The organism is Streptomyces thermocarboxydovorans, assembly GCF_039524635.1.
GTDB lineage: Bacteria > Actinomycetota > Actinomycetes > Streptomycetales > Streptomycetaceae > Streptomyces > Streptomyces thermocarboxydovorans.
The window spans coordinates 1-114,833 of sequence record NZ_BAAAGU010000006.1; the positions used below are offsets into that span (position 1 = coordinate 1).

93 protein-coding genes, 4 pseudogenes and 1 riboswitch (1 of these 98 running past the window's edge) are annotated in these 114,833 nt (G+C 71.3%); of the genes and pseudogenes, 36 read left to right on the forward strand and 61 right to left on the reverse strand.

Annotation, left to right across the window (positions count from 1 at the left end; translation table 11 throughout):
- Positions 1–844 precede the first annotated feature (844 nt).
- Both ABD198_RS03835 and ABD198_RS03840 read left to right on the forward strand, forming a co-directional pair.
- Positions 845–2,044, forward strand: coding sequence for a DUF3103 family protein (locus ABD198_RS03835; RefSeq protein ID WP_343997890.1), 1,200 nt, complete (start codon positions 845–847; stop codon positions 2,042–2,044).
- Between the two features lie 419 nt (positions 2,045–2,463).
- Positions 2,464–2,952, forward strand: a pseudogene (locus ABD198_RS03840) (imine reductase family protein); the annotation flags it as partial.
- Positions 2,953–2,999: 47 nt separating this feature from the next.
- On the opposite strand, the gene ABD198_RS03845 reads toward ABD198_RS03840, so the two are convergent.
- The 3 genes from ABD198_RS03845 to ABD198_RS03855 form a co-directional block, all read right to left on the reverse strand.
- Complete coding sequence (locus ABD198_RS03845) at positions 3,000–4,328, reverse strand: class I SAM-dependent RNA methyltransferase (RefSeq protein ID WP_343997892.1); 1,329 nt, start codon at positions 4,326–4,328, stop codon at positions 3,000–3,002.
- Between the two features lie 217 nt (positions 4,329–4,545).
- Entirely contained in the window at positions 4,546–6,603 is a 2,058-nt protein-coding gene (locus tag ABD198_RS03850; protein WP_343997893.1) for an APC family permease, read from the reverse strand.
- A gap of 388 nt (positions 6,604–6,991) precedes the next feature.
- Positions 6,992–7,921 (reverse strand): adenosine kinase, encoded by a 930-nt coding sequence (locus ABD198_RS03855; RefSeq protein WP_343997894.1) that lies wholly within the window; start codon positions 7,919–7,921, stop codon positions 6,992–6,994.
- A 300-nt stretch (positions 7,922–8,221) separates the two neighbouring features.
- On the opposite strand from ABD198_RS03855, the gene ABD198_RS03860 reads away from it, so the two are divergent.
- Both ABD198_RS03860 and ABD198_RS03865 read left to right on the forward strand, forming a co-directional pair.
- Entirely contained in the window at positions 8,222–8,893 is a 672-nt protein-coding gene (locus ABD198_RS03860) for a potassium channel family protein (RefSeq protein ID WP_343997895.1), read from the forward strand.
- Positions 8,893–9,570, forward strand: a complete 678-nt coding sequence (locus ABD198_RS03865; protein ID WP_343997896.1) for a potassium channel family protein — start codon at positions 8,893–8,895, stop codon at positions 9,568–9,570. Before ABD198_RS03860 ends, ABD198_RS03865 begins: the two co-directional genes overlap by 1 nt.
- A gap of 174 nt (positions 9,571–9,744) precedes the next feature.
- On the opposite strand, the gene ABD198_RS03870 is transcribed toward ABD198_RS03865, so the two are convergent.
- The 6 genes from ABD198_RS03870 to ABD198_RS03895 all read right to left on the reverse strand — a co-directional run bounded on the left by ABD198_RS03870 (position 9,745) and on the right by ABD198_RS03895 (position 13,979).
- Positions 9,745–10,515: a DUF3159 domain-containing protein gene (locus tag ABD198_RS03870; protein ID WP_343997897.1), complete on the reverse strand. Its 771-nt coding sequence runs from the start codon at positions 10,513–10,515 to the stop codon at positions 9,745–9,747.
- A 3-nt stretch (positions 10,516–10,518) separates the two neighbouring features.
- Positions 10,519–10,917 (reverse strand): OB-fold nucleic acid binding domain-containing protein, encoded by a 399-nt coding sequence (locus ABD198_RS03875; protein ID WP_343997898.1) that lies wholly within the window; start codon positions 10,915–10,917, stop codon positions 10,519–10,521.
- 294 nt (positions 10,918–11,211) lie between these two features.
- Positions 11,212–11,904, reverse strand: coding sequence for an ABC transporter ATP-binding protein (locus ABD198_RS03880; RefSeq protein ID WP_343997899.1), 693 nt, complete (start codon positions 11,902–11,904; stop codon positions 11,212–11,214).
- A gap of 188 nt (positions 11,905–12,092) precedes the next feature.
- Positions 12,093–12,845, reverse strand: coding sequence for a DUF3710 domain-containing protein (locus ABD198_RS03885; protein ID WP_343997900.1), 753 nt, complete (start codon positions 12,843–12,845; stop codon positions 12,093–12,095).
- A gap of 1 nt (position 12,846) precedes the next feature.
- Positions 12,847–13,398, reverse strand: coding sequence for a dUTP diphosphatase (gene dut / locus ABD198_RS03890; protein WP_343997901.1), 552 nt, complete (start codon positions 13,396–13,398; stop codon positions 12,847–12,849).
- Entirely contained in the window at positions 13,395–13,979 is a 585-nt protein-coding gene (locus tag ABD198_RS03895) for a PaaI family thioesterase (protein WP_343997902.1), read from the reverse strand. Before ABD198_RS03895 ends, dut begins: the two co-directional genes overlap by 4 nt.
- Positions 13,980–14,037: 58 nt before the next feature.
- On the opposite strand from ABD198_RS03895, the gene ABD198_RS03900 reads away from it, so the two are divergent.
- On the forward strand, positions 14,038–14,517 hold the full coding sequence (locus ABD198_RS03900) for a DUF3093 domain-containing protein (RefSeq protein WP_343997903.1): 480 nt from the start codon (positions 14,038–14,040) through the stop codon (positions 14,515–14,517).
- A gap of 329 nt (positions 14,518–14,846) precedes the next feature.
- On the opposite strand, the gene ABD198_RS03905 is transcribed toward ABD198_RS03900, so the two are convergent.
- The 4 genes from ABD198_RS03905 to ABD198_RS03920 form a co-directional block, all read right to left on the reverse strand.
- Entirely contained in the window at positions 14,847–15,815 is a 969-nt protein-coding gene (locus ABD198_RS03905; protein ID WP_343997905.1) for a hypothetical protein, read from the reverse strand.
- A 13-nt stretch (positions 15,816–15,828) separates the two neighbouring features.
- Positions 15,829–16,125, reverse strand: a complete 297-nt coding sequence (locus ABD198_RS03910) for a DUF4193 domain-containing protein (RefSeq protein WP_003993510.1) — start codon at positions 16,123–16,125, stop codon at positions 15,829–15,831.
- A 393-nt stretch (positions 16,126–16,518) separates the two neighbouring features.
- Positions 16,519–17,760 (reverse strand): sensor histidine kinase, encoded by a 1,242-nt coding sequence (locus ABD198_RS03915; RefSeq protein ID WP_343997906.1) that lies wholly within the window; start codon positions 17,758–17,760, stop codon positions 16,519–16,521.
- A 7-nt stretch (positions 17,761–17,767) separates the two neighbouring features.
- Positions 17,768–18,421 carry a response regulator transcription factor gene (locus ABD198_RS03920; protein WP_010353034.1) on the reverse strand — a complete coding sequence of 218 codons (654 nt, stop codon included), beginning with the start codon at positions 18,419–18,421 and terminating at the stop codon, positions 17,768–17,770.
- Between the two features lie 394 nt (positions 18,422–18,815).
- Between ABD198_RS03920 and ABD198_RS03925 the strand changes: the two genes are divergently transcribed.
- On the forward strand, positions 18,816–18,989 hold the full coding sequence (locus tag ABD198_RS03925) for a hypothetical protein (protein WP_167998296.1): 174 nt from the start codon (positions 18,816–18,818) through the stop codon (positions 18,987–18,989).
- 201 nt (positions 18,990–19,190) lie between these two features.
- Here the strand turns inward: ABD198_RS03925 and ABD198_RS03930 are convergent, their stop codons facing one another.
- On the reverse strand, positions 19,191–20,006 hold the full coding sequence (locus ABD198_RS03930; protein ID WP_343997907.1) for an inositol monophosphatase family protein: 816 nt from the start codon (positions 20,004–20,006) through the stop codon (positions 19,191–19,193).
- A gap of 8 nt (positions 20,007–20,014) precedes the next feature.
- A complete protein-coding gene (locus tag ABD198_RS03935; protein WP_343997908.1) occupies positions 20,015–21,142 on the reverse strand; it encodes a ferrochelatase in 1,128 nt (375 codons plus the stop codon).
- Between the two features lie 207 nt (positions 21,143–21,349).
- On the opposite strand from ABD198_RS03935, the gene ABD198_RS03940 reads away from it, so the two are divergent.
- From ABD198_RS03940 to sepH, 3 genes are all read left to right on the forward strand, one after another.
- A complete protein-coding gene (locus ABD198_RS03940) occupies positions 21,350–22,588 on the forward strand; it encodes an MFS transporter (RefSeq protein WP_343997909.1) in 1,239 nt (412 codons plus the stop codon).
- Entirely contained in the window at positions 22,548–23,867 is a 1,320-nt protein-coding gene (locus ABD198_RS03945; protein ID WP_343997910.1) for a D-arabinono-1,4-lactone oxidase, read from the forward strand. Before ABD198_RS03940 ends, ABD198_RS03945 begins: the two co-directional genes overlap by 41 nt.
- Positions 23,868–24,282: 415 nt before the next feature.
- The gene (gene sepH, locus ABD198_RS03950; RefSeq protein WP_343997911.1) at positions 24,283–25,326 is read left to right on the forward strand and encodes a septation protein SepH; all 1,044 of its coding nucleotides are present in this window, start codon (positions 24,283–24,285) and stop codon (positions 25,324–25,326) included.
- A 90-nt stretch (positions 25,327–25,416) separates the two neighbouring features.
- Here sepH and ABD198_RS03955 read toward each other — a convergent pair whose 3' ends face one another.
- Complete coding sequence (locus tag ABD198_RS03955) at positions 25,417–26,274, reverse strand: sulfurtransferase (protein WP_343997912.1); 858 nt, start codon at positions 26,272–26,274, stop codon at positions 25,417–25,419.
- 347 nt (positions 26,275–26,621) lie between these two features.
- Between ABD198_RS03955 and ABD198_RS03960 the strand changes: the two genes are divergently transcribed.
- Positions 26,622–27,425: a VOC family protein gene (locus ABD198_RS03960; protein WP_343997913.1), complete on the forward strand. Its 804-nt coding sequence runs from the start codon at positions 26,622–26,624 to the stop codon at positions 27,423–27,425.
- Positions 27,426–27,471: 46 nt separating this feature from the next.
- Here ABD198_RS03960 and ABD198_RS03965 read toward each other — a convergent pair whose 3' ends face one another.
- From ABD198_RS03965 to ABD198_RS03980, 4 genes are read right to left on the reverse strand one after another with little or no spacing between them, the layout of a single operon-like run.
- Positions 27,472–28,122 carry a thymidine kinase gene (locus tag ABD198_RS03965; RefSeq protein WP_343997914.1) on the reverse strand — a complete coding sequence of 217 codons (651 nt, stop codon included), beginning with the start codon at positions 28,120–28,122 and terminating at the stop codon, positions 27,472–27,474.
- 43 nt (positions 28,123–28,165) lie between these two features.
- Positions 28,166–29,386, reverse strand: a complete 1,221-nt coding sequence (locus ABD198_RS03970) for an alkaline phosphatase family protein (RefSeq protein ID WP_343997915.1) — start codon at positions 29,384–29,386, stop codon at positions 28,166–28,168.
- Entirely contained in the window at positions 29,386–29,982 is a 597-nt protein-coding gene (locus ABD198_RS03975; protein WP_343998004.1) for a DUF5998 family protein, read from the reverse strand. Before ABD198_RS03975 ends, ABD198_RS03970 begins: the two co-directional genes overlap by 1 nt.
- A gap of 42 nt (positions 29,983–30,024) precedes the next feature.
- Positions 30,025–33,042, reverse strand: a complete 3,018-nt coding sequence (locus ABD198_RS03980; RefSeq protein WP_343997916.1) for a bifunctional acetate--CoA ligase family protein/GNAT family N-acetyltransferase — start codon at positions 33,040–33,042, stop codon at positions 30,025–30,027.
- 177 nt (positions 33,043–33,219) lie between these two features.
- Here ABD198_RS03980 and ABD198_RS03985 point away from each other — a divergent pair, with 177 nt between their 5' ends.
- Positions 33,220–33,501, forward strand: coding sequence for an HPr family phosphocarrier protein (locus ABD198_RS03985; RefSeq protein WP_343997917.1), 282 nt, complete (start codon positions 33,220–33,222; stop codon positions 33,499–33,501).
- Between the two features lie 179 nt (positions 33,502–33,680).
- Here ABD198_RS03985 and ABD198_RS03990 read toward each other — a convergent pair whose 3' ends face one another.
- The 4 genes from ABD198_RS03990 to ABD198_RS04005 form a co-directional block, all read right to left on the reverse strand.
- Positions 33,681–34,379 (reverse strand): GntR family transcriptional regulator, encoded by a 699-nt coding sequence (locus ABD198_RS03990; protein ID WP_343997918.1) that lies wholly within the window; start codon positions 34,377–34,379, stop codon positions 33,681–33,683.
- A 227-nt stretch (positions 34,380–34,606) separates the two neighbouring features.
- Positions 34,607–35,380, reverse strand: coding sequence for a M23 family metallopeptidase (locus ABD198_RS03995; RefSeq protein WP_343997919.1), 774 nt, complete (start codon positions 35,378–35,380; stop codon positions 34,607–34,609).
- 12 nt (positions 35,381–35,392) lie between these two features.
- Positions 35,393–35,558, reverse strand: a riboswitch (cyclic di-AMP (ydaO/yuaA leader).
- Between the two features lie 257 nt (positions 35,559–35,815).
- Positions 35,816–37,204: a M16 family metallopeptidase gene (locus ABD198_RS04000; protein ID WP_343997920.1), complete on the reverse strand. Its 1,389-nt coding sequence runs from the start codon at positions 37,202–37,204 to the stop codon at positions 35,816–35,818.
- The gene (locus tag ABD198_RS04005) at positions 37,201–38,580 is read right to left on the reverse strand and encodes a M16 family metallopeptidase (protein WP_343997921.1); all 1,380 of its coding nucleotides are present in this window, start codon (positions 38,578–38,580) and stop codon (positions 37,201–37,203) included. Before ABD198_RS04005 ends, ABD198_RS04000 begins: the two co-directional genes overlap by 4 nt.
- A 454-nt stretch (positions 38,581–39,034) precedes the next feature.
- On the opposite strand from ABD198_RS04005, the gene ABD198_RS04010 reads away from it, so the two are divergent.
- Positions 39,035–41,494, forward strand: coding sequence for a DNA gyrase/topoisomerase IV subunit A (locus ABD198_RS04010; RefSeq protein ID WP_343997922.1), 2,460 nt, complete (start codon positions 39,035–39,037; stop codon positions 41,492–41,494).
- A 94-nt stretch (positions 41,495–41,588) separates the two neighbouring features.
- On the opposite strand, the gene ABD198_RS04015 is transcribed toward ABD198_RS04010, so the two are convergent.
- Positions 41,589–42,704 (reverse strand): CobW family GTP-binding protein, encoded by a 1,116-nt coding sequence (locus ABD198_RS04015; RefSeq protein ID WP_343997923.1) that lies wholly within the window; start codon positions 42,702–42,704, stop codon positions 41,589–41,591.
- A gap of 319 nt (positions 42,705–43,023) precedes the next feature.
- Between ABD198_RS04015 and ABD198_RS04020 the strand changes: the two genes are divergently transcribed.
- Positions 43,024–43,584 carry a DUF6082 family protein gene (locus ABD198_RS04020; protein WP_343997924.1) on the forward strand — a complete coding sequence of 187 codons (561 nt, stop codon included), beginning with the start codon at positions 43,024–43,026 and terminating at the stop codon, positions 43,582–43,584.
- 174 nt (positions 43,585–43,758) lie between these two features.
- Here ABD198_RS04020 and ABD198_RS04025 read toward each other — a convergent pair.
- Positions 43,759–44,721, reverse strand: a pseudogene (locus ABD198_RS04025) (LacI family DNA-binding transcriptional regulator).
- Positions 44,722–44,900: 179 nt separating this feature from the next.
- Positions 44,901–45,140 carry a hypothetical protein gene (locus ABD198_RS04030; RefSeq protein ID WP_343997925.1) on the reverse strand — a complete coding sequence of 80 codons (240 nt, stop codon included), beginning with the start codon at positions 45,138–45,140 and terminating at the stop codon, positions 44,901–44,903.
- Between the two features lie 324 nt (positions 45,141–45,464).
- Between ABD198_RS04030 and ABD198_RS04035 the strand changes: the two genes are divergently transcribed.
- The 6 genes and pseudogenes from ABD198_RS04035 (at position 45,465) to ABD198_RS04060 (ending at position 50,495) form a co-directional block, all read left to right on the forward strand.
- On the forward strand, positions 45,465–46,052 hold the full coding sequence (locus ABD198_RS04035; RefSeq protein WP_343997926.1) for a helix-turn-helix transcriptional regulator: 588 nt from the start codon (positions 45,465–45,467) through the stop codon (positions 46,050–46,052).
- Positions 46,049–46,657, forward strand: a complete 609-nt coding sequence (locus tag ABD198_RS04040; protein WP_343997928.1) for a toxin — start codon at positions 46,049–46,051, stop codon at positions 46,655–46,657. The genes ABD198_RS04035 and ABD198_RS04040 overlap by 4 nt, the downstream gene beginning before the upstream one ends.
- A gap of 159 nt (positions 46,658–46,816) precedes the next feature.
- Positions 46,817–47,005, forward strand: a pseudogene (locus ABD198_RS04045) (pyridine nucleotide-disulfide oxidoreductase); the annotation flags it as partial.
- An 88-nt stretch (positions 47,006–47,093) separates the two neighbouring features.
- Positions 47,094–48,032 (forward strand): ferredoxin family protein, encoded by a 939-nt coding sequence (locus tag ABD198_RS04050; protein WP_343997929.1) that lies wholly within the window; start codon positions 47,094–47,096, stop codon positions 48,030–48,032.
- Between the two features lie 98 nt (positions 48,033–48,130).
- The gene (locus ABD198_RS04055; protein WP_343997930.1) at positions 48,131–49,804 is read left to right on the forward strand and encodes an ATP-binding protein; all 1,674 of its coding nucleotides are present in this window, start codon (positions 48,131–48,133) and stop codon (positions 49,802–49,804) included.
- Positions 49,801–50,495 (forward strand): annotated as a pseudogene (locus tag ABD198_RS04060) (response regulator). Before ABD198_RS04055 ends, ABD198_RS04060 begins: the two are co-directional and overlap by 4 nt.
- Positions 50,496–50,716: 221 nt before the next feature.
- Here ABD198_RS04060 and ABD198_RS04065 read toward each other — a convergent pair.
- The 3 genes from ABD198_RS04065 to ABD198_RS04075 form a co-directional block, all read right to left on the reverse strand.
- Complete coding sequence (locus tag ABD198_RS04065) at positions 50,717–52,309, reverse strand: solute symporter family protein (RefSeq protein ID WP_343997931.1); 1,593 nt, start codon at positions 52,307–52,309, stop codon at positions 50,717–50,719.
- Positions 52,306–52,788: a DUF485 domain-containing protein gene (locus ABD198_RS04070; RefSeq protein ID WP_343997932.1), complete on the reverse strand. Its 483-nt coding sequence runs from the start codon at positions 52,786–52,788 to the stop codon at positions 52,306–52,308. Before ABD198_RS04070 ends, ABD198_RS04065 begins: the two co-directional genes overlap by 4 nt.
- Before the next feature lie 121 nt (positions 52,789–52,909).
- Positions 52,910–55,033 (reverse strand): DNA gyrase/topoisomerase IV subunit B, encoded by a 2,124-nt coding sequence (locus tag ABD198_RS04075; RefSeq protein ID WP_343997933.1) that lies wholly within the window; start codon positions 55,031–55,033, stop codon positions 52,910–52,912.
- A gap of 440 nt (positions 55,034–55,473) precedes the next feature.
- Between ABD198_RS04075 and ABD198_RS04080 the strand changes: the two genes are divergently transcribed.
- Positions 55,474–55,701, forward strand: coding sequence for a DUF7455 domain-containing protein (locus ABD198_RS04080; RefSeq protein WP_343997934.1), 228 nt, complete (start codon positions 55,474–55,476; stop codon positions 55,699–55,701).
- 217 nt (positions 55,702–55,918) lie between these two features.
- On the opposite strand, the gene ABD198_RS04085 is transcribed toward ABD198_RS04080, so the two are convergent.
- From ABD198_RS04085 to ABD198_RS04115, 7 genes are all read right to left on the reverse strand, one after another.
- Positions 55,919–56,746 carry a S1 family peptidase gene (locus ABD198_RS04085; protein ID WP_343997935.1) on the reverse strand — a complete coding sequence of 276 codons (828 nt, stop codon included), beginning with the start codon at positions 56,744–56,746 and terminating at the stop codon, positions 55,919–55,921.
- Between the two features lie 184 nt (positions 56,747–56,930).
- A complete protein-coding gene (locus ABD198_RS04090; protein ID WP_343997936.1) occupies positions 56,931–58,463 on the reverse strand; it encodes an RNA polymerase sigma factor in 1,533 nt (510 codons plus the stop codon).
- Between the two features lie 609 nt (positions 58,464–59,072).
- Positions 59,073–59,960, reverse strand: coding sequence for a FadR/GntR family transcriptional regulator (locus tag ABD198_RS04095; protein WP_343997937.1), 888 nt, complete (start codon positions 59,958–59,960; stop codon positions 59,073–59,075).
- A gap of 163 nt (positions 59,961–60,123) precedes the next feature.
- A complete protein-coding gene (locus ABD198_RS04100; protein ID WP_343997938.1) occupies positions 60,124–62,169 on the reverse strand; it encodes an ABC transporter ATP-binding protein in 2,046 nt (681 codons plus the stop codon).
- Positions 62,170–62,345: 176 nt separating this feature from the next.
- Positions 62,346–63,104 (reverse strand): NUDIX hydrolase, encoded by a 759-nt coding sequence (locus tag ABD198_RS04105; RefSeq protein ID WP_343997939.1) that lies wholly within the window; start codon positions 63,102–63,104, stop codon positions 62,346–62,348.
- A 130-nt stretch (positions 63,105–63,234) separates the two neighbouring features.
- Positions 63,235–65,445, reverse strand: a complete 2,211-nt coding sequence (locus tag ABD198_RS04110) for a glycogen debranching N-terminal domain-containing protein (protein ID WP_343997940.1) — start codon at positions 65,443–65,445, stop codon at positions 63,235–63,237.
- Between the two features lie 371 nt (positions 65,446–65,816).
- Positions 65,817–67,541 carry a DUF4192 domain-containing protein gene (locus tag ABD198_RS04115; protein WP_343997941.1) on the reverse strand — a complete coding sequence of 575 codons (1,725 nt, stop codon included), beginning with the start codon at positions 67,539–67,541 and terminating at the stop codon, positions 65,817–65,819.
- A 138-nt stretch (positions 67,542–67,679) separates the two neighbouring features.
- Here ABD198_RS04115 and ABD198_RS04120 point away from each other — a divergent pair, with 138 nt between their 5' ends.
- Complete coding sequence (locus tag ABD198_RS04120; RefSeq protein WP_343997942.1) at positions 67,680–69,851, forward strand: RecQ family ATP-dependent DNA helicase; 2,172 nt, start codon at positions 67,680–67,682, stop codon at positions 69,849–69,851.
- A gap of 315 nt (positions 69,852–70,166) precedes the next feature.
- Entirely contained in the window at positions 70,167–70,781 is a 615-nt protein-coding gene (locus ABD198_RS04125) for a hypothetical protein (RefSeq protein WP_343997943.1), read from the forward strand.
- A gap of 234 nt (positions 70,782–71,015) precedes the next feature.
- On the opposite strand, the gene ABD198_RS04130 is transcribed toward ABD198_RS04125, so the two are convergent.
- The 3 genes from ABD198_RS04130 to ABD198_RS04140 all read right to left on the reverse strand — a co-directional run bounded on the left by ABD198_RS04130 (position 71,016) and on the right by ABD198_RS04140 (position 73,135).
- Positions 71,016–71,660, reverse strand: coding sequence for a hypothetical protein (locus ABD198_RS04130; RefSeq protein ID WP_343997944.1), 645 nt, complete (start codon positions 71,658–71,660; stop codon positions 71,016–71,018).
- A 68-nt stretch (positions 71,661–71,728) separates the two neighbouring features.
- Positions 71,729–72,430, reverse strand: a complete 702-nt coding sequence (locus ABD198_RS04135; protein ID WP_343997945.1) for a ribonuclease HII — start codon at positions 72,428–72,430, stop codon at positions 71,729–71,731.
- Positions 72,431–72,520: 90 nt separating this feature from the next.
- A complete protein-coding gene (locus tag ABD198_RS04140; RefSeq protein ID WP_343997946.1) occupies positions 72,521–73,135 on the reverse strand; it encodes a TetR/AcrR family transcriptional regulator in 615 nt (204 codons plus the stop codon).
- Positions 73,136–73,322: 187 nt separating this feature from the next.
- Between ABD198_RS04140 and ABD198_RS04145 the strand changes: the two genes are divergently transcribed.
- A complete protein-coding gene (locus tag ABD198_RS04145) occupies positions 73,323–74,870 on the forward strand; it encodes an MFS transporter (RefSeq protein WP_343997947.1) in 1,548 nt (515 codons plus the stop codon).
- A gap of 344 nt (positions 74,871–75,214) precedes the next feature.
- Here ABD198_RS04145 and ABD198_RS04150 read toward each other — a convergent pair whose 3' ends face one another.
- The 3 genes from ABD198_RS04150 to ABD198_RS04160 form a co-directional block, all read right to left on the reverse strand.
- The gene (locus ABD198_RS04150) at positions 75,215–76,123 is read right to left on the reverse strand and encodes an ADP-ribosylglycohydrolase family protein (protein WP_343997948.1); all 909 of its coding nucleotides are present in this window, start codon (positions 76,121–76,123) and stop codon (positions 75,215–75,217) included.
- Between the two features lie 12 nt (positions 76,124–76,135).
- Positions 76,136–76,807 carry a histidine phosphatase family protein gene (locus ABD198_RS04155; protein ID WP_343997949.1) on the reverse strand — a complete coding sequence of 224 codons (672 nt, stop codon included), beginning with the start codon at positions 76,805–76,807 and terminating at the stop codon, positions 76,136–76,138.
- A gap of 114 nt (positions 76,808–76,921) precedes the next feature.
- Positions 76,922–77,527, reverse strand: a complete 606-nt coding sequence (locus ABD198_RS04160; protein WP_343997950.1) for a YdbC family protein — start codon at positions 77,525–77,527, stop codon at positions 76,922–76,924.
- A 157-nt stretch (positions 77,528–77,684) separates the two neighbouring features.
- On the opposite strand from ABD198_RS04160, the gene ABD198_RS04165 reads away from it, so the two are divergent.
- Positions 77,685–78,218 (forward strand): TerD family protein, encoded by a 534-nt coding sequence (locus ABD198_RS04165; protein ID WP_343997951.1) that lies wholly within the window; start codon positions 77,685–77,687, stop codon positions 78,216–78,218.
- A gap of 142 nt (positions 78,219–78,360) precedes the next feature.
- Here ABD198_RS04165 and ABD198_RS04170 read toward each other — a convergent pair whose 3' ends face one another.
- Together ABD198_RS04170 and nrdR are read right to left on the reverse strand one after the other, a co-directional pair.
- Positions 78,361–81,243 (reverse strand): vitamin B12-dependent ribonucleotide reductase, encoded by a 2,883-nt coding sequence (locus ABD198_RS04170; protein WP_343997952.1) that lies wholly within the window; start codon positions 81,241–81,243, stop codon positions 78,361–78,363.
- A gap of 166 nt (positions 81,244–81,409) precedes the next feature.
- Positions 81,410–81,967, reverse strand: coding sequence for a transcriptional regulator NrdR (gene nrdR / locus ABD198_RS04175; protein WP_343997953.1), 558 nt, complete (start codon positions 81,965–81,967; stop codon positions 81,410–81,412).
- 552 nt (positions 81,968–82,519) lie between these two features.
- Between nrdR and lexA the strand changes: the two genes are divergently transcribed.
- Positions 82,520–83,296, forward strand: a complete 777-nt coding sequence (gene lexA, locus ABD198_RS04180; RefSeq protein ID WP_343997954.1) for a transcriptional repressor LexA — start codon at positions 82,520–82,522, stop codon at positions 83,294–83,296.
- 175 nt (positions 83,297–83,471) lie between these two features.
- Here lexA and ABD198_RS04185 read toward each other — a convergent pair whose 3' ends face one another.
- The 3 genes from ABD198_RS04185 to ABD198_RS04195 form a co-directional block, all read right to left on the reverse strand.
- Positions 83,472–85,463, reverse strand: coding sequence for an ATP-dependent DNA helicase (locus ABD198_RS04185; RefSeq protein ID WP_343997955.1), 1,992 nt, complete (start codon positions 85,461–85,463; stop codon positions 83,472–83,474).
- Positions 85,464–85,715: 252 nt separating this feature from the next.
- On the reverse strand, positions 85,716–86,399 hold the full coding sequence (locus tag ABD198_RS04190) for a GNAT family N-acetyltransferase (protein WP_425580413.1): 684 nt from the start codon (positions 86,397–86,399) through the stop codon (positions 85,716–85,718).
- A 25-nt stretch (positions 86,400–86,424) separates the two neighbouring features.
- Positions 86,425–88,425: an IucA/IucC family protein gene (locus tag ABD198_RS04195; protein ID WP_425580408.1), complete on the reverse strand. Its 2,001-nt coding sequence runs from the start codon at positions 88,423–88,425 to the stop codon at positions 86,425–86,427.
- Between the two features lie 573 nt (positions 88,426–88,998).
- Here ABD198_RS04195 and ABD198_RS04200 point away from each other — a divergent pair.
- Together ABD198_RS04200 and ABD198_RS04205 are read left to right on the forward strand one after the other, a co-directional pair.
- Entirely contained in the window at positions 88,999–90,222 is a 1,224-nt protein-coding gene (locus ABD198_RS04200) for a trypsin-like serine peptidase (RefSeq protein ID WP_343997957.1), read from the forward strand.
- A gap of 154 nt (positions 90,223–90,376) precedes the next feature.
- The gene (locus tag ABD198_RS04205; protein ID WP_343997959.1) at positions 90,377–91,585 is read left to right on the forward strand and encodes a trypsin-like serine peptidase; all 1,209 of its coding nucleotides are present in this window, start codon (positions 90,377–90,379) and stop codon (positions 91,583–91,585) included.
- 203 nt (positions 91,586–91,788) lie between these two features.
- Here ABD198_RS04205 and hflX read toward each other — a convergent pair whose 3' ends face one another.
- From hflX to miaA, 6 genes are all read right to left on the reverse strand, one after another.
- Complete coding sequence (gene hflX, locus ABD198_RS04210; protein ID WP_343997960.1) at positions 91,789–93,282, reverse strand: GTPase HflX; 1,494 nt, start codon at positions 93,280–93,282, stop codon at positions 91,789–91,791.
- A 413-nt stretch (positions 93,283–93,695) separates the two neighbouring features.
- Entirely contained in the window at positions 93,696–95,273 is a 1,578-nt protein-coding gene (locus ABD198_RS04215) for a M1 family metallopeptidase (RefSeq protein ID WP_343997961.1), read from the reverse strand.
- Between the two features lie 174 nt (positions 95,274–95,447).
- Complete coding sequence (locus ABD198_RS04220) at positions 95,448–97,769, reverse strand: RelA/SpoT family protein (protein WP_343997962.1); 2,322 nt, start codon at positions 97,767–97,769, stop codon at positions 95,448–95,450.
- Between the two features lie 562 nt (positions 97,770–98,331).
- Positions 98,332–99,201 carry a diaminopimelate epimerase gene (gene dapF, locus ABD198_RS04225; protein WP_343997963.1) on the reverse strand — a complete coding sequence of 290 codons (870 nt, stop codon included), beginning with the start codon at positions 99,199–99,201 and terminating at the stop codon, positions 98,332–98,334.
- 148 nt (positions 99,202–99,349) lie between these two features.
- Complete coding sequence (locus ABD198_RS04230) at positions 99,350–99,853, reverse strand: hypothetical protein (protein WP_343998006.1); 504 nt, start codon at positions 99,851–99,853, stop codon at positions 99,350–99,352.
- A 108-nt stretch (positions 99,854–99,961) separates the two neighbouring features.
- Positions 99,962–100,900 (reverse strand): tRNA (adenosine(37)-N6)-dimethylallyltransferase MiaA, encoded by a 939-nt coding sequence (gene miaA / locus ABD198_RS04235; protein WP_343997964.1) that lies wholly within the window; start codon positions 100,898–100,900, stop codon positions 99,962–99,964.
- A 182-nt stretch (positions 100,901–101,082) separates the two neighbouring features.
- Here miaA and ABD198_RS04240 point away from each other — a divergent pair, with 182 nt between their 5' ends.
- Together ABD198_RS04240 and ABD198_RS04245 are read left to right on the forward strand one after the other, a co-directional pair.
- Positions 101,083–101,433, forward strand: coding sequence for a hypothetical protein (locus ABD198_RS04240; RefSeq protein ID WP_343997965.1), 351 nt, complete (start codon positions 101,083–101,085; stop codon positions 101,431–101,433).
- 21 nt (positions 101,434–101,454) lie between these two features.
- The gene (locus ABD198_RS04245; RefSeq protein WP_343997967.1) at positions 101,455–101,724 is read left to right on the forward strand and encodes an antitoxin; all 270 of its coding nucleotides are present in this window, start codon (positions 101,455–101,457) and stop codon (positions 101,722–101,724) included.
- 181 nt (positions 101,725–101,905) lie between these two features.
- Here ABD198_RS04245 and ABD198_RS04250 read toward each other — a convergent pair whose 3' ends face one another.
- The 3 genes from ABD198_RS04250 to ABD198_RS04260 form a co-directional block, all read right to left on the reverse strand.
- Positions 101,906–102,637: a class III extradiol dioxygenase subunit B-like domain-containing protein gene (locus tag ABD198_RS04250; protein WP_343997968.1), complete on the reverse strand. Its 732-nt coding sequence runs from the start codon at positions 102,635–102,637 to the stop codon at positions 101,906–101,908.
- A 138-nt stretch (positions 102,638–102,775) separates the two neighbouring features.
- Positions 102,776–104,293: a tRNA (N6-isopentenyl adenosine(37)-C2)-methylthiotransferase MiaB gene (gene miaB / locus ABD198_RS04255; RefSeq protein ID WP_343997969.1), complete on the reverse strand. Its 1,518-nt coding sequence runs from the start codon at positions 104,291–104,293 to the stop codon at positions 102,776–102,778.
- Positions 104,294–104,433: 140 nt separating this feature from the next.
- Positions 104,434–104,850 (reverse strand): pyrophosphohydrolase domain-containing protein, encoded by a 417-nt coding sequence (locus tag ABD198_RS04260; protein ID WP_343997970.1) that lies wholly within the window; start codon positions 104,848–104,850, stop codon positions 104,434–104,436.
- A gap of 108 nt (positions 104,851–104,958) precedes the next feature.
- On the opposite strand from ABD198_RS04260, the gene ABD198_RS04265 reads away from it, so the two are divergent.
- The gene (locus ABD198_RS04265; protein ID WP_343997971.1) at positions 104,959–105,954 is read left to right on the forward strand and encodes a TAXI family TRAP transporter solute-binding subunit; all 996 of its coding nucleotides are present in this window, start codon (positions 104,959–104,961) and stop codon (positions 105,952–105,954) included.
- A 76-nt stretch (positions 105,955–106,030) separates the two neighbouring features.
- On the opposite strand, the gene ABD198_RS04270 is transcribed toward ABD198_RS04265, so the two are convergent.
- Positions 106,031–107,434: a HAMP domain-containing sensor histidine kinase gene (locus ABD198_RS04270; RefSeq protein WP_343997972.1), complete on the reverse strand. Its 1,404-nt coding sequence runs from the start codon at positions 107,432–107,434 to the stop codon at positions 106,031–106,033.
- Positions 107,435–107,443: 9 nt separating this feature from the next.
- Complete coding sequence (locus ABD198_RS04275) at positions 107,444–108,136, reverse strand: response regulator transcription factor (RefSeq protein ID WP_343997973.1); 693 nt, start codon at positions 108,134–108,136, stop codon at positions 107,444–107,446.
- A 286-nt stretch (positions 108,137–108,422) separates the two neighbouring features.
- On the opposite strand from ABD198_RS04275, the gene ABD198_RS04280 reads away from it, so the two are divergent.
- From ABD198_RS04280 to ABD198_RS04295, 4 genes are all read left to right on the forward strand, one after another.
- A complete protein-coding gene (locus ABD198_RS04280; protein WP_343997974.1) occupies positions 108,423–109,199 on the forward strand; it encodes an amino acid ABC transporter ATP-binding protein in 777 nt (258 codons plus the stop codon).
- An 81-nt stretch (positions 109,200–109,280) separates the two neighbouring features.
- On the forward strand, positions 109,281–110,123 hold the full coding sequence (locus tag ABD198_RS04285; protein ID WP_343997975.1) for a glutamate ABC transporter substrate-binding protein: 843 nt from the start codon (positions 109,281–109,283) through the stop codon (positions 110,121–110,123).
- Positions 110,124–110,210: 87 nt separating this feature from the next.
- Entirely contained in the window at positions 110,211–110,876 is a 666-nt protein-coding gene (locus tag ABD198_RS04290) for an amino acid ABC transporter permease (RefSeq protein ID WP_343997976.1), read from the forward strand.
- Entirely contained in the window at positions 110,873–111,787 is a 915-nt protein-coding gene (locus tag ABD198_RS04295) for an amino acid ABC transporter permease (RefSeq protein ID WP_343997978.1), read from the forward strand. The genes ABD198_RS04290 and ABD198_RS04295 overlap by 4 nt, the downstream gene beginning before the upstream one ends.
- A 338-nt stretch (positions 111,788–112,125) precedes the next feature.
- On the opposite strand, the gene ABD198_RS04300 is transcribed toward ABD198_RS04295, so the two are convergent.
- Together ABD198_RS04300 and ABD198_RS04305 are read right to left on the reverse strand one after the other, a co-directional pair.
- Positions 112,126–112,566: a hypothetical protein gene (locus ABD198_RS04300; protein ID WP_343997979.1), complete on the reverse strand. Its 441-nt coding sequence runs from the start codon at positions 112,564–112,566 to the stop codon at positions 112,126–112,128.
- A gap of 69 nt (positions 112,567–112,635) precedes the next feature.
- On the reverse strand, positions 112,636–113,064 hold the full coding sequence (locus tag ABD198_RS04305) for a hypothetical protein (RefSeq protein WP_343997980.1): 429 nt from the start codon (positions 113,062–113,064) through the stop codon (positions 112,636–112,638).
- 347 nt (positions 113,065–113,411) lie between these two features.
- Between ABD198_RS04305 and ABD198_RS04310 the strand changes: the two genes are divergently transcribed.
- Both ABD198_RS04310 and ABD198_RS04315 read left to right on the forward strand, forming a co-directional pair.
- Positions 113,412–114,158, forward strand: a complete 747-nt coding sequence (locus ABD198_RS04310; RefSeq protein WP_343997981.1) for a LuxR C-terminal-related transcriptional regulator — start codon at positions 113,412–113,414, stop codon at positions 114,156–114,158.
- Positions 114,159–114,310: 152 nt separating this feature from the next.
- Positions 114,311–114,833: the 5' end (the start) of an FAD-dependent monooxygenase gene (locus tag ABD198_RS04315; RefSeq protein ID WP_343997982.1), read on the forward strand. The gene runs 1,124 nt beyond the window's last position; 523 of the gene's 1,647 nt are visible here — the first part of the coding sequence; the start codon lies at positions 114,311–114,313; its stop codon lies off the right edge, out of view.

The following is a 114,833-nucleotide window of genomic DNA, read 5'->3' on the forward strand; positions in this document are numbered from 1 at the left end:
TACGAGCGGCCACTGACCGTCCTCGGACTCAACTGACCTGCACCAACACACGATCAACGAACTTTGCAATCGCCCTGACGGTGGGCGGCGACGAACTGACCGCGGCCATCATTCTTGGGCGTGCTCGGTAGGTTTGTCTGTCATCGAGTGCGGATCACCGGCACAGGCATGGCGGTTGACGCTGCTGGGTCGGTTGGGGCCCTTCAGCGGGGACCGCGCGGGTGATGGGGGCCGGGCGCCAGGCGGCGGCTTTGATGGCGCGGGCGCTGAGCCAATCCGGATATGGGAGAAGGAGCTCTTTCGACTGGCCTCTGTGCCAGTGATCGTTCAAGAACCGCCGCACGGACACTCGCGCAGCCGCCGTAGACGTCGCAGAGGGGCTCGTTGTCGAACTCCGCGGTCTCGCCCACCACATGACCGGTGGCGGGGATGCCCACCAGAGAGGTCACGCCCTGGACATCGGTCGTCGTGACTTGGCCCAGCCGTTCACCAGGCGCGCCGAGCGTGTCCGTGACGCCTTCGAGAAGCATGATCTCCCCGGCCTTGCAGGTGCGCTCGGTGGCGGCGTACGGAGGGATGTACAACCACAAGAAGTGAAGTTGCATATGAGGTCAGCCGTTATCTGCATATGAGTGGCCCCGACGTCGCAGGATGCTGACCGTCGCGATCGCGTGACATTCACGACAAACCATCACTTACGTGCGCCAATCGGCGAGACGCCATCTATCCGCGTAGACAAGAATCGCTCACAATAGCGCCGCACTCGCACGAGCACGTCCCGCTGTGCGCCGCACAGCGGTATCTCCGACATGCCCGGACCGGGCAACTCCCTCGTCTGGAGGACATGGTGTTCGCAGAGAGACAGATCCGCGCGGCCCTCACCGTACTCGCCTTAAGCGGCCTGACCCTGACCACCCTTCAGGGAACCGCAGGTGCCACCGCAGCCTCTGCCGCAACAGCCTCGGCCACCGCCGAGCCCTCACCCGTCGCCTCCATCGAGAGGTCGACTGCACGCGCCCTGGCCCGTTCGCTCGCCGAGCCCACGTGGCACAAGCAGGTGGCGAACGCGGCCCTGGCCGCCGAGGAGGTGGACCTGCTGCCTCTCACGGCCAGGTCCGCCGCCAAGTCGGCCAGGGACTTCCGGAGCACCCTCGTCGAGGCGGAAAGGGACATCGCCGCGGCCAAGGGGCTCGGCGCCACGGACGTCGGCTCCCTCTTGCAGGTCCGCCTCGCCGGAAAGCCGGTGAGCGAGTCGGCGCTCACCAAGACGTCGCCCCTGGTCGCCTCGGCACCGGCCGACGACGACGCCGGCGTGGTCATCGCCTACGACACCGCGGGCAACGCACACGAACTGTCCGCGCGAAAGGCTCCGGAGCGACCGGTCTACGTCATCGGCGTCGACGGACAGGAGGCCCTCGCCGCCGGCCTCGAAGTGATCGACAAGGAGCTCGCCGCCAAGGGCCTCGGCACCCTGAGCGCAGCCGAGACCACCAGGTCTGCGGCCGGCACGGCCGGAACCGCCCCCGCCGGGTCGACCGGATCCGCCGCGTCCACCGGATTCTGGACGACCCGCATCAAGTCCATCAGCGTGGCGGACCTCAAGGAGCCCTGGTTCAAGGGCGACGCCGAGCTCTTCACCCTCGTCACCGGCTTCGGCACGGACGGCAAGGTCCGCGTCGACACGGTCACCATGCCGTACGTCGACGACGAGGACACGACCTACTACCCGGGCCAGATCCTCGTCAACTGGTCGAACTACAAGTACAACCTGGCCGACGCGGTCCTCATGGAGGACGACGGAGACACCAACTACTCCTCGCTCGCCAAGGCACTCGCCGCGGCCCTGCTGACCATCACCGACCAGGGCGCGTACATCCCGCTCGTGAATGCGATCATCGACGCGATGCCCGCCTCGTGGTGGAGCGACGACCCCGACTACGTCGACTCCTTCTACACACTGGCGAGGGAGACCACCGGCAGCCGCACCGGCGCCTCCGCCAACGCCCGCATGACCGTGGAGCGTTACTACGTCTCCGCACTCTGACGCAGAACGCCGCGCCCCTCGCCAGAGAGGGCCCCACCGCCCGGCGGGGGGCGCGGTGCCGCACGACAACCTCGTCGGACCGTCGGTGTCGGTGCCAGGCGCTGGTGTCGTTCGCCCAGAGCAAGCCAAGGAACCCGAGGGGGCACGAAACCGCCATGCCCGAGAACGACACTGCTTACCGGACTGGCGCGGGCCCCGCAGCGCACCATCGTGGTGAAGCGGCCCGACGGGGCGGTCCTGCACATCACCGGCAAGGAGGCCCGCGAGGACGACACGCTGATCGAGCGGTTCCTCGCGGACGGCGGCGGCGACAGCACGGCGGTGGGGTGAGCGGCGGTGACCGACAACGACCGCTACGCGTTACTCGTCGGTGTCTCCGGAAACGCGTCCGGGTCGGCACCGTCCACACCTTCCAGGGCGCCGTACTGCTCTACAACGGCCCGAAGGCGGCGTTCGACGAGCACGAGGCGACGCTGCGCGCGCTGGGCCCGGCGGGCACCACGTACCTGGACACCGACCACGGGCTGTCCGCGCTCTACGACATGTCGCTGCTGGGCATCATGTGGGGCATCCTCAACGGCTTCCTCCAGGGTGCCGCCCTGCTGGGCACCGCCAAGGTGAAGGCCACCACCTTCGTCATGCTGGCCAACACGACGATCAACGTGGTCACCGGGTACGTGACCGCGTACGCCCCGCAGATCGACGAGGGCAAGTACCCGGCGGGCGACGCCACCATGACGGTGCATCAGGACGCGCTGGAGCATCTCGCCGAGGAGAGCGAGACGCTCGGCATCAACGCCGAACTGCCCCGCTTCTTCAAGGCGCTCGTCGACCGCGCGGTGGCCGACGGCCACGCCGGCAGCGGCTACGCGGCCCTGATCGAGCAGTTCCGCAAGCCCTCCGCCTGACGGCGCGGTCCCCCTGGCCTCCGGGGTACGGCCCAGCCGAACGCAGGTCAGGCGCTCTTCGACGCCGGTTCCAGCACCGCCACGCACTCCACGTGATGCGTCATCGGGAACAGGTCGAACACCCGCAGCGTCCGCACCCGGTACCCCCCGTCCCGGAAGTACCCCAAGTCCCGTGCCAGCGCTGCCGGGTCGCAGGCCACGTAGGCGATGCGGCGGGCGGTGAGGGAGGAGATCAGGGAGACCGTCTTGCGGCCGGCGCCGGCGCGGGGCGGGTCGAGGACGATCAGGTCGGCCTCGGTGATGCCCGTGCGCGGCAGGACCGACTCGACCTTGCCCTGCTCGATGCGGACGCGCGGGAAGTCCGCGAGGTTGTGCCGCGCGTCCTCCACCGCCTGCTTGCCCGACTCGATGCCGAGGACCGCGCCCGACTCGCCGACCCGGTCGGCCAGGGCGCCGGCGAACAGGCCGACTCCGCAGTACAGGTCGAGCGCCATGTCGCCCTTGCGCGGCAGCAGGCCCTGCATGACCGCGGTGACCAGGGTGTCGGCGGCCTTCGGGTGGACCTGCCAGAAGCCACCGGCGCCGACGCGGTAGGTGCGGCCGTCGGCGCGTTCGCGGACGTAGGGGCGGCCGTGCACGCGGTGGACGCCGCCGGTGCGCTCGTTCACACGCAGCACGGACACCGGGCGGTCCAGCTCGACCAGGGGCAGGCGGGCGCCCGGCTTCGGGGTCAGCACCACCTGGCGGTCCTGGGAGCCGGTCGCCGCGATCGCCTCGACGGAGTCCATGCCGGTCCAGTCGCGCTTCTCGATGCCGAGTTCGCTGATGCTGTCGGCGGCGATGAGGCAGTGGTCGATCGGCTCGACCTCGTGCGAGCGGTGCCGGCGCAGGCCGGCACGGCCGTCCGGGGTCACGGCGTACTGGACGCGGGTCCGCCAGGCCGGGACCTCGCCCGCGGGCACCTTGTCGCCCTCGGCGGGCACCACGGTGCCGTCCCAGCCGGCCTCCTCGGGGGTCAGCCCGGCCAGCCGCTTCAGCTGCTCGGCGACGACCTCGCCCTTCAGGCGCCGCTGGGCGCCCGGCTTGGCGTGCTGCCAGTCACAGCCGCCGCAGCGGCCGGGGCCGGCGTAGGGGCAGGGCGGGTCGATGCGGTCCTTGGCGGCCTCCAGCACCTGCACCGCGTCGGCGCGCAGGAAACGGGCGCCCTCCTCGCCCTCCGTGACGCGGGCGACGACGCGCTCACCGGGCAGGGCGTGCCGGACGAAGAGCACCTGGCCCTCCGGCGTGCGGGCCACGCAGTGGCCTCCGTGGGCGACGGGGCCGACCTCGACCTCGTACTCCTCCCCCACCAGCGATTTCCTCGGTTCTGCCTGCATGGCGGGGTGACTCCACTACGTCGAGGGGGTTGGGTCCTGTCCGGTCGCGGTCCGCGCCAACGGTCCGCGACAACAGCCCACCAGTCTACGTGGATGGCAGAGAGGTCCGTGCCGGGTGTGGATGGGAGGGGCGGGTGTGGAGGGGAGGCGGGTGCGCATAGAGGGCCCGGCCGCGTAGGAGGGCGCGGGCAGGCGCGGGAGGGCCGGGTGCTCGGGGCTAGGTGTCGGACCGCGTCTGCGTCGAGTTCTCCTTCGTGCGCTCGGCGGGGCCGCGGCGGACCGAGCCCGGGGCCGTCCACTCCTGGCGCTTGCGGGCCCGCCGCTTCGCGGCCTCGGAGGAGCGCAGCTGGTACGGCACCGAGGTGACCATCACACCGGGCGTGAACAGCAGCCGGCCCTTGAGGCGTAGCGCGCTCTGGTTGTGCAGGAGGTGCTCGTACCAGTGGCCGACCACGTACTCGGGGATGATGACCGAGACCACGTCGCGGGGTGACTCCTTGCGCAGGGACTTGACGTACTCGATGACCGGCCGGGTGATCTCCCGGTACGGGGAGTCCAGCACCTTCAGCGGTACGTCGATGCCGCGCCGCTCCCACTCCTCGCGCAGCTCCTTGGTCTCGTCCGGGTCGACATTGACGGTGAGCGCCTCCAGGGAGTCGGAGCGCATCAGCTTGGCGTAGGCGAGGGCGCGCAGGGCGGGGCGGTGGATCTTGGAGACCAGGACGACGGAGTGGACCCGGGAGGGGCGCACCATGTCGTCGCCGGGGGTCTCCGGGGCGGCGATCTCCTCGGAGACGCGGTCGTAGTGGCGGCGGATCGCCGTCATGGTCCCGTAGAAGATGCACATGCCGAGCAGCGCGACCCAGGCTCCGTGGGTGAACTTGGTGACCAGGACGACGACCAGGACCAGGCCGGTCAGGCAGGCGCCGAAGGCGTTGATGGCCCGGGAGCGGATCATGTGCCGGCGGGCGGCCTTGTCGGTCTCGGTGGCCAGCAGGCGGTTCCAGTGCCGGACCATGCCGGACTGGCTGAGCGTGAAGGCCACGAACACGCCGACGATGTAGAGCTGGATCAGCCGGGTGGAGTCGGCGCCGTAGATCCAGACCAGCAGTCCGGCGGCTCCGGCGAGCAGCACGATGCCGTTGGAGAAGGCGAGCCGGTCGCCGCGGGTGTGCAGCTGGCGCGGGAGGTAGCGGTCCTGGGCGAGGATCGAGCCGAGCAGCGGGAAGCCGTTGTAGGCGGTGTTGGCGGCGAGGAAGAGGACCAGCGCGGTGGCCGCGGCGAGGATCATGAACGGGACCGAGTCGTGCCCGAAGACGGCCTCGGCGACCTGGGAGATCACCGGGTGCTGGATGTAGCCGGCGCCGACCGGGGTGCCGTCGCGCAGCAGGTCCTTGGCGGGGTTCTCGGCCATGCGGACCTTGGTGGCCGCGGCCAGCGCGATGATCCCGCAGAACATGGTGACGGCGAGCAGGCCCATCAGCGCCAGCGTGGTCGCCGCGTTCTTCGACTTGGGCTTGCGGAAGGCCGGTACGCCGTTGGAGATGGCCTCCACCCCGGTGAGCGCGGCGCAGCCGGAGGAGAAGGCACGCAGCAGGAGGAAGACGAGGGCGAAGCCGGCGAGCCCGGGGTGCTCCGGTTTGATCTCGAAGTCGGCGGTCGGGGCGCGCATCTCGTCGCCGAGCACCAGCCCGCGGAAGGCGCCCCAGGCGATCATGGCGAAGATGCCGGTGACGAAGACGTAGGTCGGGATGGCGAAGAGGGTGCCGGACTCCCTGACCCCGCGCAGGTTCATCAGGGTCAGCAGCACGATCACGCCGATCGCACAGGCCACCTTGTGCTCGACGACGAAGGGGATGGCCGAGCCCAGGTTCTCGATGCCGGCGGAGATCGACACGGCGACCGTGAGGACGTAGTCGACGAGCAGCGCGCTCGCGACGGTCAGCCCGGCCCTGCGGCCGAGGTTGGTGCCGGCCACCTCGTAGTCGCCGCCGCCGCTCGGGTAGGCGTGCACGTTCTGCCGGTAGGAGGCGACGACGGTGAACATCAGCACGACGACCGCGGCGGCGATCCAGGGGCTGAAGTGGTAGGCCGACAAGCCCGCGACGGACAGGACCAGCAGCACCTCGCCGGGCGCGTAGGCCACGGAGGACAGCGGGTCGGAGGCGAAGACGGGTAGTGCGACGCGCTTGGGCAGGAGGGTCTCGCCCAGCCGGTCACTGCGCAGTGCGCGCCCGATCAGGATCCGTTTGGGCACGTCGGTCAGTTTGGACACAACAGAGGATCGTAAGCCTTCGAACGCAAGCGCGCCCAACCGCCACCCCAGATCCGCACGACCTCCACCCGCCCTCTGCTCACCGGGTGAAAAACAGCCCCGCCGGGGCCCCGGATTGCGCACGCCGGGCCGCTTTCATGCCTATATGACGGAGCCCGCCATGACGGTCACGACTGGGTCCTGCCATGCCGGTCACGACTGAGTCCTGCCATGACGGGCTCCGTACCGCTTCATGACGATCATGACGAACGCCACGCTCCGCTCGCCCGGCCGGTCCGGGCGCCGTCGCCGCTCTTGGGAGGTCCCATGCACTCGGGTGCAGAACTGATCGGCGCCGCGGTCGCCCTCCTCGGCCTCGGGCTCCTCACCCTGGCGAGCGTGCGCAGCATCACGCGCCGCTGACCGGCCGGTCGTCCGTCAACTCGGCGAGGCGCGCGTGCAGTTCCGCGCGTGTGATGCCGTCCACCCGGGGGGACGGGACGGTGCAGGCGTACGCCCCGGCCACCGTGCCGTAGCGGGCGCAGCGCTCGGCGGGCTCCCCGCCCAGCCAGCCGTGGAGGAACGCCGCCGCGAAGGCGTCGCCGGCGCCGTTGGAGTCCACGACCGGGGCGGGCGGCTCGGCGGCGGGGACATGGCTCAGCTCGCCGTCGGCCAGCAGATACGCGCCCTCGGCTCCGGCGGTGGCGACGACCACCCGGGCCCGGCCCCGTTCGGTGAGGGAGCGCATCACGGGCTCCGGGTCCGGGAGGGCGGCGGCGGAGAGGAAGACGAGGTCCGCGGCGAGGGCGAAGGGCTCGTGGTAGGGGTTGACGCCGTCCCAGTCGTGCAGGTCGGTGGAGATGGTCGGGCCGGCGGCCCGCAGCAGGGGCAGTGCGGCGGCGCAGGGCTGGGTGATGACGACATGGGCGTGCCGGCTGGCGGCGGCCAGCTTCCGTACCGTCTCCTCGGGCAGCGGGTCGGTGTCCGCGGCGCGGGTCGCGTCGTAGAGGGAGAGCCGCCGGCCGTCGGGGCCGACGAGGTTCACCGCGCGCTTGGTGCCGCGCGGCTGCGGCACGGCGGTGAGCGGGATGCCGTGGTCGCGGTGCAGGGCGCGGACGAGGTCGCCCTCGTGGTCGTCGCCGATGAGGTCCAGATGGTGGGTGCGCAGGCCGAGGGCGGTGGCCGCCAGGGCGACGAAGTCACCGCTCTGTCCGGCGCGGGTGACGATGCCGGGCCGGATCATGAGGCTGTCGGTGAACGGCACGGGCAGCTCGGGCACGTGCACGATCGTGTCCACGCCGGCGCCTCCCAGGACCAGCACGTCGATCTCGGCCGTCATCTGCGGTTCCTCTCTTCTCGCCCGGTCTCGCCCGGTCCCTTTCCCGCCCGGTCTCGCCCGGTCTCGCCCGGCGGGAATGGTGTCACGGCCGGGCTCGTACGGTGCGGATACGTTGGACTCGGGCGCGCGCTGCACGGCGGCCGGGCCCCGGAGGGCGTCAGGACCGCGATCCCCCGGCATGATGTTGCCTGGCGGCCTGCGCCGCGATGTGTGGGAAGACCAGCCTGGCGAGCCGAAAGAGAGACATGAGCACGAGAGTCATGAAGGCCGACGGGCCTGCAGGAAGCGCGGTGTGACGCGATGCATATTGTCATCATGGGCTGCGGAAGGGTGGGTTCCGCCTTGGCCCAGACCCTCGAGGAACAGGGCCACACGGTCGCCGTGATCGACCAGGACCCCACCGCCTTCCGCCGTCTGGGCTCCTCCTTCGGCGGCCGCAGGGTCACCGGGGTCGGTTTCGACCAGGACACCCTGCGCGAGGCGGGCATCGAGGAGGCCGGTGCCTTCGCCGCCGTCTCCAGCGGAGACAACTCCAACATCATCGCCGCACGGGTGGCCCGCGAGATGTTCGGCATCGAGAACGTGGCGGCCCGCATCTACGACCCCCGCCGCGCGGAGGTCTACCAGCGCCTCGGCATCCCCACCGTCGCCACGGTGCGCTGGACGGCCGACCAGATGCTGCGCCGGCTGCTGCCCTCGGGCGCCGAGCCGCTGTGGCGCGACCCCACCGGAGGTGTGCAGCTCGCCGAGGTCTACACCTCCCCGGCCTGGGTGGGCCACAAGATCAGCAGGCTGCAGGACGAGACGGGCGTCCGCGTGGCCTTCCTGACCCGGCTCGGCGAAGCGATCCTGCCCAGCTCGCAGACGGTGCTGCAGGAGGGTGACCTGGTGCACGTGATGATGCGCACCGACGAGATCGACCGGGTCGAGGCGGCGTTCGCCAAGGGACCCGAAGAAGGGGGCGGTCACTGATGAGGGTCGCCATTGCCGGGGCCGGTGCCGTCGGCCGCTCGATCGCGGGCGAGCTGCTGGAGAACGGCCACGAGGTGCTGCTGATCGACAAGGCGCCGACCGCGATCTCGGTCGAGCGGGTCCCTCAGGCGGAGTGGCTGCTGGCCGACGCCTGTGAGATCACGTCCCTGGACGAGGCCGCGCTCCAGCGCTGCAACGTGGTGATCGCCGCGACCGGCGACGACAAGGTCAACCTGGTCGTCTCGCTGCTGGCGAAGACCGAGTACGGCGTCCCGCGGGTCGTGGCGCGGGTCAACAACCCGAAGAACGAGTGGCTGTTCAACGAGTCATGGGGCGTGGACGTCTCCGTCTCCACCCCGCGTCTGATGTCGGCCCTGGTGGAGGAGGCGGTCAGCGTCGGCGACCTGGTCCGCCTGCTGCGCTTCAGCCACGGCGACGCCAACCTGGTGGAGCTCACCCTGCCCGAGGAGTCGGCCCTGGCCGGCACCCAGGTCGGGGATGTGCAGTGGCCGCAGGACACCTCCCTGGTCACCATCATCCGCGGCACCCGGGTGCTGACGCCGACCCGGGAGGACTCCCTGGAGGCCGGCGACGAGCTGCTCTTCGTGGCGGCCCAGGCCAGGGAGGAGCAGCTGGAGGATCTGCTGTCGGTGCGGAAGAAGCCGGAGGGGAGCTGACCGGCGCAGGTCCCGTGCGACGTGAGAAGGGGCGCCCTGGAGTTCAGGGCGCCCCTCCTTACGTTCGTGCGCGGGCGGCGTCACGTTCGTGCGCGGGCGGCGTCGCTGCTCGAGTGGCTCACCGGGGAGCAGCGGCCAGTGGTACGTATCAGTCCTCGCGTGCTCCGGAAGGCGTCAGTCCTCCCGGCGGTGCCGGCCTCCCGGCTCCGCGGCGGCGGCCGCCGCCTCCCCCTCTACCTTCTCTTCCTTCTCTTCCTTCTCCCGCTCCCGCGCCTCCATCTCGGCGAAGACATCGATCGGCGGCGGGGCCTTGGCCAGGAACACCCAGGTCAGATACACCGCGAGCAGGAACGGCGGGATCTTCAGCGCGACCAGCACCCAGCCCAGCTGGGTGGTGTCCGCCCACCAGTACAGCGGGAAGAGGATGGCGCTCTTCGCGAGCAGGATCAGACCCCAGGCCCAACTGGCCTTGGTGTACGCCTTCTTGCGGCCCGGGTTGCGGGTGCGCCAGGAGAGGTTCTCCCGGAAGATCGGCCCCAGCATCAGGCCGATCAGCGGGATCCCCGCCATCGCGGTGATGATGTAGGCGAGCGCGAGCCCCAGCGTGTAGAGCATGCCGGGGAGGTAGAAGTCCTTCGCGTTGCCGGTCATCATCGCGAAGACCACGCCGAAGCCGACTCCGAAGACACCGCTGAAGGCGTGCTTGACGGTGTCCTTCATGGCCAGCCGGACCACCACCAGCACCAGCGACACGGCCAGCGCCGCGATCGCCGACATGTGCAGGTCCTTGTTGACCGTGTAGATGCTGACGAACAGAAGCCCGGGCAGCACCGTCTCGACCATGCCCCGCACCCCGCCGAACGCCTCGAACAAGGCGGCCTCGGTCACCGCCCGGGCGTCGTCCGCGGATGTGTCTTCGGTTGTCGGCTTGTCGAGCGACGTCACCGGCTACTCCCGTCCGAGGGGTCTGAGTTCGTATTTCGGATTGAACAGCACCCGGCGGCCCCGGCTCATCGAGATCCGGCCCGATGCGATCACCTTGCGGCCCGGTTCGATCCCTCTGATGGAGCGCCGGCCGAGCCACACCACGTCCAGTGCGCCGGAGCCGTCGAACAGTTCGGCCTCCAGGGCCGGGACTCCGGCGCGCGGCCGCAGCGTGACCGTGCGCAAGGTACCAATAACCGTCACGATCTGCCGGTCCTGGCAGTCACCTATCCGCGTACATCCAGCGGTCTCGGCGTCTTCACGCAGCTCCTCGGACTCCAGGTCCTCCTGCGACGAGGAGAGCCGGTCGAGCATGCGCCGGAACCGGCCTGCCGGCTTCTCGGAACGAGGAACAGCACTCATGTCTGAAGCGTACCGGGGGCCACTGACGGTTACGTACCCTCCGCCGCCGCGCACCGAACCGGCCCTTGCCTGCCATGGTCGCCCCGCGCCGCCCTGACCTCCCCTTCCGAGCAGCGCCTGCGGACCGGGCCCCTTTCCGGCCGCGGGAACGCCGTTCCCGCGGATGTGACGCAACACCCCCGGGGCGCGACTCACGGTCACGGCACGCGCACGTCCGGCGACTTGATCACCGGGTTCGAGCGCAGTCCCCCCCGGCCCCATGGACGCGCCAGCCGTCCCCCGCCGTCCCTGCCCTCAGTGGGCGACCACTTCTCCGTCGCGCAGTTCCAGGACCCGGTCCGCCAGGTCGAGCAGGGCGGGGTCGTGGGTGGCGACCAGCGCGGTGACCTGTTCGCTGCGCACCACGGCCCGCAGAAGTTCCATCACCGCGTGGCCGGTGTCCGCGTCCAGCTGGCCGGTCGGCTCGTCGGCGATCAGCAGCGAGGGGTTGTTGGCCAGGGCGCGGGCGATGGCGACCCGCTGCTGCTGGCCGCCGGAGAGCTCACCGGGCCGCTGGGCCGCGTGGCCGGCGAGGCCCACCAGGGACAGCAGCAGCTCGACGCGTTCCTCGCGCTCCCGCGGGTCGGCGCGGCGCAGCCGCAGCGGGACGCCGACGTTCTCGGCGGCGGTGAGGATCGGGATGAGCCCGAAGGACTGGAAGACGAAGCCGATCCGGTCCCGGCGCAGCGCCAGCAGCCCGTCCTCGTCGAGGCCGGCGATGTCGAGCCCGTCCACGGTGACCCGGCCCCGGTCGGGCGAGTCCAGGCCGCCGACGATGTTGAGCAGCGTGGTCTTGCCGGAGCCCGAGCGGCCCTTGAGGGCGACCAGTTCGCCGCGCGGGACCTCGAAGGAGACGCCGCGCAGCGCGTGCGCCGCGGCGGCCCCGGTGCCGTAGGACTTGTGCACGTCCTCGACGCGCACCATCGTCTCGGTGGCCACCTGTGTCATCCGCCCGCCCTCCCCCTCGGAACCGGCCGACAGTATCCCCGGCCGGCCGGACGATCAACAGTGCGGACACGCATGCGCCGAGGGCCGCCCCGGTCGGGACGGCCCTGGGAGTCGGCTGTTCCGGCGGCCGGGCGCAGCCGCCCGGCCGGACATACGGTCCCGCGTACGGTCCGGCGCGGTGCGCCGGATCAGCGGACCTCGGTGATCTCCGGGCCGCGCTGCAGCTGGCCCATGCCGCCCGAGAAGCGGGAGCCCTCCTCCTGCTGGACGCCCTCGGGCACCATCTGGGCGTCGTTGGGCAGCTTGAGGACGATCGGGTCGCGCGGCGCCATCGGGCCGTCGCCGCGCACCACGACCGTGTCCCGGAAGATCTGCTCGAGCAGCCCTGCGGCCTGCGGCTGCACCGCGCCCTGGCCGGAGATCACTCCGCGCAGGAACCAGCGGGGGCCGTCCACGCCGACGAACCGCACGACCTGGAAGCCGCCGGTGCCGTCCGGCAGCTGTACCGGCACCTGGGCCCGCAGCTCCCAGCCCAGCGGACCCTCGACCTCGTCGATGATGCCGCCCTGCTGGGTGATGCCGGCCGCGATCTCCTCGCGGACCTCGGTCCAGATGCCCTCACGCTTGGGTGCCGCGAAGGCCTGCAGCTGGATGGCGCTGTCGTTCAGCACCACGGTGGCGGCGACAATCGCGTCGCCCGCGACCTCGACGCGCAGCTCCATGCCGTCGACGCCCGGCACGAACAGGCCGCCCAGGTCGACCCGGCCCTCGCCGGGGTTGCTGACCTCGGAGACGTCCCAGGGCCCGTCGGGCCGTGGCGCGGGCTCCAGCCTCAGCCGTTCGGCCTCGGCCTCCGCCTCACTGTCGACACCGTCGACGACCTGCTCGGCCTCGCCGGCCGCGTCCTTGGCGGCAACCCTCTTCTTGCGACGTCCGAACACGTCACTGTCCTTCCCGGTCGGATACGACCGAAGCGTATCGATTCCCACCCGCTGTGCCGCTCACGGCGGCCTGACCGTTTGTGCCGCTCACGCCTTCCCCGGTCTCCACGGCGGCATGACCACCCGTGGACCCGAAGCCCCCCTCGGCCCGGGCCGACGCGGGCAGCTCCGCGACCGGCACGAAGCGCACCCTCTCGACCTGCTGGACGACCAGTTGGGCAATCCGGTCGAAGCGCTCGAACCGCACGGCCTCGCGCGGGTCGAGATTCACCACGATCACCTTGATCTCTCCACGGTACCCGGCATCCACCGTCCCCGGGGCATTCACCAGGGCCACACCGCAGCGGGCGGCCAGACCGGACCGCGGGTGCACGAAGGCGGCATACCCCTCGGGCAGGGCCACCGACACCCCGGTGGGCAGCACGGCCCGCTCGCCGGGGGCCAGTTCGCAGGGCTCGGTGGTGCGCAGATCGGCGCCCGCGTCACCGGGGTGCTCGTAAGCCGGAAGGGGTACGTCCGGATCGATGCGGCGGATGAGCACGTCGAGGGTCACGGGTTCACCTCGAAGGCGCGGGCGCGCCGGACCTGATCCGGGTCGTTCATGGCGGCCTGGATCTCCTCCTGGCGGCCGTGGTCGATGAAGTGGTCGACCTTGACCTCGATGAACAGCGCGTCGGCGCGGACGGCGACGGGGCCGTCGGGGCCGCCGATGCGTCCGGTCGCGCTGGAGTAGATCTTCCGTCCCGCCACCGCGGTCACCTCGGCCGCCAGGTGCAGCGTGGTCCCCACCGGGACGGGGCGGACGAAATCGGTCTCCAGCCTGCCGGTCACCGCGATGGTGCGCAGCAGCCAGTTGAGCGAGCCCAGCGTCTCGTCCAGGGCCGTGGCGAGCACACCGCCGTGGGCGAGGCCGGGGGCGCCCTGGTGGGCGGGCTGCACGGTGAACTCGGCCGTGATCGACACGCCTTCGCCGGCGCGTGCCTGGAGGTGCAGGCCGTGGGCCTGTTCGTCGCCGCAGCCGAAACACTGGCCGTAGTGCGCGCCGAGCAGCTCGCCGGGCGCGGGTGCGTCGGGATGGCGGACCGGCTTCACGGCGTCGGCCGGGGGCTGAAGAGCTGGGGAAGTACCACTCACAGGCGCAGACCTTACCCGCGAGTCCGCCCGGCCCGGACACCGTGTCAAGCTTGGCTCCATGCAGCTCTCCGCCGCCTCCTACGAAGAACGCCTGACCGCTCCCCGCTCCTGGTGGCTGATCTGCTTCCTGGCGGGAGTGTCACTGGGGCTGATCCTGCTGCCGCTCGGGACCCTCCCGATGCTCGCCGGCCTGGCCGCCGGCACCGCCGCGGCGGCCGTCGTGGCCAGCTCCTACGGCTCGGTACGCATCCGCGTCGTCGGCGGCCACCTGATCGCCGGCGAGGCGAAGATCCCGGTCACCGCCCTCGGCGAACCGGAGATTCTGAACGCCGAGGAGGCTCGCGCCTGGCGCACGCACAAGGCCGACCCGCGCTCCTTCATGCTGCTGCGCGCCTACATCCCCCGCGCCCTGCGCATCGACATCACCGACCCCGAGGACCCGACCCCGTACGTCTTCCTCTCCACCCGCGAACCCGAGCGCCTGGCGGACGCCCTCCGAGCGGCCAAGACCGCGGCGACGGACCGGGCGGACCAGTAGCACGGCCGCGAACGGGGCTGCGGCCGGCACGTCGGGAAGCGGCACTGCAGGGGGATGGCAGCCCCGGGTGCGCCGTTGGTGTCGGGTCGCCGGAGCGACGCCCCGCCACGGCGTATCGGCAGGCCGGCAGCGGCACCACAGCACCTTCGCGGGCCCGGGACCGCGTTGCGGCCGGGCGGTGGATCAGTGGGCCGGGGACGCGCCGGACAGCGAACTCGGCGGGATGAGACGACGGGGCGCGCCCACGACACCCGGTGTGGGCGCGCCTGCGTGCGCGCAGCTTTTCGCGTCAGCCGTACGGACCGGCGCCACCCGCGCCGGCGGGCGCCTCAGCGGTCCTCGTGCCGGCCCTTCGGCCCCTTGCCGTCCCGGTGGCCGCCCAGCTCCTTGAGGGCGTCCTCGGGGAGGTGGTCCATCGCCAGGGCGCCCGGGGGCTGCTCCAGGGTGGGGAGGCCGGTCAGGGACTCCCAGGGGACCTGGATCCTGCGCAGGTCGGCGCGGATGCGGCCGGCCAGTTTCCGGGTGTCCCGGCGGTTCATGGCCGCCCCGACGGCCGCTCCCACCAGGAAGGGCATCAGGTTCGGCAGGTTGCGGACCATGCGCTTCATGATCCGCTGGCGCAGTTCGCGCTTGGCGCCGCTGTTCATCGCCGCACTGAGCGTCGACGGCTTGGTCGCCTCGACCCCGCGCTCCTGGGACCAGGAGTTCAGATACACGGTGCTGCGCTGGGCGAGGTTCCCGGGCGGCCGTACGCCGTAGACCTCGTGGAGCTCGGCGATGAGCTTCAGCTCGATCGCGGCGACGCCGGTGACCTCGGCGGCCAGTTCGGTGGGCATCGCGGGCGGCACGGGCAGCATCGCCGCCGCACCGACGCCCGCCCCGACCGTCGCCGTGGCCCTCGCGGCGCCCGCCACGAGCTTGTCGGCGATCTCCTCGGGGCCGAGCCCCGGGAACTGCCTGCGCAGCGTCTGCAGGTCCCGCACGGGCACACGAGGGGCGATCTCGATGATCCGGTCCGCGAGGTAGGCCAGGCCCACGCGGGCGCGGGCGCCGCTCTTGCGGGCGCCCTCTCCGGCCTTGTCGCGGAACGCCGCGGCACGCCTGCGTGCCGCGGGGGCGGGGACCTCCGCGGACTCCGGGGGGTCACCCCGGCCGGTTGCCGGTTCGAGCGAGGCCGCCCCGGTTCCGGTTGAGCCTCGCTCGTCCTCACGCGCAGTGTGCTGCGGGCCGTCCTGCGGCCCCTTGTCCGTCCTCCTCGTCAGGAGGCGGCGCTTCCGGGGAGGGGTCGAGCCGGTCACGGCCGACCCGTCCTCAGTCGCAGTCGCGGCAGATGGGCTGGCCGTTCTTCTCCCGGGCCAGCTGGCTGCGGTGGTGCACCAGGAAGCAGCTCATGCAGGTGAACTCGTCCTGCTGCTTCGGCAGCACCCGGACGGCCAGCTCCTCGTTCGAGAGGTCCGCACCGGGCAGCTCGAGGCCCTCGGCGGCCTCGAACTCGTCGACGTCCACGGCGGAGGCCGACTTGTCGTTTCGACGAGCCTTCAGCTCTTCGAGGCTGTCCGAGTCGACGTCGTCGTCGGTCTTGCGTGGAGTGTCGTAATCGGTTGCCATGTCGCTCTCCCCCTCTGGGTGTCTGCGGTGTCTCCAGCGCACGTAACGCGTGAGAGGCCGGACTTGTGCCCGACCCGAGGCGGAGATTTTGCCTCACATCAAGCTCTGTTACTCAATCGACACCCAACCGGACTCCTCAAGAGTGATCGGCTTGGATGGCGAACGGGACCGTACACGGTACGAACGCCACACTTCAAAGGCGTCTCACCGTGTACTTCCCGTGATCAAGGCCCTTGAAAACCGGGGCCTTTCCGGCATTTCGACCCCACGCATGATCACGGAGAGTAGATGGCCGGAAATTCGCCCATGTGATCGATCACACAGGAGCCAACGGTTCGGAGAGGCAGAAAATTCCGCGCAAAGCGAACACGTCCGCGTGTCGGCGGAATGATGTCAGATCGGCAGGGTGACGCGCATCACGAGCCCCCCGCCCTCCCTCGGCTGGGCGTAGATGTGCCCGCCGTGCGCACGGGCCACCGACCGGGCGATGGACAGGCCGAGCCCGACCCCCTTGTCGCTGCCGGTGCGCTCGGTGCGCAGCCGCCGGAACGGCTCGAAGAGGTTGTCGATCTCGTACGCCGGCACCACCGGGCCCGTATTGGTCACCGTGAGCACCGCCTGGCCGTGCTGGACCTCGGTGCCGACCTCGACCCAGCCGCCCTCCGGCACGTTGTACCGCACGGCGTTCTGCACCAGGTTCAGGGCGATCCGCTCCAGCAGCACCCCGTTGCCCTGGACCACCGCGGGCTCCCGCTTGCCGCGGATCTCCACGCCCCTCGCCTCGGCCTCGGTGTGCACCTGGTCGATGGCCTGCGAGGCCACCTCCGCCAGGTCCACGGGCTTGCGCTCGACGATCTGGTTGTCGCTGCGGGCGAGCAGCAGCAGGCCCTCCACGAGCTGCTCGCTGCGCTCGTTGGTGGCCAGCAGCGTCTTGCCCAGCTGCTGCAGCTCCACCGGCGCGTTCGGGTCGGAGAGGTGCACCTCGAGCAGCGTGCGGTTGATCGCGAGCGGGGTGCGCAGCTCGTGCGAGGCGTTGCCGACGAAGCGCTGCTGCGCGGTGAAGGCCCGCTGGAGGCGCTCCAGCATGTCGTCGAAGGTGTCGGCCAGCTCCTTCAGCTCGTCGTCCGGGCCGTCCAGCTCGATCCGCCGGGACAGATCGGATCCGGCCACCGCGCGGGCGGTGCGGGTGATCCGGCCCAGCGGGGACAGGACCCGGCCGGCCATGGCGTAGCCGAAGGCGAAGGCGATGATCGCCAGACCCAGCAGGGCCAGCAGCGAGCGGCTGAGCAGATCGTCCAGCGCGTGCTGCCGCTGCTCGTTGACGCAGGCGTTGAGCGCCCGGTTCATCTCCTCGGCGGGCAGCTCGCTGCTGCGCAGCCGGCAGACGTCGCTGGACACCTCGCCGGAGAGGATCCGGAAGGGGAGGTTGGTGCCCACGCTCAGCGCGTTGGCCGCGAGCAGGTAGATGATCGACAGCAGCAGGATGCCGGCGATCAGGAACATGCCGCCGTAGAGCAGCGTGAGCCGTATCCGGATGGTGGGCCGCAGCCAGGGGAAGGGCGGCACCGGCCGGCGCGGGTCCCAGGTGGGTTTGGGCGGGGCAGGAGGGCTGGTGGGTGTGGGGGTGCTGGCCATGGCGCGATCAGATCCGGTAGCCCGAGCCGGGCACGGTCACGATGACCGGCGGCTCGCCCAGCTTGCGGCGCAGGGTCATCACGGTCACCCGCACCACGTTGGTGAACGGGTCGGTGTTCTCGTCCCAGGCCTTCTCCAGCAGCTGCTCCGCGGAGACGACCGCGCCCTCGCTGCGCATCAGCACCTCCAGCACGGCGAACTCCTTGGGGGCGAGCTGCACCTCCCTGCCGTCCCGGAAGACCTCGCGGCGGTTGGGGTCCAGCTTGATCCCGGCACGCTCCAGGACGGGCGGCAGGGGCACGCTGGTGCGCCGGCCCAGCGCCCGGACACGGGCGATCAGCTCGCTGAACGCGAACGGCTTGGGCAGATAGTCGTCGGCCCCGATCTCCAGGCCCTCCACCCGGTCGCTGACGTCGCCGGAGGCCGTCAGCATCAGCACGCGGGTGGGCATGCCGAGCTCGACGATCTTGCGGCAGACGTCGTCGCCGTGCACGAGCGGCAGGTCCCGGTCGAGTACGACGACGTCGTAGTCGTTGACGCCGATGCGCTCCAGGGCCGCCGCTCCGTCGTACACGACGTCGACGGCCATGGCCTCGCGGCGCAGTCCGGTGGCCACCGCATCGGCGAGCAGTTGCTCGTCCTCGACGACGAGTACACGCACGTCCCTGGTCCTTCCTGATGGTGGTGTGTTGCCTCCATCCTGCCCTTTTCCTCCATAAGTCGGCTGTAAGGCAGGTGAGAGGGGGTGCGGGGCCCGGCGAAGCCCCCGGAACCGCCGGGCCGCGGGAGGGAATGGGAGATTTTCTCGCGCGGTGAGGTTTCCACGGAAGGGAGCTTGGGGAGGACGGGTTTACATCCCACGATCACGCTCTGCTTGTGCCGCACCACCATGCGGTGCGCTTCGGCCCGCTTCCCCGACCAGAGCGGGGCGTGGATGTCCGGCACCGTCGCCGCCCGGCCGAGCGGCGCTGGGCATCCGCAGCAGACGTGATCGTCCCTGACGAACGGCACACCCCCGTGCCACCGACCCGCAACCCAGGACGAGGGGGCGCAGCATGGACGCATTCACCGCAGGACTTCTGCAGCGCATAAAGGCGACCGAGTCCGATCTTTCGCGCGCCCGTGACGAGGGCGACGAGTTCCTCGTCGAGGTGGAGCAGGGCGAGCTGGAGGACCTGCGCCGTCTCGCCGCCGAGCACGGTGTGGAGGTCAGCGCCTACGGCGTCTGATCCAGCGCGGCGACAGCTGCTTGCCCGAGCGGGCCCCGGCGAATCCAGCGCCGGGGCCCGCTCTTTGCGTGCAACGGGTTGCACCGCCCGTGTCGCGCATCGGGTGCACCGCCGTGTAGCGCATCGTGGTGCACCGCCCGCGTCGTGCAACGTGGTGCACCGCCCGTGTCGCGCCACGTGCCGCATCGCCCATACGGGTGATCAGTCGTGCCAGGCGCCGAAGTCCTCCAGCAGGGCCTGGAGGGGCTCGAAGACGCCGGGGGCGGCGGCGATCGCCAGCTCCCGTGACGGGCGCTGGGAGGGCCGTCCACCGGTCAGGGCGCCCGCCTCACGGGCGATGAGGTCCCCCGCGGCGAGGTCCCAGGGGTGCAGTCCGCGCTCGTAGAAGCCGTCCAGGCGGCCGGCCGCCACGTCGCACAGGTCGACGGCCGCCGAGCCGCTGCGCCGGATGTCCCGCAGCAGCGGGATCAGCCGGTGCGCGACCTCGGCCTGGTGGGTGCGGACCTCGGCGACGTAGTTGAACCCGGTGGAGACCAGGGCCTGGTCCAGCGGCGGGGCGGGGCGGCAGGCCAGCCTGCGCTCGCCCTCCCAGGCGCCGGTGGCCCAGGCTCCGCCGCCGCGCACCGCGTGGTAGGTCTCGCCCCGCATCGGTGCCGACACCGCCCCGACGACGGTCTCGCCGTCCAGCTCGGCGGCGACGGAGACGGCCCAGGTGGGGAGCCCGTAGAGGTAGTTGACCGTGCCGTCGAGCGGGTCGATCACCCAGCGGACGCCGCTGGTGCCGTCGGTCGAGGCGCCCTCCTCGCCGAGGATGCCGTCGTGCGGGCGGCGCTCGGCGATCAGCGTGGTGATCAGCTTCTCGGCCGCGATGTCCATCTCGGTGACGACGTCGATCGGGCTGGACTTGGTCGCCGCGACCGCCAGATCGGCCGGCCGGCCGTCGCGCAGCAGCTCACCGGCGCGGCGGGCCGCCTCCCGGGCCAGCTGAAGCAGTTCCGCGTGCAGGGGGTCGGTCACGGTGCTCCTCATGCGTAGGGGCTGTCGGCGCCCGCGGCGGCGGGGCGCGGGGCGCGGGCGGGGCAGCAGCCCACGGGGCACAGGTCGTGGCTCGGGCCGAGCGTGCCCAGGGCGCACGGCGTGACGCGCTCCCCGCGCTCGGTGGCCGCCCGCTCGGTGATCAGCTCGCGGATGGCTGCGGCGAACCGGGGGTCGGCGCCGACGGTGGCCGAGCGGCGCACCGGCAGGCCCAGCTCCTCGGCCTTGGCCTTCGCCTCGGTGTCGAGGTCGTAGAGGACCTCCATGTGGTCGGAGACGAAGCCGATGGGCGCCATGACGACGGCGGGCACCCCGGCGGCGTGCCGCTCCTCGAGGTGGTCGCAGATGTCGGGCTCCAGCCACGGGATGTGCGGGGCGCCGGAGCGGGACTGGTAGACGAGCTGCCAGGGGTGGTCGACGCCGGTGCGCTCGCGCACGGCGTCGGCGATCAGCTGGGCGACGTCCAGGTGCTGGCGGACGTAGGCCCCGCCGTCGCCGTGGCCCTCGACGGGGCCGGAGGTGTCGGCGGCGGAGGTCGGGATGGAGTGGGTGGTGAAGGCGATGTGCGCCCCGTCCCGGACGTCCTCGGGGAGGTCGGCGAGGGACTCGAGGACCCCGTCGATCATGGGCTCCACGAAGCCGGGGTGGTTGAAGTAGTGCCGCAGCTTGTCCGCCCGGGGCAGCTCGAGGCCCTCGTCCTTCAGGGTGGCGAGGGCGTCGGCGAGGTTCTCCCGGTACTGGCGGCAGCCCGAGTAGGAGGCGTAGGCGCTGGTGGCCAGGACGAGGATGCGCCGGCGGCCGTCGCGGACCATCTCGCGCAGGGTGTCGGTCAGATAGGGCGCCCAGTTGCGGTTGCCCCAGTAGACCGGCAGGTCCAGGCCGTGCTCGGCGAAGTCCTTGCGCAGGGCGTCCAGCAGGGCGCGGTTCTGGTCGTTGATCGGGCTGACCCCGCCGAAGAGGAAGTAGTGCTGTCCGACTTCCTTCAGGCGTTCCTTCGGGATGCCGCGCCCCCGCGTGACGTTCTCCAGGAACGGCACCACGTCGTCGGGGCCCTCGGGGCCGCCGAAGGAGAGCAGGAGCAGGGCGTCGTAGGGGGTGGCATCGAGCGCGTCTGGCATGTCTCGATCCTGCCACCCTGCACCGACAGCCGGAAAACGGCGGGTCCGGCACCGCGGTCCCTCCCGGACGGGGCCGGGATCCTCCGCCGGCGGGAAGCCGGATCTCTCCGCCGGCGGGAAGCCGGATTCCCGGTGCGCTTTGGGTCGCCTCACCAGTAAGCTGTATCGCCTGCGGTCGCACCTTACTGACACGTATTCGGAGACTCCGTGCCCAGCCCCTATCGCGCCCTTTTCGCCGTGCCCGGCACGAAGGGTTTCTCCGCCGCGGGTTTCCTCGGCCGGATGCCGCTGTCCATGATGGGCGTCGGCGTCGTGACGATGATCTCCCAGCTCACCGGGCGCTATGGCCTGGCCGGCACCCTGTCGGCCACCATCGCGCTGTCCGCGGCGGTGGCGGGCCCGCAAGTCTCGCGGCTGGTCGACCGGTACGGGCAGCGGCGGGTGCTGCGCCCGGCGACGCTGCTCGCGCTGAGCGCGGCGGCCCTGCTGCTGTTCGCCGCGCACTACGGCTGGCCGGACTGGGTGCTGTACGTGGCCTGTGCGGGCATCGGCTGCGTGCCGAGCGTCGGCGCGATGGTCCGGGCCCGCTGGGCCGCGCTGTACCGGGGCACCCCGCAGCTGCACACCGCGTACTCCTTCGAGTCGGTGGTCGACGAGGTGTGCTTCATCTTCGGGCCGATCATCTCCATCGGGCTGTCCACCGCCTGGTTCCCGGAGGCGGGACCGCTGCTCGCCGCCTGCTTCCTGGCGACCGGCGTCTTCTGGCTGACGGCGCAGCGCGCCACCGAGCCCGAGCCGCATCCGCGGGAGCGCACCGGCGGCGGCAGCGCGCTGCGCACCCCGGGGCTGCAGGTGCTGGTGGCCACCTTCGTGGCGACCGGGGCGATCTTCGGCGCGGTGGACGTGGTGACGGTGGCGTTCGCGGAGGAGCAGGGCCACAAGGCCGCCGCCAGTGTGGTGCTCGCCGTCTACGCGCTGGGTTCGTGCGTGGCGGGCGTGGTGTTCGGGCTGCTGCACTTCGCCGGTCCGCCCGAGCGTCGCTGGCTGCTGGGCGTGTGCGCCATGGCCGTGAGTATGATCCCCCTCCTACTGGTCGGAAACTTGCCGTTTCTGGCCGTGGCGCTCTTCGTCGCGGGTCTGTCCATCGCTCCCACGATGATCACGACGATGTCCCTCATCGAAGAGCACGTACCACGCGCGCAGCTCACCGAGGGCATGACCTGGGTGAGCACGGGGCTCGCGGTCGGGGTCGCGCTCGGCTCCTCCGTGGCCGGCTGGGTGATCGACGCGGCCGGGGCGCGCGCCGGGTACGGGGTTCCGGCGGTGTCCGGAGCCGTCGCGGTCGCGGTCGGTTTCCTCGGGTACCGCCGGCTCAAGCGGCCGGCGCCGGGTCGGGGAGGCACCGTTGGTCAGCACAGCGAGCGCGAAGAACGGCACCTGGCATAACTGGGGAGGCAATGTCTCCGCCCGCCCCGCGCGGGAGGTCACGCCCGCCACGGTCGAGGAGCTTGCGGACGCGGTCCGCCGGGCGGCGGAGGACGGGCTTCCGGTGAAGGCGGTCGGCACGGGGCACTCGTTCACGTCCATAGCGGCCACGGACGGCGTGCTGATACACCCTCAGCTGCTCAGCGGCATCCGTGACATCGACCGCGCGGCCGGAACCGTCACGGTCGGGGCCGGTACCCAGCTCAAGCGCCTCAACATGGCCCTGGAACGAGAGGGCCTGTCGCTGACCAACATGGGCGACATCATGGAGCAGACGGTCTCCGGGGCGACCAGCACCGGCACCCACGGCACCGGCCGCGACTCCGCCTCGATCGCCGCGCAGATCCGCGCGCTGGAACTGGTCACCGCCGACGGCTCGGTACTGCAGTGCTCCGAGAAGGAGAACCCGGACGTCTTCGCCGCCGCCCGCATCGGCCTCGGCGCCCTCGGCATCGTCACCGCCATCACCTTCGCCGTGGAGCCGATCTTCCTGCTCACCGCGCGCGAGGAGCCGATGCCGTTCGAGCGGGTGCTCGCCGACTTCGACGAACTGCACGCGGAGAACGAGCACTTCGAGTTCTACTGGTTCCCGCACACCGGGAACACCAACACCAAGCGCAACAACCGCAGCGCCGGCCCGGAGCGCCCGCTGCCGCCGGTCAAGGGCTGGTTCGAGGACGAGTTCCTGTCCAACGGCGTCTTCCAGGTGGCCAATCTGGTCGGCCGCGCGGTACCCGCGACCATCCCGTCCATCGCGCAGCTGTCCAGCCGTGCACTGTCCTCGCGGACGTACACGGACATACCCTACAAGGTCTTCACGTCCCCGCGCCGGGTCCGTTTCGTGGAGATGGAATACGCCGTTCCGCGCGAGGCCCTGGTGGACACGCTGCGCGAGCTGAAGGCCATGGTCGACCGCTCCCCGCTGCGGGTCAGCTTCCCGGTCGAGGTGCGCACCGCGCCGGCCGACGACATCACCCTGTCCACGGCGTCCGGCCGGGAGACCGCCTACGTCGCCGTGCACATGTTCCGCGGTACCCCCTTTCAGGCGTACTTCACCGCCGCCGAGCGCATCTTCACCGCCCACGAGGGCCGGCCGCACTGGGGGAAGATCCACACGCGGGACGCCGAGTACCTCTCCCGGGTCTATCCGCGCTTCGGCGAGTTCACCGCGCTGCGCGACCGTCTCGACCCCGAACGCCGCTTCGGCAACGCCTACTTGCGCCGCGTCCTCGGGGACTGACGAACACTCGGCACACGCGCCTCCGCTTCTGCAGATCGCGTGAACTTTCCCACGTCGACGATCGCCGGAACCGGGCAACAGGCGGCCGAGTAGCACCCCTTGCCAGAAAGCGGGCGGCGTGCCAATCCACGCACGTGGCCCAAATGGAGTACTGTTGCGAGCCCTGGGTCCGGTCTCCCGACAGGGTGCTCGGGACCTTGGAGGACCGCCGGGAGGGGGCTAGTTGCACAGGGTGACGCAGTTGGTCACTTAGCGTTGCGAATAGGTAACCGTGCCATAACGGCGATCCAGGGCCCGCGCCCGACACGCCGGGCAACTCGGCAAGGTTGTGGCAGGCTGCACCCGGGCAGGCCACACTCGACTAGCGGAAGCAGCGACGCACGTGACGTCGGCAGGCACCACCCGGGAGGTCCCCATGCCCGAACTGCGTGTCGTGGCCGTCTCGAATGACGGCACACGGCTGGTGCTGAAGGCTGCGGACAGCACGGAGTACACGCTTCCGATCGACGAACGGCTCCGCGCCGCCGTGCGCGGCGACCGTCCCCGCCTCGGCCAGATCGAGATCGAGGTGGAGAGCCATCTCCGCCCCCGCGACATCCAGGCGCGTATACGGGCCGGGGCGACCGCGGAGGAGGTCGCCCAGATGGCCGGCATCCCCGTGGACCGCGTACGCCGCTTCGAGGGCCCCGTCCTCGCCGAGCGGGCCTTCATGGCCGAGCGCGCCCGCAAGACGCCCGTGCGCCGCCCCGGCGAGAACTCCGGTCCGCCGCTCGGCGAGGCCGTCCAGGAGCGTCTGCTGCTGCGCGGCGCCGAGAAGGACACCGTCCAGTGGGACTCCTGGCGCCGCGACGACGGCACCTGGGAGGTCCTGCTGGTCTACCGGGTGGCCGGCGAGCCGCACTCGGCGAGCTGGACGTACGACCCGCCCCGCCGCCTGGTGCAGGCCGTCGACGACGAGGCGCGCTCGCTGATCGGCGAGTCCGACGACTTCGCCGCGCCCGAGCCCAGCGTGCCCTTCGTCCCGCGCATCGCGCGTCTGCCGCGCGACCGCCCGCTGGACCGGTCCGGCGACCGCGAACGCCCCAGCCTGCCGGCGCAGTCCTCCGAACCACCGGAGGAGACGGCCACGGCCTCGGGCGAACGCGACTCGCTGACCAGCCTGCTGGAGGCGGTGCCGAGCTTCCGCGGCGACCTGGTGGTGCCCGAACGGCCCTCCGAGTCCGCCTCCGAGGAGCCCGGCCCCGAACCCGAGGCGGAGGAGCCCCCGGCCCCCGCGGCCTCGGCCGGCTCCGCCTACGCGGATGTCCTCATGCCCCGTTCGGTGGGCGGCCACCGCGACCGCCTGATCGGGGCCACCGACCGCCAGGCCGAGGCGGACGGCGTCCGCCCGGGCCGCCGCGCGGCGGTGCCGAGCTGGGACGAGATCGTGTTCGGGACACGGCGCAAAAAACAGGAGTGACACAGAGCAGTCGAGGGGCGCCCGCCATCGGTGAGCGCCCCTCGACTGCTTTCTGACGCACCGGCAGCCGCCCGTGCGCTCCCTGCCCGCCTACTGCGGGTCCGGTCCCACCGCGACCGGCCGGGACGGGTCGGAGGACCACTCCGACCACGAGCCGACATACAGGTCGGCCGGGATGCCGGCCACCGCGAGCGCCAGCACCTCGTGGGCGCCGGAGACGCCCGAGCCGCAGTACACGCCGACCGGGGTGTCGGCGGAGACGCCCAGTTCCTTGAAGCGGGCGGCGAGTTCCTCCGCCGGGCGGAAGCGGCCGTCCGGGCCGACGTTCTCGGTGGTGGGGGCGGAGACCGCGCCGGGGATGTGCCCGCCGACCCGGTCGATGGGCTCCACCTCGCCGCGGTACCGCTCCCCCGCACGCGCGTCCAGCAGTACGCCCGAACGCGCGAGCGCCGCGGCACCGTCGGCGTCCAGCGCCCCGCTCGCCGCGGGCACCGGCTCGAAGTCGCCCTCGGCCGGGCTCGGCACCGACGTCTCCAGGGGGCCCGCCCAGGCGGGCAACCCGCCGTCGAGGACCCGGACATCCGGGTGGCCCGTCCACCGCAGCAGCCACCAGGCCCGGGCGGCGCCCCAGCCGAGGCCGCCGTCGTACACGACCACGGGCCGCCCGGCGGAGACGCCCGCGCGCCGCATCGCCGCGCCGAACACCCCGAGGTCCGGGAGCGGATGGCGTCCCCGCTCCCCGGGTGCCGAGGCCAGCTCCTTGTCCAGGTCGACGAAGACGGCTCCCGGGATGTGCCCGGCGAGATACTCGGCCCGGCCGTCGAACGGCTCACCGTTCGCGGTGGCCGTGCTGAGCTGCCAGCGGACGTCGAGCAGCACCGGCGGGTGCTCGCCCGCCAGTTCGCTCGCGAGTTCGGATGCGGAGATGATGGCGTTCATGGCCCCCATCCTCGCGCACGGGGTGGCCGTCTCGTCCATGTCCGGCTACTCTGCTCGGCCGGGCAGGACCGATCACGAGGCGTACGGGAACGGGCACATGCTGTACAAGTGATCGACACTGAGCCTCAAGCGTGCCGAAAGCGGCAAGGAGCCGGACATCGGGCATCCTCCGGGGACAGGAGCCGGCACACGGGGCACACCCGCAGGAGCGTGGCACCACACCACCGGCGCCGGGGCGGGCACGGGGACGATCCGCTCAGCGGACGTGACACGACCCCCACGGGTCGGGAGATGCGGCCCCCACCGGGTCGAGACGAGCACGGCCACCGACGAGGGCGGCCGAGAAGAGAGTGACGATGACCGACGCACGGGGGTCCGCCCGCCAGGAAGGTGAGCGGCCCGCGCGGTACGCGCCCGGCACGCCCTGCTGGGTGAGCCTGATGGTGCACGGCCTTCAGGCGACGCAGGAGTTCTACCGGGCGCTGTTCGGCTGGGAGTTCCGGCCCGGTCCCCAGCAGCTCGGACCGTATGTGCGGGCGCTGCTCGACGGCCGGGAGGTGGCCGGCATGGGTGTGCTGCCGCCGGACCTGCATCTGCCCGTCGCATGGACGCCCTACTTCGCCTCCGCCGACGCCGACCGGACGGCCGAGGCGGTCCGGTGCTGCGGCGGCACCATCGGCGTCGGTCCGCTGGACACCTCCGACGCGGGCCGGCTGGCGATCGGTTCGGACCCCTCGGGCGCCGTCTTCGGCATCTGGCAGGCGGCCGCGCACACCGGCACGGCCGTCACCGAGGTGCCCGGCACCCCCGCCTGGAACGAGCTGATCACCTTCGAGTCGGCGAGGACCGCGAAGTTCTACGAGATGGTGTTCGGCTACGACGAGGAGCCGGTGGTCTCCGTCGACCTGGACTATGTCACCCTCCGCCTCGACGGCCGCCCGGTGGCCGGGGTGTACGGCGCGGGCAGCGCGGTGCCCCGCGACCGGGGGCCGCACTGGACGACGTACTTCACGGTGGCCGATCTGGACGACGCGGTGGAGCTCGTGGTGCATCTGGGCGGCCAGGTGCTCAAGCCGCCCCGCGAGGGCGACCACGGCCGCACGGCGGCGGTGGCGGATCCGGAGGGGGCGCGCTTCTCCCTGCTGCAGCAGTCGTCCTGATCGGCTGCGGCCACGGGACCGGGCAAGCCCGGTTCCAGGCGGAACGTCAGCTTCTGGGCACCGGCAGCACGTCCGGCGCCAGGGCGGCCGCGCGGGCCGTCGCGGCGGTCATACGGCGGCGGTGGTGGCGGCGGCACAGCACCTCGTAGCCGATCTCCTCCGCGGAGTCGGTGACGTCGCCGACGACCACCTGGGCGCCCTCGACGACCATCACCCCGCCCACCGTGCGGGCGTTGTGGGTGGCGCGGGCGCCGCACCAGCACAGGGCCTCCACCTGGAGCACCTCCACCCGGTCGGCCAGCTCCACCAGGCGCTGCGAGCCCGGGAACAGCTTGGTGCGGAAGTCGGTGGTGATGCCGAAGGCGTAGACGTCGAGCTCCAGGTCGTCCACCACGCGGGCGAGCTGGTCGATCTGCTCCGGTGCGAGGAACTGCGCCTCGTCCGCGATCACATAGTCCGCGCGGCCGCCCTGCGAGAGGTGGTCGACGAGGTAGGCGTACAGGTCCATGCCGTCGGTGACCTCGACGGCGTCGGTGACGAGCCCGAGCCGGGAGGAGAGCCTGCCCGCTCCGGCGCGGTCGTTGCGGGTGAAGATCATGCCCTCCAGGCCGCGCGCCGAGCGGTTGTGCTCGATCTGCAGTGCCAGCGTCGACTTCCCGCAGTCCATCGTTCCGGAGAAGAACACCAGCTCTGGCATGGTGAGTCGGCACCTTTCGGCGGGGTCGGTGGGCGGACGCGGGTCAGGAGCGTACTTCGAGCAGCGGGACTAGTTGTTCGGCAGGGGTCATCGAGCCGTGGTTGCCGACCATCTGCGACTCGTTGGGCTCCCGCTGGGAGGCGATGAGCAGCACGTCGTCCCGTGCGGCGGCCACCACGTCGCCGATGCGGCCGTGGACCCGCTCGTCGATCCGGGGCCCGAACCAGCCCGCGGCGATCGCCTCCTCGCGCGAGGCCACCCAGAACTGCTCGCCCAGCACCTCCCGCCAGCAGGCGAGCACATCGCCGGCGGCGCCGGGTACGGCGTAGACGTGGCGGGCGCGGCCCTCGCCGCCGAGCAGGGCGACGCCGGCCTTCAGCTCCCAGTCCTCGTCGAAGTCGATGCGGTGCTGCTCGTCGAAGGGCACGTCGACCATGCCGTGGTCGGCGGTGACGTAGAGCGCGCTGCGCGGCGGGAGTTGCTCGGCCAGGCGCTGGACGAGGCGGTCGACGTACATCAGCTGGCCGCGCCAGGTGTCGGAATCGACGCCGTAGCGGTGGCCGGAGCCGTCGACCTCGGCGTAGTACGTGTACACCAGGGCGCGGTCGGCGGCGGCCAGTTGCTCGGCGGCGAAGTCCATCCGCTCCTCGCCGGTCAGCCGTCCGAAGAAGGTGCCGCCGCTGAGCGCCACCTTGGTCAGCGGGGTGTTCTCGAAGGCCGGGGAGGACACCTGGGCGGCGTGCACGCCCGCGCGGTGGGCGAGTTCGAAGATGGTGGGGTAGGGCTGCCAGGCCCGCGGCTGCGTCCAGGGCTGCCAGCGCAGCTGGTTCATCAGCTCGCCGGTGTCCGGGTTGCGCACGGTGTAGCCGGGCAGGCCGTGCGCCCCCGGCGGGAGCCCGGTGCCGACGGAGGCCAGGGAGGTGGCGGTGGTCGCCGGGTAGCCGGCGGTGAGGGGACGTCCGGTGCCGCCGCGCGAGGAGGCCAGCAGGGACGTCATGAAGGGCGCCTCCTCGGGGTGCGCCCGCAGCTGCTCCCAGCCCAGTCCGTCGATCAGGAACACGCACGCCCGGTCGGCGGGCGTCAGCTCCGGGATGGCCGCGGACATGCCGGGGACGCCCATGCCGGCGGCGAGCGTGGGCAGCAGATCGGCGAGGGATCCGCTGCCGTACTCGGGCAGGGGCGCGGTGTCCAGGGAGAGCGGTTCGGGGTGGTCGTCCCAGGCGGACGTATGGTGCGGCGGCGTGGGCCGGGTCGGCTGCGCCATCAGCGCGTCGGGTCCGCGGTCGCCTCAGAGAGGGCCTGCGCGAAGGCGAGGGCCTGGCGCACCGTCTCCGGGCCGTCGCCGGCCTCGCTGACGCGCAGGCTCAGGTCGTCCGCCGTGGAGTTGCCCGTGTAGCCGTGGTCCGCCTCGCAGTTCGGGTCGCCGCAGGCGGCCGGTTCCAGGTCGATGCGGGAGACCGCGCCCCAGCCGATGGTGAGCACGATCTCGCGCGGCAGCGTGCCCGGCGTGTACTGCTCCGGGTTCGCCACGACCCGGCTGACCACGATCGACGAGATCCGGTCGAGCTTGACCGATTCCGTGGAGGTGGTGGCGTACGGCGTCGGGGAGGTGCTGTCCGCCGCCTGCTCGTCGGTGTGGCTGACGATGAAGCGGTTGCCGGTGAGGACGAGGACGGTCACATGGCGCCGCACCTCGTTCTGGTCGAACGTCGTCTCCTGATGGACCAGGTACGACCGGACGGGCTCGCCGCCCACGGCGGCCTCCACCGCCTCGGCCACGAGAGCCGGGTAGTAGCCGCTGCGCTCGATCGCCGCCCGCAGCCCCTGGGTCGTCGTACTGGTCTTGGCCATGACGCCCATCCTACGGGGGACCACTGACTGCGAGAGACCGTGCGCCGCGGGTCAGTATGCGGGCAGAGTCCGCGGGCCGAGATCGTCGCGGGCGGGCGGGGGCGCGAGACGTACGGAGGCGCCGAGGACGCTCAGGCCCTGCGGGGCGACGACCACGGGCTCCAGCGTCACCGCGACGACCTCCGGGTGATCGTGCACCAGCCGGGACACCCGCAGCAGCAACTCCTCCAGGGCGGGGGTGTCGACCGGCGCGGAGCCGCGCCAGCCGAACAGCAGGGGCGCGGTGCGGATGGACCGCACCAGGGAGGCGGCCTCCCGGTCGGTCACCGGGATCAGCCGGTGCGCCATGTCGTCGAGCAGCTGCGAGGCGGCCCCGGCCAGCCCGAAGGAGAGGACGGCCCCGGCGGCCGGGTCGATCACCGCGCGGACCACGGTGTCCACCCCGCGCGGTGCCATCCGCTGCACCACGGGGCGCAGCTCCTCGGCCGTGCCGAACAGGCCGGTCAGCTCGGTGTACGCGCGGCGCAGCTGGTCCTCGTCGGCGAGGTCCAGGCGTACGCCGCCGAGGTCCGCACGGTGCCGCAGGTGCGGGGCGGTGGCCTTCAGGGCGACCGGGTAGCCGAGCCGGGCGGCGGCCTCGGCGGCGGCGTCGGGCGTGGGGGCCTGCAGGGCGCGGTGGACGTCGATGCCGTAGGCGCCGAGCAACTCGCAGGTGTCCTCGCTGCCGAGGGTGAGGCCCTGGCCGCGGGCGAGCATGCCGTCGATGAGGGTGGCGGCCCTGCGTTCGTCGATGTCGTCGTACTCCGGCACCTTGCCGGGCTCGGCGGCGTCCCGCCGCCACTGCGCGTAGGCGACGGCGTGCCCGAGCGCCCGCACGGCGCGTTCGGCGGCCGGGTAGGCCGGGATGAGCAGGGCGCCCTTGGGGGGCGGGGAGGCGGAGACGGGAGGCACGGATGCACCGGCGGCGCGTGCGGCACCCGGGGGCGCGGAGGTGGGCGCACCTCCCGCCGGAGCGGCCCCCGCGTGCGCCGGGGGCGCAGAAGGAGCGGTACGTGCGCCGGGGGTGGCCGGCCGCTCCGCCGGCGCCGGGCGGTCGGCCGAGGAGGGCCGGTCGTACGGCGTGGGTGGCGCGGGGGTCACATCCGGTGCCGGGGACGGGTCGTCCGGGTCCGCCGCCGTCGGCTCCGGCTGGCGGGGTGGGCGGGCAGTGCTGGCTGCGGCGGACAGGGCCTCGGCGAGGCCGCCGAGTTCCACGTGGACGACCAGGACCGGCTTGGGGGTCGCGGTGGCGGCCGAGCGGAGGGCCTCGGCCAGGGCGGCGTCGCCGACGGAGGACTCCCCCACCGAGGGGATCGCGGTGACGACCACCGCGTCGCAGCTGTCATCGGCCAGCGCCCGGGACAGGGCCGCGTGGAAATCCGCCGCCGTGGCCTCCGTGGTGAGGTCCAGCGGGGGGTGCGGGCGCAGTCCCTCGGCCAGGCAGGCGTCGTAGGTCAGCAGGCCCAGGGACTCGGAGTTGCCCAGGATCGCCACGCGGGGTCCGGCCGGGAGGGGCTGGCGGGCGAGCAGCAGGCCGGTGTCGACGAGTTCGGTGATGGTGTCGACGCGGATGACGCCGGCCTGCCGGAGCAGCGCGGACACCGTGGCGTGCGGCAGCCGTGTCGCGCGCACGGCGTGTCCCCGGGGTCCGGCGCCGTGGCGTGCGCCCTGCACCACCACGAGGGGCTTGGCCGCGGCGGTCCGGCGGGCGAGCCGGGTGAACTTGCGGGGGTTGCCGATGGACTCCAGGTACATCAGGGCGACATCGGTGTCGGGGTCCTCGTACCAGTACTGCAGGACGTCGTTGCCGGAGACGTCCGCGCGGTTGCCGGAGGAGACGAAGGTCGACACACCGGTCACCCCGGTGACGCCGCCGCCGCGCCGGTGCAGCCGGGACAGCAGGGCGATGCCGATGGCGCCGGACTGGGCGAACAGTCCGATCCGGCCGGGCCGGGGCATCTCTGGGGCGAGCGAGGCGTTGAGCCGGACCTGGGGGGCGGTGTTGATGATGCCGAAGGCATTGGGCCCGATGATGCGCATGCCGTAGCTGCGGGCCTGCCGTACGAGGGCGCGCTGCCGCTCGCGGCCCTCGGGACCCGACTCGGCGTAGCCCGCGGAGATCACGACCAGTCCCTGCACTCCGTGCTCGCCGCAGTCGGTGACGACCTCGGGGACGTGTTCGGCGGGCACGGCGACGACCGCGAGGTCCACCGGCCCGTCGATCTCCCGCACCGAGCGGTAGGCGGGGACCCCGTCCAGCTCCTTCTGCTCCTCGGGCAGCGCCCGGTTCACCGCGTAGAGGCGGCCGGGGTATCCGGCGTCCCGGATGTTGCCGAGGATGTTGCGTCCCACGCCGCCCGGTGTGCGGCCGGTGCCGATGACGGCGACGGAGCCGGGCGCGAGCAGCCGCTGCACGGAGCGGGCCTCGGCGCGCTGTTCGCGCGCGTACTGCACGGCGAGGGAGCGGTCGGTGGGTTCGAGGTCGAACTCCAGCCGGACGACGCCGTCCTCGAAGCTGCGCTTCTGGGTGTACCCGGCGTCCGTGAACACCTTGATCATCTTGGTGTTGGCGGGCAGCACCTCGGCGGCGAACCGGCGGATGCCGCGCTCCCGGGCGACGGCGGCGATGTGCTCGAGCAGGGCGGAGGCCACGCCCCGGCCCTGATGGGCGTCCTGCACCAGGAAGGCGACCTCGGCCTCGTCGGCCGGGGCGGAGGCGGGTGTTCCGTCGGTGCCGATCCGGTCGTAGCGGACGGTGGCGATGAACTCGCCGCCGACGGTGGCCGCGAGCCCGACCCGGTCCACGTAGTCGTGGTGGGTGAAGCGGTGCACGTCCTTGGCGGACAGCCGCGGGTACGGCGCGAAGAACCGGAAGTACTTGGACTCGTCCGACACCTGTTCGTAGAACTTCACCAGGCGTTCGGCGTCGTCGGCGGTGATGGGCCGGATGCGTGCGGTGCCGCCGTCGCGCAGCACCACGTCGGCTTCCCAATGGGCGGGGTACTCGTGCCGGTCCGACGAGGTCTGCATGGGCCCCAGAGTACGGCTCGCGCCCGGCAACGGCGCGAGGCAGTCTGTGGAACAACGGACGCGGGACCAAGGCCGCGCGGCCCGCCGGGCGGCACCGAGGGCGGGCGCCGCTCCCGGCATGCCTCACGATATGGAAAACTGGTCTAGACAACCCGGAACACCGAAGGGCAGCAACACATGGCTGAGCGCCGCGTCAACGTCGGCTGGGCCGAGGGTCTCCACGCCCGCCCCGCCTCCATCTTCGTCCGAGCCGCCACGGCCGCAGGCGTCCCGGTGACGATCGCCAAGGCCGGGGGCAACCCCGTCAACGCGGCCTCCATGCTGGCCGTGCTGGGTCTGGGTGCCCAAGGCGGCGAGGAGGTCGTCCTCGCCTCCGACGCCGAGGGCGCGGACGCCGCTCTGGACCGTCTGGCCAAGCTGGTCTCCGAGGGCCTCGAGGAGCTTCCCGAGACCGTCTGAATTCCTCCGTGCGGAATGAGTGCGGCACAAAGCGAGGGGTCCGCCCGGACGCCGGGCGGACCCCTCGCTTTTCATTTCCCCCGGGCGGCCGATCCCCCGTCGGCACAGCTATTGGGCTTTCCGGGCAGCAGAAAAATCCCCCCGCGAATTTCTTGCGCTCTTTGTATACGGCCCCCGTGTTAATTCCGAGCGCTCGTCGTGTTTACGGCATGTTGCGTGTTCCTCACAGGCTCGCCGGTGCCATCGCCGCCCGAGGCGGTGCGCAGCCGGTGCGCGGCGGTGGTGCGCTCGGTGTGCTGCGCGGTCAGCGAGCGGGCGCGGTCGCCGTCGCCGCGCGCCACGGCGTCCACGATCGCGCCGTGCTCCGCCCAGTACTCCGCCGGGTCGGCCGGTGCGTCCAGGGTGTACATCCAGGCGATCTTGTGCCGCAGCTGGGTCAGCATCGAGGCCAGCGCCTGGCTGCCGGAGGCCTGGGCGAGCGTCTCGTGGAACCAGCTGCCGAGAGAGCGCAGTTCATCGCTGCTGCCCCTGCGGGCACGCTCCTGCCCGAGGCGCACCAGGCCGCGCAGCACCTTCAGATGGGCGTCCGTGCGACGCTGTGCGGCGCGCGCGGCTCCCAGCGGCTCCAGCAGCAGACGCATCTCCAGCAGGTCGGCGGCCTCCTGCTCGGTGGGCTCCGCGACGCAGGCGCCGGCGTGCCGCCGGGTCACCACGAAGCCCTCGGCCTCCAGGGTGCGCAGCGCCTCGCGGACGGGGACGCGGGAGACGCCGTAGCGGCGGGCGAGGAGTTCTTCGGTGAGCCGGCTTCCGCGCTCGAATACACCGGCGACGATGTCGTCCCGGATCGCCGTGCACACCGAGTGCGCGGGAATACGCATGACCGACCTCCGGCTCAATCCTCGTGACACGCCGACGAAGGACGTGTTGTTTCGTGACTCTATTGCAATCCGGAGGAATTTCCGACGGTGAGCCGGAACTCATACTTGTTTTTTGGACAACCGGGCGCGGCCGGCCCCGGGGAAGCCGAAAGCCCCGGCTCGGGGAGCCGGGGCCAGGAGGGGGAAGGCGAGGAGCGCGCTCTCGGACCTTGACGAAGGGCGTGCTCTCAGAGCTTGACGCCGTGCGCGCGGAGGTAGCCGACCGGGTCGATGTCGGACCCGTACTCGGCGCTGGTGCGGGCCTCGAAGTGCAGGTGGGCGCCGGTGACGTTGCCGGTCGCGCCGGAGTTGCCGATCTGCTGGCCCGCGGTGACCTGCTGGCCGGCCGAGACGCTGATCGAGGACAGGTGGGCGTACTGAGTGTAGGTGCCGTCGTGCATCTTGATGACGACCTGGTTGCCGTACGCGCCGCCCCAGCCGGCCTCCACGACGGTGCCCATGCCGACGGACCGGACGGGGGTGCCGCTCGCGGCGTGGAAGTCGATGCCGGTGTGGCTGCCGGAGGACCAGACGGCGCCGCCGGCCTGGTAGGAGGTGGAGACGTAGGAGCCGGCGATCGGGGAGACGAAGGTGTTGAGGCGCTTGCGCTCGGCCTCGCGCTCGGCGCGCTCCTTGGCGGCCCGGGCCTCGGCGGCCGCCTTGGCCGCCTTCTTGCGGGCGGCCTCCTCGGCGGCCTTGCGGGCTGCCTCCTCGGCGGCCTCGCGCGCCGCCTCGTGCTGGGCGGCGGCCTGGGCGTCGATCCGGTCGGCGACCGTGTCGCCCATGTCGATGACGGGGGTGAGGCCGGTCTGCGCCGCGGCGGGCTCGGCGGCGAAGGCGGGAGCGGCGAGCGAACCGACGACGCCGGTGCCGGTGAGGGCCGCTATGCCCGCGGCACGCGCGGTGCCGCGCTGGATCCGGCTGGGACGCCGATGCTTGCCCGTGGCGCGGGTGAACGCCATGTACAGACTGGTCCTTTCCTTCCCTCTCGCCTACCGGGTTAGCTGACGGGTTCGGAGCAGGAAGGTCTCCTACGGACCCCCTCGCGGTGCGCGCGGGCGTCCGATTCACCCCAGGGACTGCCTATGGGTCCCCGGCTCCCCTGGCTCGCGCCGTACGGGGACTCGGCGATGACTGTCCGGTGCCGCGGGTGCGGCGCACTGCCTGACGAACAGCCCGCACGACGCTAAACGGGGCGAGTTTCAATTCCCAAACGGATCCCGGTTTTTGTAGCGCATCCCACAGGGCAGACAGGCCCCCTCCGCCTCAATCCGGGCATAAGTGAGCCCTGGTGACGTTTCCGCCACCAGGGCTCACCCGCGCGCGCCGCGGAGAGGCGTCCGGCGCGCCGTCCGCCCGGTGTCAAAGCACCGTCAACTCGCCGCCCGCACGGGCGTCTACTCGGCGCTCACGACGGTGACCTCACCGATGCCGAGGGCCTCCACGGGCGCCTTGATCTGCGCCGCGTCACCGACGAGCACGGTCACCAGACGGTCCACCGGGAAGGCGTTCACCACCGCGGCGGTGGCCTCCACGGTGCCGGTGGCGGCCAACTGCCGGTACAGCTCGGCCTGGTAGTCGTCCGGCAGATGCTGCTCGACCTGGTCGGCGAGGGTGCTCGCGACGGCCGCGGCGGTCTCGTACTTCAGCGGCGCCACCCCGACCAGGTTCTGCACGGCGACGTCCCGCTCGGCGTCGGTGAGCCCCTCCGCGGCGAGGGTGCGCAGCACGGTCCACAGGTCCTGCAGCGCCGGGCCGGTGTTGGGGGTGTCCACGGAGCCGCTGATGGCGAGCATCGCGGCGCCGGTGCCGTCCGGCGCGGACCGCAGGACCTGGGTGAACGCCCGGACGCCGTAGGTGTAGCCCTTCTCCTCGCGCAGCACGCGGTCCAGGCGGGAGGTCAGGGTGCCGCCGAGGCAGTAGGTGCCCAGCACCTGCGCGGGCCAGACGCGGTCGTGCCGGTCGGGGCCGGTCCGGCCGATCAGCAGCTGGGTCTGGACGGCGCCGGGGCGGTCCACGATCACCACGCGGCCGGTGTCGTCCGCGATCACCGGCGGGACGGGCCGCAGCTGGGCCGTGGAGCCGGTCCAGGTGCCCAGCGTGTCGCCGAGCAGCGCGTCGAGGTCGACGCCGGTGAGGTCGCCGACGACCACCACGGTCGCCGTGGCCGGGCGGACATGCCGGTCGTAGAAGGCGCGTACGGCCTTGGAGTCGATGCCTGCGACGGTCTCCTCGGTGCCCTGGCGGGGGCGCGACATGCGGGAGTCGGCCGGGAACAGCTCCTTGGAGAGCTCCTTGGCGGCGCGGCGGGAGGGGTTGGCCAGCTCGTGCGGGATCTCGTCGAGCCGGTTGCGCACCAGGCGTTCGACCTCGCTGTCGGCGAAGGCGGGCGCCCGGAGCGCGTCGGCGATCAGGCCCAGGCCCTTGGCCAGCCGGGAGGCGGGGACCTCCAGGCTCAGGCGGACGCCCGGGTGGTCGGCGTGCGCGTCCAGGGTGGCGCCGCAGCGCTCCAGCTCGGCGGCGAACTCCTCGGCGGAGTGCTTGTCGGTGCCCTCGGAGAAGGCGCGCGCCATGATCGTGGCGACGCCGTCGAGGCCGGCCGGCTCGGCGTCCAGGGGCGCGTCGAGCAGCACTTCGACGGCGACGACCTGCTGGCCGGGGCGGTGGCAGCGCAGCACGGTCAGGCCGTTGCCGAGCGCGCTGCGCTCGGGGGCCGGGAAGGCCCACGGCTTGGCCTCGCCCGCCTGCGGCTGGGGGTGAAACTCCATCGTGGCGAGCTCGGTCACTTCGCCGCCTCCTCGATCTCGTCGCTGCCGGCGAGGGCAGCGGCTTCCTCCACGCCCTCGGCGCTCTCTTCCGTGGCGACGGGCTCGTAGACGAGCACCGCGCGGTTGTCCGGCCGCAGGCGGGCCTCGGCGACCTCCTGGACCTCCTCGGCCGTCACGTCCAGGACGCGCTGCACGGCCGTCAGGGCGAGCTGCGGGTCGCCGAACAGGACGGCGTAGCGGCACAGTTCGTCGGCGCGGCCGGCGACCGTGCCGAGCCGGTCCAGCCACTCGCGCTCCAGCTGGGCCTGGGCGCGCTCCATCTCCTCGGGGGTGGGGCCGTGCTCGGCGAACCGCGCCAGCTCCTCGTCGATGGCGGCCTCGATCACCGGCACCTCCACGTCGCCGGAGGCCTTCACGTCCAGCCAGCCGAGCGAGGGGGCCCCGGCCAGCCGCAGCAGGCCGAACCCGGCCGCCACGGCGGTGCGGTCGCGCCGCACCAGCCGGTTGTACAGGCGGGAGGACTCGCCGCCGCCGAGGACGGTGAGCGCCAGGTCGGCCGCGTCGCAGGCGCGGGTCCCGTCGTGGGGCAGCCGGTAGGCGGCCATCAGCGCACGCGCGGGGACCTCCTCCTCGACGACCTCGCGCAGCTCCTTGCCGATCACGTCGGGCAGGGAGCCGTCGCGGGGCTCGGGCTTGCCGTCGTGCGCGGGGATGGAGCCGAAGTACTTCTCGATCCAGGCCAGCGTCTGCTCGGGGTCGATGTCGCCGACCACGGAGAGCACCGCGTTGTTCGGCGCGTAGTAGGTGCGGAAGAACTGGCGGGCGTCCTCGAGGGTGGCCGCGTCCAGGTCCGCCATCGAGCCGATGGGCGTGTGGTGGTAGGGGTGGCCCTCCGGGTAGGCGAGGGCGGTCAGCTTCTCGAAGGCCGTGCCGTAGGGGACGTTGTCGTAGCGCTGGCGGCGCTCGTTCTTGACGACGTCCCGCTGGTTCTCCATGGACTCCTCGTCCAGGGCGGCGAGCAGGGAGCCCATGCGGTCGGCCTCCAGCCAGAGGGCGAGCTCCAGCTGGTGGGCGGGCATGGTCTCGAAGTAGTTGGTCCGCTCGAAGCTGGTCGTGCCGTTGAGGGAGCCGCCGGCCCCCTGGATCAGCTCGAAGTGTCCGTTGCCCTTCACCTGGGCGGAACCCTGGAACATCAGGTGCTCGAAAAGGTGAGCCAGGCCGGTGCGTCCCTTGACCTCGTGGCGTGAACCGACGTCGTACCAGAGGCACACCGCCGCCACAGGGGTCAGGTGGTCCTCGGAGAGCACCACGCGCAGACCGTTGGCCAGGCGGTGCTCGGTCGCTGTCAGGCCGCCGGAGCCTGCCTGGGCTGTGGCCGTGTGACCCATGGGCATGTACGTCCCTTCGATCGCGGAGGCGGTGCGTGCCGGACCGCCGTTTCTGCCGGTCCTGCCACTGTATGCAAGCGCGCGAGGAGCCGGTGGCGTTCCCGCGGCGGCGCGGATTCGCCCAGAGCGAGCAGCCCCGGGTGAGCGGTGGTGCGGAAGTGGCCGCCGGGGGCACCGGGACGGCTGAGCCAGGGACGTAGGGACGGCTGAGCCGGGGACGTAGGGACGGCTGAGCCGGGGGCACCGGGACGGCTGAGCCGGGGACGTAGGGACGGCTGAGCCGGTGCCGCGCGGACGCGCCCGCGGCCGGTGCGCGTACTCTTCTCGCGCCGCCGTCCCCGCTCGTGCCGGACGGCCTCAGACCGGGTCCTGCGTCCCGGTTGTCGGTACGGCGGTCCACAATGGTCCGCGACAGATCCGTCATACGCCCGAGTGACCAGAACAAGAGGAGCCGGCAGCGATGGCCCGCCGCAGCACGAAGACCCCGCCGCCCGACGAGCCGTACGAGGAGAAGATCCTCGACATCGACGTCGTCGACGAGATGCAGGGCTCCTTCCTCGAGTACGCGTACTCGGTCATCTACTCCCGCGCCCTGCCGGACGCGCGCGACGGTCTCAAGCCGGTGCACCGCCGCATCGTCTACCAGATGAACGAGATGGGGCTGCGCCCCGACCGCGGCTATGTGAAGTGCGCCCGCGTCGTCGGCGAGGTCATGGGCAAGCTGCACCCGCACGGTGACGCGTCGATCTACGACGCCCTGGTGCGCATGGCGCAGCCCTTCTCCATGCGGGTGCCGCTGGTGGACGGCCACGGCAACTTCGGTTCGCTGGGCAACGACGACCCGCCCGCCGCCATGCGGTACACCGAGTGCCGGATGACCGAGGCCACGGGCCTGATGACGGAGTCCATCGACGAGGACACCGTCGACTTCGCGCCCAACTACGACGGCCAGGAGCGCGAGCCGGTGGCGCTGCCTGCCGCCTTCCCGAACCTGCTGGTCAACGGCGCCTCGGGCATCGCCGTCGGCATGGCCACCAACATGCCGCCGCACAACCTGCGCGAGGTGATCGCGGCCGCCCGGCATCTGATCCGGCATCCGAACGCCGACCTCGACGCCCTGATGAAGCACGTCCCCGGCCCCGACCTGCCCACGGGCGGCCGGATCGTCGGCCTGTCCGGGATCCGCGACGCCTACGAGACGGGCCGCGGCAGCTTCAAGATCCGCGCCACGGTGAGCGTGGAGAACGTGACGCCGCGCCGCAAGGGCCTGGTCGTCACCGAGCTGCCGTTCACGGTCGGCCCGGAGAAGGTGATCGCCAAGATCAAGGACCTGGTCAACGCCAAGAAGCTGCAGGGCATCGCGGACGTCAAGGATCTCACCGACCGCGAGCACGGGCTGCGCCTGGTCATCGAGATCAAGAACGGCTTCGTGCCGGAGGCGGTCCTGGAGCAGCTGTACAAGCTGACGCCCATGGAGGAGTCCTTCGGCATCAACAACGTGGCCCTGGTGGACGGCCAGCCGCTCACCCTGGGCCTGAAGGAGCTGCTGGAGGTCTATCTCGACCACCGCTTCGACGTGGTGCGCCGCCGCTCGGAGTTCCGCCGCGGCAAGAAGCGGGACCGGCTGCACCTGGTCGAGGGCCTGCTCACCGCCCTGGTGGACATCGACGAGGTCATCCGCCTGATCCGCTCCAGCGAGAACTCCGCGCAGGCCAAGGAGCGCCTGATCGAGCGGTTCGGGCTGAGCGACGTCCAGACCCAGTACATCCTCGACACGCCCCTGCGCCGCCTGACCAAGTACGACCGGATCGAGCTGGAGGCGGAGAAGGAGCGGCTGACCGCGGAGATCGAGGAGCTGACCCGGATCCTGGAGTCGGACGCGGAGCTGCGCAAGCTGGTCTCGGCGGAACTGGCCGCGGTGGCGAAGAAGTTCGGCGACGACCGGCGCACCCTGCTGCTGGAGTCGGCCGCGACCCCGTCCGCCTCGGTGCCGCTGCAGGTGGCGGACGACCCGTGCCGGGTGCTGCTGTCCTCGACCGGCCTGCTGGCCCGCACGGCGAACGACCGGCCGTTCCCGGCGGACGCGGGCGCCAAGCGGGTCAAGCACGACGTGATCGTCTCGGCGGTGCCGGCCACCGCGCGCGGCGAGGTCGGTGTGGTCACCTCGGCGGGCCGTCTGCTCCGCCTCGACGTGGTCGATCTGCCGCAGCTGCCCGAGGACATGGCCACGCCGAACCTCTCCGGTGGGGCGCCGCTGGCGGAGTTCGTCTCCCTGGCGGACGACGAGGAGGTGCTGTGCCTGACCACCCTCGACGAGTCCTCGCCGGGCCTGGCGCTCGGCACGGAACAGGGCGTGGTCAAGCGCGTGGTGCCCGATTACCCGGCCAACAAGGACGAGCTGGAGGTCATCACCCTCAAGGAGGGCGACCGGGTCGTCGGCGCGGCCGAGCTGCGCACCGGTGAGGAGGACCTGGTCTTCATCACCGACGACGCCCAGCTGCTGCGGTTCCAGGCCTCCCAGGTGCGCCCGCAGGGCCGCCAGGCGAGCGGCGTGGCGGGCATCAAGCTCGGCCAGGGCGCGCGGGTCATCAGCTTCACCGCCGTCGACCCGTCCAAGGACGCGGTGGTGTTCACCGTCGCGGGCTCCCGCGGCACGCTGGACGACTCGGTGCAGACCACGGCCAAGCTGACCCCGTTCGACCAGTTCCCGCGCAAGGGCCGCGCCACCGGCGGTGTGCGCTGCCAGCGGTTCCTGAAGGGCGAGGACTGCCTCTCCCTGGCCTGGGCGGGCGCCGCCCCGGCCCGCGCGGCCCAGAAGAACGGCTCCCCGGTGGCCCTGCCGGAACTGGACCCCCGGCGCGACGGTTCGGGCACGTCGCTGGGCAAGACGGTCGCGGTGATCGCGGGACCTGTGCAGTAGGGCGTGCGCGCCGACCGAGGCGACGGGCGGACTGGCCGCACGGGCGAGCGATGGCTCTGTGGCGGCCGGTCCGGCCGATCAGTCCTCCTTGCCCTCAGGCCGGCTCGTCCGGTCCCGTCGGCTCCCAGTCGTCCGCGGGCTCCGGACCGGTCGCCTCCGGCGCCTGACCGTCCTCCGGCTCCTGGACGTATCGCAGCACGCCCCACATGCCGTGTTCGTCGGCCGGTGGGGCGTCGCTCGTGCACGCCTCCAGCTCCTTGCGGAGCTTCACCGTGTCGATGCCGGTCCCGATGAGCACGAGCTGGGTGAGCCGCTCCGCCCCGGCCGACCAGGGCTCGGGGTAGAAGCGCAGGAACCGCCCGACCGCGTGCACCTCGTAGCGGTTGCGGGCGTCGTACGGCCCGAAGTCGATGTATCCCTTGATCCGGTACAGCCCCTCGGGCCTGCTGTCCAGGAAGTCCATCGTCCGCCGCGGATCGAGGGGCTCGCCCGAGACGAACGTCAGGCTGTCGTACTCCGTGTGCAGATGCCCGGCGTGATCGTGCTCCTCGTCTTCCTGCCGGGGCAGGTCGTCGAAGGAAAGCTGGCCGATGCGCTCGGTGGCGGGACGGCAGTCGAAGAGGAACTCGGGGTCGATGCGGCCGTACGTGGCGGGCACCACGGGCGCACGATCGGTCAGCGAACGGACGAGCCCGAGGACCCGGTCCGGATCCGCCGCCCGGTCGAGCTTGTTCACCACGACGAGATCGGCGAGTGCGAGGTGGCGGTCGATCTCCGGGTGCCGGGCGCGGGTCTCGTCGAACTCGGCGGCGTCCACGACCTCCACCAGCCCGCCGTAGACGATGCCGGGGTACTCGCTGGCGAGCACCATCCTCACCAGCTCCTGCGGTTCGGCCAGGCCGCTGGCCTCGATCACGATCACGTCGATCCCGGCGGAGGGGCGGGCGAGCCGTTCGAGGTAGGTGTCGAGTTCGCTGCTGTCGACGGCGCAGCACAGGCAGCCGTTGCCGAGGGAGACGGTCGAGTCCCCGAGCGCCCCGGCCACGGCCATGGCGTCGATCTCGATCGCCCCGAAGTCGTTCACCAGGGCACCGATACGGCTGCCGCCGCTGTGGTGGAGAAGATGGTTGAGCAGCGTGGTCTTCCCGGAGCCGAGGAATCCGGTCAAGACCACGACCGGAATCTGCCGACCGCTGCTCCGCTCCACCACGCGACCCCTCTTCCACCTACGCGCACACCGGCGCCGAACCGGCGCAAAAACTTCAGGATTGACTGACGCCCCAGGATACGAGCCGTAAGAACAGCGGCCCAGTGAACGATTGTTAGCAGCATTTACTGGGCAGACGTTGGGCAAGGAGCCGGATTGTGCGACCCTCGCATCCATCCGTGCGCCTCCTCTCCGCCTTCCTGCCGATCAGAGCCGCTCGGCACCCTGGAAGGTGGCAAGCGCCGCCCATCGCTCGCCGGTCTTGCCCGCCCACCCTGCATCCGACGACCGGCGGACGGCCGCCTGATCGGGGGTTTTCGACATGGCCACACAGAATGTGGGGTTTCAGATGCTGCGCTCCGCCGCCGCGGGCGCTCTGCTCATGGCCGCGGGTGCACTCGCGGCCATCGCCGCCCAACGGCACGCCATGGAGGCGATGCGCCAGCGCGTGGAGGAACTGGAGGAGCAGGCGCGAGCGCAGCAGCGGTCCAACCTGGCCTGGCAGCAGCGCCAGCACTGGGAGTTGCTGAGCAAGGCGATGGACGACCCGGATCTGACCGAGGTCCTGGACATCTACGACACACCCGTCAGCCCCCAGCGGCGGCGCCAGTATCTTTTCGCCAACGCCCTCTACACGAACCTCCTCTGCTACCACCGCATCGGCAATCTCACCCGCGAGGAATTCTTCCAGCACGTACGGGCCATGTTCCAGAACCCGATCGTCCGGGAGTACTGGTACGCCACCCGGCATCTCAGGGCGAGTCTCACGGGGACCGAGGAGGCCGAGCTCGGCGCGCTCGTCGACCATCTGCTGCTGCAGCTCGAGGAGGCGGACACCGACGAGTGGTGGGTGGTCGGGGAACCGCCGCCCGCCGATGAGTGAACGATTCTCCACGCGCCGCCGGAACGGATCCGCGGCATGCCGCCCGATCAGGCGGCACCCGAAACGCTCCGCGGGCGCAGGCCGGCGACCGCCACCCCCACACCGGCCCGTTTCAGCGCCCCCGCCGCACGGGCCAGCCGCCCCGGCACGGATCACCTCATCCGCACCCGGGCATCAGGACGACTCACGCACCACCAGCTCTGTCGGCAGCGTCAACTGCTGCCGTTCCGCGCCCCGATGCGTGATGTCCGTGAGGATCCGGGCCATGGCCCGGCCCAGCTCCTCGACCGGCTGACGCACCGTCGTCAGCGGCGGGTTGGTGTCGGGCGAGGACGGAGTCCCCGAAGCCGACCACGGCGACATCCTCGGGCACCCGGCGCTTCTGCCCGCGCAGTTCGGCCAGCGCGCCCACCGCCATGAGGTCGGAGGCGGCGAACACCGCGTCCAGATCCGGCCGGCGTTCAAGCAGTGAACGCGTGGCGAGGCGGCCCCCGTCCTCGGTGAAGTCGGCGGCCTGTACCAGGGACTCGTCCGCCGGCAGCCCCGCCTCCTCGTGGGCGGCGCGCCAGCCGGCCAGGCGGCTCCGGCTGACGTCCATGTCCAGGGGGCCGGTGATGGTGGCGAGCCGGGTCCTGCCCCGGCGCAGCAGATGGCGCACCGCCTCGGTGGCTCCGCCGGCGTTGTCGCAGTTGACGTAACTGAGCTGCTCGCTCGCGTCGCGGCGGCCGGCCAGCACGGTGGGCAGGCCCAACTCCTCGAGCCTGGCGGGCAGCGGGTCCTCGGAGTGCACGGAGACCAGCAGCACTCCGTCCACCCGGCGCTCCGCCATCGACTCGGTGAGACGGTCGCGTTCGGCCCGGTCGCGGACCAGCATCAGCTGCAGCTGGGTGCCGCTCTCGGCCAGGGCGCCGCTCACACCGCGGATCAGCGCGGTGAAGAACGGTTCCGAGCCGAGGCGGCTCTCCGACTCCGGAATCACCAGGGCCACGGCGTTGGTGCGGTTGGTCACCAGGCCGCGGGCGACCGAGTCCGGGACGTAGTTCAGCTCTTTGATCGCCGCCGGGACGCGGGCGCCCGCGCCTCGGCGCTCACCAGGTCGGAGCCGTTGACCACGCGGGAGACCGTGGTACGGCCCACGCCGGCGCGGGCTTCGGCGCCGTCTACGTGGACTACCCGAACGGCACCCGCATCCCCAAGGCCAGTGCACGCTGGTACTCCGACGTGGCGCGGACCGGTGTGCTGCCCGGCGACTGACCGCTGGCCACCGGGACGGGACCGCCCTCGCCGGGCGGTCCCGGCGCCATCGGCAACAGCCCTCAGGCGTCCGGGATGTCGGCCTTCGCCCTGACGAGGGTCTCCCGGGTGATCACCACGATGCGCTCGTAGTCGGCGCGGGCGGCGTCGGCGGGCAGATCGGCCTCCAGTGAGTCAGTCATGTCCGTGCCGATGACCGCGAAGTTCCCGTTCGCCAGCTCGAAGATGTCTGGACACGTCCCACCCGTGGTGCTTCCCCGGAAGCGGGGAGCGACACCGAGGCGGCGGATGATCTGACTCACTGTAGATGTTCCTCTGCTCTCAAGGCACGAGCGTCTCGCCATGCTGCGGTCGCCCTGGGGGCAATCATGGACCCCACCAGGCACACACGCTGGTTGGCGCGCCGCGCGAGCACGCCCACATCCCCCCTTGTTGTCAACGAGAACAAGGGGGCTGAGACTTGACGAATCTTAGGGTCCCTTCGCAGGTGTTCGCCCCCACTCCGGGCAGAGAACATCGCCCCCGCCGCGCATAACGATCGTTCGCCGAGACGAAACGGTTGTTTGAACGCCATGGGTTCGCCGCGTACTGTGCGATCGACACGTCACACACCCGGGAGCGGATCGGTGGAGCACCCACTGGCTGAGACACTCCGGCGGCTGAGGGCGCACGTCGGAGAGGACGGCCTCGATCCCGCGGACCTGGCTGTACGGACGGCCCTTCCCGAGCACGTGGTGCGCGCTCTGCTGCGCGGCGAGGAGGGACCTGCCGACACGGTGGAGGAACGCGTCTGCGAGCGCATCAGGACGCTCGCCGAGGCCCATGTGGTCCGCACCGGCAGGAGGCCCGCGGATCTGGTCTCCGAGATCGCGGCCCGCCTCGGCATCTCCCAGGTCTGGGCCCGCAGACTGCTCAAGGGCGAGAAGCTGCCCAACGTGCCGCTCCTGCACGGTCTCGCCGACTTCTTCGACGTCGACGGAGGAGAGGTCTTCTTCACCGCACCCGCGGCCGACGCGCTGAACCGGACCCTGCTGCCGCTGCTGGAGAAGTACGAGAACCCCGCGGCCGACCCGGTCCAGGCCCTGCTGCGGAAGTACGGCGTGCGGGCCGCCGACCTGCGCTCGCACGGCTGTCTGACGCCCGAGCAGTTCGAGACGCTCCTCGAGGGTGTGATCAAGTCCGTCCTGCCACCGGAGGGAGGCACCGCACGTTGAGCACCCGATTAATGAAGTCCCTGCTCGCCGCGCTCGGGAAGGAGGCGAGCAGGTTCGTACAACGGCCGGCGGAACCGCGGGTCGTCATGGGTGCGTTCTGCCAGGCGATGAGCGCACGAACGGGCCGCCCGATCCAGCTGCTGTTCCGTGCCTTCCCGGCGGACATACCCGTCTCGGGCATGCGCCTCGACCTCGGGGAGCGCACGATCATCGTGGTCGAGAAGAACACGGTCCCCGAGGCACAACTGGTGATCCTCGGGCACGAGTTGTGGCACGAGGAGCAGGGCGACTGCGGGCATCACGTCGCCGGGATGCCCGCTGCGGCGCGCGCCCTCACCGACCAGCCCTCCGACGCGGTCCAGCGGGCGGTGGGGCGGATTCTCACCACCGCGGAAGTACCCCGCGAGGCCCTGCTGGCCGTGGCCGCCCGCGCCGGGTCCGTTGACGACCACGAAGTCACCGCCGAGACCTTCGGGCTGCTGTTCGGCCGTGAGGTGCGCACCTGGATGACGGGGCGCTACGCACAGGATCCCGTCAATCCCACCACCGTCGAGGGCAGGCTCAATCTGTCGCTGCTCGGCCGGGGCGGGCGCATCATCCGATGAGCCCCCGCATCCACATCCCCTACACGGTCCCGACGCTGCTCCTGGCGCTGGCGCTGCTCTGCAAGTTCCCCACGCTGCTGCGGGCCTGGCGCGACCCTCACGTCCGGGCGACGACCGCACTGCTCGCCTGCGCCACGGCCGTCCTCGTCGTCATCACCCCGGTCAACATCCACCGGCGCCCGCAACCCCCGCGCCATGACGGCTCTCCTCGACGTCATGAGCCTGGAGAAGCCGCCGACCCGCTTCCTCTCCCAGGACATGCTCGTCCCCATGCTGTTCGGCCCGAGGAAGCCGCTCCTGCAGGGCCCACCGCTCGCCGAGCACGAACGGAAGTCGGCCGTCTCCTGACCCGGGTACCGCTCCTCGGGGCCGCCCCGGGCCGGGACACGGTGGGGTGCCACAGCGCGCCGGAACCAGTCAGGTTAGGCTCACCTCTGTGAGTACGTGCTCAACCGTCTCCCACGAGCTCGACGAGCCCGTCGCGGGAACCGCGGCGACCGCGAGGACCTGGCTGCTGCTGGAGCAGCCCGGCCCCTGGGGTGCCAAGGCGCTGACGTCGAGCCATCTCGACCCGGCTCTGGGCCGGGCCCTGGAGGCGGCCGCGCAGGGCACCAGGGTGCGCATCGCGCTGATCCGCCACCCGGGGCGGCACGCGGACTTCCACACACCTGCCACCCGCCAGGTGTATGCGGCCCACATCGTTCCGGGGAACGTATGGCTGCACTCCGCCACCACCACGGACCCCGGGCAGCTCCTCGGCCTCGACTTCGCCGCGCTCGGCAGGGGCGAGCACGCCACCTTCGGCTCGGCGCTGGGCGGCCGGCCGCACGAGGGCGACCCGCTGGCCCTCGTCTGCACCAACGGCAAGCGCGACCGCTGCTGCGCACTGCTCGGGCGTCCGCTGGCGGCCGAGCTCGTCTCCTCCGGCGTCGAGGGGGTCTGGGAGGTGACGCATCTCGGCGGGCACCGCTTCTCGCCGACGGTGCTGGTGCTGCCGTACGGCTACGCGTACGGCAGGGCCGAGGCGCACGCCGTCAAGGAGGTCCTGCACGCGGCGCGGGAGGGCAGGGTCGTGGTGGACGGCTGCCGCGGGAGCTCCGCCTGGGAGCGTCCCGGCCAGGCGGCGGAGCTGGCCGTGCGCGAGGCGGCGGGCGAGTACGCGGCGGAGGCGCTGCGCGTGGTGCGGACGGACGGCGCGGCTCCGCGCTGGCAGGTGACCGTCGCCCACGCCGACGGCCGCCGGTGGCTCGTCGAGGTGGCCCAGGGGGCGTCCCTGCCGCCGCGCCCGGAGAGCTGCGGCTCGGTGCTGGGCTCGCCCGCGCGCATGGACGTGGTCGCGCTGCACGAGGTGACGATGGCGGCACTGGCGAGCTGAGCAGGGGCGGCGGCCGCTCGCGGTCGGCATGCGACGTCGTACGAGATCCACGCCACACCCCTACGGCGCGCCGCGCCCGCGCACGTACCGTCATGGGCATGAGCGCCACTCCCCCCGCCCGCCGACTGCGTCTGGGACTGCCCCGGCGGGTTTTCTCGCAGGTGCTGCTGATGCAGCTGGCGATCGCCGCGGGAGTCGCGGTGCTGGCGACCGGGCTGTTTCTCGCGCCGCTCGGCGATCAGCTGGACGACCAGGCCATGCGCCGCGCGCTGGCGATCGCGCAGACCACGGCCCAGCAGGACCGGATCGCCGAGGACCTGCGCAGCACTCCCCCGTCGCCGGACGGGCCGGTGCAGCAGGAGGCGGAGCGGATCCGCAAGACCACCGGGGCCGAGTACGTGGTGGTGATGGACAAGCGCGGGGTGCGCTGGTCGCACACCGACCCGCGCAGGATCGGCGGGCATGTCTCGACCGACCCGGGCAGGGCCCTGGCCGGCCACGAGGTCATGGAGATCGACGAGGGCACCCTGGGGCGCTCCGCACGGGGCAAGGTGCCGCTGCGCGACGACAGCGGCGAGATCGTCGGGGCCGTCTCGGTCGGCATCGCCTACGACAGTGTGCGGGCCCGCCTCATCCAGGCGATCCCGGGGCTGCTCGCCTATGCGGGCAGTGCGCTGGCCGTCGGCGCGCTCGCCGCGTGGCTGATCTCCCGGCGGGTGCAGCGGCAGACCCGGGACCTCGCCTTCTCGGACATCGCGGCCCTGCTGGCCGAGCGGGAGGCCATGCTGCACGGCATCCGGGAGGGCGTGGTCGCCCTCGACCGCGCCGGGCGCATCCGCCTGCTGAACGACGAGGCCCAGCGGCTGCTGGACATCGGCGGCGAGGCCGTGGGCCGCACCCCGGACGAGGCGCTCGGCGCGGGCCGCACGGCCGATGTGCTGGCGGGCCGGGTGACGGGCACCGATCTGCTGACGGTGAGCGGGCAGCGCGTGCTGGTGGCGAACCGGATGCCGACCGACGACGGCGGCGCGGTGGCCACCCTGCGCGACCGCACGGAGCTGGACCAGCTGGGCCGGGAGCTGGACTCCACCCGTGGTCTGATCGACGCGCTGCGCGCCCAGGACCACGAGCACGCCAACCGCATGCACACCCTGCTGGGGCTGCTCGAGCTGGAGATGTACGAGGAGGCGGTGGAGTTCGTCGGCGAGGTCGTCGGGGATCACCGGGCCACCGCCGAGCAGGTCACCGAGAGGATCCGTGACCCGCTGCTCGCCGCGCTGCTGGTGGGCAAGGCGACGGTCGCCGCCGAGCGGGGTGTGGCCCTGAACGTCTCGGACGGCACCCGGCTGCCGGACCGGCTGATCGACCCCAGGGGGCTGGTGACGGTCGTGGGCAACCTGGTGGACAACGCCCTGGACGCCACGGCGGGCACTCCGGGGACGCGTGTGGAGGTCGAGCTGCGCACCGAGGGGCGAACGGTGGTGCTCGTGGTGCGCGACACCGGGCCCGGAATCGCGCCCGAGCAGCGCGAGGTGGTGTTCACCGAGGGCTGGTCCACCAAGCGGGCGCCGGAGCACCGCGAACGCGGCATCGGACTGTCCCTGGTGCGCAGGTTCGCCGAGCGCCAGGGCGGCAGCGCGACCGTGGGCGAGGCACCCGGCGGCGGTGCCGAGTTCACCGTGGTCCTGCCGGAGGCGCTGACGGACACCGGGCCGCGGCCCGCCCTGTCCGGCACGGCGGGCCCGGGGGCCGCCGAGGAGGAGCCGCGATGATCGAGGTCCTGGTGGTGGACGACGATGTCCGGGTGGCGCGGGTCAACGCCGCCTGTGTCGAGAAGGTCCCGGGCTTCCATGTCGCCGGGCTCGCGCACACTGCCGCCGAGGCGCTCGGCGGACTCGAGCGGCGGCCCGCCCCGGACTTGGTGCTGATGGACCACTATCTGCCGGACGACACGGGGCTGGCGGTCGTGCGGGAGATGCGCCGGCGCGGCCACCAGACCGACGTGATCATGGTGACGGCGGCGCGGGACGTGTCCACCGTGCAGGCGGCGATGCGGCACGGTGCGCTGCAGTACCTGGTCAAGCCGTTCGCCTTCGCGGGGCTGCGCGCCAAGCTGGAGGCGTACGCGGAGCTGCGGCGGACGCTGGACGGCGGCGGTGAGGCGGAGCAGGCGGAGGTGGACCGCATCTTCGGTGCCCTGTCGGCCTCCGCGGAGCCCCAGCTGCCCAAGGGGCACTCGCCGACGACCGCCGACCTGGTGCGGCGGTCGCTGATGAACGCCGAGGGCCCGCTGTCCGCCCAGGAGATCGCCGAACGCACCGGGTGAGCCGGCAGACCGCGCAGCGCTGTCTGAAGCTGCTGGAGCGCACCGGCCGGGCCGTGCTGACGCTGAAGTACGGCGACGCGGGCCGCCCGGAACACCGTTATGTGTGGGCGACCCGCGCCTCAGGGCACGGCCCATAGGGACGGGGGAAGGAACCGTGCCCTCCCTACATACGGACTGGGGCGCCGTGCGTCTCCATGACGTGCCGGTCCTCACACCGGGCCGGGCGCCCCGGTCACCTGCCGTTCCTCACACCGGGCCGCCGGTGCCCCGGTCATCTGCCGTTCCTCACACCGGGCCGGTGCCCCGGTCACCTGCCGTTCCTCACTCCGCGCCCGGCGCCCGGTCACGCACCCGGTGCTCACACCGCGCCGGCCCCGGTCAGGGAGCGCACCTCGGTCTCCGCGTGGCGTGCCGCGTCCGGTTCCTCGTCGGAGGTGACGGTGCCGAGCCAACCGGCGAGGAAGCCGAGCGGGATGGAGACCAGACCCGGGTTCTGCAGCGGGAACAGCTGGAAGTCGACGCCGGGGAAGAGGGATTCGGGACTGCCGGAGACCACCGGGGAGAGCAGGACCAGCAGCACCGAGGGGACGAGGCCGCCGTAGACGGCCCAGACGGCGCCCCGGGTGGTGAAGCCGCGCCAGAACAGGGAGTACAGCAGCACGGGCAGGTTGGCGGAGGCGGCGACCGCGAAGGCGAGGCCGACCAGGAAGGCGACGTTGAGGTCGCGGGCCAGCAGGCCGAGGGCGATGGCGACCGCGCCGATGGCCACGGCGGCGGCCTTGGCCACGGCGACCTCGCCGCGCTGCTTTCCGCCGGGGCGGCGCAGCGTGGCGTACAGGTCGTGGGCGACGGACGCCGAGGAGGCGAGGGTGATGCCGGCGACCACGGCGAGGATGGTGGCGAAGGCGACCGCCGCGACGATCGCGAAGAGGACCGTTCCGCCGGTGGAGCCGGCACCGCCGCCGAGGTCGAGGGCGAGCAGCGGCACCGCGGTGTTGCCGGAGGCGTGCGAAGTGCGGACGGTGCCGCTGCCGACGATGGCGGCGGCGCCGAAGCCGAGCACGATGGTCATCAGGTAGAACCCGCCGATGAGTCCGATCGCCCAGATCACCGACCGGCGGGCGGCCCGCGCGGTGGGCACGGTGTAGAAGCGGGACAGGATGTGCGGCAGTCCGGCCGTGCCCAGCACCAGGGCGAGGCCGAGGCTGATGAAGTCGAAGCGGGCGGTCCAGTCGCCGCCGTAGGACAGGCCGGGGGCCAGGAAGGCCTCGCCGTGGCCGCTGCGTTCGGCGGCGGTGGTGAGCAGGCGGTTGATGTCGCCGTGGAAGCGCAGCAGTACGCCCACGGTGAGCGCGACGGTGCCGCCGAGCAGCAGGACCGCCTTGACGATCTGGATCCAGGTGGTGGCCCGCATGCCGCCCAGCGACACATAGATCACCATGAGCGCTCCGACGCCGATGACGGTCCAGGCGCGGGCCGCCTCGCTGGTGCCGCCGAGCAGCAGCGCGACCAGGCTGCCGGCGCCCACCATCTGCGCCACCAGGTAGAGCACGGACACGGTGATCGAGGAGGTGCCGGCGGCGATCCGCACCGGCCGCTCCCGCATGCGGGACGCGACGACGTCGGCGAGGGTGAACCGGCCGCAGTTGCGCACCAGCTCGGCGACGAGGAAGAGCACGACCAGCCAGGCCACCAGGAAGCCCACGGAGTAGAGCATCCCGTCGTAGCCGACCAGGGCGATGAGTCCGGAGATGCCGAGGAAGGAGGCGGCGGACATGTAGTCGCCCGCGATGGCAAAACCATTCTCCATCGGGGTGAAGAGCCGCCCGCCCGCGTAGAACTCCTCCGCCGAGCCCTGCCGGTGCCGGCTCACCCAGGTGGTGATGGCGAGGGTGATCGCGACGAACGCGCTGAACAGCAGCAGGGCCAGGGTCTGGTGGTCACCCGTCATGCGGCACCGCCTCTGGAGCGCGACAGCTCCTGGGTGTCCCAGCGCAGGTCCAGCGCGGCCCGGTCCCGGCGGAGCCTGGCGTGGCGGGCGTAGGCCCAGGTCAGCAGGAAGGTGGTGAGGAACTGTCCGAGTCCGGCCAGCATGGCCACGTTGACCGCTCCGGTGACCTGCCGGGCCATCAGCTCCGGCGCGGTGGTGGCGGTGACGACATACGCCACGTACCACAGGAGGAAGGCGACGACTCCGGGGACGACGAATCTGCGGTAGCGGCTGCGGACCTCCTGGAAGGCCGCGCTGCGCTGGACCTGGAGATACACGTCGGCGGGGTCGGCGGCGGCCGCGTCCCCCGCCCGTGCGGCGGGCACCGGCGCGGGCTGCTCGGCGGACTCGCCCCAGCCCGCGGCGAGGGCGTCGTACCACGGGTCCTCGTACTCGGCGTCCCGTGAACGAACGCCGGGCCGTCCATTGCTTGACTGCATGCCCAAGGATGGACAGAACGGGAAGATCCCTGACTCTTCTTCCCCGGCGCCTTCACCCCATCAGGTGACACGTCGTGCTGGTCACGGGGCCGTTGCGCCCGGCAACGGCCCCGGGCGGCGGTCAGGCGTCGATGCGCGAGCGGTCCAGCGTGGCGGCCGAGCTGGAGATGAACTCCTTGCGCGGGGCGACCTCGTTGCCCATGAGGAGCTCGAAGACCTTCTCGGCGGCCTCCAGATCGGTGAGGTTGATCCGGCGCAGCGTGCGGTGGCGCGGGTCCATGGTGGTCTCGGCCAGCTGGTCGGCGTCCATCTCGCCGAGGCCCTTGTAGCGCTGGATGGAGTCCTTGTAGCGGATGCCCTTGCTCTGGAACTCCATGAGCTTGTCGCGCAGTTCCCGGTCCGAGTACGTGTACACGTACTTGTCCTGGCCCTTCTTGGGCTGGACGATCTCGATCCGGTGCAGCGGCGGCACTGCGGCGAACACCCGGCCGGCCTCGACCATCGGGCGCATGTAGCGGTGGAACAGCGTCAGCAGCAGGGTGCGGATGTGGGAGCCGTCCACATCGGCGTCGGTCATCATGATGATCTTGCCGTAGCGGGCCGCGTCGATGTCGAAGGTCCGCCCGGAGCCGGCTCCTATGACCTGGATGATCGCGCCGCACTCGGCGTTCTTCAGCATGTCCGTGACGGACGACTTCTGGACATTGAGGATCTTGCCCCGGATCGGCAGCAGCGCCTGGAACTCGGAGTTCCGGGCGAGCTTGGCCGTGCCGAGCGCGGAGTCGCCCTCGACGATGAACAGCTCGCTGCGGTCGACGTCGTCGCTGCGGCAGTCGGCGAGCTTGGCCGGCAGCGAGGAGGACTCCAGGGCCGTCTTGCGGCGCTGGGCGTCCTTGTGCTGGCGGGCCGCGATGCGGGTGCGGGCCGCGGCGACGGCCTTCTCCAGGACGGCCCGGGCCTGCTGGGCGGCGTCCCGCTTGCTGGAGGTCAGGAACGCCTTGAGTTCCTTGGAGACCACATTGTTCACGATGCGGCGGGCCGCGGAGGTGCCGAGGACCTCCTTGGTCTGACCTTCGAACTGCGGCTCGGCGAGGCGCACGGTGACGACCGCGGTGAGGCCCTCCAGGGCGTCGTCCTTGACGATGTCGTCCTCGGCGACGCGCAGCAGCTTCTTGGCCCGCAGCACCTCGTTCAGCGTCTTGGTGACGGCCTGCTCGAAGCCGGCGACATGGGTGCCGCCCTTGGGGGTGGCGATGATGTTGACGAAGGACTTGACGGTGGTGTCGTAGCCGGTGCCCCAGCGCAGCGCCACGTCCACGCCGAGTTCGCGGGTGACCTCGGTGGGAATCATCTGGCCGCGCTCGTCGAGCACCGGGACGGTCTCCTTGAAGGTGCCCTGGCCGGTGAAGCGGAGGGTGTCGCAGATGGGCTTGTCAGAGGCCAGGAACTCACAGAAGTCCTTGATGCCGCCGTCGTAGCGGAAGGACTCCTCGCCCTTGCTGCCGCCCTCGCCGAGCCCGTACTCGTCGCGGACGACGATGGTCAGGCCGGGCACCAGGAAGGCGGTCTGGCGGGCGCGGGCGTGCAGGTTCTCCAGGGAGAGCTTGGCGTCCTTGAGGAAGATCTGCCGGTCGGCCCAGTAGCGCACACGGGTGCCGGTGCGGCTCTTGGGGATCTTCTTGATCTTGCGCAGCCCGCTCTTGGCCTCGAACTTCGCGTCCGGCCCGGGGCCGGAGAACTCTCCGGGCACGCCCCGGCGGAAGCTGATGGCATGGGTGTGCCCGCCGCGGTCCACCTCGACGTCCAGGCGGGCGGAGAGGGCGTTGACCACGGAGGCGCCGACGCCGTGCAGACCGCCGGAGGCCGCGTAGGAACCGCCGCCGAACTTGCCGCCGGCGTGCAGCTTGGTCATCACGACCTCGACGCCGGACAGGCCGGTCTTGGGCTCGGCGTCCACGGGGATGCCGCGGCCGTTGTCCCGGACCTCCACCGAGCCGTCGTCGTGCAGGATCACCTCGATGCGGTCGCAGTATCCGCCGAGGGCCTCGTCCACGGAGTTGTCGATGATCTCCCAGAGGCAGTGCATCAGACCGCGGCTGTCGGTGGATCCGATGTACATGCCAGGGCGCTTCCGCACGGCCTCGAGCCCCTCGAGGACGAGCAGGTGCCGCGCGGTGTAGTTGGAACCGTCGCGGTCTGCTCCTGCCAGCAGCGCTGTGGACGGCACGGACGTCTCGGCGGTCACGCGGTTCGCTCCTCGCTGAATTTCAGTTGGGGCCCTCGTGGGTAAGGGCACCGCTTCAGTCACCGGTAGGAGGGTACCGAGGCCTGGTAGAGCCGTTGTAACGCCACCCTCGACTGACCACAGCATAGTCCCGAGTCGTATACTTGTTCGATCCCTCGATGGAGTGAAGCACACATCACGTTCCCTTCCAGGCATGAACCATTTAGGCTCCGGGCACGTCCTCCTGAACAACCGGCAACCCAGCCGGGAGGGCCGACCACCGAATACGACGCGAATCCGTACGACACAGAGACACGCAATACGGCACATTCGCCGCCAACCGGCAACAGCCAGCCGTCTCGGAAGATTTTTTTCGAGAGAAAGCCACGAGCGGGAACGTTTTGGGGCTGGTTGGATGTTGACCCTGGTACGACAGCTCGTCGAGCTAGAGAAGAGGCGACGTGACTACTGTTCTGACTTCCGCGAGCCCGCTGACGGCCGCCGACCGCTGCGACCGCTGCGGCGCCCAGGCCTACCTGCGCGTCGTCCTGCTGAGCGGCGGAGAACTGCTCTTCTGCGCCCACCACGGTCGCAAGTTCGAGCCGGAACTCAAGAAGATCGCCGCTGAGATACAGGACGAGACGGAGCGGCTCACCGCCCCGAGCAACGCCTCCGACGAAGACCGCTGACATCACGCGTACGACGACGAGCAGCCCGGCACAGGCCGGCGCACGGGCGGCCGCCTCCGACCCTACGGAGGCGGCCGCCCGTGTCACACGCTCGTCCCCCTGACGCCCTCGAGGCGGTCGCCGTACGCCTTCAGGGCTGCGGAGCCCTCTGAGGGCCCTTTGTGAGGTCTGCCGTCGTTCCTCGCCGTGCCGGCACCTGCCCCGCTGCTGTGGGGCCTCACCCCCAGCCGAGCGTGCGCAGGACGTGGGAGATGCGGGTGTAGACGCCCGGGCTCCCGGCCCAGCCGCAGCCGCTCCCCCAGGACACCAGCCCTATCAGCCGTCCCTGCGCCACCAGCGGCCCCCCGCTGTCCCCCTGACAGGCGTCCCGGCCGCCCTTCTCCTCACCGGCGCAGAGCATCATCTCGGCGTGATACCTGCCGCTGACCCCGCCCGGGTACGCCGTCTCGCACAGGGCGTCCGGCAGAACGTGCACCCGTGCCGCGTGCAGGCTGCCCGCATAGCTGCCGCCGCCCGTGGTGTCCCCCCATCCGTAGACCGTCGCGGGCGTGTGCGCCCGGTACGCCGGGTCGCCCGCGCGGGCCATCCCTATGACGGATTCGGAGGGCAGCTTCTCGGCCAGGGTGAGCACCGCGAAGTCACCCGAGCTGCCGACCCCGTCGTAGCCGGGATTCACCCACACCGAGCTCACGGGTATCTCCCGGCCCTTGTCCGACAGCAGCTCGGTGCGCCCGGCTATGACCCTGAGGTCCCGGATCTGCGTGGGCTTCGCGCCGAGGACGTTCTCGTCCATGCAGTGGGCCGCGGTGAGCACGGCACTCGGGCCGACCGCCACTCCCCCGCAGAACTGGCCTGCGCGCGTACCTCCGAACAGGTCACGACTGGCCAGCGCGACCGTCCACGGGCTCTGAGAGACGTCGACCGGGAACCCCCCGACGACGATGCTGTCGGCGGCAGCCGGAGAGGCCGAGGCCAGCGGCGTCGTGGCCGCGGCGGCTGCGAGTACCAAGGGCCGGACCAGGGCCCGGGCAAGACGACGTCGCATGCACACTCCTCACACTGGGGTGGTCATTGGACACCCAGCGTGATCCACCGTGCCCGGCCCCGCACCCGCGCGAGGGCACGACGAAGGCCCGGCAGCCCCGCCCGAACGGGGTCTGCCGGGCCTTGAGTCGTTGCGAGCGACCGGTGACCGGTCGCCGGCCGGTCGAGGCAGCCGCGGTCGGTGACTAGTCGAGGTAGTCGCGCAGCACCTGCGAGCGCGAGGGGTGGCGCAGCTTCGACATCGTCTTCGACTCGATCTGGCGGATGCGCTCACGCGTCACGCCGTACACCTTGCCGATCTCGTCGAGGGTCTTCGGCTGACCGTCGGTGAGACCGAAGCGCATGGAGACGACGCCCGCCTCGCGCTCGGACAGGGTGTCGAGCACCGAGTGCAGCTGCTCCTGCAGCAGCGTGAAGCTCACCGCGTCGGCCGGGACGACGGCCTCGGAGTCCTCGATGAGGTCACCGAACTCGCTGTCGCCGTCCTCGCCCAGCGGGGTGTGCAGGGAGATCGGCTCGCGGCCGTACTTCTGGACCTCGATGACCTTCTCCGGGGTCATGTCGAGCTCCTTGGCCAGCTCCTCCGGGGTGGGCTCGCGGCCCAGGTCCTGGAGCATCTGGCGCTGCACACGGGCGAGCTTGTTGATGACCTCGACCATGTGCACCGGGATACGGATGGTGCGGGCCTGGTCGGCCATCGCGCGGGTGATCGCCTGACGGATCCACCAGGTGGCGTACGTGGAGAACTTGTAGCCCTTGGTGTAGTCGAACTTCTCGACCGCGCGGATCAGACCGAGGTTGCCCTCCTGGATCAGGTCCAGGAAGAGCATGCCGCGGCCGGTGTAGCGCTTGGCCAGGGAGACCACCAGTCGGAGGTTGGCCTCCAGCAGGTGGTTCTTGGCGCGGCGGCCGTCCTCGGCGATGATCTCGAGCTCCTGCTTGAGCTTCGGCGCCAGCTTGTCGGAGTTGGCCAGCTTGTCCTCGGCGAACAGACCCGCCTCGATGCGCTTGGCCAGCTCGACCTCCTGCTCGGCGTTGAGCAGGGGGACCTTGCCGATCTGCTTGAGGTAGTCCTTGACCGGGTCGGCGGTGGCACCGGCGGCGGCGACCTGCTGGGCGGGCGCGTCGTCCTCGTCCTCGTCGGAGAGCACGAAGCCGGCGGTCTCGGCGCTCTCGGGCTCCTCGGCGACCTTGGTGTCCTCGAGGACCTCGTCGTCGACCAGCTCGACGTCGTCCTTCTTGGCCGCGGTCTTCTTGGCAGCCGTCTTCTTGGCCGCGGTCTTCTTGGTGGCCGCCTTCTTGGCGGTGGTCTTCTTGGCAGCCGTCTTCTTGGCGGGTGCCTTCTCCTCGGCGGCCGGCTCGGCGGACTCCGCCGCAGGCGTAGCGGTGGCGGTGGCCTTGCGGGTGGACGACGCCTTCGCCGCTACCGTCTTCTTGGTGGCGGTGCGCTTGGCCGGACTCTTCGCTGCGACGCTCTTTCGGGTCCGCTTGGGCTCTGCGGCACTGACCATCAGCGTCACACCCTCTTCCTCGAGGATCTGGTTGAGGCTGCGCAGTACGTTCTTCCACTGAGTGGCCGGAATCTGGTCAGCTTCGAAGGCCCGACGCACGTCATCGCCGGCGATCTGCCCCTCAGCCTTTCCCCGCTCAATGAGCGCCATGACAGAGACGGACTCGGCGATCTCCGGCGGGAGCGTACGGGATGTGCTGGCCGACACGAACAACCTCTCGGAACGTTGGAAAACGGCTTCCGGCTCTGCCCACCGTGGGCAGGAGCCGACCGCCGGCTTGGGGATGGGCCGACGGCGCGGGCGGGCACCGGGGAGAAGCACAGCGCCATGAACGGCGTCCGTATTCCCTCCGCGGCTGTCACCTCTTAGGTCATCGCGTTCCTTCCAGGAGCGTTACGCCCATTCCGCGTGGCCCGAGTCACATCCCATAAGCGCCCATCACTTGTCATAAGAGGACAATTACGGCCACTAGTGGTCGAGGCCGTCACGCCGCTGCGAGCGGGTGCGGTCCCGGAGCGGCCCGGCCGGCCGTCCCCGCGACGCTCGGCGCCCCGGTGCGCGGCGGTTTCCGGCCCGCGGGGTCGTCCCGCGCCTGCCCGGCTCATCCCTCGGTCACTTCACATCCAACCCCTACCCGCTGCCGGACACCCGACCCCTGTCCGCTTGTCCGTTTGCCCGCTGCGGGCTCCCCCTCACTGCCGGACCCCGCCGGATCGCCGAGGATCCCGCGGGGTCCGACAGGGGGGACGGCCCGGCATCCGGACGTTGCCACAGGAGGGGGATGGCAACGCCCGGCGGGACCGCAGGCGGAACGCGTCAGTGCTCGCGCGGAGCGGGCACCACGCGTTCCACGTCGGGGTGGACCGTGAGGAGCTGGCGCATGGCCGCCTCGGCCGCCGCGCCGTCGCCGCTGGCGAGGGCGTCGACGATCCGGCCGTGGTGCGCCACCGAAATCTCGTTCGGCCGCTCGCAGCCGGTGACCGGACCGCCCGAGACCTGCAGCGCGGCGGAGACGATGCCGGACAGGTGCTCGAGCATGCGGTTGCCGGCGACCTGGATCAGCAGGGAGTGGAACTCGGAGTCGGCGCGCGCGAAGGTGAGCCCGTCGCTCTGGGTGACGGCGTGGCTCATGATGTCGACCATCGCGGACAGCCGCTGCTGCACGTCCTCGCGCCCGTGTCCGGCGGCCAGGCGGGCGGCCAGGGGCTCGATCGTCCAGCGCAGCTCGCTCAGCTCACGGCGCTGGTCGTCGCGCTGCGGCCCGAAGGCCCGCCACTCGATGATGTCCGGGTCCAGCAGGTTCCAGTCGCTGACGGGGCGCACCCGCGTGCCGACGTTGGGGCGGGCGCTGACCAGGCCCTTGGCCTCCAGGACGCGGAGCGACTCGCGGACGACGGTGCGGGAGACCTCGAAGCGCTGGCCGATCTCCTCGGGCACCAGGGGGCGGTCGGCGCCCAGGTCGCCCGAGACGATCATCTGTCCCAGCTGCTGGACGAGTTGGCCGTGCAGTCCGCGGCCGCGGCTGCCCGCGGCCCGCCGGCTCACCCGGCCCAGCTCCGGGTCCGCGCCGTCCCAGACGGGTGCCCCGCCGCGGTCGACGGCGGGCGCCTCCTCAAAGGGGTAGCGGTCGAGTTCGCCCGGGCTCGCGAGGCCGGAGTCTGCGGAGCGGGCGGCGGTCATCATGGTGTGCGCAAGGGTACTCACGCATCCTTTGTCGGCGCCGGTTCCAACTCCCTTGAGGGCTTTGGTGAAAAGCACACGAAAGGGTGATCGCTCACGCCGTCGCAATTGACGCCTTATCGGAAAGAAATGGGCTTTCCTCGGGGAGTTGTGCGCACGGGCGAACCGATATCGGCATTGACGGTCGTCATCGGACCCTGCTGCGCAGATTCGTGAGCAGAAATGCGCACAGCAGCGCGGCCACCGACAACGCCATTGCCCCACCCACGGGTTGAGCGACCAGCCGCAGAACGCCCTCGAGGTAGCGCTCCCCGCCGAAGGGCCACCCGAGCGGGAACAGTTCCCGCACCCGTGCCGGGAACCCGGCCGCCGCGCGCACCGGCGACCCCCGTGACATCCACTGCACGAGGGGCACCACGAGCAGCGGCACGGCGAGCACCGCGGCCAGCCCCGCCGTGGTGGACCGGAAGACCCCAGCGGCCAGCACCCCGGCCCAGGCGCAGCCGGTCACCAGCCCGAGCCAACTGGCACCGAGCACGAGCCAGTCGTCCGGCACCTCGACGAGCTCGCCCCCGTGGACGAGATAGAGCACCTCGGCGTCGCAGCCGACGGTCAGCACGGCGAGCAGCAGGGCGATCAGGGAAGCCACCAGGAGCTTGGCGGTCAGCAGCCCTAGCCGCCGGGGCACGGTGCCGCGGTCGGCCGCCAGGGCGGGGTGACGGAACTCGTCACCGAAGGCCAGCGCGCCGAGCAGCCCCGCCCCGAGCGCCGCGGGCGGCAACGGCAGCTCCCGCGGCCAGGCGGCCAGCAGCCGCGGCTGCGGGGTGTGCCCGAGCCGCGCCGAGAGCACGGCGGTGAGCACGGAGGCGATCAGGACCGCGGCCCCGATGCCGAATCCGGTGCCGATGCCGGTCGCCCGCCGGATCTCGTACCGCAGCGGCCGCAGCGGGCTGGGCGCGGGGCGGACGGTGATGGGGGGCGGGAGCTCGGAGAGCGCGGTCGGGGCGGGGGCGAGGGCTGGGGATGGATCGGGGGTGTCGCGGGCGCCCGGGGCGTCTTGGAGTGGGGTGCTGCTGGTGCTCGTGGGTGTGGGCGGAAGGGCGGCGGCTCGGGCAGGGGCTTCGGCGGTGAACCCGGCAGGTACGGAGGCGACGGCATCGGTTTCGGTGGCGGTGGCAGCCGTTTCGGGGGCGGCGGCAGCCGTTTCGGAGGTGATGGCGGTGGCAGCGGCGTGGACGGGGGTCGCGGCGGGGGCGTCGACCGGGGCAGTGGTGGCGGTGGCGACCGCACCGGTGGCTTCCTCAGTCACGGCATGGACGGGCGCCGGCTCGGACGTCTCGGGTGCGGCCGTTGCGCCCGGGCCCATGTCTCCGACCTCGTCCGCGAGTTGGTGCACCACGATGCCGTGCCGGAACGCCGTCTCGCCGACGGCGGCGCAGCTGCTGCCGTAGACGGAGAGACGGTTGCCGCCCTCCTGTACGACCTCGACCGAACGCCGCGCGGCGCGGGCCTCCTTGGTGAGCAGGACCGAGAGGCGGGCGGCGTGGGGGCTGCGCACCGCGACGCGGGGACGGAGCCGCGTACGCGCGAAGTCCGCGGTCGCCTGGTCGGCGACCACCCTCCCCTGCTCCAGGGTGATCACCCGGTCCGAGATCCGCGCCGCCTCCTTGGGGTCGGCCGTGGTGCACAGAACCGTGCCGCCCTGCTCCGCGTACGTCCGCACGACGCCGTACAGCCAGCGGTTCTCGCGGACGGAGAGGCCGTGCGCGAGATCGTCGAGGACCAGCGTGTGCGGGTCCGCCAGCAGTGCGCAGGCCAGGCCGAGCCGGCGGTTGAGGCCGCGGGAGAGGGTGCCGAGGCGTTCGTCGCGCAGGCTCACCAGGCCCATCGTCTCGAGCACTTCGTCGGCGCGGCGGGCGGGCAGTCCCGTGGCGGCGCACAGCATGCGCAGATGACCCCGCACGGTGCGGGCCGGGTGCCCCGGCACATCACCGAGCAGTACGCCGACCTCGCGAGCGGGGTGGTCGATGCGGTGCAGCGGGCGGCCTCTGAAGTAGGTGATGCCACGGCCGGGTTGCAGCTCGAGCATGAGTCGCAGCGCCGTCGTCTTGCCGGCGCCCGGTGCTCCGAGCAGCACGGTCACACGCCCCGCGGGCACCTCGAAGGAGACGTCGTCGACGGCGGGCGGCAGCTCTTTGCGGGGGTTGCTGGTCAATCCGATGGCCTGGATCATCCGAAGCAAGATAGCGCGCCAAATCGGATTTTTCGGGAATCACCGGGCCTGCCGGGGACGGCCTTGGGGTGCTCCCTGCCTGCCGGTGTGCGGGCCTTCGGGGCGGGACGCGTGTGTGGTGGCGTACGTGCATGTCCGCAGATGCGAAGCGGCCCTGACCGCTCAGAGCGGTGCCGTCACACCTCGGGGCGCAGCATCGGCGGATTGAGCAGGGTCGCTCCGCCGGCCCGGAAGAGCTGGGCGGGGCGGCCGCCCTGCCGGGTGGTCGTACCGCCGGTGGGCACGAGGAACCCGGGCGTCCCGGTCACCTTCCGATGGAAGTTGCGCGGGTCGAGGGCCACTCCCCAGACCGCCTCGTAGACCCGGCGCAGCTCGCCCACGGTGAACTCGGGCGGGCAGAAGGCGGTCGCCAGCGACGAGTACTCGATCTTGGAGCGGGCGCGCTCCACACCGTCGGCCAGGATCTGGGCGTGGTCGAAGGCCAGCGGCGCGACCGGCTCGCCGTCCCGGCCGTACCCGCCCTGCTGCAGCAGCTCATCGACCGGCGCCCAGCGCGCGTTGCTGGCGTCGCCCCCGGCGCGCGGCGCGGGCAGGTCCGGGGCGAGCACCAGATGCGCGACGCTGACCACACGCATCCGCGGGTCCCGCTTGGGGTCGCCGTAGGTGGCGAGCTGTTCGAGATGTGCCCCGTGGTCCTGAGTGGGGACGGCCGGGTCGTGGACCCGCAGCCCGGTCTCCTCGGCCAGCTCACGTGCCGCCGCCTGGGCCAGGTCCTCGTCGGCCCTCACGAAGCCGCCCGGCAGCGCCCAGCGCCCCTGGAACGGCGGCTCACCCCTGCGCACCGCCAGCGCACACAGGGAGTGACGGCGCACGGTCAGCACGACCAGGTCCACGGTGACGGCGAAGGGCGGAAAGGCTGACGGGTCGTAGGGCATGTCGCGATCATAGTCGTCTGCCTGACGATAAACACTCCCTTCGCCGGTCGCTTCCCTGGCTGATCGGCATCGGTCCGCCGTGACCCGGCCGGCGGTGGCCCGCAGCCGCTCGATCATGGCCCTGGCCAGGTCACGCTCCCAGTTGCAGTCCCTCCGCGGCCTCCTCGACCATGGCCATCCCGAGCCGGCTGACGCGTACGGAGAAGGGTGCGCCGGCCACCCGCAGTCCGGTGAGGACGATCTCGCCCAGTGGCGCGCTGGGCATCGGGCGGAGGGTGACCGTCCCGGCCGGGGCGTCCGGGCGGAGTCCCGCGAGGGTGGTGAGCAGCAGGACGCCCGCGGCGGCGGCCGTCGCGGCGGGGCGGCAGGCGGCCGGGTGCGGGAGCGGAGCGCTGTCCTCCGTGCGCCGCCGACCGGCATACATCTCGGGCAGCCGGTATCCGAACGCCTCCGCCGCTCCGAGCACGCCTCGCAGCAGCGAGGCCGCCTCGCGTTCGTGACCGGTGGCGGCGAGCCCGGCGACGGCGAGTGCCGTCTCGTGGACGCGCACGGCACCGGCGCGGTGGCCGAAGGGGTTGTGGCCCGGCTTGTTCGCGGCCAGTCCGCGCAGCCCCCACCCCGTATCCATCGCGGGGCTACCGAGGAGCCGGGCCAGGTGGTCGGTCTGCTGCTTGTCGCAGAGGCCCGGGGCGAGTTCGCCGCCGCCCAGCAGGCCGGTGTCGAGCAGGTGCACCGCCCAGCCGCCCAGGTGCGGCACGAGGGTGCCGTCGGGAGTGCGCGCCGCCGCAGGTCGTCCGCCGCCCGGGTCGTCGACCCGGAAGTCCTCGCGGAACGCCTGCCGCAGTGCGCCCGCCCACTGCCGGAGTGCGTCCCCGCCCGGTCTGCCGCAGGCGTCGAGGAGGTCGGCTCCGAGGACCGCAGCCCGATGGGCGTGGGCCTGCGTCTCGCTGCGGAGGGGGCCGTCCGGGCGTGGGTCGGGCAGGTAGACGCCGTCGCCCACCGTGTTCCGGAGCCAGGCCAGGCAGCGTTCGGCGGCGGGCAGCAGCTCCTGTGTCTCGCGCTCGGGCAGACCCCAGCGGCGGGCCTCGGCCAGCAGCACGGGGAACAGCAGGGTGGCCTCCGTGCCGGTGCAACTCGGTGGGAGATGCGGTCCCGCGTCGCGGCGGGGGCCGGGGATCATGCCGGACTGCGGACCGGGGCCGGTGATCTGGGTGCGGGCGAGGGAGCGCAGCGTGCCCGCGGCGAGGCCGGTGCCGAGAGGGAGCGCCATGCGCGCCGCGGCGAGTGCGTCCGCCGGTGCCGGCCCGCACCGCCAGGGCGCACCGGCCGCCGCACAGACGTCCGTGGGTCGCACGGGGTCCCGCAGCAGCAGCGCCCGGAGGTCCTCGATGCTCGTCCGCAGCAAGGCGGGGACCCGTGGGTCGTCCCCCGCTGCCCGGGCCGGCGCCAACGGACTGTGGGCCGCGTGGCTCACGGCGCGCAGGGGTGCCTCCCCCTGCATCCGCACCCGCAACTCGATGCCCGCGCTGCCGCCGGGCGGCACCTCCAGTTCCCAGCGCAGCAGTCCGGCCGAGGCGAACGCGTCGGAGGGAGGGGGATCGGCCGTGACCGCGGCGGCTGCCCGGCCGCCGGTCCAGCGCAGACCGGAGTCGTGGACCCCGGCGGGCAGCTCCGGTCCCGCGCGCCCCGCAGCGATCGCTCCGAGGTCGGCGAGGTCGGTGCCGAGGGCCACCTCGACGGGCAGGCGCAGCGGACGCGCTGCCGCGCTGTGCAGGGTGATCCGTTCCGTGCCGTCCGCCGAGCGGACGCGTTCGACAAGGAGATCGGGGTCCGGGCTCGCGTGCGGGGTGGTGCGCAGGGTTCCCGTGAAGCGGGCGCGGTCGGCGGCGATCATCCCTGCCTGCAGCGCGAGCGGTTCTCTGCCGCCGATGCGGAGCCGGCAGCGGGAGAGCAGACGCCGCCCGGCCCGGTAGAAGCCCTCCAGTCCGCGACCGGTCAGCTGACCGTCCTCCGCCGAGATGGCGAGCCCGGGCAGTGCGACGCAGGTCAGGACCTGGTGCGCGGGCGGCAGTTCGCCGACGGGCCGGGCAGCACCCGGGCCGCCGTGGATGGGCGCACCCGGCGAGCGGGACTCGGGCCGGCGAGACGTGGCGCCGGACGCCGGTGCGCCGGTGGGCGGGGCGGCTGCCCGGTCCGTCGGGCCCGGTGAAGGTGACGAGGAGCCGAGGGTGCCGGCCGTGCCGGGCCGTGAACCGGCAGGGGTCCTGGTATGTGCGGCGTGCCCGGCCTCGAAGGAGCGGTCGTCGTCGGCCAAGGGCTGGGGCGGACTCGGCTGGTGCATGGGAGGGCTTTCTGTGTGCTCCGGTCGCCCTGACCGCACGCGCCGCCGAAGGGCTCCGGGCGAGCAGGGGCTGCACGGCATCGCGCCTCGTGCAGGCGTTCTGCCACTCAGGCGAACGGCCACGGCACGCCCCAGGTCACGCCTGCGGCCGGGTGACCGCCACACCACGCCGCCGGCCGCTCCAGGCCCCCGCGGGAAGCTCGCCGTCCGTTTCAGCCACCCCGCCCAGGCCCGTTGTCGGCGGCGACCTTGCGAACACCAGTCTCGACGCTGCCCTTCGCCCGCCGCCCCGGATGCCCCGGCCGGCTCGGCCCGCAGCCGTGCCCGGACCGCCCGGACCGCTGCGCCCAGCCCTGGGCTCTGCTCGCTCCTCACTCACGTCCCCCGTCCCGGTTCTCCGCACCGCCCTGGCGCGTGCCTTCTTTCCTGCTCCGGATGCCCCGCACGCTCTCCGGGCGCCTGCTGCCTTCCGCCCCGCCACCAGGACGCGTACGGCCCGCCGACGCCGAGCCGCGCTGACGCGGAATCCGCGCTCCCGGACCCACCCCTTCCCTGCGCGCTGCCTTCCGCCGCGATCGACTCGTCGAACGGCTGTCTGTGGCAGTAGGGCTATCGCTGCGGGGGCGACGATGCGCGGAGGTCTGCCGCGGGACACGGGCGGGCGGATCGGTCTCCGACCGCTCACGGTTCAGGCGCTCCGCGCGGAGGCACCGGCGGACGGACTCCGGATCGAGGCCCTCGTTGCAGGCTTGGTGCAGCAGGCGGGCGAACAGGTACTCGGGATCGGCGCCCAGGGCCATGGCGAGGGCTTCCCTGGCTTCGAGTTCGTCACCGGTGGACCAGGCGACCCAGCCGGCCAGGGTGAGCGGTGCCGCCGCGTGCTCGGCGTAGGGGCCGACGCAGCGCCGCGCAAGCGCCCGCCACAGTCGAAGGGCGTGCCCCGCGCTCTCCCCCTCCATCCATTCGGCCGCGCGGTCGCGGGTCGTGCGGTCCTGCAGTCCGAGGATCAGCGTCGCCGCCTCGTCATGGGTGATCAGCGCGTCGTCCCGCAGATCCGCGTCGAGGGGGCTGGTCACGGGCGGGGCCTCGGCGAGTCGGCCCATGATCCGCTCGGCGAGCCGCAGCGTCTCCTCGGCGACCTCGCGGCGCCCTTCGGGGTCGAGGATTCTCGGGATCAGCGTCAGTCCCGCCGTGTCCAGGGCGACTTCCTGCTCCCTGGCGGCGGGCTTGTCCCAGGGGAGCAGCCTGGCGCGCAGCTCGCGGAGCGTTCCGCGCACCTGGAGTCCGGCGTAGGCCGCCGCTGCGGCCAGCACCGATGTGCCCGGCAGGCCCATGGGCGTGCCCTCCGCCGGGCAGCAGACCTGGTTGTCGCAGCAGTAGGACCAGAAGCGGCCGTCGGAGATGCACAGGGCCTCGACCACCGGCACGTCGAGTCCTCCGCACTCCAGGCGCAGGGCCTGGGCGAGGGGCCGGAGCCGGTCCTTGACCTGCCGGCCGGATTCGCCCGCGGTGGGCTCCTGGCAGAGGAAGGCGACCATCTGCTCGGGGCGGGACCCCCGGCGTTCGCTGCCGGTGATCAGTCCGTGGGCCAGCTGCCTGGCCGCGGCCGGCCAGTCTTCGGCGTCGGCCGGGATGCCGAGCCGTGCCCGGCCGCAGAACCGGCCGCGCCCGTCCTTGTCGTGCAGGGCCACCAGGACGATGCTGTCCTCCGGCCGGTACCCGAGCAGATAGGGCAGGGCGTCGGCGAGTTCCGCCGGCGTGCGCAGGGTGACCTGCTGCTCCTCGCCGTGGCCGACATAGGCGGTGCAGGCGGGCTCGTCGACGAGGGGGACGGGATCGCCCACGGGACCCCCGCGGTCGTCTGCGCACTCGCCCGGTGCGTCTCCGCGCGAGCACCGTCCAGCAGTGTCGCGGTCGGCGGCGGCTCCGTTGTTCCCGGCGATGTCGTTGCCGTGGTTGCTCCCACCGTTGGCCCCGTTGTCGTCGCCGTCGCTGCTCCCCCCGTTCGCCCCGAGGTCGTCGTTCCTCACGATGCCGGCGTTCGTCACGCTGTCGCCGCTTTTGGAGCTTCCGGTCGTTTCGCTGTGCTTCGTCATGCGAGAACGATCTCGCGGAATGCAATCTTCCGGTTCTGCCTGTGGACAACTCCCGCCAGGGACACGTCACAACACCTCTGACCTGCCCCTTCACTCCCACATCCCCGGCTGTCACTGCCGTCCTGTTGTATGGAGCGCATGGAGCACACCAGCAACACGGATCTCCGGGCAGCCGCCGATGCCGTCCTCGCCCGTCTCGTCGGGGACACCTCGGGCGAGGCGCGGCTGCGTGAGGACCAGTGGCGGGCCATCGAGGCACTGGTCGCGGACAGGCGCCGGGCCCTGGTCGTCCAGCGCACCGGCTGGGGCAAGTCCGCGGTCTACTTCGTGGCCACGTCCCTGCTGCGCGCGCAGGGCAGCGGTCCCACCGTGATCGTCTCCCCGTTGCTGGCGCTGATGCGCAACCAGGTGGAGGCCGCGGCCAGAGCCGGGATCCACGCCCGGACGATCAACTCCGCCAACATCGAGGAGTGGGACGCCGTCAAGGGCGAGATCGCCGCGGGTCACGTGGACGTCCTGCTGGTGAGCCCCGAGCGGCTGAACAACCCCGAGTTCCGCGACGAGGTGCTGCCCGAACTGGCCGCCACGACCGGCCTGCTCGTGGTGGACGAGGCCCACTGCATCTCCGACTGGGGTCACGACTTCCGCCCGGACTACCGCCGGCTGCGCACCATGCTCGGTGACCTTCCGCCCGGCGTGCCCGTGCTGGCCACCACCGCCACCGCCAACGCGCGGGTGACCGCGGACGTCGCCGAGCAACTCGGCACCGGCGGCAGCTCGGACGCCCTGGTGCTGCGGGGCCCGCTGGACCGCGAGAGCCTCAGCCTCAGCGTGCTGCGCCTGCCGGACGCCGCCCACCGGATGGCCTGGCTCGCCGACCACCTGGACGAACTGCCGGGCTCGGGGATCATCTACACCCTCACCGTGGCCGCCGCCGAGGAAGTGACGGCGTTTCTGCGGCAGCGCGGCCACACCGTCGCCTCCTACACCGGCAAGACGGAGAACGCGGACCGGCAGCAGGCCGAGGAGGATCTGCTCGCCAACAAGGTGAAGGCCCTGGTGGCCACCTCCGCGCTCGGCATGGGCTTCGACAAACCCGACCTCGGCTTCGTGGTGCATCTCGGCTCACCGTCCTCCCCCATCGCCTACTACCAGCAGGTCGGCCGTGCGGGGCGCGGCGTCCGCCACGCCGAGGTTCTGCTGCTCCCGGGCAGTGAGGACGAAGCGATCTGGGAGTACTTCGCCTCTCTCGCCTTCCCCTCCGAGGAGCTGGTGCGCCGCACACTCGACATCCTCGCGGGCGCGGACCGGCCCCTGTCGCTTCCCGCCCTCGAGCCCCTGGTCGAACTGCGCCGTTCGCGGCTGGAGACGATGCTGAAGGTCCTGGACGTGGACGGGGCGGTGCGCCGGGTCAAGGGCGGCTGGATCGCCACGGGGCAGCCGTGGACGTACGACGCCGAGCGGTATGCGTGGGTGGCCCGCCAGCGCAAGGCCGAGCAGCAGGCGATGCGCGAGTACGCGGAGACCACCGGCTGCCGGATGGAGTTCCTGCAGCGGCAGTTGGACGACGAGACGGCCAAGCCCTGCGGCCGCTGCGACAACTGCGCCGGCCCCCGGCACACCGCCGAGACGTCCGCGGGCGCGCTGGCCGCCGCCCGCGACGACCTCGGCAGGGCGGGTGTCGAGGTGGAGCCCCGGCGCATGTGGCCCACCGGCCTCCCGGCGATCGGCATGGACCTCAAGGGCCGCATCCCCGCGGCCGAACAGGCGGCGCAGGGACGGGCCCTGGGCCGGCTGTCGGACATCGGCTGGGGCAACCGGCTGCGCCCCATGCTCGCTGTCCAGGCACCGGACGGGCCGGTGCCGGACGACGTCGCCCGCGCCGTGGTGGGCGTGCTGGCCGACTGGGCCAAGGGTCCCGGCGGCTGGGCCTCCGGAGAACCAGACGCCCCGCCCCGGCCGGTCGGCGTGGTCACCGTCGCCTCGCACACCCGGCCCCAGCTGATCCATTCGCTCGGCGCGCGCATCGCGGAGGTCGGACGTCTGCCACTGCTGGGCACCGTGGAGTACACGGATGACGCGCGTCCGCACCAGGCGTCCCGGAGCAACAGCGCTCAGCGCCTGAAGGCCCTCGACGGAGCGCTGACCGTGCCGCACGCACTCGCGGCGACGCTCGCCGACGCGCCGGGCCCCGTTCTTCTCGTGGACGATTACACGGAGACGGGCTGGACCCTCGCGGTGGCGGCGCGGCTGCTCAGGCGGGCCGGTTCCGCGGGCGTCCTGCCGCTGGTGCTGGCCGTGCAGGGCTGATGGCGTGCCGCCCGGCGAGAAGATGCCGGAACTCTCCGCGCACGCCTCTGGACGCCGCGCATCCATGTGCCGTACGAACGTGTCGTGCTCGAACGCCTCGTGCGTGACCCGGTCATTCCCCTTCCGGGGATATAAGCCACTCAACGCCAAATAGCGGTCTGCCGCCTCAATTGCTCGTTGCCGCATCCAAGTTCGACAGGAAGAATTGAAGGCAGCACCCGCACGGCTCGTCGGCCGCTCCGGTAGGGCTCAGTTGCGTGCGCGCTCCCCCGAATCCGACCCGCCCGCAGTGTGGGCGTAGCCGAAGGGAGGACCGTGACCTTCGGATTCGCTCCGTCCTCGGCGGCTTCCTTGTCGACGCCCGCCGCTTCCGCCACTCGTGTGCTCGAACCCGCGGAGTGGGCCGCCGCGGGAATTCCCCTGCTGCGCAACCCGCGTGAGGTGGTCAGCGGACTGCACGCCCGGCACCGACCCTCGCCGGCGACCGCGGTCGTCGCCGTGCTCGATCCCGACGAGCGTCTGCGGGCGAGCGCCTCGTTCACCCGGCGACCCGCACCGGCGGACGGCTGGATGTTCCGCAACGCGCTGCTCGCCCAGCTGCGCCGTGTGATCCCGCACGATCTGCGCCGCCGCACCCCCGTGCGCACCGCGGTCCTGATGTACTGCCGTGACGGGGACGCGCGTTGGACGGAGGAGGACGGCGCGTGGATGTGGGGGCTGCGGGACGCCTGCACGCTGCACGGACTGCGCTGCGGGGCGTACATCACGCTCACCCGTGACGGCTGGCAGGTGCTGGGCGAGGGCCGCGGCGGACGCCGCCCCAGCGCCGACTCGGCACCGGAGCCGTTCGCCACGTCGGAGGCCCCGCCCCGAATACCGCGCACCGGTGGCGCGGCATCAGAGGTCCTCCGCCGCGCAGCGGCCCGCTGAACAGTGCCGGGCTGACTGCTGAGCAGTACGCCAGGCCCGCCCGACGAGCAGTTCACCGCCCCTGGCGGCTTCCCCTGCCGTTCCCGTACGTGCGAACGGCTCGTACCGTACGCCCGACCGGCCCCGCCGCTCACCGCCCGTGCGCCGGGAACGTAAGCCGCCGAACTGCCCCTGACCCGAGCACAGCCCCCTGCGGGCGCCCCTTCCGCCCGCCGTGGGCGGAAGGGCGTCCGCTCAGACGCCCGCGCCCAGCACCGAGTTGATGCGCTTCGGGTCGCCGCAGACGATCAGCAGGGAGCCGGCCTTGGAGTGCGCGAGGGACAGGGCGGAGGCGGCAGCGGCCTCCGTGCCGCCGTTGACGGCGACCACGACGACCGGCCGCTTGGCGGCGCGGTCGGCGACGGCGGCGTCAGCGTAGAAGACGTCGTCGCCCGCGTCGTGCTGAGCCCAGTAGGAGTCCTCCCCGAAGGACAGCTCGTGGGCGGCCCACGGGTGCTGCTCGCCGGTGGTGATGACCAGCACGTCACCGGGGGCGCGACCCGAGTCCAGGAGCAGGTCCACGGCTTCCTCGGCGGCGTCGAGCGCCCCCTGGGCCGAAGCCGGGATCAGCTGGATCTGCGGCGTGGCCGCGGCGGAGGCGGCCGGAGCCTTCGGACCGGGCTTCGGGCCGGGCTTGGGAGCGGCGGCGCCGTCACTCGGAGACCGTTGGGCGGGCGGCGTGGGCCTCAGAGGGCCGGGGCGTCCGCCGGGACGCGACGGAGCCGCGGGGCGGGGACCGGGTACGGGGCGGGGGGTCGGCGCGGTGCGGCCGCTGGCCGGTGTGGCGCGGGGACCCTGGGCACTCTCGTGAATCTGAGGCTCCTCGGGAATGAGAGGCATGAGCTGATTTTTATCAAACGTTGGTACGGCTGACGCCGCCGGGTGGCACTTGCGTACGAGCGGAACCGTCAGAAATCGAAGCCGAGCTGACCCTCGATCTCCGGAACGCTTCCGTTCGCCACGGTGCGGACCTTCTTGAGGTGCCGCCACTGGGGCAGCGCATCAAGATACGCCCAGGACAACCGGTGGTGCGGAGTGGGTCCCCGAACCTCCAGCGCGGCCCGGTGCACGGGCGACGGATACCCGGCGTTGTCCGCGAAACCGAAGTCTGCATGGTCGACGCCCAGTTCGGCCATCATTTTGTCGCGCTGGACCTTGGCGATCACCGAAGCCGCTGCGACGGCCACGCACGACTGGTCGCCCTTGATGACCGTACGGACCCGCCAGGGAGCGCCCAGGTAGTCGTGCTTGCCGTCGAGTATCACGGCGTCGGGACGGACCGGCAGCCCCTCGAGGGCCCGGACCGCCGCAAGCCGCAGCGCGGCTGTCATGCCGAGGCCGTCGATCTCCTCGGGGGAGGCGTGGCCCAGGGCGTACGCCGTCACCCACGACCGCAGCGTCTCTGCGAGTTCGGTGCGCCGCTTGATCGACAGGAGCTTGGAGTCGGTGAGTCCCTCGGGGGGCCGGCGCAGTCCGGTGATCGCCGCGCAGACAGTGACCGGCCCGGCCCACGCACCGCGGCCCACCTCGTCGATGCCTGCAATGATCTTCGCCCCGGTCGTGGCGCGCAGTGAGCGCTCGACGGTGTGAGTGGGTGGTTCGTACGGCATGGCGTGCTTAGCGTACGCCGCGGGGAACGGCGGACGACAGGCCGGTTCCCGGTGTGACATCACGACCTCCGCAACACCGGTACAGAACCTCTACGGCCGCAGCAGCGGCATCATCAACTGGTCGGTCATCTCCTCGATATCGGCGTCCGGCCATTCGCTCCCGCACACCTTCGAGCGGTACATCATCATCGCCGGGACGGCGTCGAAGACGTAGCCGTTCGCCGCGTCGGGCCGCACCTCTCCTCGCTCGATCCCGCGCTCGATCGCGTCTCGCAGCAGCCCGATGACCGGTTCCACCAGCCCTTTGAAGATCACCCCGTGGAAGCGTTCGGCCTGCGCGGCGTCACATTCGTGAATCACCGCCCGCAGGGCCGCTCCGGGCGGCGAGTACATCGCGTCCCGCGCCCGCCGGCACAGCTCCAGCAACTCCTCGCGCACGCTGCCCAGGTCCGGCGCCGCGGCGAGCTGCGGCAGACCGGCCCGCAGGGCGTCGGCGACCAGGTCCTCCTTGGAGGGCCAGCGGCGGTAGACGGCGGCCTTGCCGGTCTGGGCGGCGGAGGCGACGCCCTCCATCGTCAGGCCGTTCCAGCCGACCGTGCTGAGCTGTTCCAGAGCGGCGTCGAGGATCGCGCGTTCCAGCACGGCACCGCGGCGACGGGAGGGGGCCGTCTGAGCGTGGGCGGTCGCCCAGCTCGAAGTAACCATCTGACTCTCTCCAACGAGCAGATCAAGCGGGTTTTGCGGGGATCGGGGACGGCCCGTCCGGCACCTGAGGGGGACGTACCGGGCGGACTCGCACTCAGTGAACGCTTGCGTTCACTGTCTCAGGACTCCTACGGTTGAGCACAGCAGTGAACGCGAGCGTTCACTATTGCGCTTATGGGGGACCATAGTGACTACCTCTCCGTTGATTCAGGACCGAAAGCCCGGTGCGGCTCGCCGGGACGGTCATCCCGGCATCGCCCTCACCGTCATCGCTGCCTGCCAACTCATGGTGGTACTGGACGCGACGATTGTGAACATCGCGCTGCCACACATCCAGAATGCACTCGAGTTCAGCACCACGGACCTCACCTGGGTGGTCAGCTCCTACACCCTGACCTTCGGCGGTCTGCTCCTGCTCGGCGGCCGGGCCGGCGACATCCTCGGCCGCCGCCGCGTCTTCATGACCGGCATCCTGCTGTTCACCCTGGCCTCGCTGCTCGGCGGACTCGCCCAGGAACCCTGGCAGCTGCTGGCCGCACGCGTCCTGCAGGGCGTTGGTGGTGCGATTGCCTCGCCCACCTCGCTGGCGCTCATCACCACCACGTTCCCCGAGGGGCCGCGACGCAACCGGGCCTTCGGAGTCTTCGCCGCGGTCTCCGCCGGAGGCGGCGCCGTCGGCCTGCTCGCCGGCGGCATGCTCACCGAGTGGCTCGACTGGCGATGGGTGCTCTTCGTCAACGTGCCGATCGGTGTCCTGATCGCCGTGCTCGCCCCGCTGTACATCAACGAGTCCGAGCGGCACACCGGCCGCTTCGACGTCGCGGGCGCGGTGACCTCGACGGCCGGTATGGCGTCGCTCGTCTATGGCTTCATCCGGGCGGCCGACGAGGGCTGGCGGGACAACCTGACCATCGGCTCCTTCGCCGCGGCTGCGGTGCTGCTGGCGGCCTTCGCCCTCATCGAGAGCCGCGCCAGGGAACCGATCACGCCGCTGCGGATGTTCGCCGACCGCAACCGCTCCGGCACGTATGTGATCATGCTGAGCCTGGCTGCGGCGATGTTCGGCATGTTCTTCTACATCGTTCTCTTCGTGCAGAACGTGCTCGGCTACAGCCCGATCGAGGCGGGTCTCGCCTTCCTGCCCGTGACGGTCGTCATCGCTCTCGGCGCGGGGCTGTCGCAGCGCTTCCTGCCGGTGTCCGGCCCCAAGCCGTTCATGCTGGCCGGCACGACGCTCGCGGCGCTGGGCCTCGCCTGGCAGAGCCTGGTCAGCTCCGACAGCTCCTATGCCGGTGGTGTCCTCGGCCCGATGCTGATCTTCGGCTTCGGCATGGGCCTCAACTTTGTGACGCTGACGCTCACCGCCGTCTCCGGTGTGGCGCAGCACGAGGCCGGTGCCGCCTCCGGGCTGCTCAACGCGACCCAGCAGGTCGGCGGCTCGGTGGGGCTGGCCCTGCTGACCACGGTGTTCGGCACGGCCAGCAGGGACGAGGCGGAGAAGCAGATGCCGAGCTTCCTGGCCGAGGCGACGCCGCAGCAGCAGGCCGAGTTCGCCCAGACGCATCAGCTGCCCGCCCCCTGGGGCCACGAAGTGCTGGCGCAGGGCATCTCGACGGCGTTCATCCCAGCCGCCGCCATGGCCGTCCTGGCGCTGGTCACCGCTGGGCTGGTGATCAGGGTCCGCAAGAGCGACCTGGAGGCGCTCTCCGGCACGGCCGGGCCCGGTATGGGCTGAGCCCGGAGGCCGGCGGGCTCGGCCCGGCGGCACACCGGCCCGCCCACGGGGGTGGGCCGGAGTGCGCCGGGCCGCCCCCGTGCCGCCACCGCCGACAGGACCGGCAGGACTGACAAGACCGCGAGGAGCGGCAGTAAAAGCAGGTCGACGAGCAGTACGCCCATGTCCACACCCCCGTGACTCGATGACCGACCTGGCTCGTGAGCGCCCGTGCGGCTCGGTCGGCCGAGCACATCGAGACCCACACCCACTGAGGGCCCACGGCTCACACAGCGGTTGTCCTCACAACGAGCGGGCGGTCACGCAGAGTTCCCGGGATGCACGGAGAGTATCGAAGAAGCTGCTCACACCGAGGCCGGCACCCAGTCCGGCAGTGGCTCGACCCGGTCGGTCCATTCGGCGGGCGGCGCTCCCGCCTTGCCGGCGGCGATCACGCCGCCCACGATGGCGCACGTCGTGTCGATGTCCCCGCCCGCCTGTGCGGTCGTCCAGAACCCCTGCTCGTAGTCGCCCAGGGCGCGCGCGGCCGACCACAGGGCGAACGGCACGGTGTCATGGGCCGACGTGCGGCGGCCGCAGCCGAGCACGGCGGCCACCGTCGCCGGGTCGCCGTAGTCGAGCATGTCCTTGGCGCGGCGCAGCCCCGCACCGACCGCGCTCCTCCGGGGCACCAGGTCGATCACGCCGTCGAGCAGGGCCTCCGCGCCGGGCGGGCCGCCGGGGGCGGCGGCGAGAGCGGCCGCCGCGGCGACGGCCATGGCGCCGACCACGGCCTCGCGGTGCTGATGGGTGGGGTAGGCGGAGATCTCGGCCTGGTGGGTGGCCTGCTCGGGGTCGTCGGCGTACCAGGCGCCCAGCGGGGCGATGCGCATGGCGGCGCCGTTGCCCCAGGAACCCTGGCCCTTGAACAGCGCGGCGGCGAGCTCACGCCAGTCACCGCCCTCGCGGATCTGGCGCAGCAGGCGGGTGACGGCGGGGCCGTAGCCCCGGTCGAAGTCGTGGTGCTCGGCGAAGGACCACGCGAGGGCGTCCTGGTCGATCCGGTGGTGGTCGACGAGGACGGCGACCACAGAGCAGGCCATCTCCGTGTCGTCGGTCCACTGCCACGGTCCGGGGGGCAGCTCACGGCGCTTGAGCAGCGGGTAGTTCACCGGCACGAAGAACTGGGAGCCCAGCGCGTCCCCCACCGACAGTCCGCGCAGGCTGGCGAGGGCGCGCTCCAGGCGCCCGGCAGGAGAGGAGTCAGCGGTCATCGCCCTGCCACCCTATCCAGTGATCCCGTCCATCCACTGACTTCTTGCAGGCTCGCGCCACCGTTCGAAAGGTTTATCAAGGGTGTACTTGCCGTTCTCCCCCAGAACGAGCATCCGTATCTCGGCGTTCCCGGGGTTGGACAGGGACTCGAACTCCGCCACGGTCCAGTGGAACCACCGCATGCAGAACAGCCGCATGGCCAGGCCGTGGGTCACGATGAGCACGTTGGGCGGGTGATCGGGGGCCTCGAAGCTGCGGAACAGGCTCTCCAGGAAGTTGCCGACCCGGTCGTAGACGTCGGCTCCGGACTCGCCCTGGGCGAAGCGGTAGAAGAAGTGGCCATAGGCGTCCCGGTAGGCCTTCTGCAGGCGCACGTCCTCGCGGTCCTGCCAGTTGCCCCAGTCCTGCTCGCGCAGCCGGGGCTCCTCACGGACGCGTATGAGCTCCGGGTCGAGCCGGAAGGCCTGCAGCGTCTGAAGGGTGCGGCGGTAGGGGGAGACGTACACGCTGACTCGTTCCCGGCCGAAGAGCTCGCGCAGCCGCTTGCCCGTCTCCTCCGCCTGCTGCCAGCCGCGCTCGGTGAGGGCCAGCGCGTGATCGGGTTCGCGCTCGTACACGGAGTCATCAACATTGCCCGTTGATTCGCCGTGCCGGACAAGGACGATGCGCCGTGGTCGTGCCATGCCAAAACCCTAGTCGCAGGCGTCCGGGCGCTCACGGCGGGCATCCGGCGGCCCGTGCTCAGACCGTCCAGCCGAGCCCGCGCTCAGACCGTCCAGGCCGGTTCCATATCCACCTCACACCGTCCAGGCCGGTTCCATGTCCACGATGTCCCCGGTGAGGGCCGCGACGTCGGCCTCGGTCTGGGCCCGCAGGGCGAGGCGCTCCACCCGCTCGGTGCGGTACTTGCCGTGCTCGGCGGCGGAGCGCCACATGGACAGCACCAGGTACTCGTGCCCGGGCGCCTCGCCGAAGAGGCCGCGGACCATGCCCGGTGAGCCGGCCATCGCCGGGTTCCACACCTTCTCCTGCATGAGGACGAAGTGTTCCGCCCGCTCCTCGTGCACCCGGCACAGCGCCACCCGCAGCAGGTCGGCGTCGGTGAAGCGGGGCTCGAATCCGGTCTTCACGTCGAAGCGGTACTCGAAGAGCCTGACCTGCGCGTTCTTGAAGGTGCCCGACTGGGCCGCGGCGAGGCGGTCGTGGGAGCGCGCCATGAACGAGTCGTAGAAGGCGCGGCTCTCCCAGAAGGAGAATATGTGCGCCACATCCGGCCGGCGGCGGCTCCAGCCACCTCCCTGCGCGCGAAACCCCGGCTCCCCCAGAAGCCCCGCCCACTTTCGCTGTCCCCGTTCAAAACCGCGGCGGTCCACCACGGTGCAGCGAATCCACTTGACCAGCACCGCGCCATCGTAAGGCCACGGAGCGTGGCGCCGGTCCGGCTCGTCGTCACCGCTTACCACCAGAAGATCCCTCGTGCGTGGCAGGATGGACAAACCTCCGGGAGGCAAAGGCAGTTGGGGAGAGCTGGCCGGACGGTCACGGGAAAGGGGAAGTCTGGTGAACGGCCTCAGCAAGGGCATCCGCAAGGTCGAGATCGCGCTGCGGTGGGACCCGAGCCCGCCGGGGGAGCCGCCCACGGATCTGGACCTTGTGGCCGCGCCCTATCTGGCGAGCGATCCCCATGGTGATCCCGCCTATGTGGTGCACTTCGACAGCCGCTCCCCCGACGGCACGATCACCCTCAACCGGGACAGCACCGACGGCAAGGGCTTCGGCTACGACGAGGTCATGACGGTGGAGCTGGACCGGCTGGCCGAGCGGTACGGACGCGTGGTGGTCGGCGTGGTCATCCAGCAGCATCAGACGCCGCTGACGTTCTCCGGTGTGGCCAACCCCGGGCTGCGCATCCGGGAGGGGTACGACGTCCTGGCCGAGGACGACTTCGGCGGCGTGCAGGGCGCCACGGCGGCGACGGTGGCGGAGTTCGTCCGCGAGGGAACCGGCCCGTGGGAGTTCCGGCCCGGCGTCCAGGGCTTCGACGGGGACCCGGCCGACTTCGCCCGCACGATGGGCGCGACCCGCCGCTCCTGAGCCGGGCCGGCCGGGCCCGCCGCATGGCTTCGTCCAGGGAACGGTACGCGTCCCGCGACAGCACGAGTGAGGGGCGCCGACCCGGTGGTCGGCGCCCCTCACTCATTCAGGACTCATCCAGCACCCGGAGCAGAGCCCGGCGTCAGCTGCAGCCGCTGGTCGAGCCGCAGCCCTCGCAGATGTAGCAGGAACCGGCGCGCTGCATCTTCGTGCCGCAGGAGAAGCACAGCGGGGCGTCGGCCTGGATGCCCAGCTGCATCTCCACCAGTTCGGCGCTGGTGTGCGCCTGCTGCGGGGCGGGCTTGGCCGCCTCGGTCCCGGACTTCGGCGTGTTGACCGCCTTCAGTTCCTGGGCGCGCGGCGCCGACTGGGCCAGGCCCTCGACGTCGACCTCGTCCTCGGCCGGCTCGTAGGAGCCGGTCTCCAGGTGACGCTGGCGCTCCTCGGCCGAGTGGATGCCGAGCGCGGAGCGCGTCTCGAAGGGCAGGAAGTCCAGCGCCAGGCGACGGAAGATGTAGTCGACGATCGACTGCGCCATCCGCACGTCCGGGTCGTCGGTCATACCGGCCGGCTCGAAGCGCATGTTGGTGAACTTCGAGACGTACGTCTCCAGCGGCACGCCGTACTGCAGGCCGACCGAGACAGCGATGGAGAAGGCGTCCATCATGCCCGCGAGGGTCGAGCCCTGCTTGGACATCTTCAGGAAGACCTCGCCCAGACCGTCGTCCGGGTAGGAGTTGGCGGTCATGTAGCCCTCGGCGCCGCCGACCGTGAAGGAGGTCGTGATGCCGGGCCGGCCCTTGGGGAGGCGACGGCGGACCGGGCGGTACTCGACGACCTTCTCGACCTTGGCCTCGGAGGACTCCTGGGCCTTCTCCTCCTTCGCCTCCTTCTTCTTGGCGGAGAGCGGCTGGCCGACCTTGCAGTTGTCGCGGTAGATGGCGAGCGCCTTGACGCCCATCTTCCAGGCCTCGAAGTAGATCTCCTCGACCTCCTCGACAGTCGCCGACTCCGGCATGTTGACCGTCTTGGAGATGGCGCCGGAGATCCACGGCTGGATCGCGGCCATCATGCGGACGTGGCCCATCGGGGAGATGGCGCGCTCGCCCATGGCGCAGTCGAACACCTCGTAGTGCTCGTGCTTGAGGCCGGGGGCGTCGATCACATTGCCGTGCTCGGCGATGTGGGCGACGATCGCCTCGATCTGCTCCTCCTGGTAGCCCAGGCGGCGCAGGGCCTGCGGAACGGTGCCGTTGACGATCTGCATCGAGCCGCCGCCGACCAGCTTCTTGAACTTGACCAGCGCGAGGTCGGGCTCGACACCGGTGGTGTCGCAGCCCATCGCGAGGCCGATGGTGCCGGTGGGGGCGAGCACGGACGCCTGGGAGTTGCGGAAGCCGTTCTTCTCGCCGAGGCGGAGCACGTCCTGCCAGGCCTCGGTGGCGGCGGCCCAGACGGGGGTGTCCAGGTCGTCCATGCGGACGGCCTTGTCGTTGGCGTCGGCGTGCTGCTTCATGACGCGCTTGTGGGCGTCCGCGTTGCGGGCGTAGCCGTCGTAGGGGCCGACCACCGCGGCCAGCTCGGCGGAGCGCCGGTAGGCGGTGCCCGTCATCAGGGAGGTGATGGCACCGGCGAGGGCGCGGCCGCCGTCGGAGTCGTAGGCGTGGCCGGTGGCCATCAGCAGGGCGCCGAGGTTGGCGTAGCCGATGCCGAGCTGGCGGAAGGCACGGGTGTTCTCGCCGATCTTCTCGGTCGGGAAGTCCGCGAAGCAGATGGAGATGTCCATCGCGGTGATGACCAGCTCGACGACCTTCTGGAAGCGCTCGGTGTCGAACGACTGGTTGCCCTTGCCGTCGTCCTTGAGGAACTTCATCAGGTTCAGCGAGGCCAGGTTGCAGGACGTGTTGTCCAGGTGCATGTACTCGCTGCACGGGTTCGACGCGGTGATCCGGCCGGACTCGGGGCAGGTGTGCCAGTTGTTGATGGTGTCGTCGTACTGGATGCCGGGGTCGGCGCAGGCCCAGGCGGCCTCGGCGATCTTGCGGAAGAGCGCCTTGGCGTCGACCTCCTCGATGACCTCACCGGTCATCCGGGCGCGCAGCCCGAACTTGCCGCCCGTCTCCACGGCCTTCATGAACTCGTCGTTCACGCGGACCGAGTTGTTGGCGTTCTGGTACTGGACGGAGGTGATGTCCTCGCCGCCCAGGTCCATGTCGAAGCCCGCGTCGCGCAGGACGCGGATCTTCTCCTCCTCCTTGACCTTGGTCTCGATGAAGTCCTCGATGTCCGGGTGGTCCACGTCGAGGACGACCATCTTGGCAGCGCGACGGGTGGCGCCACCGGACTTGATGGTGCCGGCGGAGGCGTCGGCGCCGCGCATGAAGGAGACCGGGCCGGAGGCGTTGCCGCCGGAGGAGAGCAGCTCCTTGGAGGAGCGGATGCGGGAGAGGTTCAGGCCGGCGCCGGAGCCGCCCTTGAAGATCATCCCCTCTTCCTTGTACCAGTCGAGGATCGACTCCATGGAGTCGTCGACGGACAGGATGAAGCAGGCGGAGACCTGCTGGGGCTGGGACGTGCCGACGTTGAACCAGACGGGGCTGTTGAAGCTGAAGATCTGGTGCAGGAGGGCGTAGGCCAGCTCGTGCTCGAAGATCTCGGCGTCGGCGGGCGAGGCGAAGTACTTGTGGTCCTCGCCGGCCTTCCGGTACGTCTTCACGATGCGGTCGATCAGCTGCTTCAGGCTGGTCTCGCGCTGCGGGGTGCCGACGGCACCGCGGAAGTACTTGCTGGTGACGATGTTGACCGCGTTCACCGACCAGAAGTCGGGGAACTCGACGCCGCGCTGCTCGAAGTTGACCGAGCCGTCGCGCCAGTTGGTCATCACGACGTCACGGCGCTCCCAGGCCACCTCGTCGTAGGGGTGGACTCCCGGAGTGGTGTGGATGCGCTCCACACGCAGCCCCTTGCCCGCCTTGTTGCCCCTGGCTCGGGAACTCCGTGCCGGACCGCTCGCCGTCTCTGTCATGCCGCCTCCCTGTACGGGCGAAAACGCCCTGAAGTGCCCCGTTGTTCCCGTGGCACGGTGTTCTGTCCTGATGTCGCGGGCACCCACGCGCACTGCCCGCGACTGGTCTTCTCTCGCCGCCGCCCGACTGGTCCCCTTGAAGCCGGTTCCGGGCGGTCCTCGCCGGTCAGCCGGCGGTGTGGGCGGGCTCGGGGACCTGCGCCGCCCCCGCGGACCCGCTGTCGTCTTCCTGGCTCCCCGTACCGGCTCCCGCGCCGCCCTCGTCGTCCGCGGCGGCTTGCTCCGCCCGCCTGAGTTCCGCGATCGCGGCCTCGAAGTCCTCGAGCGAGTCGAACGCCCGGTAGACCGAGGCGAACCGCAGATAGGCCACGAGGTCGAGCTCCTGCAGCGGGCCGAGTATGGCCAGTCCCACGTCATGGGTGGTCAGCTCGGCGCTTCCGGTGGCCCGCACCGCCTCCTCGACGCGCTGGCCGAGCTGGGCGAGCGCGTCCTCGGTGACCGGCCGGCCCTGACACGCCTTGCGCACACCGTTGATGATCTTGGTGCGGCTGAAAGGTTCCGTGACTCCGGACCGCTTGACCACCATGAGCGAGCACGTCTCCACGGTCGTGAAACGACGGGAGCAGTCAGGGCACTGGCGGCGCCGGCGGATCGACGTGCCGTCGTCGGTCGTCCGGCTGTCCACGACCCGGCTGTCGGGGTGCCTGCAGAAGGGGCAGTGCATGGACTCCAACCCTCCTCACAGCAGACTCAATAGCCTCGCCGGGCCACTCGGGCCCCACGAAGCAGCTCCAGCATAGGCGATCTCGACGGCCGCGGAGACCCGGGGGACCACAACTTCTGGGCTGCTGCGGCAATCCAACCACTAGATGTGGGGATTGGCTCATACATACACGCCGTGCACGCGTGCCGCGTGTCGTCACGGAAGGAGAAGCCCACAAGCGCCCGGCCGGCCCTCCGCCCGCGGGGGCGTTTGAGGAGATGGCGTGCACGCCCGAAGAAGGGGACGTGCGGCTCCGGGAGAGAAAAGCGGGCCGTTCCCCGCGCCGCCCCGGGCGTGATGGCAGACTGGGGCCACCACCGAGGCCGCCGCCCCGGCGGTGAAGAGTACAACAACCGAATGGCCTGTTTGCCGGGCAGTAAACCCGCTCGCCAATACACCGCAGCACAAGATCACGAAAGTCAATTCGCGATTTTTCACTCGAACGTGTGTTTGGCGCAACCTTTCGAAAGCAACTACCGTTGTGCTGCAGGGAGACCATCGAGAGGGGCCGACGTGACCACCACCGCAGACAGTGCCGCCATCACTGCCCAGGACCGCTCCCAGGGCCGACTCGAGCCGGTGCACGCCATGAACGAAGCCAACCCCGAGGCGCACAAGCGCTCCCTGCCGGGCCGACCTCCCGGCATCCGGGCGGACAGCTCCGGACTCACCGACCGCCAGCGCCGGGTGATCGAGGTCATCCGGGACTCGGTACAGCGCCGCGGCTACCCGCCGTCGATGCGCGAGATCGGTCAGGCGGTGGGTCTCTCCAGCACTTCCTCGGTGGCGCACCAGCTGATGGCACTGGAGCGCAAGGGCTTCCTGCGCCGCGACCCGCACCGCCCCCGCGCCTACGAGGTCCGCGGCTCCGACCAGGTCGCCTCCGTCCAGCCCACGGACACCACCGGCAAGCCGGCCGCGTCCTACGTGCCGCTGGTCGGCCGTATCGCCGCCGGTGGGCCGATCCTCGCCGAGGAGTCCGTCGAGGACGTCTTCCCGCTCCCGCGCCAGCTCGTGGGCGACGGTGAGCTGTTCGTCCTCAAGGTCGTCGGTGACTCCATGATCGAGGCCGCGATCTGCGACGGCGACTGGGTCACGGTCCGCCGTCAGCCGGTCGCCGAGAACGGCGACATCGTGGCCGCGATGCTCGACGGCGAGGCCACCGTCAAGCGCTTCAAGCGCGAGGACGGCCATGTCTGGCTCCTCCCGCACAACTCGGCCTACGAGCCCATCCCCGGCGACGACGCGACCATTCTCGGCAAGGTGGTGGCCGTCCTGCGCCGCGTCTGAGCACGGGCCGCGGGGCCGGCCGCCCCGCCCAGTGACCGGACCCCGGAACCCCTGCGCCGGTTCCGGGGTCCCACGCTGTCCGGCTCCGCCGCGCAGGCGGACCCCGGTGACAGACGGTGAGGGATCGCGGGGTAGCCTGCCGCGGGCGCGGCAGGCTACCCCGCGATCCCTGCACCTACGCCTGGGCCGCGGCCTCGGTCTCCGCCTGCTTGGCCGCCGCGTCGATCGCGGCCAGCGACTTCCGCACCTGATGACGGTCCGTGGTGTACCAGAAGTCGGGCAGTGACGCCTTGAGGTAGCTTCCGTAGCGGGCCGTCGCCAGCCGCGGGTCCAGTACGGCCACGACCCCCCGGTCGCCCGAGGCCCGCACGAGTCGGCCCGCGCCCTGTGCCATCAGCAGCGCCGCATGCGTGGCGGCGACCGCCATGAACCCGTTGCCGCCCGCCTCCTCCACGGCCTTCTGGCGGGCGCTCATCAGCGGGTCGTCCGGACGCGGGAACGGGATCTTGTCCATGACGACCAGCTGGCAGCTGGGCCCCGGGACGTCGACGCCCTGCCAGAGCGACAGCGTGCCGAACAGACACGTCCTGGGATCGGCGGCGAAATTCCTGATCAGCTCACCGAGCGTCTCCTCCCCCTGCAGCAGGATCGGGAACTCGGGGATCCGGGTGCGCAGCTCCTCGGCCGCGAGCTGGGCCGCGCGCATCGAGGAGAACAGACCGAGCGTGCGGCCGCCCGCCGCCTGGATCAGCTCGGTGAGCTCGTCGAGCATGTCCCCGCGATCGCCGTCACGGGCGGGCCGGGCCAGATGCTTGGCGACATAGAGGATGCCCTGCCGGGGATAGTCGAACGGCGATCCGACGTCGACGCCCTTCCACTTCGGCAGGTCCTCGTCCTCGGCGCCCTCGGGTCCCAGACCCAGCGACGCACCCACGCCGTTGAAGTCGCCGCCCAGCTTCAGCGTCGCCGACGTCAGCACGACCGGGCGGTCGGCGAACAGCTTCTCCCGCAGCAGACCGGAGACCGACAGCGGGGCGACCCGCAGAGACGCGCCGAACCGGTCGTGCCGCTCGTACCAGACCACGTCCCATTCGGAACCGTTGGTGATCCGCTCCGCCACATCGTGCACGGTCTCCACGGAGGCCAGCGCCTGCTTGCGGACCGCGTCCTCGTCCTGCACGGACTTGTCGCGGGTGGCGCCGATCGCCGAGATCACCGTCCGGCAGGCGTCCCGCAGCGCCATCAGCGCATAGCCCAGATCCTCCGGGATCTCCTCCAGGCGGCCGGGGAGCGCCAGCTCCATCAGCCGCTCGAAGCCCTCGGCCGCGGTCTGGAGCTGGTCGGCGGCCTTCTCGTTGACGAGCTTCGCGGCGCGGCGCACCGCACGGTTGACCTGACCGGGCGTGAGCTCGCCGGTGGCGACCCCGGTGACCCGGGAGACCAGCTCATGGGCCTCGTCGACGATCAGCACCTCGTGCTGCGGAAGCACCGGCGCACCCTCGATGGCGTCGATGGCGAGTAGCGCGTGGTTGGTGACGACCACATCGGCCAGCTTGGCGCGCTCGCGGGCCATCTCGGCGAAGCACTCGGCGCCGTAGGCGCACTTGGTGGCGCCCAGGCACTCCCGCGAGGACACGGACACCTGCGCCCAGGCGCGGTCGGACACGCCCGGGGTGAGGTTGTCCCGGTCGCCGGTCTCCGTCTCGTCCGCCCAGTCACGCAGGCGCAGCAGATCCTGGCCGAGCTTGCTGGAGGGGGCGGCCGCCTCGAACTGGTCGAAGAGCCCCTCCTCCTCGTCCTGCGGCATGCCCTCGTGCAGCCGGTGCAGACAGAGGTAGTTGGACCGGCCCTTGAGCATCGCGAACTCGGGGCGACGGCGGAGCAGCGGATGCAGGGCCTCCACCGTGCGCGGCAGGTCGCGCTCCACCAGCTGGCGTTGCAGCGCGAGGGTGGCCGTCGCCACGACGACCCGCTCCCCGTGGGCGAGCGCGGGCACCAGGTAGCCCAGGGACTTGCCGGTGCCCGTGCCGGCCTGGACCAGCAGATGGGAGCCGTCGTCGATCGCCTCGGCGACGGCCTCGGCCATGGCCACTTGGCCGGGGCGCTCCGTACCGCCGACGGCAGTGACGGCAGCATGCAGGAGTTCGGGGAGTGAGGGCTTTGTCATAGCGCGACCACCCTACGTCCCGGCACTGACAATCGGGCGATCACGGCGGGACAGGGGGCGGCGATCACGAGCGGGCTCCTCGGGCGGGGGTAGGGGTGGGCGGGGTGCGGCACGCCGTGGGTGGGGTGCAGCGGGCCATGGGTGGGGTTGCCGTGACTTCGGGGTGGTCACGGGACGGAAATTTCCTCGGAGAAAGGTGGAACCGATCCGGCGGCTGCGGTGTACCACATGTGAAAGCGCGGTGACACTGCGCTACAGCTGATGACGCAGAGACCGGTCCCGGACCATCAGGGCCGCCCGCTTGTCGGGCAGCTCGACCTCTGCGGAAAACCGGAAGCCAGCGGAAAGGAAGGCGGCGATGGAAGGGACGTTGCGCAGGTCGGGTTCCGCCAGCACGCGCATGCAGTCGGGTCTGCGGTCGAGGATCAGGTCGGCCACGGCCCTGATGAGCACACCGCCCAGGTGCCGCCCTCGGTCCCGGGCGGGACCGATCAGCAGGTGAATGCCCATGTCGTGCGGCAGCACGGAGCAGTGGCGGGCCAGCGGATCGAGGTCGGCCCGGTAGATCTCCCAGTAGCTCATCGGCTCACCGTTGAGCGTGCCGAGGCACGGCATGCCGCGTCCGTCGCCGCCGAGTTGAGCCCGCACATGGCCGGCGGTGACGGACGGAGGCCCGGCCAGCTCCCAGAAGGCGGAGACCGCGGGGTCGTTCATCCAGCGCGACAGCAGCGGCAGGTCGGAGCCGAGACGGACGGGGGTGAGGCGGAAGCTGCCCACGGAGGTCCGCACCGGGCCCCAGTCACCGACGTCGTCGAGCAGCCCACCGCGGCGGGCGTCGGGGCCGCCGTCGGCGATCGCATCCGGGAGAGCCACGAGGACGCTCCTTCCGGGAGGTGGAAGAGCCGGGAGGCCGAGAGCCAAGAGGTGAAGGAACAGCCAAGAGGCGAAGGAACAGAGCAGGTCAGGATCGAAGCGGATTGGCGATGGTGACGTAGACGGACTGGGTGTCGACCGGGCCGATCAGCTCGTCGAGGCCGTACAGCCGGGTCAGCAGGTTGGCCTTGCAGCGCAGTACCGGTGAGTCGAGCAGTCGCGCGGGCAGGGTGCTGCGTGTCCGGTCGGGGCCGCGGGAGACCTCCTCGAGGAACCGGCGGAAGGTGGCGAGCAGCAGCCGCTCGTCGGCGAGGCACTGGGAGCCGAACGCACCGATGAGGCCGAAGACGTTGTTGATGGCGAGGTAGTAGGTGAACCGCTCGTCCGTGACGTCGTCGGAGACGAAGGTGTCGCTCTCCTCGCCGATACCGGGCAGCCGGGCGTCGAGTTCGGGGCGCCGGGAGGCACGGAAGTAGTAGCCCTGGTTGTCACGGTACCGGCCCCCCGCGGGCCAGCCGTCGGCGTCCAGCAGAACCAGGGTGTTCTGCTGATGCGCCTCCAGAGCGATGCCGGCCTCCCCGTCCAGCCACAGCACGGGCCGCACCACCAGGTGCAGATAGCGCAGGAACCATTGGACGGCGACGACCGGGCGAGGCCGGCCGGTCCGGGCGGCGAGGCGCGTGACGAGTCCGGCCAGCCTCGACGGCATGCCGTGAGCGGGCGCCTCGGCGTCACGGAAGGTGCCGGCGGCCGTGGCTGCGCCGGAGCCCGGCCCGGCGCAGGGGCGGGGTGAGAGAAGGCCGGCCACGCAGGCCGCGTCGTCCTCAGGCCGGAACGGGTTGTGCCGGATCACGACGTCGAGCCCGGGCACGGGTTCGCCGTCCGGGGCGTCCACGGCGAGCCAGGCGGGGTCACGAACGATGTCGAAGCCGGGGTGCGCTGCTTGCCACTGCTGGGCGAGTCCGGTGCGCAGCAGGCGGTGGACCTCGACACCGCGGTGAAGTTCCTTGCGGAGGTTCTCCCTGCGGGAGTTGGTGATGCGTAGACCGAGCGAGAGCTTCAGCATTGCCGGGGCGCCGGTGCGGTGGACGGTGCGTACGGAGGAGGTGGGGTGCCAGGGGCTGCCGTGGCTGCCGAGCGGGCGCAGCAGGCCGGCGTCCAGCAGCGCTGTGACTTCGGGGCGTTGCTGGAGCTCGCGCCACTGCCAGGGGTGCACGGGGAGGGCCGTGCAGCCGTCCGGCAGGGGAAGCCCGGGGCCGGCAAGACGCTCGGTGAGGCGGGCCGCGGGGACTCGGCGTCCGCGTTCGGTCCAGGCGGAGTCGGAGACGAGAACGGAGGGGGCGATGGCCACCCAGTGCAGGGGGAAGGCACCGCGCAACTCGGGTGAGTACGGCGCTGCTTCGGCGTCCGAGAGGCCCTCGCGGCTCTTCGGGGCCGGATGGAGCGGGTGTCCGAGAACGAGTGCCTGTTCCGCGGAGAGGAAGAGGTCGGGACCGTCGTCGGGGTGGTTACGGCGGTCGGTGATGAAGGTGGCGGTGCGGCGCACGGAGTCGGCGACGCGGGCCACGAGGTCGGTGCCGTCGACGGTGATGCGGTGTCCCGTCGCGGCACCGGCTCGATCGTCGCCCGGCATCTGGGGTCGGCCGGTCGCGTTGGCGGCCTCCCTGCTGAGCAGGGCGGCGACCAGAGTGGCGTCGGCAGGCGGTGCGTTGTGCGGGGCATGGGCCAGGCGGGGGTGGCCGAAGCGGTGCCATCCGGTCGGGGACCAGTACAGGACAGGGACGAGCAGGGCCGTGCCGCTGGCCGGCAGGGGGATGTGCAGCGTGGGCCCGTCGGGGGCGGGCAGGGCTGCTTCGCGGACCCAGCAGCGCAGCAGGTTCTCCACGCCCGCGGCCTCGGCCGCACGGTACGCCTCGGGGTGCTCCAGGGGGTCCGGGGCCGGGTCCCGGTACCCATCGGCGTCCAGGGGCGCGCTCGCCTGGTGCGGCAGCCCAGCGTTCATGGAGCGGGCCGCGCCATCCGTGCCGGCCGGGCCGGAGTTCCCCGCCCGGGGTGAAGTGCGGTCGTGCGGGGTGGGGATGGACTGCAAGGCGGCTCCTTGTGGGGTCGGTCGGCCGGGTGCCGGCGCGGTTCGGGGGCGTTCGGTGGCCGTGGTCGCTGCTTCCGGGCGACCGGGCGGAGTACCGCCCCGGAAGAGCAGCCGCCGGTCGTACTCGGTGGGACGGTCCCGGGCGCCGGCTGCCCGTCACCTCGGGCACGGGCTACGGTCATGGGGAGGAGTAGGGCTGCTCCACGAGCAGGCGGTCTGCTCGGAGTTGGACGGACGCGGCTTCCCCGGCATCCCCCAACCCCGGGCTCACCTCTGTGGATTCCGCCATCGCTCTCCGCCCTCCGCCTGTCTCGGGCCGGCCACAGCTGGGGGCTCCGTGCACGGACAGCGGTCCCCCCACCGCTACCAACCGGTGACGGTCGAGCCGGTTACGGGTTGCCTCAAGATCCGTGCCGTGACGGAACCGTTGCCGTTCCGTCGGAAGTCCCCCACAGCGACCGCATAGTGTGTGGTGCCGTTCCAAGACCGCGAGCCGGTCCGGACTCCACACGGGGGGCGGGGTGGCAGCGCGGTCGAAGCACCACGTTCGTCCACTTCAGGGGGATTCACATCATGCGACTCACACGGCCGTCTTCCATTACGCGCAGAGGGGGCAGGCCGCGCCGCAGAACCTCCCCCGTCCTGGGCGCGGTCGCGCTGGCCTCGGCTCTCGCGCTCACCGTCACGGGGTGTGAGTCGGGTGACGAGACGGCGGCGGGCGGCGAAGCCTCCGCGACGGCCACGTCCGACGACGACAAGCTCCGGATCCCGGACGACATCAGAGACCGGCTCAAGGAGCACGGGATCGACATCGACAAGTGGAAGGACGGGGCCTGGAAGGACTGGAGCAAGGACGACTGGCTGCGCGAGGCCAACGACTTCATCAACCCGATCATCGAGGGCCTGTGGGACCCGGACCGCATGCGGGACGCGGAGGAGCCGGAGCAGGAGGTCGACGAGAGCGACATCTCCGGTGACCAGGGCGTGACGGACCCGGCTCCGGAGCCGGTGCAGGCGAAGGCCGTGCCGCCGAAGTATCACTCCAACGCGTCCACGGCCGGGAAGGTGTTCTTCGACTCCCCCGAGGGCACGATGGTCTGCTCCGCGACGGTCGTGAAGGACCCGGCGAACCCGGGCAAGTCCAACCTGGTGTGGACGGCCGGCCACTGCGTGCACGCGGGCAAGAAGGGCGGCTGGTACCGCAACATCGCGTTCGTGCCGTCGTACAACGACGCGGGCCGGTCGGCGAAGGAGCTGGAGGGCGCCACCAAGGAGGAGGTCGCTCCGTACGGCGTCTGGTGGGGCGACTGGGCGCAGACCTCGGACCAGTGGATCGAGCAGGGCGGCTCGACCGGCGGTGACGGCGCCTCGTACGACTACGCCGTCATTCATGTGACGCCGGAGAAGGGCGGCAACGGCAAGTCGCTGGAGGAGACGGTCGGTTCGGCGCTGCCGGTGAACTTCGACGCTCCCGCGGTGCCCAACATCAAGAGCATGACCGCGATCGGTTACCCGGCCGCGCCTCCGTACGACGGGCAGACGCTGTACCAGTGCCAGGACAAGCCGGGCCGGCTGTCGATCAACGCGTCCGACCCGACGATGTACCGCATCGGGTGCAGCATGACGGCCGGTTCCTCCGGTGGCGGCTGGATCGCCACGGGTGCGGACGGCAAGCCGGCGCTGGTGTCCAACACCTCCATCGGCCCGGTCACCTCGGGCTGGCTGGCCGGCCCGAGGCTCGGCAAAGAGGCCAAGGGCATCTACCAGGCGGTCAGCGACAAGTTTGCCGGTCAGTGACACCGGCACTCCCCTTCCGCTCGCCGCCCGGCGGGCGGAAGGGGCCCGCGGTGGCTCCGGTCACCGCGTCCGCCGCGCGCATCCATGAGGCTCGGCGCGGCGGGTCATTTCCCGTGCAGTAAAGACATTCCGCTCCAACGGGGGTCATAGCAGCATGCGTTCCATACGTACGTCCGCTCCGCGCAGGCGTGGGCGTCGCGGCGTCGTCGCCGCCACCGGTCTCGTCGCCGCCCTGGCGCTCACCGCGACCGCGTGCGGCGGTTCCGGTGAGGACAAGGCGAGCGGCAAGCCCGAGGCCACCACCTCCCAGGCCGCCGACAACGACACCGGCGAGGTCCGCATCCCGTCCGACATCGCCGACCGGCTCAAGGAGCAGGGCATCGACGTGGACAAGTGGAAGGAGGGCGGCTGGAAGGACTGGGACAAGGACAAGTGGCTCCGTGAGGCGAAGGACTTCGTCAACCCGGTGATCGAGGGCCTGTGGAAGCCGGAGCGGATGATGTCCGCGAAGGAGGCCGACAAGCGGATCACCACCAAGGACGCCTCCGCCGACCAGGGCGTGAGCGATCCGGAGCCGGCGCCGGTCACCGCGCAGGCCGAGAAGACCCCGTACCACCGCAATGCCGCCCCGGTGGGCAAGGTGTTCTTCGACTCCCCGGAGGGCCCGAGCGTCTGCTCCGGCACCGTCATCAAGGACGTGAACCACCCGGGCAAGTCGAACCTGGTGTGGACCGCGGGCCACTGTGTGCACGCCGGCGGCAGCGGCGGCTGGTACCGCAACCTGGTCTTCGTCCCGGCCTACAACGACTACGGCAAGTCCGAGGCCGACCTCAGCAACGCGAACCCCACGGAGATCGCCCCGTACGGCAACTGGTGGGCGGACTGGGCCGCGACCTCCAACGGCTGGATCAAGGGCGGCTCGGAGACGGGCGGCGCGGGTGCGGCGTACGACTACGCGGTGCTGCATGTGCAGCCCGAGCAGGGCAGCAAGTCCCTGGAGGAGACGGTCGGCGCGGCGCTGGACGTGGACTTCTCCGCCCCGTCCGCGGCCGAGGCGGGCAAGATGGGCGCCTGGGGCTACCCGGCCGCTCCGCCCTACAACGGCCTGAAGATGTTCAAGTGCCTGGACACGCCCGGCCGTCTCTCGCTCAGCTCGAGCCTGCCGACGATGTACCGCATCGGCTGCACCATGACGGGCGGCTCCTCCGGTGGCGGCTGGTTCCGGGTGCTGAACGGCAAGACGGTGCTGGTGTCCAACACCTCCATCGGCCCGACGGACAACACCTGGCTGGCCGGTCCGCAGCTGGGCCGGGACGCCGAGGCGCTGTACCAGAACATGAGCAAGAACTACGGCGGTCAGTGACCCCGGCGCGCGAAAGCGCGGCCCGTACCACCCGGGCATGGTGAGGGCCCGCCCCCTGCCGGAGCAGGGGGGCGGGCCTTCGCGCTGGTTCGGACGGCCGGATCAGCCGACCGTGGCGCCGAGGCGCACGGGGCCGGATCAGCCGACCGTCGCCGGGACCTACGGCCGGATCAGCCGACCGCGACCGGGACGCCCGGGCCGGGTCAGCCGGCCGTCGCCGGGACGTACGGGGCGAGCTCCGACGCGAGTTCCTCGTGCACCCGGACCTTGAGCAGGGTGCCCTCCGCGGTGTGCTCCTCGGAGATCACCTCGCCCTCGTCATGGGCGCGCGCCACGAGCTTGCCGTGGGTGTACGGCACAAGCGCCTCGATCTCCACGGCGGGGCGGGGCAGCTCGCTGTCGATCAGCGTCCGCAGCTCCGCGATGCCCTGGCCGGTGCGCGCCGAGACCGCGATGGAGCGCTTCTCCACCCGCAGCAGCCGCTGCAGGGTGAGCGGGTCGGCCGCGTCCGCCTTGTTGATCACGACGATCTCCGGCACGTCGGTGGCGCCGACGTCCCTGATCACCTCGCGCACGGCGGCCAGCTGCTCCTCCGGGTTCGGGTGAGAACCGTCCACCACGTGCAGGATCAGGTCGGCGTCGGCGACCTCCTCCATCGTGGATCGGAACGCCTCGACCAGGTGGTGCGGCAGGTGCCGTACAAAACCGACCGTGTCGGCCAGCGTGTAGAGCCGGCCGCTCGGGGTCTCGGCCCGGCGCACGGTCGGGTCGAGGGTCGCGAACAGCGCGTTCTCGACCAGCACGCCCGCGCCGGTGAGGCGGTTGAGCAGGGAGGACTTTCCGGCGTTGGTGTAGCCCGCGATGGCGACGGACGGCACCTTGTTGCGCCGGCGCGTCTGACGCTGGATGTCGCGGCCGGTCTTCATCTCCGCGATCTCCCGGCGCATCTTCGCCATCTTCTCGCGGATCCGGCGACGGTCCGTCTCGATCTTGGTCTCACCGGGGCCACGGGTGGCGAGGCCGCCGCCCTTGCCGCCGCCCATCTGGCGGGACAGCGACTGACCCCAGCCGCGCAGCCGCGGCAGCATGTACTGCATCTGCGCCAGGGAGACCTGCGCCTTGCCCTCCCGGGACTTGGCGTGCTGGGCGAAGATGTCCAGGATCAGGGCCGTGCGGTCGATGACCTTGACCTTGACGACGTCCTCGAGGTGGATGAGCTGGCCGGGGCTGAGCTCACCGTCGCAGATGACGGTGTCCGCGCCCGTCTCGAGGACGATGTCGCGCAGCTCCTCGGCCTTGCCGGAGCCGATGTAGGTGGCCGCGTCGGGCTTGTCGCGGCGCTGGATCACGCCGTCGAGCACGAGGGCGCCCGCCGTCTCCGCGAGGGCCGCCAGCTCCGCGAGGGAGTTCTCCGCGTCCTGCACGGTTCCCGAGGTCCAGACGCCGACGAGCACCACCCGCTCCAGGCGGAGCTGCCGGTACTCGACCTCGGTGACGTCCTCGAGCTCGGTGGAGAGGCCCGCGACGCGGCGCAGCGCCGCACGGTCGGCGCGGTCGAGCTGATCGCCGTCGCGCTCTCCGTCGATCTCGAAGCTCCAGGCGACGTCCTCTTCCATCAGGGCATCGGCCCGAAGGCCCTCGGGGTAGGTCTGCGCGAGGCGCTTGGTGTCCTGGGAAGGGGAAGAAGAGGAGGTCATTGGATCCTTACGTCGATGGGAAACCGTTGGCGACGGACTGGAGCTTCGGGCACCTGTGCGGTACGCCGGAGCCGGTCGGGCGACCGGATCCGTCACTGCCCACAACGCGGGAGTGCCCCTCGGCATTCCCGGGAGCCCTCTGTCGCGGGGACCTGACGATGGTCGCACGGTACGACCCGTCTCGTCACCGTCTTATTTCCCGTGCCGGGCCGGACCCAACCCGGTCGCCACGTCCGGGCACCCAAGTATCACGAGGCGTGTCCCGTCATGCGCAGACCGCCCCGCACGGTCGCGGCGCTGCGGCACGAGCGAGGCGCTGCGTCACCGCGCGGAGCGCTGCGTCACCGCGCGGAGCGGTCCGTCAAATGGGCGGGCGATCCGGAGAGACGCGGCGCCCCCAGTGGGGCGGGCCGTCACCCCGCGCCGTGATGCCGCGCGCCCGCGGGTGCGCCGGTCGGGGTGGACTTCGCCGAGCGCTTCGTGGGCTTCCAGTCCGGGTGGCCGGGCATGGGCGGGGTCTTCGCGCCGTAGAGCCAGCCGTCCATGAACGTGCTCAGGTCGCGCCCGGCGACCTCGGAGGCGAGCCGCACGAAGTCGGCGGTCGAGGCGTTGCCGTCCCGGTGCTGGGTGACCCAGCGGCGCTCCAGCTCCTCGAAGGCGGTGCGGCCGATCTCCTGGCGCAGGGCGTAGAGGACGACCGCGGCGCCGCCGTAGACGTTCGGCCGGAAGATGCTGATCTTCTGGCCGGACTTCGGGCCCTTGGGGGCGGCGGGCGGTCCCCCGGCGGCCCGCCAGCTGTCGCTGGCCTCGTAGGCGGCTCTCATCCGGGTGGTGAGGGACTTGCCTGCCTTCTCCTCGGCGTACAGGGCCTCGTACCAGGTGGCGTGCCCCTCGTTGAGCCACAGGTCCGACCAGGTGCGCGGGCTGACGCTGTTGCCGAACCACTGGTGGGCCAGCTCATGCACCATGATCGACTCCACGTACCACTTGGGGTAGGCGGGGTCGGTCAGCAGTTCCCGCTCGAAGAGGGACAGGGTCTGGGTCTCGAGCTGGAAGCCGGTGCTGGCGTCGGCCACCAGCAGGCCGTAGGTCTCGAAGGGGTAGCGGCCGACCTTGGCCTCCATCCAGGAAATCTGCTCCGGGGTCTTGGCCAGCCACGGTTCGAGCTCGGCTCGGTGCTTGGTGGGCACGACGTCGCGCAGCGGCAGCCCGTGCGGGCCGGTGCCGTGCAGCACGGTGGAGCGTCCGATGGACACCTGGGCGAGCTCGGTGGCCATGGGGTGAGCGGTCCGGTACGTCCATGTGGTCGTCTTCCGGGTGCGCTCGACGTCGGCCCGCATGCCGTTGGCGACCACCGTGTGCCCCTGCGGCGCGGTGACACGGAAGGTGAACATCGCCTTGTCGGAGGGGTGGTCGTTGGACGGGAAGACCAGGTGGGCGGCGTCGGCCTGGTTGGCCATGGCGAGGCCGTCCGTGGTGCGCACCCAGCCGCCGTCGCGGCCCTCGGCGGGCACCGGGTTGCTGGTGTGGCGCACGGTGATGCGGGTCCACTCGCCCTCGGTCAGCGCCTCCTTCGGTGTGACCACGAGGTCCTCGCCGGCCTTGGTGAAGGACGCTGCGGTGCCGTCGACCTCGACGGAGCGGACGGTGCCGTGGGCGAAGTCGAGGTTGATCCGCTCCAAGTCGGCGGTGGTCCGCGCGTCGATCGTGGTGACCGCCTGGAGCGGCTTGTCGTTGGCGCCGGGGTAACTCAGGGTGATGTCGTAGGACACCACGTCGTAGCCGGGGTTTCCCAGGTGCGGGAAGAGGCGGTCGCCGATGCCGAGGGGTACGGCCGGGGCGCTCGCGGCGACGAGGCAGACGGAGACGGCCGAGGCCAGCAGTGCCGTGGCGGCCCGGCCGCGGCGGGTGCGCAGCAGCGGGACGGCCGGCGTGGGACGCGTGCGGGAGGCCCGGCTGGGGGCGGCTTGGCTGTGGGGAGTGAGCAGCATGGCCCCACGGCTATCAACGCGCCTGCGCCCCGCGGCGACGACGCGCTTCCGGCCCACCCGATCGGGTAATCGAATCAACGGCCGGGTGCGCCGAGTGCCGCCGCCGGGCTGTGCCGAACGGGCGAGCCCGGTATCCGGTGCGAGCCCGGTATCCGGAGCGGGGCCGGGTTGCGGTCAGCGGGCCGTGGTCTGCGGCTGCGCGCGGCTCACGTCGTACACACCGGGCACCTCGCGCATGGCGCGCATCAGCGCGGGCAGCCGGGCGGCGTCCGCCAGGTGCACGGTGTAGGTGTGGCGTACCTGCTGCTGAGCAGGCGGTTCCACCGTCGCGGAGACGATCTCGGCGCCCTCGGCGGCCATCGCCTCGGTGAGGTCGGCGAGCAGATGGGGCCGGACGAACGATTCCGCGACCAGGGTGACCCGGCATTCGGCGCCCTCGCCCCAGCGCACGCCGACCTCCGCGCGCCCCGCGCTCTTCGTGCGCGCCACCGCCGCGCACTCCACCCGGTGCACGGCCACCGCGCCCCCGCGTACGACGAACCCGGTCACCTCGTCCGGCGGTACGGGAGTGCAGCACCCGGCCAGCCGCACGGGGGCTCCGGGCCGGTCCACCAGCACCTGAGCCGCGGCGGAGCGATCGCCCGCGCCGCGGTCACCTGCGGCACCGTCTCCGGCGGGACGCCCGGCGGACTTGCCGGAGACAGTGCGGCCGGGGCCGGGGCCGGGGCCGGGGCGTCGAGAGTCGCGTCCGGAGCCGGTACGTCCGGTGCCGGGGTCGGCCGGGCTCGGTGCGGAGGTCTCCCCGCCGGGGCGCGGCGGCGCGGGCTTCTCGGCCTTCTCGTCCTCGCTCGCCGCCGCCTCGTCCCGGTCGGGGTGGGCCGCCAGCCAGCGCTGGATGGCGATGCGGGCCACGGGGGTGTGTGCGTGCTCCAGCCACTCTCGCGACGGCTCGGAGGCGGGGTCCTGGCCCATGAGGAGCTGAACGGTGTCGCCGTCCTTCAGCATGGTGCTGAGGGTTGCCAGCCGGCCGTTCACCCGGGCCCCGATGCAGGCGTGCGCGTCCTCGCCGTAGAGGGCGTATGCGGCGTCCACGCAGGTCGCGCCGTCGGGCAGGCCCAGGGTGCCGCCGTCGGGGCGGAAGACGGTGATCTCGCGGTCCTGGGCGAGGTCCTCGCGCAGGGTGGACCAGAAAGTGTCGGGGTCGGGCGCGGCCCGCTGCCACTCCAGGAGCCGGTTGAGCCATCCGGGACGGGTCGGGTCGGCGCGCTCGCCGTCGCTCGCGGACTGCTCCTCCGGCGGTGCGGCGTAGGGGTTGCCGAGGGCGACGACGCCGGCCTCGGCGACCTTGTGCATCTGGTGGGTGCGGATGAGGACCTCGACGACCTGACCGTCCTCGCGTGCCACCGCGGTGTGCAGCGACTGGTACAGGTTGAACTTCGGTACGGCGATGAAGTCCTTGAACTCGGAGACGACGGGCGTCATACAGGTGTGCAGTTCGCCCAGCACGCCGTAGCAGTCGGCGTCCTCGTTCACCAGGACCAGCAGGCGCCCGAAGTCGGCGCCGCGCAGCCGGCCGCGTTTGCGGGAGACGCGGTGCACGGAGACGAAGTGGCGCGGCCGGATGAGGACTTCGGCGGCGATGTCGGCCTCGCGCAGCACCTTGCGCACCTCGTCGGCGACCTCGGCGAGCGGGTCGTCGGCGCGGGCCGCGTTGCGGACGATCAGCTCCCGGGTGTGCTCGTACTCCTCGGGGTGCAGGATGGCGAAGACCAGGTCCTCGAGTTCGGTCTTGAGCGCCTGGACGCCGAGGCGTTCGGCGAGCGGGATCAGTACGTCTCGGGTCACCTTGGCGATGCGCTGCTGCTTCTCGGGGCGCATCACGCCGAGGGTGCGCATGTTGTGCAGCCGGTCGGCGAGTTTGATCGACATCACGCGGACGTCGTTGCCGGTGGCCACGAGCATCTTGCGGAAGGTCTCGGGTTCGGCTGCGGCGCCGTAGTCGACCTTCTCCAGCTTGGTGACGCCGTCGACGAGGTAGCGGACCTCCTCACCGAACTGCTCGCCCACCTGATCCAGCGTCACATCGGTGTCCTCCACGGTGTCGTGGAGCAGAGAGGCCGTCAAAGTCGTCGTCTCCGCGCCGAGTTCGGCGAGGATCAGGGTCACGGCGAGTGGGTGCGTGATGTACGGCTCGCCGCTCTTGCGCATCTGCCCGCGGTGCGACGACTCGGCCAAGAGGTAGGCGCGGCGCAGGGGTTCGAGGTCGGCGTCGGGGTGATGGGCGCGGTGGGCCTCGACGACATGGCTGATGGCATCGGGCAGCCGGTCGCGGGTGGTCCCGCCGCCGAGCAGCGCGGCACGGCCCAGCCGTCGCAGGTCCAGACGGGGACGGGCCTTCCTCCGGGTCCCGGCAGGTGTGACATGACCCGACGTCACCGGACCTGTGACGGCGGCGTTCAGGGCGGGCGGGAGAGGATGCTCGGTCTCCGCGTTCATGGGCACCTCCGGCTGGTCGACCGGCGGACGGGCGCCCCAGGGCGGACTCGGGCTGAGGGAACGGTGTTTGTCCCCCGTCCGGGCCGGTGCTTGATGCTACCGAGCCGAACCCGCCCGGCTGACCGCCTCTCGGAGAGCGTGAAACGGATCACCCATTCGAGCGACGATCGGATCGGGCCAGGGCGTCACCGGCAGGCGGTGGTCATTACGGCGATTGGCCGCCCGGGGCGCCTCCGCTCGGCGCCCCGCCCGACGCGACGCGAACCCCCGCGCTTGGCCCAGTTCGATCCCGTCATGCTCGACCCGATACGGCCCCGCCGCGCTCGATGGGGTGCGGTCTCGCCGTGCTCGGTGCGGCCCCGTCGCGCCCTGCATGGTTCCACCACTCGGCCCGCCGCCCTACGCCGCACGGTCCCGCCACTCGGCCCGCCACGCAGTTCCGCCACTCGGCCCGCCGCCGCACACCACTCGGCCTGCCGCGCCGTCGCCACTCGGCGCGCCGCAAGCGGGATCCCCGAGGGTCAGCCCATACGGCCAAGCGCAGCAGCACGGCCCGCCGCGCTCACCTCCCCGCGTTCTCCAGCCACTCCGCGTCGATCTCGCCCTCGGCGACGATCACGGCCGGGCCCGTCATCTCGATCTCGCCGTCGGGGCGTTCGGTGATCACCAGCGTGCCGCCGGGGACGTCCACGGTGTACGTGGCGGGGGTACCGGTGACGGCCGGGTCGACGCCGTCGCGGCGGGCGGCGGCCACGGCGACCGCGCAGGCGCCCGTGCCGCAGGAGCGGGTCTCGCCGGCGCCGCGCTCATGGACGCGCAGCGCGACATGGCCGGGGCCTCGGTCCACGACGAACTCCACGTTGACCCCGTCCGGGTAGGCGGAGGCGGGGCTGAACGACGGAGGCGCGAGCAGGTCGCCCGCGTGGGCCAGGTCCGCCACGAAGGCCACGGCGTGCGGGTTGCCCATGTTGACATTGCGGGCGGGCCAGCTGCGCTCGCCGACGCTGACCGTGACCTCGCCCTCGGGCAGCCGTGCCTTGCCCATGCCGACGGTGATGTCCCCGTCCTTGGCGATGTGCACGGTCTTGACGCCTCCGCGGGTGGCGACCGCGAGGTCCCCCTCGGCCACGTGCCCGGCACGCTGGAGGTAGCGCGCGAACACGCGCACGCCGTTGCCGCACATCTCCGCGACGGAGCCGTCGCCGTTGCGGTAGTCCATGAACCACTCGGCCTCGCCCGCCATGGCCCGGGCCTCGGGATGCGCAGCGGACCGCACCACGTGCAGCAGCCCGTCGCCGCCGATGCCGGCGCGGCGGTCGCACAGGGCCGCCACGGCGGCGGGAGGCAGGTCGACGGTGTTGTCGGGGTCCGGGACGATCACGAAGTCGTTCTCGGTGCCGTGCCCCTTGAGGAAGGCGATCCGCGTGCTCATTCCTCGATCGTACGGGTTCGCCGCGACGGCCGGCCGAAGGCCCGTGCCCGGTGCTCCTCGCGGCCGGTGGCCCGTGCCCGCCGCCCCTCGCGGCCGGGCCCCATGAGCGGCCGGGCCCCGTGAGCGGGCGGCCCCATGAGCGGTCGGGTCAGCGGAGCCGGGCGACCCGCCAGACAGCCAGGGCCACCACGGCGGCGACCATCACGGCGTAGAGGGCCACCACCCGCCAGTCGGCCCTGCGCCCGGAGCCGCGGGCCGGCAGGCCTGGCCAGGTGTAGCCGACCCTGCGGGCGGCCATCATGCCCCAGCCGGCCGCGCAGGAGCAGATCAGCAGGCCCAGCATGGCGATGACCGCGCCGCTGTCGCCGAAGTCGAAGGCGAGCGGGAAGGCGAACATCAGGGAGCCGCCGGCGGCCAGCCCGACGATGGGGGCGAGCTGCCACAGGCGCAGGCGCCGCTGCGGGCGCAGCTCGACCTCGACCTCGTCGCCGCCCGCGAACACCTCGTCGGGCTCGGGGCCGTCATCGGTCACCCCGCCCTGCGTCTCCTCGGGTCCGTCAGGGCTGAGACGGTCGTTCTCCCGCTCCGGCGCACCTCGCTCGGTGGTGAGGTGTTCGGTGCTTTGTGCGGTGTCGCGAGGGCCGGCCTCCATCGCCACGCGCCCTCCCAACTAGGACTCCACTTGGTCGATCGAAGCTCGATGATGGCACGGTCCCGCAGGCCCGGATGACGGCCTGGGCGTCCCGATGCCATGACGTGATCAGGCTGTAACCGGTCGTTCGATCAACGACAGCGCGAGCTGCGGAAGTTCCCCGCGGTCGGCTGCCGCCCCACTCAACCAATGCACCCGCGGATCGCGCCTGAACCATGAATCCTGACGGCGCGCGAAGCGCTTGGTGGCACGGATCGTCTCGGCCCGCGCCTCCTCCAGGGTGCACTCCCCGGCGAGGGCGGAGAGCACCTGCTGGTAGCCGAGCGCGCGCGAGGCCGTACGCCCCTCGCGCAACCCTTGCGCCTCCAGTTCCCGCACCTCGTCGACGAGACCCGCCTCCCACATCCGGTCGACGCGACGGGCGATCCGCTCGTCGAGTTCGGCGCGCGACACGTCGACGCCGATCTGGACGGTGTCGTAGACCGAGTCGTGGCTGGGCAGATTGGCGGTGAACGGCTGCCCGGTGATCTCGATCACTTCCAGTGCGCGGACGATCCGGCGGCCGTTGCTGGGCAGGATCGCCCGGGCGGCCTCGGGGTCCGCGGCGGCGAGCCGGGCGTGCAGCGCCCCGGAGCCGCGCAGCGTGAGCTCCTCCTGCAGGCGGGCCCTGACCTCGGGGTCGGTGCCGGGGAACTCCAGGTTGTCGACCGCTCCTCGGACGTAGAGACCGGAGCCGCCGACCAGGATGGGCCAGCGTCCCGCGGCGAGCAGCGCGTCGATCCGCTCCCGGGCCATGCGCTGGTACTCGGCGACGGACGCGGTCACGGTGACGTCCCAGACGTCGAGGAGGTGGTGGGGCACGCCGCCGCGCTCCTCGGGCGTCAGCTTGGCGGTTCCGATGTCCATCCCCCGATACAGCTGCATGGAGTCGGCGTTGACCACCTCGCCGCCGAGCTGCTGAGCCAGGAAAACGCCCAGATCGGACTTTCCGGCCGCAGTCGGTCCGACGACGGCGATGACTCGGGGGGTGGAGGGTGCGCTGCTCACCCGTCCAGTCTCCCAAACCTCAAACGCTGCTCTCGATCGAGTTACGTGACGCGGCCGCCGCAGGGTCGTTGCCCGTTGCGAGGTTCCTGCCGCCGGATCACGAAGGCGGCCGCCCGTGTCGCGCGAACGGACGCACCGGGCTGCGCGGGATGTCGCCCGCACGAGTAACGTATGGAGTTGATATGGGCGTTTTTGCACGGCTTCTCCGGAGGTCAAAGGCCACGGAGGAGGCGCGGACCGCTGGGACCCAGACGGGCGAGGCGGCAGCCGAGCCGAAGCAGGAGGACGCGGCCGAGGCCGGCACCGAGGCCGCCGCTGGGAAGGGATCGTCCGAGGGGCCGGAGGCGAGCGAGCCGACGGCGGCGGAGACCGGCGAGGCCGACGGCGCGAAGAGCGAGACCGACGGCGCGAAGAGCGAGGCCGACGGCGCGAGGAGCACCGAGAGCACCGAGAGCGTCGAGAGCATCGAGATCCCCAAGCAGCAGTCCTCCGAGGCGGCCGGCACCGGGACCGGTGAGGGCGCCCGCACATAACTGCCGCGAGGAAGGTGGACCATGGGTTTCCTGGACCGTATGAAGGACAAGCTGGGCCCGGCCAAGGGCAAGGTCTCGGACCTCGCTCAGCAGCACGGGGGCAAGATCCAGCACGGTCTGGACAAGGCCGCCAAAACCGTCGACCAGCGCACCAAGGGCAAGTACAGCGACCGGATCCAGTCGGGCACGGGCAAGGCCAAGCACGCCATGGAACGGCTCGCGCACAAGAAGGACGACGGCACGGACACGGGCGGCACCACGCCGCCGGCCGGTCCCCCGCCCGCCTCCTGAACGGCATCACCGCACGACAGCAGCACATCGGCACGACAGCACGACAGCGCGACGGCACGACGGCATGAAACGGCGGACGGCCGCGAAGCCCGGGGCAAGGGCTTCCGGCCGTCCGCCGTTTCGGGCCCGAGCGCCGAAGCGCCGAACGCCGCGCTCCGTGCTCCGCGCTCCGTGCTCCGCGCTACGACCAGCTCGCCACGATGTACCCGACTCCGTAGGGGGCGTCCTCGTAGCGCAACGCGCCCTTCAGCGCGCCGTGTTCGGCCGCACCGGCCAGCACCTGCCAGGGGGCCCGGCCGGACACCTTCAGCTCGCGCGCCAGTTCGGTGTCCAGCGCGCGCAGGGCCTCGACGTCGGCGGCCCCCAGGGCTCGGGCTGCCTCCGCGTCGAACGGTGCCGCACGCTCGTCCAGGTACCCCGGCGCCTTGAGCGTCCGGCAGGCGCTGGCGTCGCCCATCACCAGCAGCGCCACCCGCTCGGCACGCGCGGCGATGTCCCGTCCCTCCTGGATGCACCGTTCGGGCGTGAGAGGTTCCCCGGCGCCGACTCCCTCGACCGGGGCATCCGCCCAGCCGACGTGGTCCAGCAGCCAGGCGCCCACGGCGAGCGCGTACGGCAGCCGCCGCCCGTCGGCCGAAGCACCGTCGTCCGATCCAACGCCGGGGCGGCCCAGGCGCACGTCGAGATCCACGCCGAAGCCGCGGAAGGATCCCGCGGTGCCCTCCGGGTAGGTCTCGGCCTGTGTGCTCTCCACCGGGCCGACGACCACCAGGCGGTCGGGCCGGGAGGCGGCGAGGACACCCAGTGCATCCGTGCAGGCGGCACGCGCGGCGTCCAGCTCGGGCGCCGCGCCCGCGGCGACCTCGGGCACGAGCAGCGGCGGACACGGACAGACTGCGGCGGCGACAAGCATGATCGGCAGCGTAGCTCGCCGCCGGGGGGACCGCGCCACCGCGTGCACCGCCTGCGCACCACCTTTGCACCGCCTCGACGAGCTTCCCGAGGGAACCGCAGGGAGCACCCGGCGGCGCCCGGGAGCAGGCGGGAACGGTCAGTCGCAGCCGCAGCCGCTCGCCGCCGCGGGCAGCGGTTCCGGAACGCCGACCTTCGGCAGGCCCAGCATCACGCCCGTGGGCTGTGCCGCCTGCTCGGTGTTCCGCTTCTCCCAGGCGTCGCCCGCGCGGGTGCGGCGCACATCGAGCACGGGGCCCTCGGCGAGGAGGTGGTGCGGCGCGGCGTAGGTGACCTCGACGGTGACCATGTCGCCGGGGCGCACCTGCTGCTCCGGCTTGGTGAAGTGCACCAGGCGGTTGTCGGGGGCGCGGCCGGACAGGCGCTGGGTGGTGTCGTCCTTGCGGCCCTCGCCCTCGGCCACCATCAGCTCCAGGGTGCGGCCGACCTGCTTCTTGTTCTCCTCCCAGGAGATCTCCTCCTGGAGGGCGACGAGCCGCTCGTAGCGCTCCTGGACGACCTGCTTGGGGATCTGGTTGTCCATCTCGGCGGCCGGGGTGCCGGGGCGCTTGGAGTACTGGAAGGTGAAGGCCTGGGCGAAGCGCGCCTCGCGCACCACGTGCAGCGTCTGCTGGAAGTCCTCCTCGGTCTCGCCGGGGAAGCCCACGATGATGTCGGTGCTGATCGCGGCGTGCGGGATGGCGGCGCGGACCTTCTCGATGATGCCGAGGAAGCGCTCCTGCCGGTAGGAGCGGCGCATCGCCTTCAGGATCGCGTCCGAGCCGGACTGCAGCGGCATGTGCAGCTGGGGCATCACGTTCGGCGTCTCGGCCATGGCGGCGATGACGTCGTCGGTGAAGTCGCGCGGGTGCGGGGAGGTGAAGCGGACGCGCTCCAGACCCTCGATCTTGCCGCAGGCGCGCAGCAGCTTGCTGAACGCCTCGCGGTCGCCGATGTCGGAGCCGTAGGCGTTGACGTTCTGGCCGAGCAGCGTGATCTCGGAGACGCCCTCGGCGACCAGCGCCTCGATCTCGGCGAGGATGTCGCCGGGGCGGCGGTCCTTCTCCTTGCCGCGCAGCGCCGGGACGATGCAGAAGGTGCAGGTGTTGTTGCAGCCGACGGAGATCGACACCCAGGCCGCGTACGCGCTCTCGCGGCGGGTGGGCAGCGTCGAGGGGAACGCCTCCAGCGACTCGGCGATCTCGACCTGCGCCTCCTGCTGGACCCGGGCGCGTTCCAGCAGGACCGGCAGCTTGCCGATGTTGTGCGTGCCGAAGACCACATCGACCCAGGGGGCCCGCTTGACGATGGTGTCGCGGTCCTTCTGCGCCAGGCAGCCGCCGACCGCGATCTGCATGCCGGGGCGGCGGGCCTTCTTCGGGGCGAGGTGACCGAGGTTGCCGTACAGCTTGTTGTCGGCGTTCTCCCGGACCGCGCAGGTGTTGAAGACCACCACGTCGGCGTCGCCGTCGGAGCCCTCGGGGGCACGGACATAGCCCGCGTCCTCCAGCAGCCCGGCCAGGCGCTCGGAGTCGTGGACGTTCATCTGACACCCGTAGGTGCGTACTTCATAGGTGCGCGTGCCGCCCGCTGACTGGCTCCGGTCGATGCTGCTCATGCCTTACAGGGTAGGCGCTCCCCACCGTGCCCCCGGCCGCGCCGGCGGCCGGCCCCGGCCGGCCCGAGCAGGCTGGGGCCGGGCCTGGATCGTGCGACGGACCCAGCCGGCCCCGGCCGGCCCCGCATCCCGCGGCGGACTCAGCAGGCGCCCGACTCGTCCTCCGGCACCCACCCCTGCCTGCGCAGCACCCCCGCCACGTCCGGCGCCTGGTAGTGGTCCCCCTTGAGGACCTTGCCGTCCGCGCGGCGGGTGACCGAGCCGTCCGGGCCCAGCTTGGTCATGTTGGAGCGGTGGATCTCGGCGATCACCTCGTCCAGGTCGATGCCGTGGACGAGCGCCGTGCCGTACGCCGTGTACACGAGGTCGGCCAGCTCGTGGGCGAGCCGGTCGAGCGGGCCCTTGACCGAGACCTCGGCCACCTCCGCGGCCTCCTCGGCGAGCAGGTCCCCGCGGAAGGCGGCGAGCTCCGGCGAGACCTTGGTGGGCACGTCCCGGATGTCCAGCCCGAAGGCACGGTGGAATTCACGGACCAGGTGGACGGGCGATGAGCTCATGCGGCCGACTGTAGCGGCCCTCACCGACACTTCCCCTACCGGTCCCTTCCCGCCCCTCTGTGAGCCCCACCCTGGTCAGAGGGTGTGCGGGCTGGCAGGATCGCGCCCATGCCCATCGCGCTGTCCCGTATCGGCCGGCGCCGTGCCCTGCAGGGTGCGGCCGCCGCCGTCGTCGCGCTCGGACTGCTGCTGTGGTGGGTCGCGCCCTGGCGCGAGGAGCCGCCCGGCGGGACGGTCACGCTGAGCACCGGCACCCGTGCGGGGGTGTACCAGAAGTACGGCGAGCTGCTGCGCTCGTCCCTCGACAAGCACATGCCCGACCTCGAGGTGCGGCTGCTGACGAGTGACGGCTCCCAGGAGAACGTGCGGCGGGTGGCGACCGGGCAGGCCGACTTCGCGATCGCGGCGGCCGACGCGGTGCAGACGTACCGGCTGAGCGGGCGGGCGGGCGCCGACCGGCTGCGCGGGGTGGCCCGGCTCTACGACGACTACGTGCAGCTCGTCGTCCCGTCCGGCTCGGACATCCGCGCGGTAGCCGATCTGCGGGGCAAGCGGGTCGCCATAGGGCCGCCCAAGTCGGGCGTCCGGCTGATCGCGAACCGCGTCCTCAAGGCGGCCGGCATCGACCCGGAGAAGGACATCCAGCCGTCCTCGGACGGCATCGACGTCGGCCCCCAGCGGCTCGGACACGGCCTGGACGCCTTCTTCTGGTCGGGCGGGGTGCCGACGGACGGGCTGAAGAAGTTCGCCGAGAACTCCTCGCTGCGGTTCGTGCCGATCCCCGCGAGCCTGGTGGCCGAGCTGCACGAGCAGGGCGGCGGCACCCGCCACTACCGGGCGACCAACATGCCGGAGTCCGCCTACCCGGGCAGCCAGCACGGCGTGGCGGTGCCGACCCTGGCCGTGTCCAACCTGCTGATCACGCGCGCGGACGCGGACCCCCGGCTCACCGAGTGGCTGACCCGCATCGTGCTCAGGAGCCGGGACAACATCGGGGCGCATGTCCACTCGGCCCAGCTCGTCGACGTCCGCACCGCGATCTACACCGATCCGCTCCAGCTGCACGAGGGCGCGCGCAGCTACTACCGGTCGGTGAAGCCGTAGGGCTTGGTGGGGCCGTAGTACTTGTGGGGCCGTACTACTTGTGGGCCGTACTACTTGCGGGGCCGTAGTACTACCGTCACCGCGCGGAGCCGTTCCTCGGCACCATCACCGTGACCTTCAGCCCGTGCGGCTCATGGTGGTCGTACGTGATGGAGCCGCCGCCCGCCGCCAGAAGCGCCCGGGTGATGGACAGGCCGAGGCCCGAGCCCTTGATGTTCTGGTGCCGTCCGCTGCGCCAGAAGCGGTCGCCGATGCGGGTGAGCTCCTCGTCGGTCAGCCCGGGCCCGTTGTCGGTGACGACCACACTCACCGTGTCGCCGTTGGAGCCGACGGTCACCTCGACGCTCTCGCCCTCGGGCGTGAACTTCACCGCGTTGTCGATGACCGCGTCCAGTGCGCTGGACAGCGCCACGGGGTCCGCCCAGCCAGTGGTGGGCGGGCAGTCGCCGGTCAGCCGGACGCCCTTCGCCTCCGCCGTCGGCGCCCAGGCGGCCACCCGCTCCGCGGCGAGCGCCCCGATGTCGGTCACCTGCAGCTGCGGTTCGCTGTGCTCGGCGAGGGCCAGGTCGAGCAGGTCGTCCAGGACCTGGGCGAGCCGCTTGCCCTCCGCCTGCACCGAGGCGATCTCCTCGTTGCCCTCGGGCAGCTCCAGGGCGAGCAACTCGATGCGCAGCAGCAGCGCCGAGAGCGGATTGCGCAGCTGGTGGGAGGCGTCGGCGACGAAGGCCCGCTGCTGCTCCAGCACGTTCTCGACGTTGTCGGCCATCTCGTTGAACGACCTGGCCAGCCGTCTCAGCTCCGGCGGGCCGCCCGCCGCCGCGACCCTGGACTTCAGCCGCCCGGTGGCGATGTCGTGCGTGGTGGCGTCCAGGATCCGCACCGGTCGGAGCACCCAGCCGGTCAGCCGCAGGGCCGCGCCGACGGCCAGCAGCATCGCGGCGGCCTCGCCCGCGGCGATCACCAGCCAGCCCTTCAGGATCCGCGAGCGCATCTGCCCGGTCGGCGAGTCGGTGACGACGACCGCGACCACGTCGCCGTCCCGGATGACGGGTGAGGCCACCACCAGGCTGCGCCGCTCCCAGGGCCACACCTGCTGGGGGTCGTGGCTGCGCCGGCTGAGCAGCGCCTCCTGGAAGGCGGCCCGCACCTCGCCCGTGCGGGGCAGGTACCAGTCCTCCGGGGCGTGCGCCATCGGGGAGTCGTTGCGGTAGAAGACGCCCGCGCGGATGCCGTACACGTCGTGGTAGCTGCTCAGCTCGCTGCGGAGCGTCTCCCGGCGCTCGTCGACGTCGCCGCCGGCCGGGTCGGAGGGCTCGGTGACGAACTGGGCGAGGGCGGCGAAGCGCGCGGTGTCGTCGATCCGGTCGACGACGACCCGCTGCTGCTGCGCGCCGGCCAGGCTGACGGCCAGCGGGACCCCCAGGGCGAGCAGGACCGCCGCCATCAGGACGATGAGCAGCGGCAGCAGACGAGTGCGCACCCGGCCCCGCTATGCCACGGGCGCGACGAGCCGGTACCCGACTCCGCGAACCGTCTCGATGAGGGCGGGCATGCGCAGCTTGCTCCGCAGGGAGGCGACGTGCACCTCCAGGGTGCGCCCGGTGCCCTCCCAGCTGGTGCGCCAGACCTCGCTGATGATCTGCTCGCGGCGGAAGACCACGCCGGGCCGCTGCGCGAGCAGGGCGAGCAGGTCGAACTCCTTGCGGGTGAGCTGGACGACCGAACCGTTGACGCTGACCTGCCGGGTCGGCAGCTCTATGCGGACCGCGCCGAGGTTCAGCTCGGTGTCCGGGGTGCCGCCGGATGCGGGCTCGTCCTGGGCGCTGCGCCGGCTGACGGCGTGGATCCGGGCGAGCAGTTCGCCGGTGTCGTAGGGCTTCACCACGTAGTCGTCGGCGCCGAGGTTGAGCCCGTGGATGCGGGAGCGCACGTCGGAGCGGGCGGTGACCATGATCACCGGGGTGCTGGTGCGCTTGCGGATCTTGCTGCACACCTCGTAGCCGTCCTGGTCGGGCAGGCCCAGGTCGAGCAGCACCACACCGAAACCGTTGCCCTCGGGGACGAGCGCCTGGAGCGCCTCCTCGCCGCTGCGCGCATGGGTGACGTCGAACCCGTGCCGCGCCAGCACGGCCGACAGGGCGGCGGCGACGTGGTTGTCGTCCTCGACGAGCAGCAGTCTCACCAGGGCTCCCTTCGGTCCATCGGCCGTACCATCTGACTGTGGACACATCCGGTGTGCCCGCGCGTGTGCATCTTGCAGTGACGCCGATGGACGAGGACGGCGTCAAGAGGGTTCCGGTTGCGCTTCGGTACCGTTACCCGGCCGATATGAGCCCTGCTCACAAGTGCTACGACGAGTGTCTGATTGCTATCGGATCGTGATGCTCAGATTCCCCTCAGATGTAATGACGCAGGTCTGAAGGATTACTACTGTCCTCCGAAACCGAGGAGGACGGAGCCTGAGAGCGATGACCGAAGTATCGGTGGCCAAGGAAGATGTGGCCGCGACCGGCGACCTGGTCGTCCTGAAGAGCGTCAACAAGCACTTCGGCGCGTTGCACGTACTCCAGGACATCGACCTGACGATCGCCCGTGGCGAAGTCGTCGTGGTCATCGGACCCTCCGGGTCCGGGAAGTCCACCCTGTGCCGCACCATCAACCGCCTGGAGACGATCGACTCCGGGACGATCACGATCGACGGCAAGCCCCTGCCCGAGGAGGGCAAGGCGCTCGCCCGGCTACGGGCCGATGTGGGGATGGTCTTCCAGTCCTTCAACCTCTTCGCGCACAAGACCGTGCTCGAGAACGTGACGCTGGGCCAGGTCAAGGTTCGCAAGAAGGACAAGAAGGAAGCCGAGGAGCGGGCCCGCGCCCTGCTCGACCGGGTCGGCGTGACCGCGCAGGCCGAGAAGTACCCGGCTCAGCTCTCCGGCGGTCAGCAGCAGCGTGTCGCCATCGCGCGGGCGCTGGCGATGGAACCCAAGGTCATGCTGTTCGACGAGCCCACGTCGGCTCTCGACCCGGAAATGATCAACGAGGTTCTGGAGGTCATGCAGCAGCTCGCCCGCGACGGCATGACCATGATCGTCGTGACCCACGAAATGGGGTTCGCCCGTTCGGCTGCAAATCGCGTGGTGTTCATGGCGGACGGCCGCATCGTCGAACAGGCTGCGCCGGACCAGTTCTTCAGCAATCCGCGCAGCGACCGAGCCAAGGACTTCCTGTCGAAGATCCTTCACCACTGACGCGTAATACGCGCTCCCCGACTTGCGTCACCGGACACACTGACCGGGCCGCATCACTTCACCAGTCAAAGGATGTGCACCATGAAGCTCCGCAAGGTCACCGCCGCCTCGGCCGCTGTCATCGCCCTCGCCCTCACCGCCACCGCGTGTGGCGGTGACGACGGCGGCGACTCCAACAGCTCCGGTTCTGGTGGCGGCAAGACGATCAAGATCGGCATCAAGTACGACCAGCCGGGTCTGGGCCAGAAGACGCCGCAGGGATACGTCGGCTTCGACGTCGACGTGGCCACCTACGTCGCGAAGAAGCTGGGCTACGAGCCGGACCAGATCGTGTGGAAGGAAGCGAAGAGCGCCGACCGCGAGACCATGCTGCAGCGCGGCGACGTCGACTTCATCGCCGCCACCTACTCCATCACGCCGGAACGCCAGGAGAAGGTCGACTTCGCCGGCCCGTATCTGCTGGCTCACCAGGACGTCCTCATCCGCGCCGACGACAGCTCCATCAAGTCGCCGAAGGACCTCAACAACAAGAAGCTGTGCTCGGTGGCCGGCTCGACTTCGGCACAGAACGTCAAGGACAAGCTGGCGCCCGAGGCCGACCTGCAGACATACCCGACGTACTCGGCGTGCCTGAGCGGTCTGCAGAACAAGGCGATCGACGCGCTGACCACCGACGACTCGATCCTCGCCGGCTACGCCGCCCAGGAGCAGTTCAAGGGCAAGTTCAAGCTCGCCGGCTTCAAGATGACCAACGAGAACTACGGCATCGGCGTCAAGAAGGGCAGCGAGCTGAAGGACAAGATCAACAAGGCGCTTGAGGAGATGGTCGCCGACAAGTCCTGGCAGAAGGCCGTGGAGAAGAACTTCGGCCCGGCCAACTACCAGTACGAGCCTGCGCCGAAGATCGGCGAGATCAAGAGCTGACGCCACGGCTGAGGCAACGCCCGACGGGTGCGCCGTCCTCCGGGACGGCGCACCCGGGTATCCCTATACGCGGAAGCGCGGGAGATCGTGTTCGACTTTCTGAGTGATTACGACGTCCTGGGAGCCTTCTGGACGACGGTGCAGCTCACGCTGCTCTCGGCCATCGGCTCCCTGATCTGGGGCACCGCGCTGGCCGCCATGCGGGTCGGCCCGGTGCCGCTGATGCGCGGCTTCGGGACCGCCTACGTGAACATCGTGCGGAACATCCCGCTGACCGTGATCATCCTGTTCAGCTCGCTGGGCCTGTACCAGACGCTGGGCATCGACCTGGGCGCGGACAGAACGGAGTCGATCAACTTCCGGCTCGCCGTGCTCGGCCTTGTCATCTACACCTCGGCCTTCGTGTGCGAAGCGCTCAGGTCCGGCATCAACACCGTGCCGGTGGGTCAGGCGGAGGCTGCCCGTGCCATCGGGCTGAGCTTCTCACAGGTGCTGTGGTTGGTCGTGCTTCCCCAGGCATTCCGCTCCGTGGTCGGTCCGCTGGCCAACGTCCTGATTGCACTGACCAAGAACACCACGGTGGCTGCTGCGATCGGCGTGGCCGAAGCGGCATTGCTGATGAAGGAGATGATTGAGAACGAAGCGCAATTGCTTCTGATCTCCGCGATCTTCGCCTTCGGGTTCGTGTGTCTGACGCTGCCGACCGGCCTGATCCTCGGCTGGGTGGGCAAGAAGGTGGCGGTGAAGCGATGAGTTCCGTTCTCTACGACGCGCAGGGCCCGCGCGCCAAGCGGCGCAATGTCCTGTTCACCGTCGTGTTCCTGGTGGCCCTGGCTGCCTTGCTGTGGTGGGTGTTCAGCACCCTCAAAGAGAAGGGCCAGCTCGAGTGGGTGCTCTGGAAGCCCTTCTTCACGAGCGGTGAGCCATGGTCGACGTACATCTGGCCCGGGCTGCAGAACACGCTGAAGGCCGCGGTGCTCGCCGTGCTGATCGCCCTGCCGCTCGGTGCGATCTTCGGCATCGCCCGGCTCTCGGACCACGTGTGGATCAGAGTGCCGGCAGCGATCGTGGTCGAGTTCTTCCGAGCCATCCCCGTCCTGATCCTGATGATCTTCGGGCTCGCCCTGTTCGCCGAGTACACCAGCGTGTCCTCGGACGACCGGCCTCTGTACGCGGTGGTCACGGGCCTGGTGCTGTACAACGCCGCCGTTCTGGCCGAGATCGTCCGCGCGGGCATTCTGTCCCTGCCGAAGGGCCAGTCCGAGGCCGGCAAGGCGATCGGCCTGCGCAAGGGCCAGCTGATGCGGCTCATCCTGCTGCCGCAGGCGGTGACCGCGATGCTGCCGGCGATCGTCAGCCAGCTTGTTGTGATCGTGAAGGACACGGCACTCGGCGGTGCCATCCTCACCTTCCCCGAGCTGCTCTCCTCGGCGAACACGATGAGCGGCTACTACGGCGCCAACGTCATCGCCAGCTTCACGGTCGTGGCCGTCATCTTCATCGCCCTCAACTTCGCACTGACGAGCTTCGCGAGCTGGTTGGAGCGCAAGCTGCGCAGCAGCAAGCGGAGCACGGGCGCGGTAGTCGGGACAGAGATGGTCGAAGACCTCGAAACCGCGGGACACGCCCCGCCTGTGGAGCCCGGGGACACCCCCAAGGCATAGGTACCACCTCCTCTCACATCTCCAGGAGGGGGCGGCGGCACACAAGTGCCACCGCCCCCTCCTCGCATGAGCGTCGTGTTCCGTGGCTGCCTTGAGGAATGGAGTCCGGCACACCTGCCCGCCGCGCCTGCTCCCGTGCCGTACCCGTCTCTACGCAGGACGTTTGTGAGCCGGCGAATACAGCAGACCGGCCCTGCTGCACCCATGAGGGGAGGGTTGCAGGCAGGGCCGGTGACTGTGGCAAAGCCTCGCAGATCGTGTCCTGTGTCTGATACTCAAGCCTGATCGAGGGTCAATGCCCGTACGCTCGCCCGTATCGCGATGCGGACAACCGCGCGTCACTTGATCGGCTTGATGGAAACGCTCTGGGTGTCTCCGCTGACCGGCAGGTAGACAGACAGGGTCACGTTGGCCTTCAACTTGCCGATGATACTGATCACCGCAGTCTTGTTGCATCCCTTGACGGTGGTCTCGTCATCGGTGTAGCCACCACCAGGATGGGCAGCTGCGACGCGCACGCGCCACCTCTGGCAACCCTTGTAGGTCACGCGGATGTAATGGTTGCGCGTGTTCTTCATCATGAGACTGCGATACTGCTTGTCCGTGTAATGCCACTTGTTCGGCAAGCCGAGACTAACCGTCCCCTTGCGGGTACCGAGATAGATGGCATCCACGTCGTCGGCGGCCGCGGGAGCGCTCGCCAGAGCTCCTGTCACAACCGCGAGAGAAGCCCCTAAAGCGGCCATTCGTGCTCGCGGCGAGCGATGCAGAACAGACATTTTCCCTTCCTTGGTTCCTGCCCCTACTGCAAGATGCTGCACCAGACTGGACGCATCCGCATTTCCCGCTCACGCCGGGTAGTCGCCCCACTTCCACGACCACGCATCGTGAAAGTCGGTGTCGGCGTAATAGATGATCCTGGCTTGAGCATAAAACGACTTGCACTTGCTCTTTGAAGGCAGCGTCTTCGTCTCCGTCTCGACCGGCGCTCGACCGGAGGTCATCTTGTCGTACACCTTCTTCGCCGGCTTGTTGCAGTAGATCCAGCCATGAAGCCCCATCACCTTGGCCTTGCATCCGGGCTTGGTCCGGAACCAGGCCTTGAGGTACGACCCGTATTGATCGGAGTCGTACCAGATCTTGAGCTGAGGCTTGCCGCAACCGCCCGCAGCTGCAGCGGGAGGAGCAGTCAGCACGGTTGCCGACGTCGCCAGGACGGCACTGGCGACAGCGACGGAAGCGCGCCCCGCATGCCGGCGAAACGACCGCCGTTTCATGACGGATGATGATTGCATCGGATCAACCTTCCCGTGATGTCTGCGCCATCATTTGAACAGCGAAACGATCAGTTGCATCGCTGAAAACGAGGACGTGTCCAATACGACCGCGACTCACACGCCCCTCGGTATCCCCTTTCTGGGGGGTTGATGAGCCCGATGGAACATATCAACCCCTTCACCCAAATCAGAGAATCCGGGCAATGGTGGCGTTGATGAGTTTTTCACCACCCAAAGACGGATATCGCCCGCCGACGGCATCGGATGGCGTGCCGGCACCTCATGAAAACCTCAAATTGGAGACCAATAGCCAATACCAAGCTTGACTGCCTGACAGTCGCAGAGAAATGATGGAACGAATCGACCGCCCTGACCAGGCGGCCAACGTCATGATTCCGCGTCACAAGGACTCACGGGGGCGTGAAGTGCGAATTGGAATCATTGATTGCGGGGGCCCGTTCAGAGCCGCGTTACGCGACGCTCTGGAAGCTCAGCCGTTTTCGACCACCCTGATCGAGGGCAATGTTCAGCGGACAACACCATCACAGGTGATGCCCGACATAATTGTCAGCAGTCACGCCGCGTGGCAGCACTCCGCGCCGACGCTGTGCGCGCCGAACGATGGGCAGCCCGGAATTCCGGTCCTGGTCATAGCTGACCAGGTTCTCACGAGTGACGTCCGTGAGATCCTGAGTCTGGGCGCTGCCGGGATTCTTCTCGCAGAGACCGCAGCACAGCACATTTCCTGGGCATTGCCGGCGATCTCAGACGGGCACCGTGTCGTCTCGCCCGAAATTTCGGATGCAATGATCAGCGAATACCTGGCATCCACCATCGCTGCGGCTCAAGAAGGTTCTGCCCGGGACAGAGTTCACAGCCTCAGCCACAGAGAACAACAGGTGCTCAGTCTGGTCAGTCGGGGGATGTCCAACCGGGCCATCGCGTCAAGCCTCTTCATCAGCCCGGAAACCGTCAAAGATCATGTTCGGGCGATATGCACCAAGCTGAAGGTCGCAAACCGCGTCCAGGCGGCCCATGTGGCATGGCTCGCGCGAACACACGAATGGCGGGCTGCCTGCACAGCAGACGGCTGAGCGGGCAGCGCTCGCGTGATCGCCACGGTCACCGGTCGCTTGACGCGGGCACCGGCAATAGGTTGCATACTTTCTGTGATCGTGCACCCTGCTCCACCTACCTGTTCCCTCACGGCCCCTCAGACGTCGCTTCGAGCAGGGGGCGCCGTGCAATGGACCCGGTGATCGTCGTCGGAGCGGGGCCCGTGGGGCTCACGCTCTCCCTGGCACTGGCACGGCAGGACGTGCCGTGTGTGGTGCTGGACGAGGGTCCGGGCAAGGACGAACCGCGTCCGGCGCGCACCGTCGTGCTGCGCGAGGACACCGCCGCGCTGATGGAACGGTTGACCGGCGTGCGGCTCACGCAGCTCGGCTGCCGTTGGGCCGGATGGCGGTCGATGCGGCGCAGACAGGTGATCAGTGAGGTCGCCTTCGGTGACGGCGGGGCCGTGCCTCCGCTGCACATCGCCCAGCACGTTCTCACCGGCGCGCTGCGCTTGGCCCTCGCCGGCGAACGGCACGTCGAGGTCGCCGCGGAGAGCCGCCTCGACTCCCTGGAGCAGGAGCCCTCGGGTGTCACCGCTCACACCCGCGGCCCCAAGGGGACCTGGTGGAGGGGGAGTTACCTGGTCGGCTGCGACGGCCCCCGGTCGACCGTGCGCAAGCTCCAGGACATCCGATTCCCGGGGCGTACGG

Bases quoted from the DNA above. Each gene is read 5' to 3' on its own strand.
- ABD198_RS03835 (WP_343997890.1), top strand. From the start codon at position 845: ATGGTGTTCGCAGAGAGACAGATCCGCGCGGCCCTCACCGTACTCGCC.
- ABD198_RS03845 (WP_343997892.1), bottom strand. From the start codon at position 4,328: ATGCAGGCAGAACCGAGGAAATCGCTGGTGGGGGAGGAGTACGAGGTC.
- ABD198_RS03855 (WP_343997894.1), bottom strand. From the start codon at position 7,921: ATGACGGCCGAGATCGACGTGCTGGTCCTGGGAGGCGCCGGCGTGGAC.
- ABD198_RS03860 (WP_343997895.1), top strand. From the start codon at position 8,222: ATGCATATTGTCATCATGGGCTGCGGAAGGGTGGGTTCCGCCTTGGCC.
- ABD198_RS03865 (WP_343997896.1), top strand. From the start codon at position 8,893: ATGAGGGTCGCCATTGCCGGGGCCGGTGCCGTCGGCCGCTCGATCGCG.
- ABD198_RS03875 (WP_343997898.1), bottom strand. From the start codon at position 10,917: ATGAGTGCTGTTCCTCGTTCCGAGAAGCCGGCAGGCCGGTTCCGGCGC.
- ABD198_RS03880 (WP_343997899.1), bottom strand. From the start codon at position 11,904: ATGACACAGGTGGCCACCGAGACGATGGTGCGCGTCGAGGACGTGCAC.
- ABD198_RS03900 (WP_343997903.1), top strand. From the start codon at position 14,038: ATGCAGCTCTCCGCCGCCTCCTACGAAGAACGCCTGACCGCTCCCCGC.
- ABD198_RS03910 (WP_003993510.1), bottom strand. From the start codon at position 16,125: ATGGCAACCGATTACGACACTCCACGCAAGACCGACGACGACGTCGAC.
- ABD198_RS03915 (WP_343997906.1), bottom strand. From the start codon at position 17,760: ATGGCCAGCACCCCCACACCCACCAGCCCTCCTGCCCCGCCCAAACCC.
- ABD198_RS03925 (WP_167998296.1), top strand. From the start codon at position 18,816: ATGGACGCATTCACCGCAGGACTTCTGCAGCGCATAAAGGCGACCGAG.
- ABD198_RS03935 (WP_343997908.1), bottom strand. From the start codon at position 21,142: ATGCCAGACGCGCTCGATGCCACCCCCTACGACGCCCTGCTCCTGCTC.
- sepH (WP_343997911.1), top strand. From the start codon at position 24,283: ATGCCCGAACTGCGTGTCGTGGCCGTCTCGAATGACGGCACACGGCTG.
- ABD198_RS03955 (WP_343997912.1), bottom strand. From the start codon at position 26,274: ATGGGGGCCATGAACGCCATCATCTCCGCATCCGAACTCGCGAGCGAA.
- ABD198_RS03960 (WP_343997913.1), top strand. From the start codon at position 26,622: ATGACCGACGCACGGGGGTCCGCCCGCCAGGAAGGTGAGCGGCCCGCG.
- ABD198_RS03965 (WP_343997914.1), bottom strand. From the start codon at position 28,122: ATGCCAGAGCTGGTGTTCTTCTCCGGAACGATGGACTGCGGGAAGTCG.
- ABD198_RS03970 (WP_343997915.1), bottom strand. From the start codon at position 29,386: ATGGCGCAGCCGACCCGGCCCACGCCGCCGCACCATACGTCCGCCTGG.
- ABD198_RS03975 (WP_343998004.1), bottom strand. From the start codon at position 29,982: ATGGGCGTCATGGCCAAGACCAGTACGACGACCCAGGGGCTGCGGGCG.
- ABD198_RS03980 (WP_343997916.1), bottom strand. From the start codon at position 33,042: ATGCAGACCTCGTCGGACCGGCACGAGTACCCCGCCCATTGGGAAGCC.
- ABD198_RS03985 (WP_343997917.1), top strand. From the start codon at position 33,220: ATGGCTGAGCGCCGCGTCAACGTCGGCTGGGCCGAGGGTCTCCACGCC.
- ABD198_RS03990 (WP_343997918.1), bottom strand. From the start codon at position 34,379: ATGCGTATTCCCGCGCACTCGGTGTGCACGGCGATCCGGGACGACATC.
- ABD198_RS03995 (WP_343997919.1), bottom strand. From the start codon at position 35,380: ATGGCGTTCACCCGCGCCACGGGCAAGCATCGGCGTCCCAGCCGGATC.
- ABD198_RS04005 (WP_343997921.1), bottom strand. From the start codon at position 38,580: ATGCCCATGGGTCACACGGCCACAGCCCAGGCAGGCTCCGGCGGCCTG.
- ABD198_RS04010 (WP_343997922.1), top strand. From the start codon at position 39,035: ATGGCCCGCCGCAGCACGAAGACCCCGCCGCCCGACGAGCCGTACGAG.
- ABD198_RS04020 (WP_343997924.1), top strand. From the start codon at position 43,024: ATGGCCACACAGAATGTGGGGTTTCAGATGCTGCGCTCCGCCGCCGCG.
- ABD198_RS04055 (WP_343997930.1), top strand. From the start codon at position 48,131: ATGAGCGCCACTCCCCCCGCCCGCCGACTGCGTCTGGGACTGCCCCGG.
- ABD198_RS04065 (WP_343997931.1), bottom strand. From the start codon at position 52,309: ATGACGGGTGACCACCAGACCCTGGCCCTGCTGCTGTTCAGCGCGTTC.
- ABD198_RS04070 (WP_343997932.1), bottom strand. From the start codon at position 52,788: ATGCAGTCAAGCAATGGACGGCCCGGCGTTCGTTCACGGGACGCCGAG.
- ABD198_RS04085 (WP_343997935.1), bottom strand. From the start codon at position 56,746: ATGCGACGTCGTCTTGCCCGGGCCCTGGTCCGGCCCTTGGTACTCGCA.
- ABD198_RS04100 (WP_343997938.1), bottom strand. From the start codon at position 62,169: ATGATCCAGGCCATCGGATTGACCAGCAACCCCCGCAAAGAGCTGCCG.
- ABD198_RS04105 (WP_343997939.1), bottom strand. From the start codon at position 63,104: ATGCCCTACGACCCGTCAGCCTTTCCGCCCTTCGCCGTCACCGTGGAC.
- ABD198_RS04110 (WP_343997940.1), bottom strand. From the start codon at position 65,445: ATGCACCAGCCGAGTCCGCCCCAGCCCTTGGCCGACGACGACCGCTCC.
- ABD198_RS04115 (WP_343997941.1), bottom strand. From the start codon at position 67,541: ATGACGAAGCACAGCGAAACGACCGGAAGCTCCAAAAGCGGCGACAGC.
- ABD198_RS04120 (WP_343997942.1), top strand. From the start codon at position 67,680: ATGGAGCACACCAGCAACACGGATCTCCGGGCAGCCGCCGATGCCGTC.
- ABD198_RS04130 (WP_343997944.1), bottom strand. From the start codon at position 71,660: ATGCCTCTCATTCCCGAGGAGCCTCAGATTCACGAGAGTGCCCAGGGT.
- ABD198_RS04135 (WP_343997945.1), bottom strand. From the start codon at position 72,430: ATGCCGTACGAACCACCCACTCACACCGTCGAGCGCTCACTGCGCGCC.
- ABD198_RS04140 (WP_343997946.1), bottom strand. From the start codon at position 73,135: ATGGTTACTTCGAGCTGGGCGACCGCCCACGCTCAGACGGCCCCCTCC.
- ABD198_RS04150 (WP_343997948.1), bottom strand. From the start codon at position 76,123: ATGACCGCTGACTCCTCTCCTGCCGGGCGCCTGGAGCGCGCCCTCGCC.
- ABD198_RS04155 (WP_343997949.1), bottom strand. From the start codon at position 76,807: ATGGCACGACCACGGCGCATCGTCCTTGTCCGGCACGGCGAATCAACG.
- ABD198_RS04170 (WP_343997952.1), bottom strand. From the start codon at position 81,243: ATGACAGAGACGGCGAGCGGTCCGGCACGGAGTTCCCGAGCCAGGGGC.
- nrdR (WP_343997953.1), bottom strand. From the start codon at position 81,967: ATGCACTGCCCCTTCTGCAGGCACCCCGACAGCCGGGTCGTGGACAGC.
- ABD198_RS04185 (WP_343997955.1), bottom strand. From the start codon at position 85,463: ATGACAAAGCCCTCACTCCCCGAACTCCTGCATGCTGCCGTCACTGCC.
- ABD198_RS04200 (WP_343997957.1), top strand. From the start codon at position 88,999: ATGCGACTCACACGGCCGTCTTCCATTACGCGCAGAGGGGGCAGGCCG.
- ABD198_RS04205 (WP_343997959.1), top strand. From the start codon at position 90,377: ATGCGTTCCATACGTACGTCCGCTCCGCGCAGGCGTGGGCGTCGCGGC.
- hflX (WP_343997960.1), bottom strand. From the start codon at position 93,282: ATGACCTCCTCTTCTTCCCCTTCCCAGGACACCAAGCGCCTCGCGCAG.
- ABD198_RS04215 (WP_343997961.1), bottom strand. From the start codon at position 95,273: ATGCTGCTCACTCCCCACAGCCAAGCCGCCCCCAGCCGGGCCTCCCGC.
- ABD198_RS04220 (WP_343997962.1), bottom strand. From the start codon at position 97,769: ATGAACGCGGAGACCGAGCATCCTCTCCCGCCCGCCCTGAACGCCGCC.
- dapF (WP_343997963.1), bottom strand. From the start codon at position 99,201: ATGAGCACGCGGATCGCCTTCCTCAAGGGGCACGGCACCGAGAACGAC.
- ABD198_RS04230 (WP_343998006.1), bottom strand. From the start codon at position 99,853: ATGGAGGCCGGCCCTCGCGACACCGCACAAAGCACCGAACACCTCACC.
- ABD198_RS04240 (WP_343997965.1), top strand. From the start codon at position 101,083: ATGGGCGTTTTTGCACGGCTTCTCCGGAGGTCAAAGGCCACGGAGGAG.
- ABD198_RS04245 (WP_343997967.1), top strand. From the start codon at position 101,455: ATGGGTTTCCTGGACCGTATGAAGGACAAGCTGGGCCCGGCCAAGGGC.
- ABD198_RS04250 (WP_343997968.1), bottom strand. From the start codon at position 102,637: ATGCTTGTCGCCGCCGCAGTCTGTCCGTGTCCGCCGCTGCTCGTGCCC.
- miaB (WP_343997969.1), bottom strand. From the start codon at position 104,293: ATGAGCAGCATCGACCGGAGCCAGTCAGCGGGCGGCACGCGCACCTAT.
- ABD198_RS04260 (WP_343997970.1), bottom strand. From the start codon at position 104,850: ATGAGCTCATCGCCCGTCCACCTGGTCCGTGAATTCCACCGTGCCTTC.
- ABD198_RS04265 (WP_343997971.1), top strand. From the start codon at position 104,959: ATGCCCATCGCGCTGTCCCGTATCGGCCGGCGCCGTGCCCTGCAGGGT.
- ABD198_RS04280 (WP_343997974.1), top strand. From the start codon at position 108,423: ATGACCGAAGTATCGGTGGCCAAGGAAGATGTGGCCGCGACCGGCGAC.
- ABD198_RS04285 (WP_343997975.1), top strand. From the start codon at position 109,281: ATGAAGCTCCGCAAGGTCACCGCCGCCTCGGCCGCTGTCATCGCCCTC.
- ABD198_RS04295 (WP_343997978.1), top strand. From the start codon at position 110,873: ATGAGTTCCGTTCTCTACGACGCGCAGGGCCCGCGCGCCAAGCGGCGC.
- ABD198_RS04300 (WP_343997979.1), bottom strand. From the start codon at position 112,566: ATGTCTGTTCTGCATCGCTCGCCGCGAGCACGAATGGCCGCTTTAGGG.
- ABD198_RS04305 (WP_343997980.1), bottom strand. From the start codon at position 113,064: ATGAAACGGCGGTCGTTTCGCCGGCATGCGGGGCGCGCTTCCGTCGCT.
- ABD198_RS04310 (WP_343997981.1), top strand. From the start codon at position 113,412: ATGATGGAACGAATCGACCGCCCTGACCAGGCGGCCAACGTCATGATT.